Below are 87,037 nucleotides of genomic sequence, written 5' to 3'. Positions count from 1 at the left end.
TACTTTCGCAAGAGATCTAATTAAAAAATAATGAGAAAACCACTCAAAACTACAATTCTTTTAATATTACTCCATATATTAATTACAACATAATAATTTCATTATAAATACTACTGTTAGTAGAAATATAAGTAATTCTAATCTTAGAAACAATACAGATTTTCAAAGAGCAAACTAATTTTATTTTATGCCTTGAACATGAGTCTTAGTCCGAAACAACTGGAACAATATGCTCCTCTTGATCCACCAGCCCAGAAAATGATTGAACTGGCGCAGCAGAAACTGAATTTATCAGCACGAGGCTATCATCGGATTTTGCGTGTTGCCCGAACCATTGCCGATCTTAACCAAAGTCCAGATATTCAGACTGGGCATTTATCAGAAGCCTTGTCTTATCGCGGGCAGCACATTTAAACGATAAAAAAGCAACCTAAAGTCGCCTTTTTATTTAGAGAAAATTAGAAGCTATAACCCAGTCCGAATACTACTTTGTTCTTTTATTTCACATCCATACGATCATAACCACCGATGATGTAATTGATGCTTGCAGTAACACCAGTATCTGCAAGAGGTTTAATAATTTTAAAAATATAAAGTCAAGGTAAATTGGCAACTGAAAAGGCCTTATTTGTGATTCTATGTAATATATTCTGCTATTTAAAAATGGTTTTTTTGTTTTTATATTTAATGATCTAATTTTTAGAAAATTAGGTTAAACATGTATAAGAAATTATAATTTTAAATAATTAATAAAATTCAATATCTTATAAATATAATCATATTTTATATAAGTAGCAAAATGTATTTCTAAATTTTATTTTAAATTTAAGTTTATATACAATTTTTTGATTAAGTTATGACTTTAATTGAAAAATAAAATTTATAAAAGATAGAAAGCTTTCAATATGTGTTCATTCTATTATTAAAAGTAATTTATGTTTCTTATAAATCCAGACTTCAATTACTTAACTTACCTTTTTTTACATTGAATTAATATGTAACAGGTAATAACTTGGCGAATTTTTAAAAATAGGTAGAGTAAATATTAAGTCGAAACCTAATCATCGGCGATTTAAAGCAAATAGTAAGGAGTTACACCATGGCTAATAATCAACAGCAAAATCAGCAAGACCAACAGAACCAACAACAACAGCAACAGCAAGACCAACAACGTCAGCAAAACCAGAATCAAAATCAGCAACAGCCGAACCAGCAGCAACAACAACCGCAGGGACAGCAAAACCAACAGCGTCAGCAGGGCCAACAGGACCAGCAACGCAATCAGCAACAACAGCAACAGCCACAACAAGATAACCAGCAGCAAAATTTGCGTAATCAATAAGATTAGTTAAAGCTGCAGCGTTTATATCTAAGTTGTGTAATCTCTACAAAAAAACCGCCTTCTTTAAGGCGGTTTTTTCTTGTTCAGAATAAATCAGCATTGAATATTGGCTTTTACTTTATAAAAGTCGAGCGCATTTTTCAGATCTTTCAGTAGTTCCTGCTCATCATATTCTTGTGGCATCAGTTTTATTAGGGTCGGCATATAATGAATTTTATATTCTTTAGGATAATCCTCACATAAAATATGTGTTCTTTCCTCAAGACTAATAGTAGAAGAATCTAATTTATCTAAATAAGCACTCAATCGGGCATCTGATTGTTCAAACTGAGCTTTCACAGCTGGGTCAGGTTCAGCTGATACATCTGCCTGTTGTTTTTGGCAGCCTGTGATGGCCAATGCCAATAGGGCAATTATGAATAGTGATATTTTCATGGCAACAAAATATTGTTATCAGTCGTTGGAAAAATTATAAAGAGAAATGAGTGAAAGAGCACCTGCCTTTAAACTCATTGACAGCTGAGAAAATAAAAAATGAAAAGGACTTTGATAAAATAAGTAAAATATCTGCCAATATGTATAAGTTGCATATCTGCTTTTATGACTCACTTGATTGAATGAAAATCGCATGAACCAAAGTTTTTTGTATTTAATTGCATCTAAGTTAATGAAAAATAGCCAATAAAATATAAAACATAACCTATATTCAACATTTGGTAAAAAAGCATCTATATTTCATATATATATTAGATGCATGACAAGTGGTACTTTATCACCACTACAAAAAATCAGATAAAATAATTTAAAATCAGCAAGTTAAAAAGCCCTGTTTAATCCAAACAGTTAAGCAGGGCCTATTTTTTAGATCATAAATACGTCAAAAACAGCTGATTCTCCGATATTTATCCTTCACATAAGTTTTCATATACAACATAAAACCTGAAAATACATTCAAGTGTGAAACATGAATAGATGTTATTTATATATCTCTTTTCATGAAAAGACAGGGTAGAGCTATGATGAGATGTATCTGTGCATTTGGTATAGGTGTCATGGTGGGATGTTGCTTTAAATCTTGCAAAGAAAAAATGTGCCGGATGATGAGCAAGGATCACGGTACCAAAGACCAAGCGCCAAAACATGAAGAGAGTGTACAAATTTAGAGGCTATAGCTTGCCTGTATGATCGCAGTACAGGTGAGTAATTCAATAGTTTCAAGGTAAATAAATCGTGGAGCTGTAAGCCATTATCTTTAAAGCAACAAAGCTCGATCCATGATCGAGCTGTTCACAGTCAGGAGAAACACATGTTCCAATTTATATGTTGTTTATTTGGTCTTCATGGTGCGACTGAAATTGATTACACAGTCGATGATTTCGAAGTCAAAAAGTGTCGTGATTGCTTGAAAGATTTAAATTAACTCTCTAGACCTTCGCGGTATAGATGGATGTTGAACCCCCGTTCGATTTTAGATTGACGGGGTTTTCATTTTTTTTATCATTGCTATTTGAAAATAGAACTAACATATCCACGCTAATTCATAAATATTGATAATTAATAAAATTACTAAAAATAAGGGTTTATTTAATTTTAACTTGTGATTTGACCATAACAATACTCATCTCAACTAAATTCATCCTTTAAGCGTTATTGCAATATGCGATATTTAGGTTATACTTTGAATATAGCAAAATGCGATAAATAATTATGCATGTGATCACTCACGCTTGGATTCTGGAAGCAATGCGAAAGTGGCCACACGCTGAAACCGCATTGGATGGTTGGTATCGAATTATCAAGGCCAATGATCCTAAGGATTTTGCCGACATGAAGCGATTATTTCCCGCAGTCGATAAAGTCGGGAAATTTCATGTCTTTGATATTGGTGGCAACAAGATCAGGTTGATCGCAGCTGTAATGTACCAGGCAAAACGTGTCTATATTCGCCATGTCTTATCCCATCAGGAATATGACAAAGGTCATTGGAAGGAGGCTTAATATGAATGCAATGATTAAACAGGCCGTTGATCACTGGCGTTATGTTGCACCTTTGCTCAGCAAGCCAGAAACTGAAGAAGACTTTAATACGCTCACTGAAGCTTTAGATGAACTTCTGGATATTGTAGGTGATGATGAGTCGCATCCCTTAATGGGGCTGATTCTTCAACTGGGTGATTTAGTCTCAGCTTATGAACATGAGCATTTGCCGATGCCAGAAGGCGATGGTCGTACTGCACTGGCTTTCTTGATGGAACAGCATGGCCTAAGCCAATCAGACCTATCTGATATAGCTACCCAGTCGGTCATTTCTGAAATCCTGAATGGTAAACGTCAGCTCAATATCCGCCATATTAAAGCTTTGTCTGAACGTTTTAATGTTTCTGCAGATACTTTCTTTTAAGTAATAAGAAATTAAATTATAAATTGATCTATGAGCTGTGTTTTCTGGAAGCAGGTTGCACAGCCAGGCAGATTTAGATTAAACAAGAAGTCTATATAAGCTCTGATTAGAAGAATATATGTTTATTAAAATGTATGGAAAACATAAATATTATTGATGTTTAACCTTATATGTCCTAATAATTTTCTAAGCATCTAGAGGAAAGGGAATATATATGACAACTCATGCAGACCACCAAACAGAGCAAGAAGATAATCCGCAAAAAGAATCTAATGATGATAAAGGCAATCAAGCAACCTATAAGGGTGTAAAGCCTGAGAAAAAGCCTAATGCAGAGCCTGAGCATCCGCTGAGGGAGCAAAAGTAAGATATTGATATCAGAAAGCTCTAATTAAATTTAGGGCTTTTTTGATTTGAGTCTCGGAAAATTTCTGCTTCACTTTACTCGGAAGATGAAATTAATGATCAATCTTCAATAATCCATCCCAACTAAAATAATTCTGACTTAGGTGCTGTTGAGACATAGTCCAAGTCCGGTCAGGCATTTTAGCTGCTCCAATCGCCAGCTTTTGATCGCCAAATCTTTCCTTTACTTTTTCTAGCGTTTTCTGAAGTTTCTCATTTTTCTCGATCTGAGCATGATCAGAGAGCAAGTCATAGACATGGGCCGATTTAGGTTCAAGCGCCGTCAAAATAACTCCGCATTTTTTAAACTCGACACCTTCTGAAAACAATTCATGCATCTGTTGCATCAATACCCGGTTCATTACAACAGCAGAATCAGTAGGTTCAGGAAGAGCGATATTGATAGATTTATGATAAAAGGATCTGTTCTTGTCAAAAGGATTGGATTGAGCGAAAGCAATGATGCAACCACATAAGGATTGATCTTCTCTCAAGCGTTTGACGGCATTTTGCAGGTAATCACTCATAGCCTCCGTTAAAGCTTCAAGATCTGTTACTCGGCAACCAAATGAGCGTGAAGAAATAATCTGCTTCTTGGGCTGGCACGCCTGTTCCAGTTCAATACAGGAAATTCCCTGTAATTCCATCACAGTTCTTTGCATAACAACTGAAAATAATTTTCCGATTCGATGACAATCGGCCTGAGCTAAATCAAGAACGGTATGTATACCTAAGTTCTTCAACTTTTTACTCTGCTGGCGCCCAACCCCCCAGACTTCAGCAACATCAATCAAGCTCCAGAAGTAATCTCTATGTTGTGGATGCATAGAAGAAAGATTGCAAACCCCATTAAAGCGTTTGGCTTTCTTGGCCATATAATTGGCTAATTTAGCTTCGGTTTTGGAACGGCCAATGCCTACACAAACGGGTAGGCCAATCCATTGCAAAATACGCCGTCGCATATCCTGACCATATTCTGTTAAATCATGATTTTTTGCATAAGCTGTAATTTTCAGAAAGCATTCATCTATGGAATAAACTTCCTGTTCATCAGGTGCTACATATTCAGACAGAATGGAATGAAAGCGTTTGGACATTTCTGCATATAGGGCATAGTTGCTGGATAGCACTTGAACTTGATGCTGCTCGACAATATCGCGAATCTGGAAGAATGGAACAGCCATTTTAATGCCGAGATCTTTTGCTTCCTGCGAACGTGAAACTACACAGCCGTCGTTATTTGACAACACGATCACAGGTACATGATTTAGTTTCGGATTGAATATGCGCTCACAACTGACATAGCAATTATTGACATCAATCAGCGCATAGATTTCCTGCTGATATTTCATCTGAATTTTTTAATGACGTTGGTGACCACACCCCAGATTTCAAATTGCTGACCTTCTACAGGATGAATATCGGGATAGTCGTCATTCTCAGCTTTTAGCCAGCAACCCTTTACATCGATAATCAGCCGTTTGACAGTAAATTCGTTATCTACACAGGCAATCACAATATCTCGGTGTTGCGCTTCAATGCTACGATCCACAATCAGGGCGTCATTGATATCAATACCTGCATTCAACATTGACAGCGAATTGGCTCGAACAATAAAAGTAGCATTAGCGTTATTAATCAGGAATTCATTCAGGTCGAGTTTTTTATCAATATAATCTTGTGCAGGTGAGGGAAAACCAGCCTGAACGCGTTCAGTAACTAAAGGAATTTCCATTTGGGTAACAGGATCAAACTGGCGAATATCACTGATTTCATTTTCTTTTTTAAGTGATTTTAAGTATGCTTTGATATCCAGGACTTTGGATTCAGGTACACGAATTACTTTGGTTTCTTCGGCCTTTTTTCTGCCTGCACCAATTCTAAAGCCCCCATGCGAATTTGTCATAAACCTGCTACTTCTTGATTGTTGTTACATTAATCAAGATTGTAATGATTGCTTTATTTTTATACAAATAAATTAAATGCTTTAAAATCAGATACTAATAATTAAATTGCTTTTATATTTCAGTTTTCCGACAAACGGGAATCTCGTAGCTTTGCAATAAATTCATCCCGCATTTCGAAGAAAAACTCACTTGCTTCCTCATGATTGCAGTGCAGCCAATCCTGTCTTGACTCTTTCGGTATCACAATAATCGAGCGTTTTTCATCATTCGGATTATGAAACTGTTTCATAAAGGGATGCTGATTTGCATTAATCGTGAGCATTGAAAAAGATCGAACTTTTTCACCCTCAATGATTGCATCATCATAAATGGCTGCAACAGTAAAAGGATCGCCGTCTTCACGAGAAATAGCATACCAATGAGATTTGCCATTAATGTATATGGGTTCATAGAACGTATCTACAGGTACCAAAGCAAACTGATTGTTTTTCCAGGCATGCCGAAAACTTGCTTTTGAGGCAACCGTTTCAGTCCGGGCATTATAAGTATGCCGACCAAATTTTAATTCTTTGGCCAAAGAAGGAATAAGCCCAAACCGTGCGATATCCAGTTCAAACTCGTCAGCACCGCGCATAATGATGGGAGCGGGAGCCAAGGGATATACATGCGTTTTCATATCCAGTTCAAGTTGCTCTTCATGAATATCTAATAAAGAGAGACGGCTTTTTGAGGGGAATTCATAGTTTGAACACATGGGCGAACGCTCTCATGATGATCTATCATGAGAATTAAAATATAAGAGAGATAAGTGCAAAACAATTTGAATATCGTAAGTTGGATTTTGACCAGCAAGCAGGATTTTTATTTTATAAGTATATATTTAGAGCCTAAAAATATTTAACTCAATAATATTTTAAGTAAATTTAATATTATGAAAAGATTAAACTTTTATTTAATCTATACAGATATACATAATTTAACTTTTTATTTAAAAAAACACTCCAAATGGCTTTGGAAAGCTACAAATATAGATGTTAGTTATATAGGCTTGCATTTATGAGCATGAGGTGAAAGATGAAGTTATTAACGTTAATTGGTGCAGGTGTACTTGCGAGTTATTGTTATAAGAAAATGAAATACAAAAAGGACGGTTCAAACAATCCTACTCCTCAGAATGAACAGGTAGACAGTCAAGCAGCAAACCCTGTTGAATAATGCCTTTAAAGGGCCTCACAACTAGCAAGAAAAGGTTGTGAGGTCTCCCATTCTTTCAGTAGAGTCATCTCTGACAAGTCTTATATAATATTCAGAACTTTGATATTTTCAGAGAAACAGCAAGCTCTTTTTAGCTATTATACCTTTTCATCTGTTCTAAATTTTCCTGATTAAATTTATTGATAAAGTTGAATGGTTTACAAAACTATTCATTTTAATAATAGCCATACTTTAAAAATAATGTGATCCTCTTTCTCAGGAGGACAGCTTATGAAAAAACTAATTATCTTGCCTCTTGTAGCTTTAATACTTCTGGGGTGTAGTCAACCAAATACACAGCAAGAAGCTGACTCTAAGATCCTACAGGATGAGGATTTAAAAAAATTTAGGGAGATGGTAAGGAATGCTTTACCGAATTCAGACCTGGTTCAATTTCATCTACAAGAGGGAGAATGTGGTGAGGTTAGTTTCAGAGATAAATCTACGAATGAAATGAAGCATCGGAGGTTTATTGTAGTGAATAAAAATATTGTGCTGATTGAAAGACGGCAGGTAGATCAGGAATATTTTGACCTTTCATGGAGGAATGCATGTCGAGATTATTTTGGGTAAAGAAAGAATATTTATTAAAATTCTTATTTGAAAATAGTGACCGCTATAATTGAATATCAATAAAAACATTTGATCATTGAGCCACTCTTTAGAGTGGCTTTTTAATGTCTCGATTTCTGAATTTTGTTCGAAATATGATTACTGAGTAGATCGGTATTTCATATACTAGCTTCGTACTAATAGATAGAATGTTGATCAATTTATGATGATAGTCATCAATATTATGCACCGAGATGGAATCAACAATTTAGAAAAATAATTGTGTTGAAAAGTCTTTGGATTAATCAGTGTAATAAGGAAGACTTATACGGGCAACCAGTCATGTGGATTAGATTGATAAGATGATCTGATAATACACTCATTGTTGGGTGCTATTTTGCAGAAGTTCATCGAAAGATGGGCTTTTTTGTTACCTAAAATAAAGCTTTATCAAGTTCATACTAGAAATTATTGACTCCAAAGATCACAATTTAGACTTTTTATATATGGATAGATATTTAATTTCTATATATATTTATATTTGTCATGAATTGGCTATTGTTTGACCGTTGTACATTTCGTCAACAATCCTGAATCAGCGCAAAATGATAAAGGGGAAGAGCCCACAGCAATGTGGGCTTTTTTATTGCCTAAAGAAAAGTTTGGCTTAATTTCTTACTAGGTATCTGGCTTGAATATCTTAGCTAAGTAATAGATCTGGTCAAAGAGACTGAGATTAACTAGAAATTTGAATAAGTGACTTATTTCTATTTTATCGGTCAATATGATTGTTAATCATCGACTTAATATCAAAGTGTGATTGACTGCATACAATATTTTCATTATATTTTACCATATGTTCAAAAATCTCCACGTTTTGAATTTAGAGTTCTGCCCACATCGTCCCCAATGATGTGGGTTTTTTTTTGACTAGAATAGCTAAGTGATATTTTCATTAACCTATAATTAAAGAAGAGGGTAGTACCTAGTTCTGTGAAGAGGCTATTTTTACATCAATAGGTATGATAGATTAGGGTTCTGGCGGTAACTGCCTATACGGATCAGTCCAGCAAGTTCATCTTGTGACACTCCCGTCGTTTGAAGTGTTACTATGAAGAAGCTCATCGAAAGATGGGCTTTTTTGTTGGTTTATTAAACAAAAGGGTTCATACTAAGGCTCATGCTTAAATTAAGTTGAATCTTTTGAAAAACAAAAGAGTTGTAATTTTAGGCGGAGTATTTTTGGCATTTATATTCTTTCTGTGTTTCCATTTATAGAATCTTTCTAGCGAACAAGAAAGAGCAAAGAGTTTAGAAAAATTGTCTGATGAGCTTAAAGCTTCTGAATAGATAAGTTTAAAAGATAAAACGAAAGCCCATCATAAGTGGTTTTTTTTTTACAGGTATATACATTTTTATTTCTTAAAAATAATATTTATTCAATTAAATGAAATGTTATAAAGAATCTTCACAGTCTTTTAAATAGATTGATGCACCTTATGAATAAATATAAAGCGATAGATCTAAGTCTTCTTAATTGGGTATATGATGAAATTTTAGCGACTTTCGAGCCCACAAAATCTAGAACAATAAATAAATCACGATTTCTATCAGAAAATCTAAAGTTAATTGCTGAACATCTCGGTGAAGATGCGTCAGTGACAACTAAGGTATCAGCAGTAAGATTTAAATATAGATCACAAACTAAAACTTTATGGGTATTTGACGTACCCGATATTAATGACAGGTTCACATTCATTAAATATTTATTCGATTTCTTTCCGAGTTTTTAAAGTCCATAGAAATAAGAGCTTTTTTGTTGCCTGATAAACTTTATACGGCGACCAGAACACAAAAATAATTAAATAGTGTAATTCCTGTCTAACAAATAACCAAATTTAACCCAAAGCCAACCAGCACCCACCATTCAGTAATGCTTCTTATACTATTGCTGCACTATATAAGTGCTACTTTAAAGGTGCTCCATGAATAATGATGAACTAGCTAAAAACTATAACGACGTGTTAAAGAAGCCTACCCGCTTAACTTCCCCAGGTTAAGCGGGTTATTTTTTGTCTGGAAAAAAGTATGCTCCGATTACTATTCTGCTTATTCTGCCTACATGGTGCGACTGAGATTAGCGACGGCAAGAAAGAATGCCGGGATTGTTTGAAAAAAGTTTAATTTAGAATGATAAATTTTTTTATTATCAATGAGTTAAGTATTCTGTACTATTTGATTTTTCAATAATAATAGGCTAATAATTGGTTTGAATTTTGACTTAACGGGCTGGTTATGAGCACACATACAATGTATTCACACAACTGATTACTTAATATCAGTTATCAATTCTAATGTTATTAATTTTAATAACCCATATTTTGAATTCAAAGAGGCACGAAAGGAGATGAGCGCTAAAACTCTTGTTGAGGTGGAGCGCTACTATCAATACTCAGCTATCGACCTAACTATCACCCAAGTCAATGGATGGGTTGAGTTTAAAGCAAAGTTAAAATCATAGCCGAACGTATTACGGCAAACTAAACCTCTTACATTCTAAATGTTGAGGGGTTTTTCTTTTCTTATTGGTGAGCCCATGATAGACAAAGTACAAGCTAAATAAGGCTCAGATTTTGTAACGTTAAGCTGTCTAAATGTCAGAACCTCAGTCATTTTAATTCTTAGAACCATCAAATGATTACGATTGATAAGCTCATGATTGAACTAAAAGAATAAATTAAGAATTTAGCTAATGTATTAAGTTAAAATCTAACTTTTCTCAAATTAGTTAAAGAGCTTTGAAGAATCTATAGATGATTATCTTATAGATTATCGAGATCTAACCGAGACCCAATCAATGCAACTAAGCGCAACTTATATTTATTTTAAGTTATCAGAAATAAAAGAGTATCTAGTCTGATGCAATCTCTAGCTATTCATTACAGACTAAGTTTTTTCTATTTTTTTTATTATGCGATTGTGGGCGCATTCATGCCTTTCTGGAGTTTGTATCTGGAAGATCAAGGCTTTAATTATCAGGAAATTGGGATTTTATCTTCGATTGCGATTGTCACCCGATTTTTTGCGCCATTTATTTGGGGGTGGATTGCAGACAAATCCGGGAAACGCATGTTGCTGGTGCGTATAGCTACCTGGATGGAAGCCTGTATCTGGTTCATGATTTTTATCATTCCAAATAACTTCCAGTCAGTCGCTTTGCTTATGCTGATTTTTAGTTTCTTTCAGAATGCAATTTTGGCTCAGTTTGAAGGCGTGACTTTATTCTGGTTAGGTGAGAAAAGGGCAGAGCTCTATGGCAAAGTGCGTAAGTGGGGATCTATTGGATTTATTATTGGCGTATTTGGTTTAGGGGCAATTTTTGAAATTATCAGCATCAGTATGCTACCAATCTTATTGCTCTGTATTTCATTTCTGGCTTTTCTCTGGTCATTTACCATCAAAGAACCTACAGCAGCACCGACAGCTCAGAAAAAACTTGAAGCCTTATGGCCGATCTTCAAGCGTCCAGTGGTATACAGTTTTTTCCTGATTGAATTGATCATGCTGTTTTCGCATGCACCGTTTTATAGTTTTTATAGTAACTATCTCAGCCAGAATCGATTCAGTACCAGTCAGATCGGATTGCTTTGGTCGGTTGAGGTTATTGCTGAAATCATTATGTTTGCCTACGCTACATTTTTTCTAACACGCTGGTCATGGCGTCATCTGGTGATGCTATGCCTGTTAATGACCGGTTTAAGATGGCTGACTGTAGGCCTATTTCCATCGTTATTTCTGGCACAGTTTTTTGCCCAGACCATTCATGCCCTAAGTTTTGGCTTATTTCATATGATTGCCATGCGGGTTATTTTCCAGAATTTCTCGGCCGGACAACAAGGCCGCGGACAGGCACTGTATAGCACCATGTGGGGCTTAGGCGTGGCGAGTGGCAGCATTCTAGCCGGTCGTTATTGGGATCAGGTCGGTGGAACATCAATCTTTATTGCTGCTGCGCTGTCGACCTTGCTGGGCCTGTTGCTAGTATTTGGCTTACCCAGCAAAGTCGAATTGCAAAAGCAGGTTTAAGATACGATTGAATGATTAAATGCGGATTTTGGAATATTGATTAAACCAGGGCTGAGCCTGTTCTAATTGAGCGGCCAGTTGTAACAGCAAATCTTCACGGGCAAATGGTGCAATAAACTGTGAGCCCAAAGGCAGGTTATCTTCATTCCAGTATAGCGGTACAGACATTGCAGGAAGGCCGGTAATATTGGCTAACTGGGTGAATGGCACCCATTTTAGGTTTTCTTTCACAATCTGGTCGACCAGCTTCCCTTGTGCCAATAAATGTGCCTTATTCATTTTTAATAAAGCTTTAAGAATCGGCTTCTGCCAGTTTGGTGTCTTGACTTCGCCATTTTTGGGTGCAACAGTGGCCGTGGCTGGTGTCAGGTAGAGATCATAATCATCAAAGAAATGATTCATCTGGGTCACATATTGTCCCCAGTTGGTCAGATTTTGGATATATTCAATTGCCGTCGTTTTGGCACCAAAAGCAGCTAGCGCCAGAGAATCCAGTTCAAAATCGCCTGATCTGGATGGATAGCCTTTCTGGATTTCGTCCAGCATATAAGAAAACTGGCTAAACCACGTCGTAATAAAATCTTTAGCCAGTTGCATGCCATCAATCTGCGGTTGATCCTCAACGACTTCATGACCTAAAGATTCCAGTAAACGGGCAGTTTGTTCTACCGCTTTAATAGCATCTTGAGAAACAGGCGTATCAATGCTGGAACGCGTATTAAATGCGATTTTTAATTTTTTTGGTGGTTGCTGAATCACTTCCAGATAATGTGTATGCGGACGTTGAATCGTAAACAGTGAACTGCGATCTTCACCATGGGTGGCATCCAGCATTGCCGCACTATCCCGAACAGTTTTGGTGAGTACATGTTGAATGGCAGCACCGTGCATTGCCTCACTCATTTGCGGTCCCCACGGCGTACGTCCACGGCTTGGTTTTAAACCAAACAGACCACAGTAGGAAGCCGGAATACGAATTGAGCCACCACCATCGCCTGCACCGGCAATTGGCACAATGCCGGCTGCCACAGCAGAAGCAGAACCGCCTGACGAGCCACCGCTGTTATGTCTTAAATTCCACGGGTTTTTACAGCTTCCCCAAGCATCTGGCTCTGTAATGCCTTTAATTCCGAATTCAGGGGTGTTGGTACGGCCAAAGGTCACAATACCTGCCTGTTCCCAACGATTAACAATCTCGGCATTGGTTTCAGCGATATACCCGATACGCTTTAAACCCTGACATCCATAAGACGTCGGATAACCTGCATATTCCTGAAACAGGTCTTTGACCAGAAATGGAACTCCAGCAAAGGGGCCAGACAGTTTTTGCTGGGTACGCTGCAAGGCATGCTCATGCATGGGAATAATAATGGCATTGATTTCAGGATTAATATTTGCACTGCGTTCTAAAGCAACTGATAAAAGTTCACTTGAATTTACCTGTCTATTTTTAACCAGTTCAGCCAGTCCTAATCCATCGTATTGTAAGTATTCTTCAAATTTCATCTGCATTCCCTAGCGTTGATATTGTTATAAGGTTGTAGAGGGTTTCAGTTCAGGATGCAAGCACCACCTGATTACGTCCCAAGTGTTTGGCCTGATATAAGGCCTGATCTGCGGTATTGATCAGTTGCTGTAAATCCTGAGAAAGCGGGGCATGTTGATGCGTAATCCCGAGACTCACAGTAATCGATAAAGGTGATCCATCAGGTTGATACATCGGCGTTTTAGCTACCAGTTCACGAATACGTTCGGCAATAAACTGAGCTTTAGAAGGTTTAGTATCCCAAAGTAAAATCACAAATTCCTCACCACCAATACGCGCAAACAGATCTTGGGCACGTAAATTGGAACGGATGATTTCAGCAAAATGTTGCAGTACTTTATCGCCCACATGATGACCAAAATGATCATTTAAACGTTTGAAATGGTCGATATCCAGAATAATCAGGGAAAACTGCACACTCTTGGAATGTTGCAGTAAATATTCACCTTTCTGGAAGAAAAAATGCCGGTTCATGGTCCGCGTCAGACTGTCGTGATTGGCCAAATACAATACCCGTTTAAACAGGTCATTGCGGTTCTGGCTGATGATACACAGGATCAGCGGCGATAATGCCAGCATAAACAGTCCGATCCTTAATGAGATATAAATAGTCGAGTCTGCCAGCGTATCATGTGTGGTGGCGTAGAACTGGGTCAGGCTGTAATACATCAGAATGATTACAAAGGCATTAATAATTGCAATCGTAAAGATGCGATAGGTCAGAGCTGCCCAGATTAAAGCTGCTAAAGGATAAAGCAGGGCACCTGGACCGACAAAAATATTACTCAGGATAATACACAGGATTACCGTACCTGCTGGCAGCAGATAACTAAAAGAATTCTGCTTCTTTCTGCGGTTTTTAAATAAATACTTGAGATCTTTGGTTCTAGGAAAGGCCAGAAAAAGCGGCAGGACAATAATGTAATTTACCATTTCGCCTGTCCACCACAGCCCAAAATCAATCCATAAATTTTCCTTGGTCATAAAGGAATGAGGAAGATTGGGTAAGGTAGCCACGGCAAAAGCTGCACTGGCCAGGCATCCTGCGAATGCGCAGATGCCAAACATATGCACGAAAGTGAAACCAGTATTGTAGTACTTATAATTGATCTGGAAATATCGGATAAAAAATAGCGATACAATCGTACTAATCAGGTTAGCAAGTGTTAGAAACAGGCTTTGTAATAGATTATTACCTGTCGCCAGATCAGCAAACATAAATGCACAGAAAGCACCTAGCCACCCGCCCATATTGTTTAAATGCGGGAAGCGTAAGAACATGGCCAGCAAGGCAGCGTTAGCAGGCCAGAGTATGGCTAAGTAATCCTGTGTTCTGGTCATAATACCAATCAAACAAGTCACTAAAATAATGAAAAGAATGACCAAGTAGGCATATGTTTCAGGATTCAAGTTCTGGTCTGTGATTCGAGGTATTCGCAAATCTAAGTCCTGTATCTAATTTTTATTTGTGAAATATCACTTTGTTTGGGAAATGCTTTTTACCCAAAAGTACAACTTTAGTCTTGGAATAATCTGTTTTTTACTTACGTTATCAATATACGTTTGTATACGAAATATATACAAAAAAATTAAAAAAGGAAATCCATGTTTTTAAACTATAATGATAAAAATTTGTTTTATTTCGGTATTTAAACTGATGCAGAGCAGAATATGATCCCGAAAAATATGATAAGTTAAAATTAATTATTAGGATTGAAACGAAGCCTGTGAATATGAAAAAAACCTGTCTTAGCCTTGTCTTGCTCATGAGCTCATCTTGGCTAATGGCAACAGAAAATAATAATCAAGCTGCAAATAGTATTGCGAAACCTATCGAAGTTCCGAATACCTTTACCATTAATACCCGTCCTGAAATTGTCGGGCTATGGGGAATGGAAATTCCAGATAATAAGAAATGTGTTGAATACTATAATTTTAAAGGTAATAACAACGTAGTGATTAAAAGCGGTTCAGAATGGACCACAGGACTGTATGACTATCAGCCTTCACAAGATCCGGCTGCACAGATTCCAGCGCTGATTATGCAGGTTAAATACGACAATAATGAAAAAGACTGTTCTGGCAATCAGGTAGATCAGTCAGGCGAGATTTCGCAGTATTTTGTGAAGTGGCAGAATTCCAATACCATTAATTTCTGTGCCAATGAAAAAGCAGAACAATGTTTTGCTGTGCTTCGACGCATTTTGCCTTGATTGAAGACTTGATATAAAAAAACCGCTGACTTCAGCGGTTTTTTATTAGATCAATTACTGGATTAAGCTTTTTCTTTGTCTTCAGCACCTTCAAGCTGCTTTAACAAATGTTTTTCCAGATAGTGAATATCCATTGCCTGTTCACAGAAATTTTCATCCTGAAGAATCAGATCTTTGTGTAATGGAATATTGGTTTTCACACCTGTCAGAATCATTTCATCCAAGGCCTGCTTCATGCGTGCTATTGCAGTTTTACGGTCTTTACCATGGGCAATTAGCTTGGCAATCATAGAATCATAATATGGCGGGATGCTGTAACCTGGATAGATATGAGAGTCTAAACGGATACCTGCACCGCCTGGCGCATAGAAGGTCTCGATTTTGCCAGGAGATGGCATAAAGTTCGATGGATCTTCTGCGTTGATACGGCATTCGATCGCATGACCTTGAACACGTACATCTTCTTGCTGGATATCCAGACCTAAGCCAGCCGCAATACGTAACTGCTGTTCAATAATGTCGATACCTGTCACCATTTCAGTCACAGGGTGTTCTACCTGAACACGGGTGTTCATTTCAATAAAGAAGAATTCACCTTCTTCAAACAGGAACTCGAATGTACCGGCGCCACGATATTGCATCAATTTACAAGCATTGACACAGGCTTCAAGAATGTCAGCACGAGCCTGTTCTGGCAGGTTAGGCGCTGGCGCTTCTTCAAGTACTTTCTGGTGACGACGCTGTAAAGAACAGTCACGGTCATACAGGTGGATCGCATGACCATTACCATCACCTAGAACCTGAACTTCCACGTGACGCGGTTTTTGCAGGAAACGTTCCATATAAACCGTATCATCACCAAACCACATTTCTGCATCACGCTGCGCGGCTTGTACTGATTCAAGCAGGGTATCTACACGTTCTACGATACGCATACCACGACCACCACCACCGGAAGCCGCTTTCACGATGAGCGGGAAACCAATTTCTTTGGCTTCAGCAAGCGCATTGTGAATCGTCACGGCATGATCGCAGCCCGGTACGGTTGGTACACCCGCTTTTTTCATGGCAATAATCGCAGAAACCTTGTTCCCCATCAGGCGAATATGTTCTGGACGTGGACCAATAAAGATAAAACCAGAACTTTCTACAATTTCGGCAAATTCAGCATTTTCAGATAAAAAACCATAACCAGGGTGGATGGCATCTGCGCTGGTGATTTCAGCGGCTGTAATTAAGGCTGGAATATTCAGGTAACTGTCGCTACTCGCGCCAGGACCAATACACACGGCTTCATCACAGAAGCGTAAGTGCATCAGGTCTTTGTCAGCATCTGAATAGACACCGACGGTTTTAATTCCTAAAGTTTTGCAAGCTCGGGCGATGCGCAGGGCAATCTCACCTCGGTTTGCAATTAAAACTTTTTGCAACATTATGAATCCCCGAAGTGATTAGGCGCGGTAACGGAAAAGTGGCTGACCAAACTGAATCACTTCACCATTTTTCACCAGAATTTCTTCAATCACGCCGCTTTGAGTTGCTTCAATCGGGTTCATGATTTTCATTGCTTCAATGATACCCAGTGTTTCGCCAGCAGAAACAGTTTGGCCAATTTTTACAAAAGGTGCTTCGCCTGGGCTTGGAGCCGCATAGAACACGCCAACCATTGGAGATTTTTCAACTGCACCACGAGGAGATTTAGCTGCAGGGACGTCAGCTGCAGGTGCAGGCATTGCAGGAACAGCTGCTGCAACTACTGGATTACGACGAGTCAGAGCGATCGACTGATCACCTTCCTTAACTTCAATCGCCTGTAAGTCAGATTCAATCATCAAATCGATGAGCTTCTTGATTTTACGGATATCCATGAGACAGTATTCCTAATTAAGATTGTTTAGAAGATTGTATTTTTTCAATGACATAGTCGAGTGCGGCAGCATAGCCTTTTGCACCTAGACCACAGATCACGCCAATAGCTTTATCGGATAGATATGAATGATGTCGGAATGCCTCACGTGCATGGACGTTAGACAGGTGGACTTCAATAAACGGGATTGCCACGCCAAGAAGTGCATCACGAACTGCAACTGAGGTATGTGTCAGGGCAGCAGGATTAATAATGATATATTGCACGCCGTCTTGTTGGGCTTGATGAATTCGGTCAACAATTGCGCCTTCCCAGTTGCTCTGGAAAGTGTCAAGTTGTAAAGTAGCTTTTTCAGCCTGAGCAGTGAGCTGCTGATTAATATCTTCTAGAGTTAAATAACCATAAACTTCGGGTTCGCGCTTTCCTAGCAAATTTAAATTCGGTCCATGAATAACCAAAATGGTCGAAGTCATCTATGGTGCTCCAGTTAAAAAGTTTCAGGATAGGTTTGCAAGATGTCTACAAACTTCGCCTATTATGGCATGAATTCCTACATTATTTTTATAATTTCTTTGAATTGACATAGAAAAGCATGTACCACGCAGTGGCCATATAATGAAAACTTTGCAAGCATTTAGCAATGTTCAAAACTACCAAATCTTCGTCTTTTACATCATTTTTATATTTTAGATGAATTGGCTGAATTGTTACATTTATGCTGTGTAAGTTAGACCTCAATGTTTATTCATAATTCTTTTAAATTGAGTGTTTATTCGGCAATGGCTTGTCAAAAATAAAAATTATTACTCGAAGTCTCTGCTCATATCAAAAATTGTGGTGATCGGTAAAAGACCGGATTTTCATTAGATTTTTGAATGAATCAGAATTTTATTCTATTCATTATTCTGTAAACTAAAATATCAAACTTAGAATAAAAATCAAAAAGTTATTTGATAAATGGTATGAAGTGAAGTTTAGTATTAAATGGGTTTTATGTCGCTAGTAAAGCAAGTCACACATTATTTTTCTGCAAAAAGAGATAGGCTCATTGCTACTGAACATTGGCTAAATGATACTGGCCGTAAAAGTAAAATTAAAAACTTATGATTCTTCATTAATCTTTTACTGGCCTCATCTAATATTGACGAATGTGCTCAATTTTCTAAAGCTTACCTTTATTTGTAATTCTTTATGTTCGCTCAATAACATTGGCAAAATGGCACTTCATGTATAGGCGTTGTTATTCATCTGAATGTTGCCTATGTTTTTAAATGATGAATTTTTAAGCTTAAGAACAAGATGGTATGCGGAATTACAATGATAAATGGGATAGTTAAGTTCAGTTAAAGTGCAATATGAATAGATATTCTGGATTAAAAGCTAATGGTATCTGATTGTATTTTGAACACATATTGATTATATAAGCTATTCAGAATCACAGAATAAAACCCAAGCAGACTTGATAAGCTATAATGAAGATCCCGTCAAAATACTATCGAAGCTGTTATGACACCTGCATGCAAATTATTAAAATCTCAAAAAATTGAATATAGCATTCACGAATATGAACATGATGCCAATGCCAAAAGCTTTGGTTTGGAAGCAGCAGAAAAGTTAGGGTTGGCAGTAGAAGAAGTATTTAAAACCTTATTGGTCACAGATGAGAAGCAATATTTTGTGGCAGTATTACCTGTTCATCATCAGCTTAATCTTAAAAAAGTAGCTGCTGCATTCGGTTGTAAAAAATTGCAGATGGCAGATCCTAAACAGGCAGAACGATTAACCGGATATCTGGTGGGTGGAATCAGCCCAGTGGGACAAAAGAAACGTTTAAAAACAGTAATTTGTAGTAGTGCGACCCAGCTGAAAAAGATGTATGTAAGCGGTGGTAAAAGGGGGCTGGATATCGGGTTAAATCCGCAAGATTTAGCACTGATTTTGGGTGCAAAATTTGCCGATATTGTAGATGAATAATTAGATTTTAAAACTTGAAATTTGGCGCTTGTTTTTAAGTGTTACTCACAATGATACTCACAAAATGAAACGCCTGAAAAAGATAAAGCCGCTCTAGGCGACTTTATCTTTTAACTCTATATCAAGAATGACAGATTGAACATAGGAACTTAGCCAAAAACTCTTTCTTCCATCCTTATGTGGTTTCATGTAGCGACCGTCTCGAATTCTGGAATCCAGTGTCTCAGGTTCGATATTGAGCAATTTAGCAAACTCGATCCGGCCGATGCGACGCTCACTGCTTGCCTTAAGTGCTTTTCTAAGCTCCTGCATCTCGCTATGTATTGCCTGGAGCAACTCATACTCAGTATTAGCTTTCATAACACCTCACTTGAATCCACAAATTGAACAAAACACGTCACAATGAACCGTGAACTTTTTACAGATGAAACAGTATTCAGTCACTGTTGTCCTCCTTGAGTCTTTAGATATTCCGCTTTAGCAGCTGCCCAATGATCCGCATCATATGGATTTAAACCTTTTTTCTCACACCAGGTGGTACACCACAGAAATTGGGCATCATCGTATGGTGTAGGTTGAACAATTTGAATGCTCACTCAGTCACCTCAATACTTTTAAATAACGACTTCATCAGATCGTAAGTTTTAGGGGCAAAACGCTGTTTAACTTCTTCATTCAATAGAGTCTCAATTTCATCCCAGTGATCAACCAGAACAGCCCAATGTTTAGAGACTGTTTTCATTTGGCCAAGACGTTCACGAAATTCCGGTACTGCATTAAGTAATCCTACGCAGCGCTCAAAGTCGGCCGGATCATGTGGGTGGAAATTGGTTTCCCATGCTTTACCAGCTACTGGACCACCATTAAGCAGTGTTGCCATCAGACACTTACTCGACATGCCGGTATTTGCATTAAGTAGCCAGTGCATAGATTTTTGAACTTCAGTCATTATTTAATTCCTTGTACTGAGTAATGATGTCCACACCGCAAAAAGGGCAGTAATTTAAAGCAACACGATTCTTTTTGAATCGACCCGCCACTATTTCAAGTCGAGATGAATTAACTTTCCGCATACTCATGATCTGACCCTGAATATCACCATATTGATTGCGAGTTACTTCACTGAGAAATTCGCACATTTCAATCCAGTTGCCAGTATTTACACACTGTTCTTTTTTAGCTTCAGTCATTGGCTGGCTCCTGTGCTTCGATCATTACAATCTGAGTTTCAAACTCATTGCGCTCATCATTAAGATCACGAAAATAATCACCTAATGCTGTCACGCCAAACATACCGCGATAATCCCCAGTGGCCGTATAACGTGCATCCTTACTGTCAAGAAAACCAACACACTCATCCTTGTTTTCATTCCAGACAAGATGTAATTTCACTGTCTTTTCCGGCACCGCTTTGGCTGCTTGTAACTCCTTCCATAACTCATGTGTTTCTTCGGGGTAAACATCACGACGGCCAGACGCAGACATTGGACTAACAATAAACTCATCCTGCATACGATCTATAGCTGATGCAGCACGTCCATAACCCCAATAAAGTTTTCGCTGAAGGTTTGAAACACTACCGCTTAAGCACTTTCTAACCACCGCAACCGCTTTTTGGTAATCTTCTTCTGAAATATCCATCACGCCACCTGTTTTAATTTTTGATACCGAGCACGGGAATAAGCACGGCATGCTGATATACATTGAGGGCAACGGCAGCCAGTGTTATACATGCTCATCGTGCCGTGTTTACGTTGTCTTTTTTCTACCAGTCCGCATACATACAACTTTTTCCAGTTGGTGTTCGCTGCGCGACATTCATCGCAGCGACACGCATGGTTTGTATATGCAGAGATTGTCCCGTGCTTCAACGAACCACCTCCATTTTGAGTTCAACCACATATGGATCTGGCAGTGGAGTGAGGAAGGTGACATTGTCCATTTTGAAGACATGCTTCAATACTTCTTCCAGCTGGCTTTCGGTAAGCTTTACAGTTTTGGTTTCAACAACACGATGCTCGATCCAGTTGTCGAATGGAGAAACAGCGGTCTTTGCTGGATCAGAAGTCTTTTCCATTCGTGGTTCTGCACGATTACGCTGAATATCCTGGATATAAAAATAATGCTTATTATCTGCTTTGCCTTTTGACTTTAAGCAGCCTTGATTCTCAAGGGCATAACAAGCGTTATCAGCTTGGCGTTTAGTGATTGCAAGCGAGTCAGCAACCTTAAAAGTAGTCACACCATCGGATGAAAAAAAGCATTGGTTTTTAATAAACTCAAGAATTCGAACCTTTATGGGTTTACTTGTGTCATCTTTAGCTTTAGCTGGCTGTTGTTCTATCTTGAACGGTGTTCCTGGAATGATGTCGAGTAGATTGGTGGGTGTGATTTTGGCATCAAAGCCTTCTACGCCAACGACCTGAGGTGCCGGACGAGTAGGGACATCATTCTTAACCGGGTTTTTAGCTACTTCTACGACCTTACCTGTATTTGCACTCACCACCAACGGAGTTTCTTTTTCAACTACTGGCTCAGCATGTGATTGATCGGCTTTCAGAGTGGTGTGATAGACACCTAACTCATCCAGGTGAATTTTTTCGTCTTGCAACAACACAGCAAGGCAGTTCTTGACCGTTTTCAGCGACATCTTAGAATTGTTCGCAATTTGCGCAGCTGATAAACCAAACGGATCATTGGTCAGTGTGTCGAGCACTTTGCCAAGGTTTTTATCCATTTTTAAGCTGTTAAGATCTTTAATATTTGTCATGAGCAAAGTCCCGAATAGTCAAATTAGTGCATCATGCCGTGATGTTTTAATTTTTTACGCAGTGTTCCCCGGTTCAAACCCAGAGTTTCCGCTGTAAGCGTTTGATTCCCCCGGCACTGAACAAGAGCCAATGACAGTAAATGAGCTTCAACCTGCTCAACCACAGCTCGAAATGCATCCCCCTTGCTAATTTCAACGATGTGCTCAAGTTCTTCCTTGCTGATCGTCAATAAATTTTTCTCAACCATGCTGTATTTCCCCTTAAGACGTTTGAATGACGCGAATCTGTGAATTCAATTTTTTGATAAAGGCCGAGCCTTGTTTGAAATAAACTTTAAAAAATACCTGGTAACGCTTTTTCCCTTCCGCATTGAGGTGCTCTGAAGAAGTGATCGTGACTTGGCCACGAGTAGGGTGTACCAGAGTCACCATATTTTTCTTTTTACAGACGTTTAAAATGCGGTACTGATCATTGAGTAAGAATGCAAAGAATGCCTTTCTCATGGTCAGGTCAATCGACCCCACCGGCTTGGTGGGATCTGGTAAATGGTTCAGGTAGGTCATACCTTTTTGTTCAATTTTTGCGTCTTGCATTGTTTAATCTCGGCCTGTGAATTCGTAACCCAGCTGATCCGCACGTGCTTGACACGTTTTCAGGATCGTTGGATAAAACTCAGAATTTCGGAAGATCTCCAGAGCGCTACTTAAAACACTCATATCTTCAACCTGAGGTATGGTTTTAAGAGCCTGGTTGAAACGAGTTTTCAAATCGTCTTTTTGCGTGTTCTGGGTGCTTTGCTGTTGTGCAGCGGCTTGACTAGACTTCTGGGCAATGATTCCCCGGATACCTTCACAGGTTTCTTCAAATTTTTGTTGCTGAACGTCATGCAGACTGTTCAATCCACGTTTGGCGCAGTACTTCTCAATATCAATGCCTGCCTGTTGCATGAGATATTGAAGTTCTAAAAATTGATTACCGTCGATACATGCATCAGCAGAACCAGAATTCAACCACCGTTTGAGTGCGATACCATCAGCCTCAGTCAGGGGTCTTGGTTCAATGAATAAACGTGTCCGGTCTTTAGTGGCAATTGCCAGGTTTTCATGAGTAAGATCCAGAACTGTGGTGAACTCGTATTCGATACCTTCACGCTGTTCGGCCTTCATGCCCACTTTTTCAACTTTCTTTTTGCCGCCATTGTTGGTTTGCACGGTTTCCATTTTTGAGCGCAAGGTCACAATGATATTGATGCTGGACTGCAACATCGCATCGATAAATTTACGATGACGTGGAGTTACTTCGCTCCAGGCACCCCAGCTGTTACCGCGGAATGTTGTGCTACCCAGCTTATCTACAATTTCCAAACAGCCACCGACACCAGACCATTCATGGGTAATGCTGTCTAGGATTAAAGTATCAAAGCCTGCTGCTTCAGCTGCCTTAATTGCATCAATGAACTTTTCAGGAGTGTAGGGTGGCTGTAGGTTCGCATGCTCAAATGGAACAAGGTCTTCATACAACTCAGCACTGCTATTTTCAGTATCTGCAACAGCAATACGACCACCAATACCTTTGGCCAACATCAAGGCACCATAAGTTTTTCCTGCACCAGTAGGACCAGAAACAGCTAAACGTAGCTTTGCATTTTTACGTTGGGCAGGTTTAAAAAATACGCTTGTCATGATTTTTCCCTCAAAAAATCAAAATACTTAGTGGGTACGATTGCGACGTGACCATGCACGATGCGCATCAGAACCATAAAAACCGGAGTCAATCAGAATCTGATTGGCTTTTACTCGGGCTGCACGTTTATTGCGTTGTTGAGCGTTCACAATGGGCTGGCGTGCTTGATTCAAAGCTTTTACAAGCCAGTCCTTTTGATTTACCAGTTCAACTAGATCTAGGCTGCCGTCGGCTTTTTGTTTATGCACTTCAAAACCGGCAATGTTGCCTTCCTTGTGTGCCTGAACACTGCTTTTACGCTTAAGGACATAAGTCACTGGGCGATCTGTACCTACACGGTAGCGTTCACAGTGGTAGGTCAAGAAATTCGGATCTTCCTGCTGGAAGCTGTCGATGTGTTCTGCAAATTTCATTTCGCTTCTCCAACAGCTCTAGCGATTGCTTCTGCCTGATAAGCAGCTTCTTTGTCTGCTTGATGCACAAACATCAATGCAAGGCCGCCAAATAAAACAATAAGAAGCAAAAGAGCAGAAAGATTGCTAAACCAATGTGGTTTAACGGTTGGTACAGGGTGCTGGTACAAACACTCAGAAGTCATGCTGCTTTGACCAAACTCTGGCAAGTTGCTTTGGATTGGGTTTTGTTTCATACTTATCTCGCTCTTAGAGTAAGCCTGCTAGTTGTCGAGACCGTTGCAGGCTTTTTAATGTCTATAGAAACAATATTAGCATACTAATATTAGCAGTCAATAAGTTTACTAATATTTTCTTATTTTATTTTTTATTCACATTTATTAGACAAAAGAAAACCCACCGCTAGGGTGGGTTGATATGACTAAAAAAGACTGGTTTTAGTTTTACTTTATTTACTTGACCATTTTTCCCAAGCCGTATTGGAAATAAGCCCGTGATTAAGTATTTTTGTGGAAGGACTTTGCTTCATATACTCTAAATTTTTTCGATAATCGCTTGGGGATACGAAGTACTCTACAATTTGCTGATCATCCAAAATATATTCTAAGTAGTAATCTCCATGTCCCTTAATTATTAAATGGGGATGAGTAATTTGCTGAAGTCGATTTCTGACTCGATGAAAATCGCTAGGTTTGTTTCTACGGTCAAACCAGAAAACAAGATAAAAAAACGTAACCGTTAAGCTTATAAGGCCTAAGTTATATAAAAGCTCCTGCATCCCACTCATTATAGACCTCTACTTTAAATTACCACTTTTCAATTCTTGTTATTTGCCAGATCCAACCAATCACTTGGAACTCTTGAGATATTTTTTCTTCTGCATTCAAAACGATTTCAGGGAATTCCGCTGAGTTATCAGATACGATGCGAATACCCCCAAAAGGTAGGTTATACAAGCGTTTAGCAAAATGTAGGCCACCAATACAAATCACAAACATCCGGCCGTCTTTAATTTCTTTTCGACCGATATCTATATGAATGGTATCTCCATCTTGAATCGTTGGTGACATTGAATCACCCATTGCAGTAGCGGCTACCGCATTATCTTTGCTGATCGATAGGCTTCTTAGAGTTGCTTTAGAGATACGAAGTTTGCGTTTTTCATTGGCAATGAAGTTATTTATTGAACCAGAACCACAGGCAAAACTAAAGTCCTCAAAAAATGGAATTTCAACTTCATCATCATCAAGAGGTGTTCTTTCATCCCAAGCTGATACTTGATGAAATTCTTGATCTTTTATAGATGCGGGATATTCACCTGTTTGTAACCAGTATGCATCTACACCCAAGAAGTTAGCTATTGCTGGTAAATGTGAAGAGGAATCTACTCTTCCGGTTTCAAGCTGGCTTAAGGCAGATTGAGTAATACCAATCGCATCAACAACATCCTTTTGAGATTTATTAGCCTTCTTACGAGCCTCTTTTAATCTGTCTTTAAGCATTACGCAACACCTTGCTAACTAGTCAATCTAGCTTATTAGTGCACTAATATTAAATCAAATTAGAATACTTATTGATTCTATATTAGAAAACTAATATATTAATAAAGATACTTATATTTTGATGAGAGAATGCTGATGCAAGCCCAATATCAAGCTTTGGTTGAGCATTTTGGCAGCCAAAAAGCTGCTGCAGATGCTTTACAGGTAAAACAATGCACGATCAGCGGTTATGTAAACGGCAAATGGCAAATGTCTGAGAAAGTTGCCGCCCGCGCTCAAAAAGTAACAGACGGAAAATTCAAAGCTTCTGATTTGTGTTCTTCATTTGAAGAAATCGAAAAGCTATATACCTGAGGAAACCCCTATGAACCAATTATCAGGTGAAATTACACCAAGTGCACGCAATAACGTTTCCCGTGTATTGCAAGCCCTTGCAAGTCACAACAATCAAGCATTGGCCAAGAATCTGGATATTGATCCTAGCACCTTATCTCGTATGAAAAATGATAAGAAAAACAATGGATTGACAGAGATTGAGCAATTCTGCGTTCTGTTGAATGCTATTGGATTAAAAATTGTGCCGATGTCGTACGAAAGTATTGATAAGGATACAGCTGCTTCAATGCTGCACTTATCGAAATGCTATATCAACCGCTTTGAAACAGTAGATGACTTGTTCCATGAGGAAGTGTCTATGAACAAGTCAAATCTTGGATATTAAAAAGCCTGATTTACGAGATCAGGCTTTTTAAGTGTTTCAATCTCTGGAGATTAAAACGATGAATTCAATCACACAAATTCAGCCTAATAATATCACACAGCAAGTCACCATGTCATCACCGGAACTTGTTGAATTTATTAACAATCACCGTAAAGAAGTTGCAACTGTAGAAAAGCCCTATATTGAACTTCGTCATGACCACTTTATGGCAAAAGTACCTAAAGTTTTAGGTGAAAAAGTAGCTCCCAATTTTTTGGGAGATTATCAGGACGGGCGTGGTCGCACATATCCTTGTTATCACTTTCCAAAGCGCGAATCCTGCCTTTTGGCCATGTCATACAGCTATGAATTACAGGCTCGAGTCTTTGACCGCATGACAGCTATGGAAGAAGAGCTGAAAAAACCTAATACATTACTTCCAGACTTCACTGATCCCGCTGCTGCAGCACGTGCCTGGGCCGAACAGTTTGAAGCCAAGCAATTGGCACAACAGCAAATTGCTGAGTTAGCACCTAAGGCTGAAGCACTCGACACCATTGCCGACACCACCAATACCTACTGTCTGCGGGACTGTGCGAAAACCATTGGCATCCGTGAATCCGATCTAATCAAACTTCTGATAGACAAAAAATGGATCTACCGAGATGCGGATCGCAAGCTGCAACCGCATGCTCAATACGTTTTGAACAAGGTATTCACCAATCGTACGTCACCAGTGATCGTGAATCGCATTGATGGGAAAGAACGCGTTTTCTTACATATGCGCGTTACGGCATTCGGCCTGACCCGCATTACTGGGTTGGTCAACAAAAATAGAAAGGTAGCTGCATGAGTCTAGACGCAACCACCTGGGCATGGAAAGTGCGCCAGAAACAAAAGCCTGGCGGAAGTACTAAGCCTCTTAAGCGGTTAGTCCTTCTGTCACTGGCTGACCGAGCAGGTGAAGATCACTGTGCTTATCCGAGTATTGCACGTTTGGTGGAAGACACGGAGATGGATCGTAAGACTGTGCTTAAGATTATTGATGAGCTGATTCAGGATGGATTGATCGAAGATACTGGTGAAAGAAAGGGCAGAACCAAGCAAGTCAAAGTCTATCGTTTGGTCGGTGTAAATGGTCGTGAAACAGTCCCAACAATGGAATCCTTTGACGCTGAAAACGAGGATTTAAAGGGTCCCAATAATGGAACAGTCCCAACAACGGAACAGTTCCAACGTTCCGCGGAAAGAGTCCCAACGTTCCGTGGAAAGAGTCCCAACGTTGGGACACGGAATCTTTCAAAGAATCTATCAATAGAATCTAAAAATAAAAAATCATGGTTTTGTTTTAACAAACTTCGTGAAGAAATATTTTTGACCGATGACAGTATCGATTTTGAACTTATCGTGGATTCAAAATGGATTGAACGTGAAAAACGTGCCTTTGAAAGTTACAACGCTGAAAAACCAATGAGCGATGAGCTGATGATTTATCACTTCGCTGACTGGGTGATCAACGCATTCAAAACCAAATATTCGAGTAAACCGAATTCTGAAAAACCTGCAGGTACGAAATACCAAAGCCAGCACCTTTCTGAAAAACAGATTTTTACATTCGCTGAAAAACTTTCACACCACCCAGAGTTCACAAGCAAGTTCAGTGAACCAGGTGAGACTTACGAAAAACTTGCTGCCCGTATCGCCGTGAAACTCAAAGATCAGGCCCAGGCCAAGAAGTGGGAAGGTTATTTAAAACAGGTTGGATTTAATGGGGATTTGCCTGATATCGCTGCATAACACAGACAGGTTCAGGATCTCTATCAAAAATTAATTAAGCATCTTCGAGGGGAATTGAGATGACTTTACAGCACATAGAAGCACAAAAAGCGGCACGTTATGTAGGGAATTATTCAGAGAAGCAGGCGCAACGTCGTGCACTGGATGAAATGCTAAAGGGGTACAAGGGGAAGATCACTGAATTACCAGGACCAAACTTTAAACCACGTCCTGTTCACCATCACTGTGAAGATCCAAATGAGTTTTGCGGTCTGATCAAACTAAGCCGAATCAAGAACTGGTTCAATGCCGGCACTAAAAACCTGTCACGTCGCAAGATGATTTTAAAGTTTGTGGATATGACTGAAGACCAGGTGCTGTATATCACCCTGCCAGCCAATGAGCAGAGCCTGAGTAACCGTGAGTACCGCAATATTATGAATGCCATGCCACTGGTTGAAGCAGAAGAGCAGCGTTTGTTAGCTGATATGACCAGACCTTTGCTGGATCGTCAGCCTGCTGTTCACCAGTCAGCTTTTGATTTTGGGGATGTGTGGTGAAAGACCTAAACAAGACACTGCTGTTTATTTTTATGTTGATCGGTGCTGCTTTGGTGAGATTAGGGGGTGGGGTGTGAGTTTCCAAGTACCAGAAAAATACAGGATTTTAAAAGGCCCAATGGGTAGTGACGCAAGCTTTGGTAACAATGGCGCATTTTGGATAAAGACCAAGAAGTATGTTTTTACTGCCATAGCTAGTGATCAGATGGGTTGGGAGCACGTAAGCGTTTCACTTCCAGCACGTTGCCCAACATGGGAGGAGATGTGCTTTATCAAGTCGCTATTTTGGGGCGAGGATGATTGTGTAATCCAGTACCATCCACCTAAAAGCGACTATGTGAATAACCATCCGTATTGCTTACACCTGTGGCGACCAACCGAACAGTCATTACCAGTGCCACCAAGTTTTATGGTTGGTAAGGCGGGTGCTGCATGAACCATCGTGAATTGTGCGAAGTGGGAGCTCGATTTTTAAAGCGTCCTGAATCTGCAAATGGTCATGGCTGTCACTTCACTATCGTTGAGGCAGCATGTTATGGGGAAAACCCGGATGTGTTTGGTGTGCGTCATGGTTTAAATCGAAATGGTATGGGGACATTTTTACTTGAAGCGAAGACAAGTCGCTCTGACTTTCTGGTAGATAAAAATAAACCTCATCGCCTTAATCCAGCACAGGGTATGGGTAAATATCGCTATTACATCTGCCCAACCGGATTAATTAAACCTGAAGAACTCCCGGAAAAATGGGGCCTGATCTATGTCAGTCCTAAGGGGATTTGTAAGGTAGTTGCTGGTGTCCTGGCTGTGCCAAGAATTAAGAGACTCAACCCATATAGCAAAAAAAATGAGAGCTGGCCGGACCATCGAAAAATTGAAGAGAATCTTGAATTACTGGCCTTTGAAGAAAGAAATATTCAAAACGAAATGAATCTTCTGACTATGGCATTGGCCAGATTGAAGGATCCAGAGCAGGTTCTTTATATGCAAAGAAATTATTCAAAACTTGAGATGCATAACCAAACCTTAGAACGAAAAGTACGAAGCCTGGAAAGAGAGATCAGCCTTTCAAACGCTTCAAATGTTTTATCAAAATTTCAATCAAGTATTACAGGGTGATTACCGCATGAGTTTAGGCCAAGACACATTTATGCCACGCGTTGAGCTAGTCGTTCACAAATTTACGAATCCTGAGTTGAAGCAGACACAGCGCGAGTACTGGGAAAAGGAAGTCGCAAAGTTTAAGAAACAGGGCAATGAGATTACCCAGATCCCAAGAGGGCAAAGCGGTTATAAACCAGCGGAAATGGAATATGCAAGCAAAGGCAGACAAAGCAAAGGTGGAGCACGGCAGTCTACTACGGTTTATAGAACACATGAGGCAGATACCTATGAAGGTAAGCCATGTAAAAAATGTGGTTTAAAACTGCGTTACGTTTCAAATAGTGCTTGTGTGGATTGTGCGAAATCGAGAAAGAAGAATGTCCAAGCTAAAAGTTCGTAAGAAGAAATTCAATCCAAACCGGATATCACCGGCAGCGACCAGACAGTACCAGCACGACGCATCATTGCGTCGTGACATGGCCCAAAAGTTCCCAATGGAAATGGAATATGTTGGCCATCATGTGCATGAGTACATTGAACGCAAGAAACTAGATGAAAAAGAATTATTTGATCTTTTTTCAGACAGCAAGACGTTACCGTTCCATATAGCGTTAGGGGCATACGATTGGCAGAACATGGGTATCGTTCTGGTACTCGATCATATCAAGCCATGTGAGTGGTTCATTCATACCAATATTCACCTGATGAATATTCATGAGGAAGAAACCAACATGGTCACCGTACCTTATGAGCAACGAGTTCCAGAGATGCATCACTGTGAACTTTGGCAGGGTAAAGCGGATGCCCGGGTGGATCTGGGTATGGGTCTAAAGAAAGTGGGTTGGAAGGGCTTAAAGCAAGAACTGTCTGATGCGATTGATGCCCGAAAGGATATACCTGATGGTCATGCCATCGAATGTATGCAGATTTATATCAGTGCTGATGTCGAGTTTAAGAGTCTTGCGGCCTACAAGGAATATCTGGCTGTAACTTCATGGCTAAAACAGGGTACGGCAGTAGCAGAAAGAAATCTGCGATCTTTATGGGTACAAGAGCAGTACTCACAGAGATTCCAAGGGAAAAGTTACGGAGTTGAACATGCAGTTTAAATGTAACGATGAATTGCATATCGCCTTTCAGGAATGGATCAAAGTACAGGACTTTTATCCAACCTTGCTGGCCAATCGTGGTACTGCATTATTTTTACGTGATGGTGATGAATACCGCTATATGCCGATTCGAGTTGGCTTTAAGGCTTATCAAATGATTCAGGATAATCGGGGAACAATATGATGTTAAAACCAAATATTTTACATCTGGCATTGGCCAGTGCGGGGATGTATTTCAACTTTGAACGTCGTGTTATGACGACCTTCAAGCCAAATACGAAAAAAGCAGTTACTGGCTTACCAGAGGTTAAAACTTTGGATGAGCTTATGGCTGAAAATACCGGGCTGGTTTGTGCCTGGGATCTGGCTGCTGAATAAATAGCCTATGCCAGCGGTATTGACTGATCGGGAACTTCGGAAAGCAGGCTTGGGGCACTTATGCGCTAAGCCTGTACCTGATCCAAAAAAGAAAACCCCAAAATACAACAACATTAAGACCGAAAAGGACGGGCTTAAGTTTGATTCAAAAAAAGAGCAGCGTCGGTATGAGCAGCTGAAGACCATGCAGCGTATGGGATTGATTGCTGATTTACAGCATCACGTACGCTTTGAAATTATTGATTCGGTGCAGTATCCATCAAAAAAGAGCCGAACTGCAGCACGATATTATGAAGCAGACTTTGTATATACCGATCTCAAGACTGGTCAGACCATTGTTGAAGATGTGAAGTGTAAATCAACTGCGACAAATCCGGTGTATACGCTGAAAAAGCAACTCATGATGTTGAAACATGGCATAGAAATTCAAGAGGTCTAAATGGCACTATTCAAAAAATTGGAAAAGCAGATTGAAGGAAAGCTCTATGCCGTTGGTGATCTACACGGCTGTTATAACCTTTTGATGCAGAAACTACATGATATTGGCTTTGATTTTGAGAAAGATCATCTGGTTTCTGTAGGGGATCTGGTCGATCGTGGACCACAAAACCTGCAGTGCATCGAATTACTTTCTCAGTCATGGTTTAGTGCTGTACGTGGTAACCATGAAGACCTGTGTGTTGGTGGTCTACATAACGAATCATACAAACGTTGCCATATATCGAACGGAGGTGAATGGTTCTACATGCTGGATGGCCAGGCGATGTACAACATTGCCAAAGTCTTTGCGGAATTACCTGTTGCCCTTGAGGTGGAATACCAGGGTAAAACTTTTGGTTTTGTACATGGCCATATTGAGCATAACAACTGGGACGACTTTAAAAACGACTTGAATTCAATGAATGAAGGCCGCCACGTAGCAGATCACGTAATGTGGGGCCGTGATCGCTTCGGAGACTGGGAAGGAACTCAGTATTCAGCGGTTGAAAATGTTCATGCAGTAATACTGGGGCATAGCGTTTCACCGCAACTGGTTAAACGCCATAACTGTTATTTCATTGATACAGGCGCAGTGCACTACGGCACGCTCACTGTGCTTGATCTTGATCTGATTTAAGGGGAATACCATGGGTGAGCGTAAGAGACATACAGACGCAGAGCAGAATGATGAAAAGAAGTCATCAACGATCATGATCTATGAAGCATGTGTGGATCTGCATAACCAGGGGCAGATCATTACACGTGAAACTCTGCAGATTGCATTGCCACATCTTACCCGGGGACAGATCGACGATCGCTTAAGTTATCTGGTGGATACAAATCAGGTAAATCGCGTTGAACGCGGCGTTTATATGCCGGTGCAACAGCATCGTCCTGCACGCATGATTAGTAAAACAGTGTTGAATGACGGTACGGTAAAGATTGAAATCGGTGATGATATTGTGCTGACCTTAACACCTAAAGAAGCACGGGATTTTGGCTGTTTAATGATGAGCGATGCCATGCAACACAGCAATATTGAGATGGGGCGGAGCATGAATTACCTCACAAATAACATTGCTACCCAAGTCAGTAAGCTTACACGTAGTATTGAGCGTATCCATGAGGAGAAAATCCAAGGAGGCTTGTTTGATGAAAGTGGTGCATAACGGAATGCCACATCCAGTGTTGGATAATGGTCAGTCTATGAGATTAATATTTTATAAGATCAAATAATAAAAATGAGTCATCTCAAAATTGACTGACATGACTCATTAAAGAAAAATTATTCAGCAGACAGTAAATATATGTCACTGGCAGATAGGCCATCTTTTACGTACAGCATAGGTGTTTCTGCCTCATCAATTCCTTCAAGCATTAAGGCTGCTTTAGCTTGATCAAATGACTTTTGAACTGAGTGGCCAAAACTAATAGATGAATAAAACTGAGCAGAAAAATATTGTGCAGCTTCGTCAGTAATGCTTTGGGTCATCCCGATTGCGCACTCAATATGTTGGGTGACTAATGATGCTTGATTAAACGAAGAGCAGGTATTAAAGAAAACCAATCGTAAATTATCATTTGCTACGCTCATAGCTTGAACGATAGCTTCAAGTGATACCAACTTTGTTTCATCATTATTGTTCATTAAAACCAACTCATCGTCATCACTGCCATGACCGCTGAAATGGACAATAGTTGGCTCACAAGTATTTAGATGATGCAAAATGTCACCAGGCCTAACTGCCCATCTAGATTCAAGTTTCACAGAATCTCTATGACGCGCTTTACTAATTTGTTCATCTATAGATCGCACTTCAATATCTAACCCTAATTGCCCTTGATCACGTGGATTAGACGCTAGAAATAAAACAGTAATTTTTTTCGGTAATTCTTTTAGTTTTTTGATTTCCTGTGAATGATCTTTCACAGTAGAAGATAAGTTGGCCATTAACTTTGCCTGTTCCTTGTTAGCACGATCGACTTTAACTTGATTTTGTTTAGCTAATTTTGTTTCTTCAGCGAAGACCTTTTTTTCATATTCACCTTTACGTTTCTCTAAACTTGCAATTTCTTTCTCATGTTTAGCTATATTGTCATAATGTTTTATTTTTGCCGCCTCACATCTTTCAATCTCTTTACTCTTACTTTTAATTGTAGTTAGTGAACTAGTACTATTAATTTGTCTTTTTAAGTTTGCAATTTTTGTATTTTCTTTTGAAATGCTTTCAGTTTCTTTCCCTTTTTTTGCTAGAGCCTGGGAAATCTTTTTAGCTGTATCTTGAACAGTTCTTCTGTATGAGTCTAATAAAGACATTTTGGTATCCTGTAATCGAAATGTGATAAGTGTATTTATAGTTAGAGTCACTATAAATTAGAAAAAAGAATAAATCATCCTTCCGTGGAACATCTATGCACTGTACGCACTGCGTAAAACTGTAGGGTTCGACAGTACGCACCGCGCACTCCCATCATCACCTTGTAAGCAAAGGTGGTGTGATGTCAGAGAAGAAAACAGCTCCTGATTGGGAACGTATTGAAATCGAATATCGTGCAGGCGTGCAGTCTATAAGACAGATAGCACAAGCCTTTGGCGTATCTGATGGTGCTATTCGCAAGCGTGCAAAAACCCAAGAATGGACCCGCGATTTAAACGGCAAGATCAAAGCAAAAGCCGAAGCAATAGTACGCACTGAAGTGGTACGCACAGAAGTACGCAACTCACCAGAATATAAGGCCACAGAAAAAGAAACCATTGATGCCAATGCCAATTTGATCGCCAGCATCCAGATCAATCAGCGTAAAGATATCCAGCGTGCCCGAAACTTATGTATGGGCCTGTTTGATGAACTTGAGCACTTAATCGGACTGGACAACATCGCATTGCTGCAAGATTTTGGCGATGTCATGCGCAAGGAGGATGATAAAGGTCAGGATAGATTGAATGACCTGTACATGAAGATCATCCAGCTGCCGAACCGGGTGAAGTCGATGAAGGATCTGGGCGACACGCTCAAGACTTTGGTTGGTCTGGAAGTACAAGTCTATGGCTTGGATAAAAAGCAGGAAGAAAAGGCAGATGATCTGACTGCATTGATCAATCGAATCGCTCAAAGTAACTCATCCACATTCCAGCCTGTAGCACATGACCCTGAGTTCGATAATGAAAATGGGGACGCTACGTGAATAGAACGACCAATGACCCACATCAAAATCATTTCATGCGCGTACGTGCAACAAAAGCGCACCATGATTGTGCAAAAGTGGTGATTATATGATGTATAACACCAGCTTAGCGGAACTACCCACAAATAAGGAAGAACTGGAAAGATGTCTGGCTGACCCGCAATGGCGTATTTTTTCCGGCTGTCTATATAAGATCAAAATTAAGGGTGATGACTTTAAGGATGACTTGGGAAATGTCATTGAAGCCGATACTTTTGAACTGCCATTTAAACCGAACGCTGCACAGATCAAATTTTTAAACCGGTTGTGGCACCGCAACATCATCCTAAAAGCACGTCAGCTCGGTTTTACCACTTTGATCTGTATCTTGTGGCTGGATCATGCATTGTTCAATGCTAACCAGAACTGCGCCATCATTGCCCAGGACTTGCCCACGGTTTTCAGTATCTTTAAGGACAAGATCAAGTTTGCTTACGACAACCTCCCGGATGAAATCAGAGCACGGTTCCCTTTAAAAGCCTATAACAAGTCGGAAATTGAGTTTGGCCACAATGGATCGAGCATCCGTGTAGCGACATCATTTCGTTCCGGTACCATCCACCGCATGCTGATTTCAGAGTTTGGTAAGATCTGTGCGAGTGATCCGGCCAAAGATGATGAGGTTATTACCGGTTCGATCCCAACTGTACCGACCAATGGTGTGCTGGTGATTGAATCCACGGCGGAAGGTCGTAACGGTTCATTCTATGCAATGGTTCAGGCAGCACAGACCAACTACTTGCTGCGCAAAGTTCTCACATCTAAAGACTATCGATTCCATTTCTATGCCTGGTGGCAAGAGCCGAAGTACCGGATTGATTCTACTCAAGTCACTATTTCAGCCAGAGATCATGAAGAACTGGATGAGGTTGAGCTGATCGTACGCCAGAAAATGGGGATAAAGATGCGTCTCGATCCTGATCAGCGTGCCTGGTATGTGCTGACACGGGACAATGACCTTCGCGGTGATAGTGCCAAGATGTGGCAGGAATACCCATCATTCCCTGATGAAGCATTCCAGGTGGCCAAAGATGGTAACTACTATGCCAAGGATATGCTGGCACTGCGTAAGCGTGGTGGTATTGGTCAGATCGAAGTGTTGGATGTGCCGACTTATACCTATTGGGATATCGGGAATCATGACGGCTGTGCAATCTGGTACCAGCAGATCATGAATGGCCAAGACCGTTTTATTCGCTACTACGAGAAACATGGCCAAGATCTAAGACACTATGTAGCAGAGATCAAATCACACGATTACATCTATCACACCCACTTCCTGCCACATGATGCAGCGCACCAGCGTTTAGGGGACTTTAATAAGTCTGTATTAGAGCAGCTGGAAGAATTATTACCTGGTCATAACTTTGTCATTGTGCCGCGTATCACTCAGCTGATCCACGGTATTCAGTCCACACGTAAGCATCTAAAGAATGCCTGGTTCGATAAAGACGGCTGCAAATTAGGTATTGAGCGTATCGAAGGCTATCAGAAGAAATTCTCCAAAGCAGATAAATGCTTTATTGATCAGCCTAACAAGGCCAATGGCTGCTCTGAAGGTGCCGATGCTTTACGTCAATGGGCACAGGCCAAGGATGCAGGTCTGATTGAAGATGTGGCAGATATGACGAGCCGTGTAGGGTTCGCAGAAGATGAGCCAAAACGCCAAGATAACTATAACGATGAGCCAGTCGACTGGCGACTAATGTAGAACAGGTAGCAGCATGCAGAATGATGAAAACTCAGTGACTGATACGCCAGAAGCTAAAGATGAAATGGCATTGAGTCTTGAAGAGCTCAATGAGATCCATGATGAGATAGAGCAGCAACCACACTGGCGTACGACTGCAGATAAAGAAATGGACTATGCCGATGGCAACCAGCTGGACAGTGAATTACTGACCCGGATGAAGCTGATCGGTATTCCTCCTGCCATTGAGAATATGATTGGTCCTGCATTGCGTGCCATTGAAGGTCATGAGCTGGAAACACGGACAGACTGGCGTGTGACACCCAACGGCGAGCCTGGTGGTCAGGATGTTGCAGATGCACTGAACTATAAATTGAATCAGGCTGAGCGACTATCCAAAGCAGATAAGGCATGTAGTGATGCATTCCGGCCGATGATTGGTTGTGGTATCGGTTGGGTTGAGGTCAAACGTGAAGCAGATCCGCTGAAGTATCCATATCGCTGTGTTGCGGTGAACCGTAATGAAATCCATTGGGATATGAAAGCCCAGGAAGATGACCTGAGTGATGCACGATGGTTGCGCCGTAATCGATGGGTACATCCGCAGCGCCTTAAGATTGCATTCCCTCAGCATAAAGAACTGATAGAGACAATTGGCCGACATGGTGCTTTGTGGTGGCAGCATGACAGTATGATTGATGGTGGTAACTCTACCGGTCTGCGTAATGCCTGGGGTGATGCTCAAGCCTGGTCTAAGACCGAACGTTTCTGGTTCGATCAGACATCTAAAGAGATTAATGTCTCAGAAGTATGGTATCGCCGGTGGGTAGAACTGACTATGTTGCGCTTTGATGATGGCCGGATCGTCGAGTTTGATGAAAATAATCCAGCACATATTTATGCTGCAGCAAATGGTTATGCGATTCCTGAACGTGCACCGGTGGCTAAAATGCGTCGTAGCTATTGGATGGGACCACATTGCCTATACGATGGGCCTACACCATATCCGCATGAAAGCTTCCCTTATGTGCCGTTCATAGGATTCCGTGAGGACAATACCGGCATTCCATATGGCTTTGTACGAGATATGAAGTACAGCCAAGATCTGATCAATTCAACACAGGCTAAGCTGCGTTGGGGCTTAAGTTCGGTACGTGTAACCACAACACGTGGTGCATCTCAGATGACACGTGGCCAGATCATGCAGCAGATTGCACGACCAGATGCCTACATTGAACTGAATCAGCAGCATATGGCCAAGACTGGAGCAAAGTTTGAAGTTGAACGTGACTTTGAGTTGAATCAGCACCAATTTAAGTTGCTAGAAGATAGCCGGATCTCGATTGAGCGTACCAGTAGTATTACCTCAGGCTTCCAAGGTCGGCAGGGTACAGCAACCAGTGGACGACAAGAGCAGCTGCAGATTGACCAGTCTAACCAGGCATTGCGTAAAATCATGGATCACTTTAAGGAATCTCGAACCCTGGTCGGTGAGTTATTACTTTCTATGATTGTAGAAGACTTGGGCAGCAAGGAAGAAGTCGTGGTGATTGAAGGTGATGCGATTACTGCAGAGCGTCGTGTGCATATCAATAAGCCTGAGACAGATCCAATGGGTTATACCTATCTGTCTAATGATGTACAGCGTACGCGCATCAAAGTCATTCTTGAGGATGTGCCAAGTACCAGTGGATTCCGTGCACAGCAGCTTGCAGCTTTGTCCGAAGTTACCAAGTCATTGCCACCAAATATTCAGCAGACGATTCTGCCGTACCTTATTGCGCTTACGGATACGCCGTTCAAGCGTGACATCATTCAAAGCATTCGTGATGCGGTGGATGCACCGACACCTGAGGAAGTGGAACAACGTATTAAGGATGCAGTGGCTCAGGCTCTGAAAGAATCTGGCAATGAGATCAAGCTACAAGAATTGCGCTTAAAAGAGCGTAAGGTTGAAAGTGATATTAAATTGCTTGATGCCAAGGCTGTACAGACAGGCGTTCAGTCGCAGTACAGTGCAGTACAAGGAGCAGTACAAGTGGCTCAGGTGCCACAAGCAGCACCGATTGCCGATATCATTATGCAGGGTGCCGGGTATCAGCGCCCTAATCCAATGGGTGATGATCCGAACTTGCCTATACCTGGTGAAGTAGCGGCACGTGATATCCGCTCTCCATACTTGGAAGGGGAAGGTGCTCAGATCGGCAGTGAAGGTATTGCCGAGATGCAAGTACAGCAGAATACATCACCAATGAACCCACCGGTACCACAACAGCCTTCTACTGGACTGCAAGGAATTGAGACGGCTAGGACCAGTGATAATCTGAGTTAATATTCCAACTTGGTCACATTTTAAATGTGACCAACTTTAATGAAATATAGTAGCTATTGTTACTGGTTTTTAATGTTCAAAAATATTATTGCTTGAATATATCAACATGAATGATTGAGTCGCTCTCAAGATCAGCAGTAATAACATGCAACCCAGAGAGAGGTAATTTTGTTTCAATAATATTAGAAATTTGATTATTTTGATTCTTTATATATTTTCTCATTTCTCTGTTATAAATTATTACAGCTTTATTAAACTGAGACATATCCCAATCAGCTTTAAATATGAATTTTAAATTTAAACGATCATTTAGTGCATAAACTATTGAGTGATGTAAAGAGTAGCCATTTGTCGTACCCTTTATTATACCACCAGTCGTTATAATATATGGTTCTTGTTGGTTCTCTTTTATGGTTCCCATCAAGTCACTAAAAGCTTTTTCTGCAATCATCTCTCCTATTTTAGTAAAGAAGCCCTCACATATTTTTACTGCGATAATGCTAATACCAAGTAGCAGTACAGATGCTTGAGGGCCAGTAGGTGGACTAGAAACTATCAAAGTATCTGGTACTAATTCTACTGATTTATCAATATTTCTGATTATTTGCTCATCAACTTGTTCATTTACACAAATTATCAAATTGTAGTTTTCTGGGTTAATCATTACACACACTAATTTATTAATTTTAAAAATTTATTTAATCACAGAGTAAATAGAAATACTCCATGTACCAGCGATAATATTGGTTAAATATTAAGCTGTAAGACGTAGCCCAGTACTAAACAATAGCCTCATTACCAGATGAGGCTATTTTTATGGACATTGAACAGGCTCGAACGTTCCTAAATAAAACCGGTCATGCAGGTGTGATCCGTATTTTGAATGCTGCACCTAAGGATCCTCAGTGTTTGTATTACGTGGATGAGTATTCAGAGCATACGAATACACAGGGATTCTATGCAGACAAGTTTGTTGTTGGTGTGCATAACAAGCATACGCATTACAAGTTGAGTGACTTGAAAAAATTGGTTCTATGGGAAAAGTAATATTCAACTATTCGCCTGATTTTTATACAGCATGACGTAAACCATAACAGCATCATCATCTGCATAGTCTTTGAGATGATGATGCATATGAAAAAAATAATTCTTCTGATCCTTCTCAGCTTGCTGATCTTTTCATTAATTCTCTATCACACGGAACGCCTTGGTCTTGCTGCGGTCGTCATTTCCTTGATGATCTGTGCCTTGATCATCATGGCTGCGTCGTACTTGATGGAGCATGCATATATCAAAGACATCAACTCTAAAGATCACCACGAATAATCCACCAGGAGACATTCATGTCACATACAGATGAACAGATGGAACAAGAGATTCAAGACAAAGGTTTGGAAGCTCCACGCGTCACACTTGATCAGATCAAAGAAATGATGAAGCGTGTGCAATACGTCTTTGAGCAACCTGAAGGTACGACCTCCACATTCGCTCATGCATTTTTAAATGGTGATTTCTATTTAGCAACTGGCCATACCGCTTGTGTGTCAAAAGAAAACTTTGATGTGTCGCTTGGTATCAAGTATGCACAAGAAGCGGCAGCTCAGAAGGCCCAAGATAAATTATGGGAACTGGAAGGTTATAACCTGTATCGCAATCCGATGATGGAATGTAGAAAAGCGTGTGGCGAATCGCCAATTCGTTTGGTAGAACTACAAGAACCATTCGACCATTTAAAGTACGAACAAGACCTGATCGATGCGCATAACAAGTTGCAGCCGTGGGAAAAGATTCCGACGCTAAAGATATTGCCATTGATCGGTCCAGTAACGTTTGACTTCAAAGAAGCAGTGACTAGTGATCAGTTGGATTATTGGCAATGTGTGATTACGGTGAATATTTTGGGAGAAGGTGATACACCGAGTCCACAAATCATAATGAATGGCATCACCGAAGTTGTGGCATTTGATAGTGCGATCAACATGCTTAAAGAAATGGCTTATAAAAATGAATGGGTGCTGGGTTGAATAAGTATTCAGAACTTAAAACGCTGATCGATGGGGCATTGTCCATCGGTCAGCAGGCCGCAGATAAGACTGATGATGGTGGCACTGCGAACTTAGACAAAGTGGTTATCTGTGGGCTGAAAGGCGTAAGAGAATCAACTTTGAAAAATGCTGGAATCAATTGTTATAAGCACTGGTCGTATGCTGGTGCTTTTGTGATAAGCCGCTCATATGGCCAAGGCAATAAAAACACAGCTGGCATTGAAGCAGCTAAAGACTATCTAAAGTCCAAGGGTGTGGATTGCTATGTCCACTCTCAAATGGATTGAGGAGATTTATATGAAATTCTTACAAGCAACTTTGATTCTATTGTTTGCAGCTGCATTCACGGCTTGTTCATCACCGAATGATACAAACAAGGCTTTGAAGGCCCAAGGTTTTACGGATATTGAAACTCATGGTCGTGCATTCTTTTCATGCTCTGAGGATGACACATTTGCTACTAAGTTTACTGCGACGAATCCAAAGGGTGAGCGTGTGGCTGGTACTGTGTGCAGTGGCTGGTTGAAAGGAGCAACGATCCGTTATGACTAAGACGATTTCTATAATTGCTCCACCATTCAAACTTTCTACATTGACCATGGCGATAGCTGTGGCCATTGCGACCCAGCCAAAGCAGGAAGATGAGTCGCACTGGTTAGATGCAGAGGAAGGGCCACTATGCGAACGCTTCGATAACTTCCTGAATAGCTGGACTGATGATACTGAGTTCACGATTGAGCATGAGTCATCTGATGCACTGGATCTGTACGGTATGACCGCAGATGGTATTCCGTTCTCGTTCCGTCGTATCGATGACCGTTATAGTCTCTTATTCGACAATGAATCAGAGACGATCCAGCAGGAAACCTTCGAGTTTTTTGTCGAGCAATTAAAATATTTACCACTTTGAACTGTTTGTATTTTTTTTATACACGCCGTCGTAAACCGGCGATTTACTATAAATATATCGGGTGGTGCTGAGCATCATTCGGTGAACAAGCCAAGGTTTGTTTAATCTCCATTGACGGTTCGGAAAGACGAGCATATTGATTGAATCCACAGCTGATGTGGTGGAGTGATGCAAGTAGCAACTGGGGTTAGCCGCAGGGAAAGCAGAACCACAAGAAATCGTTTGTACCGTGCGCTTGTCAATCAATAAGAGCGTTGCTATCTCTTAAAACTACTGCCGGTTCCCCTCGATGTTATTCGTAGCATCTTGTGGGAACGAATCCTTGGCTGCAGGCGGTGCACGTACCAATCCCTCAGGTACGGTAGGTTCGACTCCTACGCTCAGGGCCAGATAACGCTGTGGGTTCTTACCCTTTTTTGCCCACCTTTCCCCAAGGGTGGGCTTTTTTTGGAGAATAAGAATGGATTGGCATCAGATTAAAAAATTAACTAAGGATGAGATTCGGGTAATTCTCTCCAGCATGCTCCGTGGCCAAGGTTACTTTGATTTTATAAAAGTTGAGGTCTGCTTTAATCGTGATGGTGAATTTCGAATTTATCACAATGGTAAATTGAATAAGTATTCAACATCACTCAAACAAACAGTTGAAGATATTTATTGGTGGCTGAATGTATGAAAGCAAATGAGATGGATTTGATAGAGAAATTAGGCGGGTATGAGAAGGCTAAAGCTATTGTTACTCAGAATATAAAAGACTTTGAGGAAGCGGTTGATGAAGTTGGTATATATCACCCTTCTTCTGGGTGGATTGTTCACGAAGATTTAGTTAAAGAACTTCTCGAATACCGCCGGGAACATAATATTTATGAGGAAGGTGACAAGGTTGTCATGATCAGCAAAAGATGTGCACCAAAGTTATGGACTTGGATACATACAACCAATTGGCGTCCTAATCACTCTTTATTGGATTGTGGAGAAAATTTGTTATACCCATTTAGTAATGATGAGTTTCGCCATGCTACTGATGCAGAAATTGAAGCAAATAGACGATTAGATCTATAACTACATTCAATCTATTTAAGCCACTTAATTAGTGGCTTTTTTATTGCCTACCTATTGCCCCCGTGTAGGGTTCGACCATCTATTGCCATATCCCAAATACTCAAGCCTACGTTGAGCAATCGACAGCAAGCGACTCTTAAAAGTCAGCACTTCACCTATATGCGGCTACAGCGATAAGTGGCAGGAAAGGCATGAGTAATACAGAGCATTTAACGACAGACATTAACGCGGATGCTGATCAACAGAATCTGGGCGCAAGCTTATTAGAAGCTGCGCTATTTGGCGAGACTGCAGAACCAGCTGCAGAAACAGGTAGTGTGCCAGCCACTACACCAGAAGACGTAAAAGCAGATGCAGGGACAGCTTCACCTGAGCCGGCTCCGTCAGAACCAGTGGAACCACCACCGGCACCTGAACCAACGCCACCAGTTGAAGAAAATGCGGAAAATTCTGTGGTCTTAGCGAAGGATGGAAAACACACCATTCCTTATGAACGACTGCAAGAAACCCGTGAACAAGTACAGCAGTATAAGCAGCAAGTGGAACAACTCACTGCGCAGTTAGCAGCACAGCAGACACCTGGTAACACTCAGGTCGCACAGCAGAATGCAGCTGTAGCAGAGGCAGTCATTGAGGCAAGTGGAAATAATGCTGATGTGATGGCCATGTTTGGTGATTTCTCAGAAGAAGCGATTGCCAAGGGAGTCGAAGCACTGGTGAGCCAGCGTGTATCTGCACAAGTGCAGAGCATGATGGATGCAGCCCTTGCACCGTTTAAGCAGCAGCAACAGCTGAGTGCGGAACAACAACACTTTGCTTATATCGGATCTGCACATCCTGACTATGAATCGATTCCAGAATCGCAAGAGTTTCAGGCATGGAAAGATGCGCAACCAAGCTTTATACGCAGTGCCTATGACGATGTATTGAACAAGGGCAATGCAGAGCAGGTGGTTGAACTCTTAAGTTTGTACAAGTCCCAAAACAATGTCAGTCCAAAGGTTGATACACCAGCGCCAACACAGGCCATGGTGGAAAAAGCCAAGCAAGCTGTACAGAACGCTCCATCCAAAGTACCGCACAGCGTGACGGATCTACCTGCAGGTTCACCTGCAGCATTATCCCCTGATGAACGTTTGTCGGCTCTTAGTGGTCCTGAACTTCTCGCAGAAATGGAGAACTGGTCCCCTGATCAAGTCGAAGCGTACATGAGCCGTCGTGCATAAATTTGTTAGTGGAGAATACCATGACTGATAAAACCCATGCCGCATACGGCGATAAAACCAATATGATGCAACAGTCCGTTGGACTCTTTGCAAAAAGCTTACGCCGTAAAAGCACACTGAATAACCTGGTTGGCCCAATGCCAAAAGGTGAAGGCAGTGCAGAAGCGACCATTAAAAAACAAACCTCTAAACACATGCCGATTGTACGTGTTCAAGATTTGGGTAAAGGCTTGGGTGATGAAGTTACCTATAACCTAATCCAGCCAGTAAACGCTTATCCGATCATGGGTAGTGAATATGCTGAAGGTCGCGGTGTCGGTATGTCGATCGTTGAAGATCGTCTGCGTGTAGACCAGGCACGTTTCCCTGTAGATCTGGGCAACGTCATGACTCAGATCCGTTCACCAGTAGATTTCCGTCGTATGGGTCGTCCAATTGCACAGGACTTGATGGATCGCTATAGCGATATGTCTCTTTTAGTTCATCTGTGTGGTGCACGTGGTTTCGTTAAAAACGTGGAATGGCCAATCCCAACTGAGGAAGATCCGAAGTTTGCCAAAATTATGGTGAACAAGGTTCTGGCACCAACCAAAAACCGTCATTTTATGGTCGATGGCCAAGGCGTTAAATCATTTACCACCAATGCTGGTGAAGCATCTCTGGCAACTACAGACCTTTTCACACTGGACACTGTGGATTCAATGAAGCAGGTGCTGGATGACATGATCCTACCGCCACCGTGTATTAAGGTTGAAGGCGATGATGGATCGGAAGATTCGCCATTACGTGTATGGCTGGTATCTCCAGCGCAGTATAACTGGTTCGCAAAACAGCCAAACTTCCGTCAGTTCGTAGCTGATGCGGTAGCGCGTGCATCGAATGCCAAGTTGCATCCGTTGTTCCGTGGTGATGTGGGTATCTGGAACGGCTTCCTGATCCGCAAAATGTCACATGCCATCCGCTTCTTTGCAGGTAATGCAATCAAGTATGCAACAAGCTATACCTCTGAAGCAGAAGCGTCAGCGCTTGTACCTGCAAGCTTTGGTAAAACGCATGCGGTGGATCGTTCAATCATCTTGGGTGGCCAAGCGTTGGCAGAAGCATTTGCTGCACATAAAACCTCGGGTGTGCCTTACTTCTGGTCTGAAAAGGGTGATCTGGATCATGGCGATAAGGCTGAGCTTTTGATCGGAACAATTCGTGGCGTGAAGAAAATCCGCTTTGATGTCGATGTGGATGGTGATGGTAGCAACATGCAGTACACCGATCATGGTGTGATTGCAGTCGATACCGTAGTGAAAATCCAGGGCTAAGGCTGAAACAGGGCTGAGTGATCAGCCCTACGTCAAAATTTAGGAGTATTTAACTCATGGCTACAATTAAACGTAATAGCGGATTTGTGAATCGCTTCGGTGGTGCAGTGCCATACGGCAACGTGACAGCCTTTGTTTTCTCATTGGCTACGAATGCGGCAGGCGCAGTATTGGATTCCAATTCCGATGTGGCAGTGGCTTCAGGTGATGTAATCGAGTTGGGTTTATTGCCAGTAGGCTTCCGACTGGATGATGCACAGGTGCTTATCAATACGGCGATGACCGAAGCTGTGACTGGTTCACTGGGCTTTAAATATGCTGATGGTGTGGACTCAAGCGAAGTACCGCAGGATGCAGCGTACTTTATTAACGGTGGTGCACTGGCGACCGCAGCACGTTTACGTGCAACCGGTACCAAGTTGGTGACTTTGCCAAAGCCTGCGATTTTAACGCTCACCACGGGTGGTGCGGCCAATGCCAAAGCATCGGACATCAAGATTGTGGTGTCTGGTGAATTGACTGGCCCGCGTTAAGTAAAAGTATAAAAACATGAAGTTTATGGGATGGATGATTTTCAGCGAGTCACCATCCCTTTTTTATATTTCACATGAGGAATCATTATGAAAATCGCTTTATTGGCAGCAATTGCACATGGAATGAATCTGGCATATTCCGCATCACTGGGTGATCAGTCTCATTTACCCTGGGAAGAAACCTCTGAGGAACTCAAAAAAAGTATTGAGTACGGCGTAAAGCTGCATTTAGAAAACCCGGATACCACACCTGAGCAGTCACATGAATCTTGGTTAGCCCAAAAAGAACAAGATGGCTGGACCTATGGTGAAGTAAAAGATCTGGAAAAGAAAACCCATCCTTGCATCCTGCCTTATGACCAGTTACCTGCAGAGCAGAAAACCAAAGACTATCTGTTTAAAGCAGTGGTGACTTTACTGAAAGATATGCCTGATCCTGATGATGTGTCTGCATTGAATGGCGAACTTGTCAAACTACAGCTGCAGGTGGCAGCTCAAAAGACTCAGCCAATTGGTGCAGCGGCAGCAGCGCAAGTTAAAACAGCAGGCGTGACCATTGTCTATGACGGCCCGAAAGACCAGTTCACAGATAACTTGTACGGCACCAAACTGGTATTTAACTGTGGCCAGCCACGTATGGTACCAAGCAACTTTGCGAAGCAGTTCCTGAGTCATCCTGAATTCAAAGAAGTAGAAGCAGGTGATGCACCTGTAGCACAAGATCTGGATGATACCGATGCAATTCTGGCACAGCAAAAGGCTGAACAGGACAAGCTGAAGCAGGAACAGGATCGAATTTTCAATGAGGTTGAATCGATCAAGCAGTTCGGTACCAAAAAGGCTGTGACGGATTACATCAAGGCGCACTATGGCGAGGAAGTAAATCCGAACTCATTCAAGCTGGATGAGCTGAAAGATAAAGCGATTGAAAAAGTACGTCAGTTTGGAGCGATCTAAATATGGACTTAAAAGAACTGCGTCGTCGATTTCGTGTTGAAGCCGGTGATTCGGTACAGCCATACTTCACCAGTGATGAAGATGTGGATGCATGGCTAAATGACGCAGTTCATGAGGCCTGTATCCGCGGCCGTCTTTTGCATGAAGCAGAAGATGCCACAATCTGCCGTATTCAAATTACAGCAGGGCAGGCACAGTACCCGCTTGATCCGCGTATCTATGAATTGACACATTTACGCTTTGATCTTGGTCATGGCCAGTGTGAAAATGAAGTAAAGCTGGCTTCTGAAGAAGTTCTCAGTCATCGCTATCACAGCAACTGGCGTACGAGAATCGGTGATCCAGAACATGCAATTCAATCTGATATAGGTTTACGTCTGGTACCACGACCTGAGCAGAACGGTACCCTGATCATTGAAGGCTATCGCTTACCGCTTGTGGATATGGTAGAGGATACAGATCAGCCGGAAATCAATCAGGCACATCATGCACACCTGGTGCAATGGGCATTGCATAAAGCATTCAGCATTCCTGATACTGAGTTTATGGATCCAAACCGTGCCCAGATCGCAGAGTATAAATTTATTGACTACTTTGGTGATCGGCCTGATAGCAACTTACGTCGTGAGGTTCGTGAAGATTTTGAACACCATGTCACACCATTCTGGCCATAAGCTCTTAAGGCCCGTGTAGGGTTGGTCGAATCTGACCCTACTTTCACATCATAAAGCCATGTTTTTATTATTTGGATAATTATCATGGCGAATACGCTCTACGACTCAGCACGGAAAGGCTACCTTGAAGGTCAGTTCAACTGGTTGTCAGATACCGTTAAGGTTTTACTGGTCAGCACCAGTGCTTATACCGTCAATGCTGGTACGCATAAATTCCTGTCTGACATTTCCGGTTCTGCGCGTATTGCCGGTCCAGTCACTTTAACCGGTAAGTCCACTGATGGCGGTGCAGCCGATGCCAACGATGCAACATTCACAGCGGTTTCTGGTGGTGCAATTGGTGCCATCGTGATCTATGTCGATACAGGTAGTGAGGCGACCAGTCCATTGTTAGCATATCTGGATACTGCAACTGGCTTACCAATCACACCGAACGGCGGGGATATTATTATCACCTGGGACAACGGTGCAAATAAAATCTATAAAGTTTAATAGCTTATGATTATTTTTTGATAGAAGATTTTAACCCATGACACACCTCTGTCATGGGTGGAGAAGCCTATGTCCGAACTTGAGAACACCCCAGATGCAATCGTTGTCCAGGTAGATAGCTCTGTTAAGCCACCACCAATTATTGTGCAGATGGAATCGATTGCACCCGAACCCATCACCATGGGAGGCGATATCGTGTTTAAGCATGACTGGTATCGCCTAATCAATAGCGCACCGTTTCAAATGTACTGTAATGAATTTTACGGTGATGAAAATCGTGGTAGCCATAACATTGAGGAATGGATACGTGACGCGATTGAATCGCACGTACTTGCTGATGAGGATGGTTTTTTCAAAAAATATTCCGAATGGCATTTTGCAAAAGGTTACTGGAAAAATGAAACGGTTTATGGGGAGCTAATCGATGAAGCAGACACAAACTAAACTCTTTGATTTTTCTGATGAGGGCTTGGACTTTCACGTAAGTTCAAAAGCACTTTTTCCTGACCGTTTCAAAAAAATGTTAAGTAATGGATATAACGTCAAAACAGTTATATCTGTTTCTGTGCTTGTTGACCGGGTGACGCTGACTTACGCCAGTGTGCATGGTTACAGTGCTAATCGTGTGTTAAAAATTGATTCAGGTTTATTGGCTGACATAAATAACGGTGAGTTTTGGATTGATTTAGTTACCCCAACCACTCTCACTTTTACACTTGAAGATGCGCCTACAGTAATTCCTGGCGGTTTTGACACATATATTGCATCGTTAGGTTGGACACTGGAATACGAATCAGGTCTGGTACAGCTTTATAAGATGAGATATCTTGACGAGCGTGAGTGTTATGTACGTTTTGTATTCTCAACGCCGGGTGTGAATGGGAAAAGTCTTGTGAACGTTTGCATTGGAAAAACGGCTAACCTGAGTGCAGGCGAGATCACCGATTCATATTCTCTTGATACGTGTCGCAACAACACAAGTATTGTAACTGGATTCGTTCTGGGCTTTACCAGTAACAATCACCAACCTTCCACCGATTCTTACACGTATTCTCAAGGTTTATCTGCTTATGGTAAAGCTTGTGTAGTTGGCAGTATGTACCATTTGGCATTTTTAACTGGTGCTGGAATGACAGATAATGGTGGGCGTATATTAGGGATATTCCCTGCTCATACATTTGACTTTGAAGCAATAGACTATCCGTTGGTACTTGGCTGCACAATTGCTTCAATCACTTCAACTACAGCCTTGGAGTTGGCTCAGGGTGAAGCCGGTGATTTAGGTAGAATTGGCAACATTCGCGTAGCGTTCACTGGCGGCACATCCACATCAACAGCAATAAGTAGTGGTAACTCAATATCATCTTTCTTGCCAAACGATATTCAAGGTGAGCAGACTACCACGGCATTTCACCTACAAATATACGAACATACGACTCGGCAGTTTATTGGCTATGGTTTAGGGTTGTATTGCATCAACTATAACAGTGGGGCAAGCAATCGTCCTTTACCCTCACCAGCCAACAGTCCTTCAGAAACCTATGATATAGACCTTGAATCTTTGATCAAGATACACACCTTATCGACAGCCAGATCAAGTACGTCTATTCAATATTTTGCTGTCCCTGTAGAGGAGATAAAAATTGGGTCTTAAATTATGTCGTGTTTTTTTTGGCGGATATGAACCAAATTATGACAAGCTAATTCTCATGGGTTATAAGGTTTTATCAAAACCAATACCATTCATCACAGTGCTGAATGAAGATCAAGGTTTTGGCCGTATTAAAGGTACGGTGCGCTTATCTGGTGAGCCTCTGTCGGGTATTAAAGTGCAAGTATTTAAGCGTAGTACCAAAACATTGTTGTGGGAGATAAAAACTGATCCTTCCGGTCAATTTAAGTTCGGTAACATTGCGAAAGACCTGGAATGTTATGTGACGGTTTTCGATGAATCACGCCAACGAAACGCTAAAATCAAAGATATGATTGTGGCAGTATAATATGAGCTATGAACCTGACCATCCCTTAAATCTGATTTTCGACATCGAAGCTGAGGAAAGTTATACACCACTTCATGCGTTGAATGTGATCATCGATTTGGATGAAGAAGATCAGTCTGGTCAGGTCAGTTATTTAACGCCAGATGCTATATTTTCTGAATCCTTCGGTACAGCGCATATTTATACTGGTGCCGAAACACTACGCCCTAACGCTTTAAACAGTATGGTGCTAGGTGTTCCAGTCATATACAACTACTGGACCTTCACACGCACTGCAGGTTGGGTGAGCAGCCTATTCGGTCAGCTGCAAGTACGAAACTCGGATTCTGTTATTCGCCCAACCGGTAGGGTGATGACGCTATTTGGTACCACCAAAGCACAAAACGGCAAGCGATACCTCGATGTTTCAGGAGCGATTTACACCCGATTCGGTACTACGAAAATAGAGAGCAGCACACGTTATGTGAATACGTCAGGTGCTTATTTCTTTTTAATCAGCAAACCGCGTATAAGTTATAAAGAGCAGTACGTCACCACCAGGCAACAAAACCCTTCTACACTGTACGGTAATACACGTATTGCATACGCTGTTCGCTATGTTGAGCAAAATAGTAATCAGCCGTTAACACGTTTCGGTAAATCCTGGGCTTCACATTCACCACGATATATTGAGCCACGTGGAATCTGGCAGTATTTCCCGACCAATCACCGTGTCGGTGTGTCACGCATTGTGCAAATGGAAGGTTTTGACTTCCTGCGATTCGGTACCCGTATCGTTCCTGAAAGCCAGACAGTATATCCGCAAGGCTTCGGCACGATTTTTGGTCAGACTGAGATCTACAACTCTACTCAGCATATCAAGCCTAAAGGTTTCCTGACTGTAGGTGAAAAGCTCGATTTTCGCTTTGGTCACATCGATATTTTTAATTCAGACCAGTACATCAAGCCCTACCATGATGATACCAGTCGTGCTGCAGGTCCACTGTTCCCTGAAATAAAGCAGCACGAAGTATTCAATCGAAACCGCAAAGTACAGACACACGGCACCATATTCCAGGTGTTCGGTTATCAAAACCTGACTTTAGGTGCGCGTGTTATCTATCCGCAAGGGATCAGTTCACCGATAGAACAGCCCTCAAAATCGATGGTCGCTCACGGTATCAGATATGTTAAAGCGATAGCTTTAGAGCCACCTCATATTTCAACCTGGAATACAGTATGGTTATCCGGTAAAGCGGTTACTACTAAAGGTTTTGCACACAGTCTTTACGGTGTGGCCAAAGTTGAAAACACGCGACGCATTTATCGTTTCATTAGTTTAGGTGAACAAACGCTGTTCGGAAACTCCATGATTTCACATGCGATACGTAACGTGAGAATACAGGAAGGTTATTCGATTGCACCACCAGTGGTCCCGATGCCGGAAGTAAAACTTGGTGTGCGTTATGTTGAACCAAGATCGATTGATAGCGTGCGTTATGGTTGGTTTTATGCCGCAGAGCGATTCACCAAAATTACTCCGCATTGGGAGCATAAAGATTTGTTAGGTGAGCCATCAATCAAGAATGTCACACCTCAAGTTCGTCCGTGGCAATTTGATTCTTGTGAATTTGGTCAGCATTACATCGGCTTATATACACGTTATCTTAAACCTGATGCCTTAAATGCCCAGATATTTAGTCGTCATAAAATCGGGGATAGAACGCAGAAGATTAACCTGACAACGTATGGGATTCTACCGCCACAGATATCCAGAACGCATAAGGTTGAATCCATTGGTGGTGAAGTATTACCGTTCCTGATCGAACCGAAGGGGATGAGCACTGTCAACTTTGAAACGGATTTTCGGAAATACCATGTGGTCACACAAAACGTATTGCGCCCGGACAGCACCGATCTCACTACGCTTTTTGGGAAACCCACCGTCACGGCCAACACGGTCCGTGTAGAGCCGGGTTATTGGGAGATTTTGATCGGTACAGCAAAAGTTGAGCATAAAAACAGACGTGTTTACGTGAATAGTGGAAAAGATAATTTTCTTGAGATCGGCTCACCTCGAATGTCACCGCACACTATATGGGCTGTGAAGGATGCACCACAGCAGGCGATTGATAATCATACTAGACCCCGCTTGCCGTTGCATTATGTTGATGGCCTGGATACCAGAGTAACGCCTGCTCGTACGAAAGAGCCCGGCATAGAAATCGGGATACCTAAAGTATCGCACAAGCAACGCTTTTTTGCGGTCACAGGTCGTACCTTCTCCCTGTTTGGTGAAAACACAGCCTTGAAAAATGCACAGAAGTTTATTGAACCGAAAGGTCAGAGTTTTTTGCGCATTGGCGTTTTAGGTCCGATTGGTGATCAGCAAATATCATTCCGTACCAATCAGATATACACGCTGTATGGCCGACCTGCTGTAAGTAGTATTGTTAAATTCGACCCGATTGTTAAGCCGTCTGGCCTAGCAAGTTTTGTAATGGGGAATAATTCAATTGAGCTTTTCCATCGGCAAGTAAAACCAGTCGGCATTGCTTCTTTGAGTATGGGTGCTCGCCTGGCGAACGATAAACCCTATATGTGGCAAGGTCTGCGTATAGGTGAACACGTTCCAACACGTGTCGGTGGTGAAGTTCACTCAATGTACGGAACTACGTGGATTAGTTACCGGGTGCGTGAAGCTGTTGTACATGGCAATGATTTCGCAGTGGTAGGTGAATATGAGCCAGGGAAATTTAATTTAAAAATGACAGTGTATAACCGGGATCAACCAGATCCACCTGGTATGCAGATTATCGCGGCTAAAGGTATTCCACCTCAACCACTGCTAGGCGTTCCAGATCTCAAACACGCTGTACACTATATTCGTCCATATGGTAATACTGACAACTATCGTAAAGGTGGCCAAAATGCACAGTCCTAAACCTTATAGTTTGCATGTTTATCATGGGGAAATCACTTCTCGGGATTCGTCTTTTATTGATAAATGGTCAAAACAGGTCAGCAACTATCGCGCCGTATCACAACTCGATACGGTTAAATATACGCGAGAACTCCCTGATGGTGGTTTTGTTATTATCTACCAAACCGGCGATCTGTTTCGTGCTATTGCCTTCAAAAGCAAATCTGAAAAAGAGGTCCGCACAGAAACCAATATCGCAACAAGCAGCATACCGATGTTGTTTTCTGGCTGCATTGATAAAAGTGTTGTTTATAAAGGCTCAGGTGTAGAAATGAAACCGAGCAAGATGACACTCAAAAGGCTTGCCAATTATGATGGTGAGTTAAGTTTTGGAGAGCTGCAAAAGTTTCGATGCCCTTATACCAACCTCTATAAACAGTATTTTGTCCCTGGTGAGATTCAGGCGATGGGTGAAGAAAACGTCATGTTTACCCAATATCAAGGACTAAAAGCAACCTGGTATTCCGGTGCTATGGCAGAAGTGGTGCAGATTGTCAGTGGGTTTGGTCGTCAGGATATCGATAATCTGCCGGATGATGATGTTGAACAGGCCAGCATGAAATTGCCTTTATCCGTTGAAAAGAAAGTCATGGCTGAGATGGGTGAAAATGTCCGACTGCCCGGATACTCAGGTGTACCCAATGAAAAAGGCACCATTGATTACAGCTTTCTATTCAACAATACCAATCTCGTGACTTTCGATAATAAAAATGAGCCCTGGTTAATCCGGGTCGATTCATCTGGTGTTTGGGCAATGCCGTTACCTATTATCCCTGCAACCAAAACGCAAGCATTCAGAGAGTATATTGAATTAGTTGGTGATACCGAGATAGAGAAAATACTGGATCGTTTTGGTGCCATACCGAGCGGAGAACCATTCCCGATCAATGCGGATTTTCAGCGTTGGGTACGCGCAGGTGTTATTGTTAAAGTATGTGATTCATCTGACTTCTTTAACCATTCTGCATATTCAAGTGTATGTGGGTGGAGCTGTAATAAGGATGGTACCAACCTGATCAATACCTGCTACGACTATATAAGCGATTACTGTTATGGATATACCTATCAAATATCATTGCAACTAGGATCTGCTGATAATAGGGGGTGGATGGCACAGCAGAACACAGCAGATTTAAGCCCTCAAGAATCTATTCGATTATCACGCTATTTATCACAGCTTTTTTCTGCTTTACCGGAAGAATCTGAATCACTTACCCAATCAATTCGCTACAAGATCAGACGTGTTCCTTTTAATGAACTCCTGCAAAGAGCCGGAAACGATGGGGCCAAGGATGTTGAATATTGGGACAATTACACCTGCAAACCAATTGCTACTCATGAAGGTCGTTGCTCTACAACAAACCAGGGCTATTTATATGGTGGCACTACCTTAAAACTGCCTGAGCCGTTAATGGGTGGCTGTATTAGCATGTCTTTCGCACCTCAAGGACCTATAACCTCTTATCCCAAAATAGATACCATTGTTTTTGCTTATTATATTAACAACGACCTCAAAGTAATTAAAAACTTCCATGACGAAAGAAAGTTTTACAAAACCATTGAGGGTAACTTTGATGACGTGATGATTGTCGGTAATTGGGAGCAGGTCGAGTATTCAGGCTTAACCGGTTTGAAAGGCACTTTCTATTCGACTGATTTTGACCGCAGACAGGAAATTGCGCCACTGGAAATCAAGACCAAAATCTACGGTGAAGACAAGGGCTATGGACAGCCTTTAGCCGTGTATCACTTCTATTTCTGGACTGATGGAAGGCTAAGAAGAAGTCGATACTACACCCATAAAACCCAGGAATGGGAGTCATCGAATAAGCAAATTGTGGAAGCCTTTGTAGTGCCGTTTTATATGCGCTCAGCAGCCATATTTGCTTTTAAGGAAGTCACCAGCTCAAGCGAATATAATGAATCATTAAGTATGATGTGGGTAGAAGATCCACATAGCTATGAGTTCTGGACTTATGAACCCACTTTCCATTCGTTTGATGGGGGCTGCAAAAAGACCGGTAAACCGAAACCTACGGATGGAAAATTGGTTTGGGCAGAAGAACATTATTACAGCAATACTGGCCCTTATAGTGATTTTGCTGATAGTGGGGACTGGATAGGTCCTTTACCTCAAGACGTTAGCCACTTGGTTAATCCACCGACAGGTGGGGTAACACTGGACCGTTATGGTGGCGAACCACCAACGGTTGAAACCTATAGTTTTAGGGAAAGAATCAGTACGCCTGCCACCAAATATGAGTTGCATGTTTCGATCAATGAAATGGCAAATAAGTTGCACACACGTGAACATGCAAGTGAGTTTTATGCAAGGTCACCTGATCAGTTTGGCAACGTGTTTTTTCAGGATGGCTGTAAGGTTATTTTTGGATCGGTCAACTATGCGAACATATCTGTCAAAGATGAGCATGGTCGAAGATACAAATTTGGATACTCCCGACTTGCCAGTAATGAACAATCTCACACTTTCATTGGTGTGATTAACGAATAGGTACACAATGAAATTATTACCAATCGTAGGTATAGATAATACCTCTCATGATGACGCACTTACCGTTGGCGGCCAGAGTCCGGCATATTTTATGCGCGATATTATCAACTTTGATATTTCAGATCGCGGCAGTGCCGAGCTTCGCAAGTCCGGGCGTAAGGTATCCGATCGGGTCTATACAAAACTATGGCAATCACCGCTACACAAAGACGTATTCGGTATGGACCACGTGGGGATGCTGTATAAAGTCGATCCGATCAGCTTTAGCGGCACAGAACTCGGTCAAGTCGGCCATGATGCCAATTTTGAAGTGGTCAATAACTTGGTCTACATTGCCGGTAGCCTTGGGATTTTTACCTTCAATGGTGCGGTCTTAAATAAAATCACTCTCGATGCACCTGGTTATCCGTTCTTGATGAAGGATGCAGGCAGTTTATCGGCAGGTCAATATGGTGTAGCCATCTCGTACTTAAGTGGCGATATAGAATCGGAGTTATCACGTACTGAGTTCATCAGTGTCGAAGGTGATGCCGGTATTCGTGTCACTGTGCCATTGATTAAAGGCGAAGGAATCACCGGGGTGAATGTCTATATCACTTCAAGCAATGGCACTGAACTGTATTTATATGGCAGATATGCAGCCGATGCTGTTGAAGTCAATATCACCGCTGAATCAAGTGGGCGACCTGCTAATTTTCAGCATTTATCCAAGATGCCAAGCGGTCAGTTTTTAACGCAATGGCAAGGGCGATTGGTCACAGCCGATAAAAATATGCTGCACTTTTCCCAAAGCATGACCTACCACTTAACCGATGCACGATATGACTATGTGCGACTACCGCAGCGCATCAGCTTTGTAGTGGGTGTTGAAGGTGGTCTATGGGTTGGTCAGGTTGACAAGGTGGTGTTTTTACGTGGCACAAGTCCTGATAATTTCACCTTTGAAGTGAAAACTGCACAAGCACCAATCAAGGGAACAGCCATCACTTTAGATAATCAAGATGCCGGTGAAGTCGGACAAGGCGGTGGTCGTACTGCGCTATGGTTGGCAAGCAACGGCTTATGTATGGGATCAAATCAAGGCCAATTAATTGAAATGCAGAGCAAGCATATACAAGGAGTAAGTGGTCAAAGTGGTCGGTGTGTAGGGTTTGACGGTAGAATCACCACGATCATAAAGTAACCTTATTGTTTTTAAACAAGGTTATTGCAATGACACAACTTAAAAAAGAACTAGCACAAGCGGTTCACAATGAAAATTTCGACCTAACGGATGAGGGGATTTACTTCCCCAAGCAAGGTATTTTGGCGCGTGGTGAATACTTCGACCGGATCAATGGCGGTGAATGGATGCGTACACCGAACCTTGTAGTCAATGAAGGGATTGCCCATATCTTGAACGTGGCGTTAGGCGCAAAAGCCAAAGCAAGCGGCTACTACTTAGCCCTGTTTAGCGGCTCAACCGCACCGGCAGCCAATTGGACCGCAGCGAACTTTGCAAGCGTGGCCGGTGAAATTGTCAGCCTTTCCGAAGGCTATACAAACGCCACACGTCCACAATGGAATCCAACCGACACCAACGGCAATTCGATTGAAAACCTGGCCGCAGTTGCATCCGTGACTATTGCCACCACCTCACAATTAAACGTGACTGGTGCAGCACTCTTAACCAACGCTACACGTGGCGGTAACACCGGCACATTAATCTCTGCGACCAAGTATGCAGCAGCACGTACTTTCCAGAATAACGATGTGTACGAACTTAGCTATCGTTTAAGTCTATCTGTATAAGCATGGGTGTGGTTCGCCACGCCTACAGGAGCAGTCTATGAGCCTTTACCGTGATGATGTGCAAGAAACTGTGTACGGCAGTGACAGTTTTTGGTCAACGCTGAAAAGTGTAGTTGAAGAAAGTGCGCGTATTGCGGTGGTCATTGGGTACTTGATTGCACCACCGGCCATAGCAGATAGTGTCACGATTCAAGATAGCGTGGTTGATAGGACCTTACAGCCGGTGGACGAATCGGTTCGGGTTCAAGATCATGTAGAGGATCGCTTAAATGCTCGGCAAAATATTGTTGAACTAGCCAAAGCCATTGACCGGCTGCAAGACAGCCGGCAAACGCTTGAGCGTATTGATGATGCACTACTTATCAATGTGCAATACTGCGAAAAGATGCGGCTATTAACACATGAACAACTCAAGGTTGTTGAAGGTTTTGAGGGTACACAAACCTTTAAGAATCACATTCAAGATCAACTTAAAACCAGAGATAGCGTATATCATCGCGCCATTGGCCGGACATTGATTGAAGATCATGTTACAGCCGGGGATGATGTACGCGATTTAACTCAACAGCGCATTATTGATCAACTGCATATTGCTGACCAAGCAAGCGGTGTGCAATTGGCCAAAGGCCATAATCAAGATCAACTTAAACTACAAGATAGCGTGAATGACGCTGTAAAGCGTTACAGCAGCATCGAAGATCACGTACAAGTCGTTGATCAACTACAACATCGTACACGTGTAAGTACGCTTGATGTACTAAAAAGCATTGATGAAATCACCGGGATTAAATACAGTCAACAGCACGTCGATGATCGCGTACAGATTCACGATACAGTACAACGCAAGGCGACTGAATTACTGCATGATGCCTTACAGGTCCTTGATGAATCCAAGGACAAGGCACGTTTAAAACAGTATATCGATGACGAAGTACGCATTGCTGAATCCATTGTGGTGCTTGGCACCTATCGCCATGTCATTGACGATATTTTACAAGTGAAAGACCAGTGGCAAGACCAATTGCTTGCCAAGCAAGACTTTACTGATTGGATGTTCCTTGAAGATACTATCAATGATGGTCAACATGGCGGCCATGCTTGGACCGCGAATGTAGATAATTGGGCCATGAGTCGCTACCAAGATTTTTATTTTGATGATTTGGCCGTGGTGAATGGTCAATTGATTGGGCTTAATGATCAAGGTGTGTTTGTCATTGATGCTGAAGATACAGTTCAAGGTGAAATTCAATCCGGCAAGATTGATCTAGGGCGTGGTGCATTGGTGCATCCATTGGGTGCCTATCTTGAATATGAGCTGCGCGGTGAGGATAAGTCGCTTGATGTAGTGGTGGGTACCACACAAAGCGGAGCATTACAGAAATATCGTTATCGATTAAACCAAGAACGTGCCGACGATTTAACCAATGGCCGAGTCATATTCGGGCGTGGTTTGAGAGGGCGACACTTCTCGTTTGCGGTCAAGGTGACTGGTTCGCACTGTTACCTAAACGATCTTAGTATTGATCTGACACAGACCAAAAGGAGAGTGTAATGGTTTCTTGGAGAGCCGATCCATCTTATGTAGTTGAGCCGGTTGTTAATCAAGTCAACGATAAAATGAAATTCCTTGAAGATAAGTCAAAAGAATTTCTAAGCGGCACACGTAAAGCATTGGATGAGATGGCTAATGCGGTGAATTTTGACATGCCGACTGATAATTTAGACGGCATTAATATTGAAAGTGGTGGTATTGGCGATAACCTGACCATGCCACAATTGCCGGACAGCATACCGCAACTTGGTACAGATAATAATCTTGATGCGCCCAACATTACCTATGTTTCAGTTCCGAATCCGGCACAGTTACCGCAATTTGATTTTAGACTTGAGCCGCCATTGGTGCCAAACCTAAGCGGCCTGGCACCGCCACCATTAGTGTCACCGCAACCCATTAACCTAGATCATTTGCCGATTCCGGCCGCACCGGACACAATTGACCTGCCGGTTTTAGATGATGTGGGCCTGGATTTGGTAAAGGCCCCAATGCCGGCCAATGTGCCACAATTTAGTGGCACGATTGACGCACCGAACTTTACGCCTGATCTTCAATCGGTTGAACCACAGTTAGCACCGATACCGGATTTACCGCAGTTCACGCTGCCACAAGCACCACAAGCACCGCAGCCGCAAGGATTAGATTTTAGACAAGAGAATTTTACACTTAGTGAGCCAGTACAACTTGACACCAACGGCTTTAATGAAAATGAGCCGACGATGGAACAGTTCGTTGTGCCAACAGCACCTCAATTAAGTAATGACTACCATCTACCAACAAAACCCGAAATCGATTTTAAAATTGATGATGTTCAAGCACCTGATCTTGACTTTGGTGAGTTTCCTCAAGTTCTACAACTAGAGCTCAAAGAGTATGAATATAAAGAGCTTAAAACGTTCGATGAAGAACCTCCCGAACTGGATAAAGTACAAGAAGCGATAGCAGCTTATGAAAGTGGTATAACCAAAGACTTAGATCAACTGCTTCAAACTCAGGAGGGCGGCTATCAGGAGCAGTTCAAAGAAGAAGCCAAGGTATTTCAAAATCAATATGATCGAATTGCAAAATGGACTAACGGTGAAGGTACACCCTGGTCTGAGATTTATCAAAATATTGAAAAATTGCTATATAACGCTGCCGAAGATCGGGAAAACAGAGCAACGACACGAGCCGTACAACAAGTTCGAGATGATTGGTCATCACGCGGATTTACTGCACCGCAAGGTGCACTTGATAAACGCATGGACGCAATTCGGGAAGAAGGCCGGATGCGTGTGGCCGAAGCCAACCGCACGATTAGTGTGGATTCATTTAACAAGCAAGTGGATGAAGTCCGTTTCTTAATTGAAAAAGGATTACAACTCGAAGAAATCTTGTATAAACGCTATCTCGATCAGCGTGATTATGAGTTTGCAGTATTTAAGTATCGGATGGAAGCGTTTTGGAATATCTATAATGCTGTTGTGCAAATGTATAGCGCTGAGAACGAAGCATTCAAGCTGTATTTTGAAGTGTATAAACTTCAGGTAGAACACCAATTCAAAGAGCTTGATCATTACAAGGTTTATCTCGAATCTAAGAAAATGGAGCAAGAGGTAAGTAGGCAAGAGCTCGAAGTATATCAGACCAAATTGCAGACGATTAACACGCAAGTTGACGTGTATAACTCACAACTTAAAGCCGTAGCGCAACGTAACGATACCCTGAGATCTAAGATTGAATTATATCGTGCAGAGGTGGATGCAGTTTCAACCGAGATTGACTTTGATAAATTACGCCTGGGTATGTATCAAACCGAAGTTGATGCGAATAAAACTATACTTTCAGTCAATGATCAATTGATTCAAAACTATACCAATCGCATTTCAGCATACGCACAAAAAAATGAAATCTTGATTAGAAACCAAGCGGCAAATATTGATCATGAAAAATTAAGGCTTGATAAATACCATGCCGATCTTGCGCAAGAGAAACATCGGATTGATTACCAATTGGCCGAAGCGCAAAACACGACCACACACTTTATGCAGTCCGTCGAGATGTATAAGTTAGGTGTTCAAAACCGTCTAGCCGAAGTGGACTATTCAAGCAAGATGGCCGATCTTGTATCGCGTACCAATATTGCCAACATTGAATTATCCGGCAAGTATGCTGATATTAATTCACGGATTGCATTGGCTAACGTCGATGCACAATCGAAAGTGATGGATACGCAGTCGAAGATTAATCTTGCCAATCTTGATGCACAAATGCGCCATAGCGAACTGGCAACACGTGTGGCACTTGGTAATGTTGAAGCAGATACCAAAGTGAAAGAAGCCAACTCCCGGATTCAAGGCGCGAATGCTGACTTGATTGGGAAGAATGCAGATATTAAAGCGCGAATTGCACTATCGAATGCAGAGATGCAGTCGAAGCATAACGATTTGGTGGCGCGGTCGGCCATGGCTAACCTTGACCTGCAAAGCAAAATCGCTTTGTCAGAAGCAGATATGGCCGGGCGTTATGCTGAAATTAATTCACGTATGCAGATTAATGCAGCTGAAACACAATTGAAATGGAGTGATTTAATTACACGTCATGCCATTTCGGATATGGAAACACAATTTAAGAAAACTGAACTCTCGACACGTGTAGCACTTGCCAATCAAGACATGCTAGTTAAAAACACCGAAGGCAATATTCGTATCATGACAAGCCAGGCAGACTTAAAAGCTCGGTTTGCTGAGATGCAGTCACGGACGCAAATTTCTAATTTGCAAATGCAAGGCCAATACATTGATATGGTGGCGCGTACCAATATTTCGACATTGGATTCTCAAACACGTATTGCAGAAACTAATGCGCGTATGGCTATTGCACGTGCTGATCTGATGATGAAGAAATACGATTTCAATATGAACAAAGGCTTAGAGAAATCTAAACTTGCGCTCGAAGCGGCTAAGGCCGTTGGAACAGTCAATGCACAACTTGCAGCAGGTGCCATGTCTGCACTTCATGTATCTGCAAGCATGAGTGCATCGGGTAGTGTTGGCTTAAGTTCATCGACCAGCGAAAGCGAAAGCAAAAGCGAAACCCATAGCTACAACTATTATTAATTTTTAGTAAGCCCTCTAGGGTTCGCCTTAAGTCTTATCTGGTGGGTAATCTTTTACCAATCAAATAAGATTTAGGGCTTTTTTATGAGCTTCGGAATTAAAAAGCAGCAGCCAAAACAGGGCGGAAAAATCAAAGGTCCGGGTACAGGTACGTCTGATGATGTACAAAAGACTGTGCCAGATGGAACTTATATCATGCCGGCAGACTCAACCGCTCAGATTGGTGAGAAAAATTTAGAACAGCTTGGTCAAGGCCGGCCAGTCGATGTAAATGTCAGTAATGGCGAATTCCAGATGACACCAGAACAGGTGCATGCGGTCGGTGCACAAGCCTTGGATCAAATGAAAGATCAGACCCATACCCCGAGCGGCTTACCACAAACCATCATGGATCAACCAGGTGAAAAGCCAGAGTTGTTCTTTCGGGATGGTGGATTGGTTGAGGATGAATGGAAACGGAATTTAAAAACACAGAGCCAGCCACAAGGGAGTCTGGGGGCAGGACAGCCGCGCAGTGGGTTTAACCAACCATCGACTGCAATTGCACTGACTGATAACAAGAATATTCAATTTCCAGCAGCACAACCTAAAGTGAATGCACCTGCGGTAGCTCCAACTCAAGCAAGTACACAACAAGTGCAGCCAAAAGAACAGCCACAATCAAGTGGTTGGGGGATTGGTAAAACTGCAAAAACATTCCTCGCGCCAGAACATGATAATGGCGCATGGAATCCTGTGGGTGGACTGGTAAACACAGCAACAGGTCTAGGTAAAGGTTTAATTGGTGGTGCAGGGGCGTTAGCAGCTGGTGCAGGTGAAGGTGCTCGCAGTACTGCAGCTTGGATTGGTGGTGCAAATAATCCAAACCGTGGCAATATGGTTGCACCTAGTGCTGAATTTTCAGGGCAAGGTTTCGATCAGGCGCGACTAGGTATGCGGCAAATGTTTGGCCTGTCTGGAGCGAAATCAGGCACAGAAAATCAAACACAACCACAACCAGCTGCTAAGGTGGCATCAATTGTAAGTGGTACACCTAAAAATAATGCTGCCCAGCAAAAAACAAATACAGCGCCATCGTTTAACGATCAGTTAAATGATGCTATGTACGGCTCATCGGTTGGAGGGCAGACAGCACAACCCGCATCAACTAATACTAATCCTTATGCAATTCAGCAAAAAGGTAATAGCTTTAGCTATGCAAATCCAAGTGCGGCAGCTCAAGCCCGTGCCACAGGTATTCCAGAGTTGCAAAGTAGTGGTTTTGCGGGTGGGATCACCCCTAGCAGAGACCCGCAGGGTGTAAAAAATCTTATGGCCAATACCCGGGAGATGGGGCCAAGTGAACAGCAGATTCAGGCCGCTATTGCACAGCGGATGAATCCGCAAGGGCAAGGCTTTGGAGCCATGAGACAGCCTCAAGCACCACAGCGAAGTGAATTTGATGAGGCAGAGCGTAAGGCTTTGTTTAGAGATGCAAGCACAGTGATTAAGGGAGCAAGAGGATTAACAGGTGGGCAACTTCGACTCAGACAGCAATTAATTGATGGTGATGCTAATTTAGCAAACCAAAGATATATTACCGATGCGAATAATGCGACCAGCATACAAAACAACACTGAAGATAACTCGGCCAATATTCTACAGACTGGAATGCGAGAGTCTGGTCAAAATATGCGGCATGCTGCCAGTCTGGGTCAGGACAACTACCAGTTCAATACTGATTTCGGCCTGAAACAACGTCAGCAAAACTTGACTGAGAAAAAAGAAGGTTTTGGTATTCGACAGACTGAACGGGCTGAAAAACTGCATGAAATGTATGATAAGGCCGAAACAGATGAGCAGCGTCAATCTATTCAGGCACGGATCGACCGCTTAACTGGCGCGAAAGAGCAAAATGGTCGTGATCGTTACATGACGGTTGGTGGTGGCCAAGAATGGGATCAGAATGCCAATGTTATGGTTAATCGTCCGCAACAGATTTTTGATACCCAGACGCAACAGTATTTAAATACTTCACCTTCATCGAATAGCATTCCCAAACCGGGAGAAATTAGAGAAGGGTATAGATATAAGGGTGGTGATCCATCTCAACAATCTTCATGGGAATCAATTTAACCCAATTAAGTCAGTAAAAAGCCACCATAAAGGTGGCCTTTTATTAGTGGATAATATTTGCTTTATAATCATTCATCATTTGAATAACCTGATCTGCAGTACCGGAATTGGCTACATCATCATAATATTTTCGCCATTCTGGTGAATGTGAGTTTATCCAGTTTTCAAATTCTTTTTGCTTGGCTATTTCCAGTGCATCTGGATGTGCAGCTAATATAGAATCATAATGAAGTTGCTCAGCACTTTGTGTTTTATCGCTTATGTTCAGGTCTTTCCCATAGTTTGGGTCAGAAAATGGATTACTTGAATTTGATTCCTGGACATATTTTTCAGAATGATTTTCTGCATTTGTATTTTGTTCAGTTTGCACTTGACTGTTAGTCTGATCCCAATCCATTTCCCACGGTTTCTTTTGATTATTTAATGCAGAGCTTTTGTATTTAGCATCTATAATTGTTGAGCTTGTGGCCATCAATAGACTTCCTTCATAAATCATTTTTCAATCAATTTAATTGTTTATCTTTCACCCAATCTAAATTGTATATGCCAGCAAGTAAATTAAACCGCAGGTTTAATCTTTTACGACGATTTCTATATACACAAGATAAAATCTTAAAACATTTCATCCTTCCAAATACATGCTCTACTTGAATTCGTCTACGACCAATCTCTTTATTTAACTTTTTTAATTCAGAATCTAGTTTTTCAGTTTTCTTTGCTTTAGATGGCATGAGGCATCCAAAACCCAATTTCTTTATCCCTAAATAACCCTTATCAACGATAAAAAAGGGCTTAAATTTTAATTTCCTCATGCTTTTTTTAAATATTTTAAAATCATGCATGCTTCCATGACTTCCACATACACTCAGTATTTCACCTGTTATATAGTGCATAGATAGCTGAAATTTAAAGGTATGTCGCTTTTTTTTACCGCTATACCATTTCTTCTGTTTTTTTTGGACGTTGAACTAATATTTCAGTGGCATCAATCACAACAACTTCCCAATCCACTTCATCTCGATTAGGAAGTTGTTTTGGCAAGTTGAATTTTCCAGAACGGATTAAGGTATCTTCAATAACACGTGTGATACGAATTGCACTCGTTTCAGATACACCGTAACTCATACCAAGATGGAAAAATGTTCGATATTCTCTCCAATATTCTATACATAAGAGCAAACGATCTTCCAACGGTAATTTATGCGGTCGTCCTTTACCAATATGACGAGGTAAATGCTTATTTAGCTCGGCCAACATGAGGTTAAATGTAGCCCAACTAACACCGGTAAGCCTACGAAACTTAACGTTTGATAATTTTTGAATATCTTTGAATTTCATCCAAGGATTATCTCTTGAATTAAATAATTTTGCTGATTAATTTAAGATCAAATAAATTGTACGTTTTTTGATTTATGACGGAAGTCTAATATAGTGAAAGAAGAAATTAAAATAATACTCGCAATAATAAGTGGAATACCCCATGATTTTTTTTGATAATTACTATGCAGATGTTTTTTGACAAAATCAGATTGAGATTTAGCAAAAGCAAAATACCATACAATAATATATAAAATGCCTAAACTTTTTGGATAGGTTTGTAATTGGTAAGGGTCATCCCAGATAAAGGGTGTGCCTAGATTTAAAAATAATATAAATATTATGGTGCCAATCAACCAGTATTTTGCATTATTTGCCTCAGTGGTGCTGCCTATTTCCTGCCAGTTTTTCATTTGTAAGTATGAGCCAAATACCGGAGTAAGTAACAAACTCCAATTTATTGCGGCATTGGGGTTCCAAAGTCTAGGCTGCTTTTTTTTATGTCCTGTTAACAGCTCATTATCGTTTTTAGTTGGTTGTTGGAAAGCTGCTTGGCTTTCATCAAAATTTTCTAATTTACTCCCACAACTGCTACAAAATTTTGCATTTTCTATATTACTTTGACCACACTGACTGCAAAACATAACCCCAAACCTAAAATCATAATTATTTGAATTTACGATAGTTAAACTTTAATCATTTAGCAACACCTGTATAGGGTTCGACTGACAGAAATGTAAAGCAGCATCATTCATCACATACCGTAGGAGTATGTCATGTCTGAACAAAAGAAACCGTGGGAACAGAGCTGGAATCAGCCTGCCGAAACCTCTGTTAGCACCCAGAATAAAAAGCCTTGGGAGCATAAGTGGAATGGGAATCCAGAACCAGAAGTTGAAAAATCAAAGGGTTTCAGTGGCCATGTACGAGATATTGGTGCTTCTCTTGCAGCAGGCGCAGCATCACTCCCGGACGTTGCGATCGGTATAGGGGACATACTCACTGGCAGTGCGGTCGGAAAGACTGTGGAAGATTCAGGTTTGTATACACCTGGTTCCGGTCGTGAATACTGGGCAGATAAGAAAACGGATCAAGCTAAAGCACAGTCACAAAAATTTAGCGATGCTGAAGGAATCATTGATAAAACCAAAGTCGCTTTAACAAATCCAACATTAATCACCAATACCGTGGCTGAATCTTTACCAACTATGGTCGCAGGTGGTTTAGTCGGCCGTGGCCTGAGTACCGCAACCAAAGGGGCAATTAGCCCAATGGTGGGTGGTGCAATTGGTGAAGGTACAATGATGGCCGGATCTCAAGCAGAGAATATCCGTCAGCAAACTGATGATGGTCTACTCACTGGCAATCAGGTAGCAGCATCAGTGGCAACAGGTGCACTCGGCACACTATTTGGTTTAGCTGGTGGTGCGGTAGCGAAGAAGTTTGGCTTCGGTGATATTGATAGTATGCTTGCCGGTGCCAATGCACAGCAAGTGGCTGGTGAAATTGCCAAGGTGCCACTCAAACAGGTGCCAAAACATGTTGTACTTGGTGCACTGAGTGAAGGCTTGCTTGAGGAATTACCACAGTCAGCACAAGAGCAGGTATTACAGAACTATGCCTTAAACAAAGACCTGATGGATGGTGTGGACGATGCGATCGTCATGGGAGCATTGGCAGGCATGACCATGGGTGGTGCTGCTTCAGGCTTAAATGTACAAGGTCATAACCAGCGTTATAACGCTCAAGAACAGCTTAAAGTAGCGCAACAAGCTGCACAGCAAGCCCAAGAAACCCAAGCGATGCGTGATGCGCAATCACAATTATTTGGTGGAGATGTGCCAGATCCTGTGCTTGACCCAAGCAAATTAAATCCATTTTCCGATAATGCACCAATAGCTAGCCCGATCATTGACATGAACCGTTTAGAGGCGGCCGATGGGAATCCGCGTTATGAGAATGGCGTGAACTATGCACCCCCAGAAATAGCTACACAGTTAAGTCTTGTTGATGAACAGCCACAGCAAGCAGACAATGGCATTGACTTTGAGCGACCCGAGCAAGGTCAAACTGATTTAGAACGTCAGATTCAATTTAATAATACGTTTGGTTTAGAAACACCAGATCCTGTGGTGGACTATAACGGTATCAGTCCTTTTGATAATAATCCTCAAAAACCTATTATTGACTCCAAGAAAGTCGATTTAACACCATCCGAGCAGATGGGGCTTGATCCAAATCTAGGTCCACTTTCTGCAGCAGCTGCAACAGCTGTAGACAGTGGTGTATCTCAGCAGATGCAAATTGAAATGCAGGCACAAGCGGCAGCTGAAACAACTTCTAACGCTGCCGAGAAGACTGAAGACAGTAATGTACCATTGCAACAGGCAGCAGATGCAGCACGTGAACTTACACCTGAACAGATCCATGGCAAGCAGAATACTTATGGCGCAGACGTTACTACGGCGATTGAACAACTGAAACAGCGTCAGCAAGGAGAACAAAATGCACCAATCACGTTTGATGAAGGTATTCAGAATGGAACAATACAGCAAGGAAATGCACCGATTAACAATGGAAGCCAATCAGTTTCTGAACAGTATGACACCACTACAGCGTCTGCAATGGGAGCAACAACAGGAACAGCGCAGAAGGGATTACAACCTGCGAAATCTGATGCAGGTCAGATCGTCCCACCTAACCAAAGTCTAAATGAAATCCAAACTAGCGAAGCAAAATCCAAACTACTTGATGCTCAATCCAAAGTAACCGAACTGGAAGCACAGCTTGTCATTGAAAAATCAGTACCTAAAAAGGCACAGATCCGTAAGCAGATTACTGAACTACAGAATGAACTTTCTATTCAGACGCAAAGCGATGTGAATATCGACAGCCCGCAAAAGTCTACTGTTGAAAATCATCGTGAAAACTTTGCCAAGATGGATCGCTCTATTGCAAAAGTAAATGCTGTACGTCAACGAATGCGTGAAGCAAACCCTGAAATCTTCACTGAAGCAAATGATCGTGTACGTGAAACCCATGGTCTAACAAATGCACGTGTCACTGCGATTGCTGACGAAATTGAAAGTTCAGGCAGTTATGAGTTATCTGACCGTGAATATGACAAGGTTAAGAACAACCCAAATTATAAGATCGACTACAACCCGAAAACCTTTATCGGTAAAGTCACGGCTGTTAAGGATCAACATAGCGGTGAATGGCTAGGTAATAACGAAGATTCTGATTTAGACAATGCAGCCCATGCAGCCGCGACCAGCATTCAGAATGATTTGCCAGAACCGACCCAGGCACAAATTGAAGCCGGAAATTACAAGAAGGGACATATCAAAGTTCATGGTTTAGATATTGCTGTAGAAAATCCGCGTGGTTCTGAACGTCGTGGTACCGATCCTGATGGAAAAGAATGGGCACATACCATGAGTGACCATTATGGTTATATCAAAAAAACAACTGGCGCAGACAATGAACACATTGATACCTATGTAGGCCGTAATCCTGAGTCTGAACAGATCTTTGTCGTTGATCAGATAGACCAGAAAACTGGTGGCTTTGATGAACATAAAGTAATGATGGGCTTTAATTCACAGGAAGATGCAGTTCAGGCCTATTCATCCAATTTTGATAAGGGCTGGAAGGTTGGGCCGGTTCGCGCCATGAATAAGGATGAGTTTAAGACTTGGTTAAAAGATGGGGATACCAAGAAACCTGCAGGTGAGACTGTAGTACCTCAGTCTGAAACCACTCTTGATCCACAGAATGTTCAGCGTGACTATGGTGATAGTCTTGAAAGCGTAATGGCTGATGTGGAAACACTGGCTGATGAATTCACCATTGACCTACACAGCGTCCCTAAAAAGAGAAATGCACTTAAGAATCCAAACTATCATGCGGTACAGCATGAAAATGGCCGTGTTGAAATTCTGGGAATGAAGCATCCTGCTACGGGCAAATGGGTGGGGAAAGCACCGAAACAAGAAAAAGCTCTGGTGCAAGACAGTCCAGCTCCGGCGCAAAAGAAAAATGCAAATGGTACCCTTATGAATGAGGGTACCAAAACAAACTCGGAAAAACCGGATGGTTCAAAGGCTGTTTCCTTAGAAAAGCCTGCAGTCAAAAAACCAAAAGAAGTCATTCAGGACTTTGGTGAAAAAATTGGTGGTGCACGTAAAGACACTGCAGTAAAAACTGGTAAAAAACCTGTAGCAGAAAAACCTAAAGATGACCGTCCGACTTGGGCAAAGCGTTTTGAGATTTCGGAAATTGCAGCATCATCCAATCCAGCTGAAGTCGGCAAGTGGACGATTTCAGATACCAAAAATAAGGACTGGATGGGCAATAACCGTCGCCTGACCAATCAAATGTTTAATAGCCAGGAAGAAGCTGAGAAGTTTTTACCTGTGGCAGCGGTTGCCATGAAGCATCGTGTCACCACTGACACAAAAGATGGAAAAAAAGGCTACATCATTGTCCGAACCGTATCAGACCGCAAGCATGTGCAGGTTGTGCAGCAGTTGTTTGATACCCGTGATGCAGCAAATGAATATCTGGTACGTCATGCGCAGGAAATTTTAGAGACCAATACCACATTTGGTGAACTGGATTTGCCACGTCCTGAGAATACTCAGCGTACCGGTGTTGCTCGCCGTGAAGGAGATGCCAAAGATTCTGACTTTAGCCGTGTATTCGGATTCCGTGGAGTCGAGTTCGGCAACTGGAATAACCAGGCAGAGCGTCAGGAATTATTGAATGATGCATTTGATGGCCTGATGGATCTGGCTGAAGTCTTGAATATCCCACCAGAAGCTTTAAGCCTGAATGGAGAACTTGCACTGGCATTTGGTGCACGTGGTCAAGGACTGAGTAGTGCCAAAGCACATTATGAATCTAATCGTGTCGTGATCAATCTCACCAAAATGAACGGTGCCGGATCTCTGGCGCATGAATGGTGGCACGCATTCGATCATTACCTGTCACGCCAGGATGGTTCAGCCAGTTCTGCATGGATCCAGCATGAAGATGGCTCACGTAGCCTGAACGTAAAATCGAACCCGGCAGATCGCTTTGCAAGTCATGGTTTCAAGGTGGTGAAGTCGGGTGTGCGTGAAGATGTGCGCAATGCCTTTGAAAAGCTCATGGTGACCATGTTTAAAAAGTCACAGGCTTATATTGAAGATACCCAGGCAGCAGACGAGTTTGTAGCACGTTCACGTGACGAAGTTCAGGATAAGCTAAATTCTATCCGTGAGAACCTGACCAAGCAGCTCGATCCGCAGTACTACAAACGGTTTAATAAACCTGCTTCTGCAGACCAGCTGGCAGAGTTCGACACTGCAGCAGAGCTTATTATCACAGGCCAGTTGCTTGAGACTGAGGCGCGTAAGAACCCCAAAAGCCGTAGTACTTTTGGTGGGTACCGCCATACCAATGATGCGCTGGATAAGATCAATGAGATTTTTAAAGCTGTCCGTGGCCGATCAGGATTTAATGCAGACTTTAAGGGAGTGCTGGACTATCTTCGTGGCAGCATGAGCCGCTATATGAGCCGTCTTAAAATGCTGGCTGATGCACAGCAAAGCACCACCAAGTACAAGTCTGTGCCGACTGAATTCGCCATGAATGCCAAAGAACTGGATCAAGGGCGTGGTAGTGACTATTGGACGACTCCACACGAAATGTCGGCACGTGCATTCCAGGGTTATGTAGAAGATAAGATCGCTGCCAAGAATGCCCGTAGTCCTTTCCTGAATTATGGTCCTGAAAATGTGGGCATCCTCACGCCGTATGGGGTAAAACGTCCTTTCCCATCTGGTGAGGAACGTGTTGCAATCAATCAGGCTTTTGATGATCTGATCGGCGGGTTGCAGACTGAGAAGACTGATACCGGTTCACGTCTCTATAGTCGTGCTCAAGATAATGTGCAGTCTGGCCAGACACCAGAACAAGTCCGTGAAGCTCTAGTTGAGCGCTTCGGTGAAAAGACCATTTCTAGCCTAGAGCGTCGTGGCTTGCTGGATATTGTCAGCACTGTAGATGAACCAGGTGTGGAAGGTTTTTATCAGAATGGCCGTGTGACCTTGGTTGCAAGCAACCTGAATGAAACCAGCATAATTCCAACCTTCCTGCATGAGCTGGGTGGGCATGGCGGCTTCCAGAATGTCATGAGTGAAGAAAAATATGCCGACCTTATGGGTATATTCAACGATATGGTACAGCGTAAACATCCGCTTGCACTAGAAGCCAAACGTCTTGCCGAACGGGAAACTGATGCCAAAACACAGCAGCTGGAATACCTACCTTATCTTTTAACCCTGGCTTCGACTCAGCAGGAAATGAATGCCCTGCAAAAAAGTGCAATCAAGCGTTTTATTGATAAGGTCGTGAGTGCTGTGAAGGCATGGGCCTTTGATCGCTTGGGTATCAATTTAAACCTGAATGAAAACGATATGGTGGCTTTGGCCAACCGCATGATCCAGCAGCAGATTGCCGAACCGACTTCTGTAGAAAATGTGCGTGCTCAACTTCAGGGTACAGATCAGTGGATGAAAGCACCGAATGGCCAGCCAACTAATCTGACTGAACAACAGTGGTTGCAGGTACGGACACCAGAATTTAAACAATGGTTTGGTGACTGGGAAAATAGCCCTGAGACTGCCTCTAAAGTGGTCGACGAGAATGGCGAACCTCAAGTGGTTTACCACGGTACATCTTCCCAATTTACCCGCTTTAAACTCGGAGGTGGTTTACTGGGTCGTGGCGTGTATCTAACCGATCGTTATGAAGAAGCGCAAAATTATGCTGGCAGTCGTTCTCAAAACAGTGAAGGGACAGTGATGCCACTGTTTGCCAATATCCCAGAGATGTTTGATAGCAATTCCAAGACCACACGTGAGCAGATTGTTGGCGCTATGCAGGACGGTTTTAACGGGATTCGGCACCAGTTCAACGATATGGACTATCTAGTCGCATTTAACCCCGAACAGGTCAAATCAGCCGTTGGAAATACTGGACTATTTAGCAGTCAAGATACCGACATTCGATTTAGCCGGCAGGCCAATGCACAGCAGATTATTCAGAATCTAGTCGGCAATATGAATAAGCAGGGCCGTAATAAACTTAAAACCGAAGCAGGGTATAAAGCCACACATGCATTGCAGTATGTATTAGGTGCACTGGGCCGTCGTCAGCTGACAGAGTTGTATCAAAAGCTATTACCACAATTAAAACCATATAACGATATGGTGGCGATGATGGATGCTGATCAGAATGAAGTGGCTGCAATGTCAGATGAACTGGCACGTCGTTGGGCTGACTTAAAAGATGAAAAAGAGTTGGCCAATGTAATGCATGATGCAACCTTGGCCAAGATCGATCCGGCCAAGCCATATCAGCCAGGTGACAATGTTGCAGAATATGCCAAGCTAAAAAAACAGTTTGATGCATTATCTGATGATGCGAAAAAGGTTTATCGAGAAGCACGTGATGCCTATAAAAAGCATCACCGTGATGTGCGCCAGGCAATTCAGGATCGTATTCTGCGCTCAAGTATGAGTAATCAGAAGAAGACTGAATTACTGCAGCAGATGGATGCCAATTTCTTTGGTTATACGCAAGGCGTGTACTTCCCATTACAGCGTTTCGGTAAATATGTAGTACTGGTTCGTGATGCAAAAGATCAGGTGATTAGTGTCAGTCGTGCTGAAACCTTATCTGAAGCACATAAACTGCGTGAGATCCTGCACGGTGATTACCCGAATGCCAAAGTGCATAAGCCAATGCTGGATAAGGAATATGATGCTGCGCGTGATGGAGTAGGCCGTGGCTTTATGACCAACCTGTTCAATGAGTTGGGCAGTTTTGGTTTGAATGCACAGCGTCAGGCAGAGTTAGAAGATATTTTAGGGCAGTTGTATTTAAAATCATTGCCAGACCTCAGCTATGCCAAACACAGCGTACACCGTAAAGGTACTGCAGGTTTTAGCCAGGATGCTCGTCGTGCCTTTGCCCAGAATATGTTCCATGGTGGTAGTTATCTGGCCAAGCTGCGTTATAAAGATCAACTTGAAGAAATGCTGGATGGGATGCAAAAGCATGCTTCAGAGCAGGCCAAAATTGATGAGGATTATGAGCAGCCGGTAGCACAGCAAGTCATCGATGAGATGAATAAGCGTCACAAGAATATGATGGAAGCAAATTCACACCCATTATCTACAGCTTTAACCAGTTTAGGTTTCTTATATTACCTAGGTCTATCACCGGCATCGGCAGCAGTAAACACCTTGCAAACAGTCTTGGTAGCCTATCCTCAGATGGGTGCGAAGTGGGGCTATGATAAAGCAGGGGCAGCGCTGGCCCAGGCATCAAATGATTTCCGTAAAGGTGTATCGATCAAAGGGATCAATCCAAAGAACTGGGAAAATGATATTGCCAAGATTCTTAAAGGCGATGAGCTCAAGGCTTATGAAGAAGCTGTGCGTCGTGGTGTGATCGATGTGACCATGGCACATGACTTGGCTGGTATTGCCCAAGGCGAAGACAGCGGGGTGATGTGGAAACTGCGTCCGGTTATGCGGGTAGCAAGTACTTTATTCCATAATGCTGAACGTTTTAACCGCGAAGTGACATTTATTGCAGCGTACCGGTTAGCACGTGATAGTGGCTCAATGCACGACCAGGCTTTTGAGCAGGCAATGGACTCTACCTATAAGGGCCACTTCGACTATTCATCAGGGAACCGTCCACGAATCATGCAGGGCAATATTGCCAAGGTCATTTTACTGTTCAAACAGTTTGGCCAGAACATGATTTACACCTTGGCCCGTACCGCTCACCAGTCGCTTAAAGGCGAAACTCCTGAAGCACGTCGTGAGGCACAGCGGGCATTGGCCGGAATTATTGGAATGCATACTGTATTTGCCGGAGTAATGGGCTTGCCGTTGGTTGGGCCGATTCTGGCCATGGCTTCAATGCTCGGAAGTGATGACGATGAACCATGGGATGCAGAAGCTGCTTTGCGTAATGCTCTTGCCGATGCACTGGGTACCAAGACCTCAGAAGTTCTTATGAAAGGTGCTTCACGATTTGGCCCAGCTGACTTATCTGGCCGTGTTGGTATTAATAATTTGTTATTGCCAGATGTGCAGGACGGGTTAGAAGGTAAAGACTTTAGTGATGCTATGGTGATGAGTGGATTAGGCCCAGTGGTAGGGATTTTAACCAATACCTTTAAAGGTCTGGCTGAAATTGGGCAAGGGCACGGCATGCGAGGGGTGGAAACCATGTCACCGGTATTCTTGCGCTCTCCATTGCGATCTATTCGTTATGCGACCGAAGGTGCACAGGATAAAACCGGAGTCATGATTAAGGATGATGTGGGTGTGTTCAGCCTTGCAGCACAGGCAGTTGGTTTTAGCCCAAGTGAAGTGCGTTTGGCCACCGAAGGACGTAGTGCAATTTATTCGCATACCAAGCGCCTGGATAAGCGTCGTACAGAATTAATGAATGATTATGTTCGAGCAGTTCAGCGTGATGATATGGATGGCCAAAAAGAAATCTGGGCAGAGATTCAGGCCTTCAACCAGAAGAATCCATCACGCCGGATCAGTAGAGTCCAAGCGATGCAAAGTTTACGTCAGCGTGAAAAACGTGTGAAGCAAGCAGAGCATGGTATTTATCTGCCGAACAAGAAACGTGAGGATGCAGATATAGGACGTTTTGCGTTTGATGAGTAATAAAAAAAGCCCTCTAAGGGGCTTTTCTTTTTAACTTTGATAAAGTCTAAATTCTATAAAGTCCAACTACCACCTTGTCCTATCTCATAAACGATGAGAATTAAGGCTACTATCATTAGAACGACAACAAAGATTTCTGTTTTTGTTAGCATGTTGAACCCTCCGATCCTTACCACTTATATAGTGAAAGCTTGAGGATATCAATAACATAAAGTTACATAAAAATTAATAAAAAATACAAAAATAAATGCAGGTAAAAATAAACCTCCTGAGGGAGGTTTAGGCTTGGTTTTATCTAACCCATTTCGGCAACTGTCTATATTTTTTTAAATACATCTCATCATGGCGTCCTGAAACATCAAAGTAAGAAAATAGAACAAGAACTACTGGAACAACAAATTGCCCCAAGAACAACCAACTTATATTTTCAGAAATAAAACCTTGAAGCGGATAACTACCGAAATAATTAAAGCTATGTGCCAATTTTAAAATAGGTATATAAAAAATCGCTGAAAAAATTATCAGTGCGGCATAAAGCAAAGATAAATATTTTAGTTTTGGAAACTCTCTAAAAGCATAATCTATTTTAGTTAATCTAAAATCTAACCACTCAGGCATGACAACCTCATAACTTATTTTTATATTCAACTTATACTATAACTTTCTGCTTTTTCAAGCATTAAAAACCATCTTGAGGGTAGCTTTACTGAACTGATTAGCTCACTCGAAAAGATCGTCGATAATTTGTAAATCTGAAATAGTTTTTATTCCTATTCTTAACTTTAGATGATCTACATAACTCTTAAAGTCGTTATCTCTGGTTAAAATGAAATTTGATTTATTAGCTATTGCAATGCCAAGAATCTGAAGATCTACTTTGACCTTTTGCTTAGGTATTTCTAATTTATCTTTATAATAATCTTCAGCCATGTTAGCAGTGATATAAGCTGCTTTTTCATCGAAACTAACAACTGACGCAATTCTTTTTTTATTTTGAATAAATTGGAATCTTTCAGCGCTATCTCTAGACAAGAATTCAGACATTGCAGGAGCTGGAATTATTACTTGTTGCACATTATTTGCTTTGCAAAACTGGATAAAACCTTTATCGAAAGCATTATCATCAAAAAAAGCTACTAATATATTGGCATCAATAGTAATTATCATGGCAAGCGTTCATCTTCTAGTGTCTTGTACGGATCATCCAAATCTTGCCAGCCACTCCTGCCAAACCCAACAAAGTCAGAAATCCATTTTTCAATCGAATCTTCTTCTAGGGCCTCATAGCTGTTTAACTTGAAATCCTCTAGATAAAGCTCATAAGCTTCACCGTAGCTGTATGTAGCAACACCAGAGAAGTCAATTAGCGTATTTGTTCCTAAATATGTTTTAAGTATGTTTACATCATCTAATGCAATTTTAGCGCTTATTTTAAATCCGTTTATAAAAGTAATACCAACAGAGTGGCTTTCTGAACTGGTATTAATTCGGTTTACTCTGCCTCTAAGGGTATCATTTTGTTTAAACTTTTTAGGTTTAATCACATTTCCTATAGATCGTAACACTTTCATCTGCTTTGGGCTTTCGCCTTCGCGATGTACGCCGATTTGTGCATTACCCCAATCTAGATGCTTACTTAAGTATTGATCCAGATCCCCACCGTCTGAGTGTAGAACTTGATCTATAGCGACTTTATATTCTTCAGAATCTAATGGTGGACTGCCAACATAAATAGACCCTTCCTGTAGATAACCGAAATTATCCTTAGATCCTTTAAGTAAATTGGCAAACTGCTTAAATAGTTCAGCCATTTCGCCAAACTTAAGATCAGAAGGTTTTTTATCCGGCAAACGGAGTGCAATGACATGTTTATCTGACATAATTACCTCCTTTTAAGTTGCCTATAAAAATTATCACTGATGCTATATTAGCATTCGCTGTAATTTAACATCTTTACATTTTTGTTCAATAGATTAGAAAAAATATATGACATAGAATGTCGTTAAAAAAGAAACCAACTCACGCTGATTTCTTACTCATCTTATGTAATCTTCATTTCGCCATTAACCCAGACTTCTTGATATTCATCTGAATCAATTTTTTTCTTCAATGTGATGGCCTTATCTTTCACATCAGACCAGTTCATGTTGTTGCGTGCCCAGTCCTTAATTTCATAATCATTATCTAAAAATAACGGGATGGTATCTTCACGCAGGCTTTCACCCAGATCGTCATTGAATTCATTTTTGTAATGTTCAGCACGATCACGTGCAATGATTTCCACCGGTATGGCGTAGGTCAGACCATCTGGCATATCCAGAAAGATTTTTTTATCAAAAAGTGGTGTTTCGATGATTTCAACCACATCATCTAGACCATTTTGATATTCATTGTGCTCATTTTCTTTTTCCCACTGGTCGCAGGCAGCATCTTCATTTTCAGCTTCGATAATTTGGCTTTTTTCTTCGTGGTGCAGAGTATCGCCTTCGTGATCCACAACACGTTCCATCCAGGTCATTTTAAATTTCTTCATTTAATCCGCTCTATAAGTTCTGTACTTACAGGCTAATCACTGCTTTTACGTCTTGCTGTGTGTTTTTTAGACTAAATGCTCCTGTGTAGGGTTCGCGTAACTATCTGTAAAAAGTCAATGATGCATCAATAGATCAGAATTTGTATTGAGAGCGTTATGCAAGAGAACACCATCCCCTGGATCATTAAGATCGTACCTGCAGTTGTTGGTGCAATCTTGGCGCTGGTCCTAAGTGGTGACATTGATAAAGATGGAAAAATTGAAGTCTCACTGAATGTCATCGTCAAATTCATGGCCAGCGTAACTGTCAGTTTATATGGCGGTTCGGCTTTCATTGAATACTTCAACTTACTTCACGTATCTACGATGTACCAAGGTGCAATCATGCTGTTCTTTGCAGTGTTTGGCTTATTGGGGATCGGCATTGTTTACCAGTCCTTTGCGTTACTGCAGGGGAAACCCATGTCCGAAGTGCTGCATGAAATTAAATCAGCCTTTTTGGCGATTTGGGGGAATGGAAAGAAATGACAAAGCAATCACCTGAATTGGCCTGGATGGTAGAAGCCTATAAGCACAATGGCCTAAAAGAAGACACAAGCAAAACCCGTCATAACCCGACCATCCTTAACTGGCTAAAAGAGCTTAAAGCCTGGTGGTCAGAAGATGAAACACCGTGGTGTGGTGTATTTACTGCGATTTGTTTAAAGCGTGCCGGTGTGCCTTATCCATCAGCATGGTATCGAGCTTTAGCCTATCGTGATGAAAAACGAAAACTAGCTAAACCAGCCTATGGCTGTATCGCTACAAAAACACGCTCAGGCGGTGGTCATGTGTTCTTTGTTGTAGGTATTACACCTGCAGGCAAAATCGTCGGATACGGTGGTAATCAGAACAATATGGTCTGTTATGCAACTTTTGATCCAAAGGATCTTGAGTATTACTGGTATGGCAAAACCAATCGTCCAGCTGCTATTCGCTATCAATTACCAGTTATCAAAAACATATCTGCAACGAAAGTGACGGAGGCCTAAATGATGTTGGATGCATTTTTAGCCCAATTCTACAAGGCTGTGATTGTGGTGCTACTTGTCTTGCTTGCACTAGCAGTTGCCTTTGGTGCATGGAAGCACTTTGCACTTGAGCATAGTGAGTCACAGCGTGAAGCCGATATTGCGAAAGCAATTAAACCTTATGTAGATGCGGAACGTGAACAACGTAGCCGCGCTGATAAAGTGAGTGGTCAATATGAAGAACTTAAAGGTCAAGATCGAATACACACGGAAGTCATTAACAACAAAGTTGAGAAAATCACGGAACGCCCTGTTTATCGTAACGTGTGTCTTGATGCTGATGGCGTGTCAATCCTCAACGAAGCCGGTCGCATGGAACCTACCGGCGAATCTGACTCAGGACTGTCCCGACCTCCCTGAGATTGAATTGGGTGATGGTGGGTATGTACTTAAAGCCTGGGTAAAGGAACGGCGAATGTATGTCGAATGCGCTCAAGGCAAACGTGCTCTGAATCAAGCTGTTAAAAGGCCCTCAAGTTGAGGGTTTTTTTGTGGGGTGACTATGCAAAAAGATCAGGTAATTCGAGTAAATGTTAAGCCTTCTTTAAGCGTGAGAATTTTACGCTGGTTGATTTGGTGGGGGGAAGACAACTCCTAAATTAAGGCTGTTGTTTTCTTTGTAATTATTGAAATTGGTTTAGTCATATTAAATGGTTTAAAAGAGGTTTTATATTCATCAAGATTTTGCTGAAGTTTAGCATCGTCAATATTTTTGTTTTCATACAATTTAATAATGTTTGGTAGATTAATAAGGGAAATCATGCACTTCTCATGGACTTGCTGAAATGTTAAAAAAGCCTCCTTAATTTCACGATCTTTGATAACCTCAGATAAAGCTTTAATTTCCCAGAAACACAACGCAAATTTACTTCGATTTAATTCATAAGACTGCCGAAGCATTTCAATATCTGACCGTTTGTGTCGCATGTTGTGGATGTTTTCGGATAGGATATAATAGTTCTTATATGCATCAAACAGTCTTAAATTTATTTCCTTTTCTTTAATTTCTAGTTTGTTTCTCTCGTCTTTATACATAGTAAATATTATGAATAGTACAGAAAATAACGTACTTATCCCTGCAAAAAAAGAAACGGACAATGTATAAGCTTCTTTTAAAGATTCTTGAGTGTTGTTATAACTAAACACTATGATTGTTATAAGAAAAAATGAAATAGAGAGGCAGAATACCCATGACACCACAATCATTATTGATTTAACAATCTCTTTTTGATATTCACTCAAATTAACTCTCATTTAAGTAAAAAGTAAAAAACCATTCTTCCACTTGAACTGAATGGAAACCAAGGTAAAAAATTTAATCAGGTCTTCCCCATATCAACACAGTATTAAAGCCCTTATCAGTTGGGCTTAATTCTTTGGCTGCCTTATCAATTGCTTCCACTTTATTATTAGCTTTGAATATCCCTTCACATTCTAAATCTAGTTTTTCATTATCTATATAAAATGAAACTTTATAATCTTCCATTTCTTTACTCCTTGTAATTAACCAACAGTACCTAATACCGGCACCATTCTAGGTCCAGACTTTCGTGCTTTACTTACAATTTCAACCAACTCATCATAAGTGAGGTTAAATGAATCAGAACTGTCAAAAACATAAACTACATTTTTATCTTTAAGTTCTTCGGGTTTCTCTGGAATAAAGCGGGTAGGGATCAACTTCTGAGTTAATTGCTCATCTGTTAAAGCTTTTGGTAAATTATTTGGATCGAATTTTTTAGTCTGCATTTTATTGCCCCCATTTATCAACTATGTCAGCCCAGTCTTGTAGCATTTTCCGGCGCTGACTAATGTATTTAGCGTGATTGTAAGATGCCCTTACTTTGTTTTGTTCAGCATGAGCAAGTTGCTTTTCAATCCAATCATCGTCAAAATCGAGCTCATTTAAGATAGTACTCGCGGTTGCCCGAAAGTCGTGTGATGTCGAGTTTTTAAGCCCTATTTTTTTTAGAGCACTATTCAATGTAGCACTTCCGATTGTGGTAGCGCTACTGTATGCACTTGAGAATACATACTCTTTGTTGCCTGTTTCAGTATATTGAGACTTGAGTACATTGAATAGTTGATCAGACATAGGAACCAGATGGATCCTATTCTTTTTCATGGTTCTTTCCTGAGAGTTACTTCGTGTTGAAATCGGGAAAGTAATAATTCTTTCTTCAAAATCGACATACTCCCATTTCATACGTCTGATCTCGATTGAGCGTAGCATTGTATAAGCTAAAGTGAGTAAGGCATTTTTAACTGTTGCTGTACCATGGTAATTATCAACCCCCTTTCTAAATTGCACCTGCTGCTCTTTTGATAGTGGCTGAGCGTGCTCTACATCTGGACGATTGATGGAACCACGTACTGCATAAGTTGGATCATTCTCAGCTCTTAGAGTGGCGATTGCATATCGCATAACAGCACCAATAATTTTAATATTATTTGCTGCGGTAACTTCACCAGTCCCTCTAGCGCCTGTTGTCCGAACACGAGTGATCGTTGATCTTGCAATATACAGGACTTCTGCAGCAGTCACGTCAGCAACACTCTTGGCTCCAATTACTGGGTAGATATCCGTATCAAGAGACCATCTTACTTTTCCAACGTATTTTTCTGATCTGTTTTTTAAGATCTCGGCAATATATTCCTCAGCAACGGCTTTAAATGTATTTGCATTTTTTACACTTTGTATGACTTTTTCTTCTCTGCGGGCTAAAGCAGGGTTTTTACCTTCACTGAGTAGGGCCTTCGCCTCATCACGATTCTTTCTTGCTTCTGCTAGACTTACCCTTGGATATTCCCCTAAACTTAACATTGAAGCCTTGTTTTCAAATCGGTATCGATAGCGCCAAAGTTTTGTACCTGTGGGTCTAATCTCAATACAAAGCCCATTATGATCAGCAATACGATATGCTTTATCTCTTGGTTTAAGGCTCTTAATTTTGGTGTCGGTGAGCATGTGAGTAACCTAAATAAAATATGAGTAACTTGAAAAATTACTCACAATACTACTCACAAAATAAGATTTTGCATATAGTGTTTAGATTTGTTTTGGTTTTATAAGTGCTTAATTTATAATAAATACAATAATTTAAAGTTTGTTTAGATTTGCCTAGCTTTATATAATATTGTTTTCGGATGAGAAGCAGTATTTTGTAGCAGTTCTTCCAGTCAACCATCAGTTAAACCTGAAAAAAGTAGCATCAGCCTTTGGTTGTAAAAAGCTACAAATGGCTGATCCCAAACAGGCAGAACGTCTAACCGGTTATCTTGTCGGTGGGATTAGTCCGGTTGGGCAGAAAAAACGCCTGAAAACTGTCATTGATGCATCTGCAGAACAGCTGAATAAAATCTATGTCAGTGGGGGTAAACGCGGTCTGGATATTGGTTTAAAACCTGCGGACCTAGCTAAGGTTCTAGATGCTCAATTCGTTGATGTATTGGATGTCTAAAGTTCAAAGCATTTTTCAATAAAACTATCTTACTGAGAAGCGTTCATATCAATGGACGCTTCAACTTTTCTGGATTCTTACCTTTCTATTCTGTCGGAAAATTCAGCATGGTTTTTTCTTCATTGTATAGTGGATGATTGAGATCCACGGCCTGACTGTGGATTGAACAAAGATAAAAACAATAAAATAGAAAATATGGAGAATACCGCATGGAAATCCAGAAAAAACGATTATCACGGTTCTGTATGAGCTTGTCCGCGATGGCCATGCTCTCAGTCTTTTCAACTGCACAGGCAGATTCGTCTACCTTGCCTCAACCGCCCAATTCCCAGCAAGTTTTCTTTGTGGGTAATAACTGGGATGGAACAGTTACAGTGATTCGATCTTCAGGTGACTTTGGCAAGGTTGGTGTGATCAACATGATTCCTGATCGTAAGGAGCGTCTGAAAGAGATTCACCTCAATCCCATTAAACTGATTGCCTATACCTATATTCAAGCTACTGCGGGTGAAGGTAATGATCAGCTGGTCGACGATATGTATTCCACGCCAGATGGACAGTCAGTGGTCGCATCCCGTCCAAGTTTTGCCGATGTGGTCTCTATCAACATCAAGACAGGCAAGATTAACTGGCGTACTCCGGTTGAAGGCTTTCGTGCTGATCACATGGCAGTTTCACCAGATGGCCAGCGTGTCGCGGTTTCTGCATCTTCCGGAAATGTGGTGCATGTACTGGATATTCATACTGGTAAGGAGCTTGGACGATTTGCGACAGGCGATAAACCGCATGAAAATATCTACTTTGATAATGGCAAAAAAAATTCTGAACTCAGCCATTGGTAATGTAGAAACCTTTCTTGATGCGCAGTGGCAAGATTTTACCAAAGGTAAACGCTATATCACTATTGCAGATGCCAATACCCATCAGGTACTTAAAAAAATTGACTTTAGACCGGCATTGGATGCTTTTGGTCGAAAAGATTTATCTAATTCAGTGCGGCCGATGGTTTTTAGCAAGGATGAAAGCAAACTCTATGCTCAGGTATCATTTTTTAATGGTTTGATTGAGTATGACTTAAACTAGAATAAAGTGGCCCGTATTGGTCAGTTGCCAGGTAGCGATAGCATTCCCAAAGATCGTACTAAATGGGTGAATGATTCTCGGCATCATGGCCTGTCGATCAGTGCAGACGGTGAAAAACTCTGTGTTGCGGGCACGATGTATAATTACGCCACCATTGTTGATCGTAAGAGTCTGACTGCCGGAAAATTGATTCCTGCAGGTAAACCATACTGGGCTACTCGAAGTCCGGATGGCCGTCATATTTTAGATTAGAACTTATAAGCAGTTCGCGGGTTTCGGGATACCAGCCAGTCGGCTCAAATGACGTGCCACCAGACCCGTATTAAACTTTTCCTGTAATAAGGCATTGTTAATTTCTGGGCTGACTGTCTTCATCAAAAACTTAATTAGCGGGCGGGTTGCAGGAGAATGCCCAAACTGCTGGTAAAACTGACGAACAGCCTGTAGCACTTCAAAATGCCAAGGAGTAAGTTGAAGTTCCAATGTATCTGCCAGTACTTGGGCAACGTATTCATTCCAGATGGTGTAATCGACTAAATGACCATCTTGGTCTAGTTCTAGATTCATATGTGACTCATGGATTATTTCATTGAGATGCAGCGACTAAATTTTAAACATAGATCTGCAAATTCGGAGTAGTCGAGTAAAGCAACATTTTCAGATAAAGGTGAGGTCAGAATTTCTGCATCATTTTTTAGGATATAAACTTGCGGCAGTTGCTGTACGAAAGCATGGTCCAGATACAGCACAGATTCTCCCATCAGGACCACCTGATCATCTGAAGCATGGAGCTGTGCTAACTGATCAAGGACTGACACCGTCGCTGCATAATCTGACTGGATCAGGTAAACGGTTTGATCTGACATTTATTTATCCTTCGTCCTTACCAATACAATACGTGATCAAATTTTTGAACGAATTCTGAATTGAGTTCAATTAATTCAATTTCCTGTTCGCTTTGCTTTACAAAAGGAGAGTCCTGATTTTTCTGTTCAACCAGAATTGGGGTCAGGTCATAAAATTCGAAACTATCCACCAGATTTGAAGCCAGTTTAAAGGCATGTTTAAGTTGGTCAAACTGGAGTTCAGAACGTAAAAGACTCAAAGCAGCACCTTGTAATAGCACTTTAACTTCAGCGCCGAAGGTCGCCAGTACCATTGTAGCAGACAGGCTTTCATGCACCTGCAAGCTGTTTAGGTTGGCTTGGGTTAATATAACAAGTACAGATTTCACACAAGATTCCTTTTAAAAGCAACACATCCTGAAAAATGAAGCATCTAAAATTGAATTAGACGTTGTGAGGACTGAACAGCATCAGCAAGCTCGCCTAGACCGACCAATTCAAAACCATCAGCAAGATTATGTTGCTGAATATTGTGACGTTGAGCATTTTCCTGATCTGTAATACCACGCGCTAAGGCTGCACTGACACAAACAGGTAAGCGGATATTCAGATCCTGCCAGGAACGTGTGAGATGACGCTGGTCGTCGGGCACCCATTGCAATGCATTTGCGACCGACACGCCATCTTGATAGAAAAATACACGGAAAGCTTCCTGTTTATGTTGTAAAGCTTGGGCGAGTCCAAGCGCATGCCAGGCATAAATAGAAGTCGGTGCGGAGGTAACAAGAATTAAGGTGCTCATCGAAATTCACTACAGGCTTGATCAACGCGGGATGATGATCTTGGCTACAAAGAAAGTAGGTAGTATACAATGATTTTAGATGATCTTTTCTGATAAAAAGACAAAAAATAAAATATAAAAAGATTTAATTTTAATAAAAACAACAACTTAAAACAGTATATTAATCCTATTCCGTCACTAAACCATACCCAAAACTGCACAAAATCCCTTCTATATCCTTTCATTTTTTTACTTTACCGATAAAATGCAAAGTAATCTGCACCAAATCTGCACCAATAAAATGAAAATACCCAAACCCATCCAGCGAGGGTCCAGCTGGCGCATCATTGTCACTTTCGACAAGCAAAGATATTCAGCCACCCGAGACACAGCGAAGGAATGTGAACAGTGGGCCTATAATAAATTGCTTGAACTTCGATCTGGTAAAAAGGCAATAGAACAAGGCGAAAAGCCGAATTATCCATTTAGGGAACTTTGTGCTAGATACTATCAAGAGCATGGTCGTCACATGCGATCTGCACGGACTATCAATTTTAAAATTAAAAACCTTGACCGGATTGCACCAAATTTAGCTGACAAGTCTATTTATGATTTCAAGCCTGCTGACATTGCAGAATGGCGAAATAACCGTAAAAAAGAAGTGAAGATAGCAACACTCAGGAATGAACACGCCATTTATTCAGCCGTGTTTACCTATGCCATGAAAGAACTGTTTTTGATTGATTCTAACGTCTGGCATGCGGTCACTATGCCGAGCAAGGAAAAATCCAGAAGTCAGCGTATTACAGAAGAAGATCAAGAATTGTTGCTAAAGGCGTTAAGCTGGGATGGATCTACAACACCAGAAACGTCACGCCACTATGTAGCATGGGCATTTCGATTTGCTCTGGAAACTGCTATGCGTCAGGGTGAAATACTGGCAATGCGTAGGAAGGATATTAAAGAAGGCTTTGTGCATTTACCGATGACAAAAAATGGCGAGTCCAGAAACGTGCCTTTATCTGGTGAAGCCAAAAGACTGCTTTCTTTATTACCTAAAGGAACAGATAAACTTCTGCCCATTGATAAACAGATATGTTGTGCTACATGGATGAGAGCAAAGAAAAGAGCAGGGCTTACACATATCAACTTCCATGATTCACGACATGAAGCCATCACTAGAATGGTGAAGGTGAGAAAATTACCGGTTGAAGTGCTAGCCAAAATTACAGGCCACAAAACTATCTCAATGCTGGTGAATACTTATTACAATCCAGATGCTCAGGATCTGGTAGAAATGTTTAACGACAGTGAGAGCTAATTAGCTCTCGGTCTGCCTACTTTAACTTTGGTTGTCAGCAGGTCATGGGCCAACTTTGGATTGTATAGCGCCTTGCCTTGTGTGCCTTGATTGATCGAAACTAATTTTTCTCGAATCGTGGTCACTGACAGATTGTATTTTTGAGCCAGATAAGAAGCTGAAACCAGTTCGACTTCAACCTCTTTAAGCTCCTTCACCGTTGCACCACCGATAGTCTGACCCAGCATAATTTGAGGCGGTCTTTCGGCTTCAACGGTGATGGTGTATCGAGCCATTAAGTTACCTCTTTTAAACTTTGTTGTACTGATTCCGGTAAACCAAACACATCCTTAAATGCCTGATCAAATGTAAGCGTCCGCTGAATC

General features: G+C 41.6%; 93 protein-coding genes and 6 pseudogenes. 58 read left to right on the top strand and 41 right to left on the bottom strand.

Going from position 1 to position 87,037, the window contains the following annotated elements; translation table 11 throughout:
• Positions 1 to 165 precede the first annotated feature (165 nt).
• Positions 166 to 414 (top strand): annotated as a pseudogene (locus tag B3Q46_RS02195) (hypothetical protein); the annotation flags it as partial.
• 685 nt (positions 415 to 1,099) lie between these two features.
• Positions 1,100 to 1,342 carry a hypothetical protein gene (locus B3Q46_RS02190; protein ID WP_034705379.1) on the top strand — a complete coding sequence of 81 codons (243 nt, stop codon included), beginning with the start codon at positions 1,100 to 1,102 and terminating at the stop codon, positions 1,340 to 1,342.
• Positions 1,343 to 1,435: 93 nt separating this feature from the next.
• Here B3Q46_RS02190 and B3Q46_RS02185 read toward each other — a convergent pair whose 3' ends face one another.
• Positions 1,436 to 1,777 carry a hypothetical protein gene (locus B3Q46_RS02185; RefSeq protein WP_286713148.1) on the bottom strand — a complete coding sequence of 114 codons (342 nt, stop codon included), beginning with the start codon at positions 1,775 to 1,777 and terminating at the stop codon, positions 1,436 to 1,438.
• Positions 1,778 to 3,049: 1,272 nt separating this feature from the next.
• Between B3Q46_RS02185 and B3Q46_RS02180 the strand changes: the two genes are divergently transcribed.
• The 3 genes from B3Q46_RS02180 (at position 3,050) to B3Q46_RS02170 (ending at position 4,110) form a co-directional block, all read left to right on the top strand.
• A complete protein-coding gene (locus B3Q46_RS02180) occupies positions 3,050 to 3,340 on the top strand; it encodes a type II toxin-antitoxin system HigB family toxin (RefSeq protein WP_286713146.1) in 291 nt (96 codons plus the stop codon).
• Between the two features lies 1 nt (position 3,341).
• Entirely contained in the window at positions 3,342 to 3,743 is a 402-nt protein-coding gene (locus tag B3Q46_RS02175; protein ID WP_004785978.1) for a helix-turn-helix domain-containing protein, read from the top strand.
• 214 nt (positions 3,744 to 3,957) lie between these two features.
• The gene (locus B3Q46_RS02170; RefSeq protein WP_004785976.1) at positions 3,958 to 4,110 is read left to right on the top strand and encodes a hypothetical protein; all 153 of its coding nucleotides are present in this window, start codon (positions 3,958 to 3,960) and stop codon (positions 4,108 to 4,110) included.
• Between the two features lie 91 nt (positions 4,111 to 4,201).
• Here B3Q46_RS02170 and B3Q46_RS02165 read toward each other — a convergent pair whose 3' ends face one another.
• The 3 genes from B3Q46_RS02165 to B3Q46_RS02155 form a co-directional block, all read right to left on the bottom strand.
• Positions 4,202 to 5,500, bottom strand: a complete 1,299-nt coding sequence (locus tag B3Q46_RS02165) for a Y-family DNA polymerase (protein WP_286713143.1) — start codon at positions 5,498 to 5,500, stop codon at positions 4,202 to 4,204.
• Positions 5,497 to 6,054 carry a LexA family protein gene (locus tag B3Q46_RS02160; protein ID WP_034170368.1) on the bottom strand — a complete coding sequence of 186 codons (558 nt, stop codon included), beginning with the start codon at positions 6,052 to 6,054 and terminating at the stop codon, positions 5,497 to 5,499. The genes B3Q46_RS02165 and B3Q46_RS02160 overlap by 4 nt, the downstream gene beginning before the upstream one ends.
• Before the next feature lie 119 nt (positions 6,055 to 6,173).
• Complete coding sequence (locus B3Q46_RS02155; protein WP_286713140.1) at positions 6,174 to 6,809, bottom strand: SOS response-associated peptidase; 636 nt, start codon at positions 6,807 to 6,809, stop codon at positions 6,174 to 6,176.
• A 320-nt stretch (positions 6,810 to 7,129) separates the two neighbouring features.
• On the opposite strand from B3Q46_RS02155, the gene B3Q46_RS02150 reads away from it, so the two are divergent.
• From B3Q46_RS02150 to B3Q46_RS02140, 3 genes are all read left to right on the top strand, one after another.
• Positions 7,130 to 7,270, top strand: a complete 141-nt coding sequence (locus tag B3Q46_RS02150; RefSeq protein ID WP_162835331.1) for a hypothetical protein — start codon at positions 7,130 to 7,132, stop codon at positions 7,268 to 7,270.
• A 270-nt stretch (positions 7,271 to 7,540) separates the two neighbouring features.
• Positions 7,541 to 7,882, top strand: a complete 342-nt coding sequence (locus B3Q46_RS02145; RefSeq protein ID WP_214001273.1) for a hypothetical protein — start codon at positions 7,541 to 7,543, stop codon at positions 7,880 to 7,882.
• Between the two features lie 2,898 nt (positions 7,883 to 10,780).
• Positions 10,781 to 11,947 carry an MFS transporter gene (locus B3Q46_RS02140; RefSeq protein ID WP_286713137.1) on the top strand — a complete coding sequence of 389 codons (1,167 nt, stop codon included), beginning with the start codon at positions 10,781 to 10,783 and terminating at the stop codon, positions 11,945 to 11,947.
• A 15-nt stretch (positions 11,948 to 11,962) separates the two neighbouring features.
• Here B3Q46_RS02140 and B3Q46_RS02135 read toward each other — a convergent pair whose 3' ends face one another.
• Positions 11,963 to 13,453, bottom strand: a complete 1,491-nt coding sequence (locus tag B3Q46_RS02135) for an amidase (protein WP_286713135.1) — start codon at positions 13,451 to 13,453, stop codon at positions 11,963 to 11,965.
• 49 nt (positions 13,454 to 13,502) lie between these two features.
• Complete coding sequence (locus B3Q46_RS02130; protein ID WP_286713133.1) at positions 13,503 to 14,933, bottom strand: sensor domain-containing diguanylate cyclase; 1,431 nt, start codon at positions 14,931 to 14,933, stop codon at positions 13,503 to 13,505.
• Positions 14,934 to 15,259: 326 nt separating this feature from the next.
• On the opposite strand from B3Q46_RS02130, the gene B3Q46_RS02125 reads away from it, so the two are divergent.
• Positions 15,260 to 15,706, top strand: a complete 447-nt coding sequence (locus B3Q46_RS02125) for a hypothetical protein (RefSeq protein WP_171065466.1) — start codon at positions 15,260 to 15,262, stop codon at positions 15,704 to 15,706.
• Between the two features lie 62 nt (positions 15,707 to 15,768).
• Here the strand turns inward: B3Q46_RS02125 and accC are convergent, their stop codons facing one another.
• Genes accC through aroQ form a run of 3 tightly spaced genes read right to left on the bottom strand, consistent with a single transcriptional unit; the run spans position 15,769 to position 18,046 of the window.
• Positions 15,769 to 17,139 (bottom strand): acetyl-CoA carboxylase biotin carboxylase subunit, encoded by a 1,371-nt coding sequence (gene accC / locus B3Q46_RS02120; RefSeq protein ID WP_175967543.1) that lies wholly within the window; start codon positions 17,137 to 17,139, stop codon positions 15,769 to 15,771.
• 18 nt (positions 17,140 to 17,157) lie between these two features.
• Entirely contained in the window at positions 17,158 to 17,574 is a 417-nt protein-coding gene (gene accB, locus B3Q46_RS02115) for an acetyl-CoA carboxylase biotin carboxyl carrier protein (RefSeq protein WP_004785952.1), read from the bottom strand.
• A gap of 16 nt (positions 17,575 to 17,590) precedes the next feature.
• Complete coding sequence (gene aroQ / locus B3Q46_RS02110) at positions 17,591 to 18,046, bottom strand: type II 3-dehydroquinate dehydratase (protein ID WP_004785950.1); 456 nt, start codon at positions 18,044 to 18,046, stop codon at positions 17,591 to 17,593.
• A gap of 1,033 nt (positions 18,047 to 19,079) precedes the next feature.
• Between aroQ and ybaK the strand changes: the two genes are divergently transcribed.
• The gene (gene ybaK / locus B3Q46_RS02105) at positions 19,080 to 19,547 is read left to right on the top strand and encodes a Cys-tRNA(Pro) deacylase (RefSeq protein ID WP_286713128.1); all 468 of its coding nucleotides are present in this window, start codon (positions 19,080 to 19,082) and stop codon (positions 19,545 to 19,547) included.
• Positions 19,548 to 19,640: 93 nt separating this feature from the next.
• Here the strand turns inward: ybaK and B3Q46_RS02100 are convergent, their stop codons facing one another.
• The 13 genes from B3Q46_RS02100 to B3Q46_RS02040 form a co-directional block, all read right to left on the bottom strand.
• Complete coding sequence (locus B3Q46_RS02100; RefSeq protein WP_227499332.1) at positions 19,641 to 19,859, bottom strand: hypothetical protein; 219 nt, start codon at positions 19,857 to 19,859, stop codon at positions 19,641 to 19,643.
• Between the two features lie 128 nt (positions 19,860 to 19,987).
• Complete coding sequence (locus tag B3Q46_RS02095) at positions 19,988 to 20,143, bottom strand: hypothetical protein (RefSeq protein WP_004646812.1); 156 nt, start codon at positions 20,141 to 20,143, stop codon at positions 19,988 to 19,990.
• A complete protein-coding gene (locus tag B3Q46_RS02090) occupies positions 20,140 to 20,496 on the bottom strand; it encodes a hypothetical protein (protein WP_286713126.1) in 357 nt (118 codons plus the stop codon). Before B3Q46_RS02090 ends, B3Q46_RS02095 begins: the two co-directional genes overlap by 4 nt.
• Positions 20,489 to 20,737, bottom strand: coding sequence for a hypothetical protein (locus B3Q46_RS02085; RefSeq protein WP_286713124.1), 249 nt, complete (start codon positions 20,735 to 20,737; stop codon positions 20,489 to 20,491). Before B3Q46_RS02085 ends, B3Q46_RS02090 begins: the two co-directional genes overlap by 8 nt.
• Positions 20,730 to 21,239, bottom strand: a complete 510-nt coding sequence (locus B3Q46_RS02080) for a DNA translocase FtsK (RefSeq protein ID WP_286713122.1) — start codon at positions 21,237 to 21,239, stop codon at positions 20,730 to 20,732. Before B3Q46_RS02080 ends, B3Q46_RS02085 begins: the two co-directional genes overlap by 8 nt.
• Before the next feature lie 175 nt (positions 21,240 to 21,414).
• Positions 21,415 to 22,317 carry a hypothetical protein gene (locus tag B3Q46_RS02075; RefSeq protein WP_286713120.1) on the bottom strand — a complete coding sequence of 301 codons (903 nt, stop codon included), beginning with the start codon at positions 22,315 to 22,317 and terminating at the stop codon, positions 21,415 to 21,417.
• A 23-nt stretch (positions 22,318 to 22,340) separates the two neighbouring features.
• Positions 22,341 to 22,565, bottom strand: a complete 225-nt coding sequence (locus B3Q46_RS02070; RefSeq protein WP_286713119.1) for a helix-turn-helix domain-containing protein — start codon at positions 22,563 to 22,565, stop codon at positions 22,341 to 22,343.
• Between the two features lie 13 nt (positions 22,566 to 22,578).
• On the bottom strand, positions 22,579 to 22,911 hold the full coding sequence (locus B3Q46_RS02065) for a hypothetical protein (RefSeq protein WP_286713117.1): 333 nt from the start codon (positions 22,909 to 22,911) through the stop codon (positions 22,579 to 22,581).
• Between the two features lie 3 nt (positions 22,912 to 22,914).
• On the bottom strand, positions 22,915 to 24,000 hold the full coding sequence (locus B3Q46_RS02060; protein ID WP_286713115.1) for an ATP-binding protein: 1,086 nt from the start codon (positions 23,998 to 24,000) through the stop codon (positions 22,915 to 22,917).
• A gap of 27 nt (positions 24,001 to 24,027) precedes the next feature.
• Positions 24,028 to 24,414, bottom strand: a complete 387-nt coding sequence (locus B3Q46_RS02055) for a hypothetical protein (protein WP_286713113.1) — start codon at positions 24,412 to 24,414, stop codon at positions 24,028 to 24,030.
• A complete protein-coding gene (locus tag B3Q46_RS02050) occupies positions 24,411 to 24,650 on the bottom strand; it encodes a hypothetical protein (RefSeq protein ID WP_286713111.1) in 240 nt (79 codons plus the stop codon). Before B3Q46_RS02050 ends, B3Q46_RS02055 begins: the two co-directional genes overlap by 4 nt.
• A gap of 212 nt (positions 24,651 to 24,862) precedes the next feature.
• Complete coding sequence (locus B3Q46_RS02045) at positions 24,863 to 25,201, bottom strand: hypothetical protein (RefSeq protein WP_286713109.1); 339 nt, start codon at positions 25,199 to 25,201, stop codon at positions 24,863 to 24,865.
• Positions 25,202 to 25,220: 19 nt separating this feature from the next.
• A complete protein-coding gene (locus B3Q46_RS02040) occupies positions 25,221 to 25,916 on the bottom strand; it encodes an XRE family transcriptional regulator (RefSeq protein WP_286713107.1) in 696 nt (231 codons plus the stop codon).
• A 135-nt stretch (positions 25,917 to 26,051) separates the two neighbouring features.
• On the opposite strand from B3Q46_RS02040, the gene B3Q46_RS02035 reads away from it, so the two are divergent.
• From B3Q46_RS02035 to B3Q46_RS01970, 14 genes are read left to right on the top strand one after another with little or no spacing between them, the layout of a single operon-like run.
• Entirely contained in the window at positions 26,052 to 26,270 is a 219-nt protein-coding gene (locus B3Q46_RS02035; RefSeq protein WP_286713105.1) for a hypothetical protein, read from the top strand.
• Between the two features lie 10 nt (positions 26,271 to 26,280).
• Positions 26,281 to 26,637 carry a transcriptional regulator gene (locus B3Q46_RS02030; protein ID WP_286713103.1) on the top strand — a complete coding sequence of 119 codons (357 nt, stop codon included), beginning with the start codon at positions 26,281 to 26,283 and terminating at the stop codon, positions 26,635 to 26,637.
• Between the two features lie 58 nt (positions 26,638 to 26,695).
• A complete protein-coding gene (locus B3Q46_RS02025; RefSeq protein ID WP_286713101.1) occupies positions 26,696 to 27,469 on the top strand; it encodes a phage antirepressor KilAC domain-containing protein in 774 nt (257 codons plus the stop codon).
• Entirely contained in the window at positions 27,466 to 28,413 is a 948-nt protein-coding gene (locus B3Q46_RS02020; RefSeq protein ID WP_286713099.1) for a helix-turn-helix domain-containing protein, read from the top strand. The genes B3Q46_RS02025 and B3Q46_RS02020 overlap by 4 nt, the downstream gene beginning before the upstream one ends.
• 59 nt (positions 28,414 to 28,472) lie before the next feature.
• The gene (locus B3Q46_RS02015; RefSeq protein ID WP_286713097.1) at positions 28,473 to 28,952 is read left to right on the top strand and encodes a hypothetical protein; all 480 of its coding nucleotides are present in this window, start codon (positions 28,473 to 28,475) and stop codon (positions 28,950 to 28,952) included.
• Positions 28,942 to 29,388 (top strand): DUF7694 domain-containing protein, encoded by a 447-nt coding sequence (locus B3Q46_RS16465; protein ID WP_422652815.1) that lies wholly within the window; start codon positions 28,942 to 28,944, stop codon positions 29,386 to 29,388. The genes B3Q46_RS02015 and B3Q46_RS16465 overlap by 11 nt, the downstream gene beginning before the upstream one ends.
• A complete protein-coding gene (locus tag B3Q46_RS02005) occupies positions 29,385 to 30,068 on the top strand; it encodes a hypothetical protein (protein ID WP_004646834.1) in 684 nt (227 codons plus the stop codon). The genes B3Q46_RS16465 and B3Q46_RS02005 overlap by 4 nt, the downstream gene beginning before the upstream one ends.
• A gap of 7 nt (positions 30,069 to 30,075) precedes the next feature.
• Positions 30,076 to 30,453: a hypothetical protein gene (locus tag B3Q46_RS02000; protein ID WP_286713092.1), complete on the top strand. Its 378-nt coding sequence runs from the start codon at positions 30,076 to 30,078 to the stop codon at positions 30,451 to 30,453.
• The gene (locus B3Q46_RS01995; RefSeq protein ID WP_286713090.1) at positions 30,431 to 31,162 is read left to right on the top strand and encodes a hypothetical protein; all 732 of its coding nucleotides are present in this window, start codon (positions 30,431 to 30,433) and stop codon (positions 31,160 to 31,162) included. Before B3Q46_RS02000 ends, B3Q46_RS01995 begins: the two co-directional genes overlap by 23 nt.
• Positions 31,152 to 31,346: a hypothetical protein gene (locus B3Q46_RS01990; protein WP_286713088.1), complete on the top strand. Its 195-nt coding sequence runs from the start codon at positions 31,152 to 31,154 to the stop codon at positions 31,344 to 31,346. The genes B3Q46_RS01995 and B3Q46_RS01990 overlap by 11 nt, the downstream gene beginning before the upstream one ends.
• A complete protein-coding gene (locus tag B3Q46_RS01985; RefSeq protein WP_286713086.1) occupies positions 31,346 to 31,540 on the top strand; it encodes a hypothetical protein in 195 nt (64 codons plus the stop codon). The genes B3Q46_RS01990 and B3Q46_RS01985 overlap by 1 nt, the downstream gene beginning before the upstream one ends.
• Before the next feature lie 7 nt (positions 31,541 to 31,547).
• A complete protein-coding gene (locus tag B3Q46_RS01980) occupies positions 31,548 to 31,979 on the top strand; it encodes a DUF1064 domain-containing protein (protein WP_004646840.1) in 432 nt (143 codons plus the stop codon).
• Positions 31,980 to 32,657, top strand: a complete 678-nt coding sequence (locus tag B3Q46_RS01975) for a metallophosphoesterase (protein ID WP_286713083.1) — start codon at positions 31,980 to 31,982, stop codon at positions 32,655 to 32,657.
• Positions 32,658 to 32,667: 10 nt separating this feature from the next.
• A complete protein-coding gene (locus tag B3Q46_RS01970) occupies positions 32,668 to 33,189 on the top strand; it encodes a hypothetical protein (RefSeq protein WP_286713082.1) in 522 nt (173 codons plus the stop codon).
• 116 nt (positions 33,190 to 33,305) lie between these two features.
• Here B3Q46_RS01970 and B3Q46_RS01965 read toward each other — a convergent pair whose 3' ends face one another.
• A complete protein-coding gene (locus B3Q46_RS01965) occupies positions 33,306 to 34,337 on the bottom strand; it encodes a CHAT domain-containing protein (protein WP_286713080.1) in 1,032 nt (343 codons plus the stop codon).
• Between the two features lie 182 nt (positions 34,338 to 34,519).
• Here B3Q46_RS01965 and B3Q46_RS01960 point away from each other — a divergent pair, with 182 nt between their 5' ends.
• The 3 genes from B3Q46_RS01960 (at position 34,520) to B3Q46_RS01950 (ending at position 39,267) form a co-directional block, all read left to right on the top strand.
• Positions 34,520 to 35,206 (top strand): hypothetical protein, encoded by a 687-nt coding sequence (locus tag B3Q46_RS01960; RefSeq protein ID WP_286713078.1) that lies wholly within the window; start codon positions 34,520 to 34,522, stop codon positions 35,204 to 35,206.
• 88 nt (positions 35,207 to 35,294) lie between these two features.
• The gene (locus B3Q46_RS01955; protein WP_286713076.1) at positions 35,295 to 36,956 is read left to right on the top strand and encodes a terminase; all 1,662 of its coding nucleotides are present in this window, start codon (positions 35,295 to 35,297) and stop codon (positions 36,954 to 36,956) included.
• 13 nt (positions 36,957 to 36,969) lie between these two features.
• A complete protein-coding gene (locus B3Q46_RS01950; protein WP_286713074.1) occupies positions 36,970 to 39,267 on the top strand; it encodes a hypothetical protein in 2,298 nt (765 codons plus the stop codon).
• An 85-nt stretch (positions 39,268 to 39,352) separates the two neighbouring features.
• Here the strand turns inward: B3Q46_RS01950 and B3Q46_RS01945 are convergent, their stop codons facing one another.
• Positions 39,353 to 39,931, bottom strand: coding sequence for a hypothetical protein (locus tag B3Q46_RS01945; RefSeq protein ID WP_286713073.1), 579 nt, complete (start codon positions 39,929 to 39,931; stop codon positions 39,353 to 39,355).
• Between the two features lie 152 nt (positions 39,932 to 40,083).
• On the opposite strand from B3Q46_RS01945, the gene B3Q46_RS01940 reads away from it, so the two are divergent.
• The 24 genes and pseudogenes from B3Q46_RS01940 (at position 40,084) to B3Q46_RS01825 (ending at position 64,512) form a co-directional block, all read left to right on the top strand.
• Positions 40,084 to 40,314, top strand: coding sequence for a hypothetical protein (locus tag B3Q46_RS01940; RefSeq protein WP_286713071.1), 231 nt, complete (start codon positions 40,084 to 40,086; stop codon positions 40,312 to 40,314).
• Between the two features lie 87 nt (positions 40,315 to 40,401).
• Positions 40,402 to 40,593 carry a hypothetical protein gene (locus tag B3Q46_RS01935; protein ID WP_286713069.1) on the top strand — a complete coding sequence of 64 codons (192 nt, stop codon included), beginning with the start codon at positions 40,402 to 40,404 and terminating at the stop codon, positions 40,591 to 40,593.
• 17 nt (positions 40,594 to 40,610) lie between these two features.
• Positions 40,611 to 40,916: pseudogene (locus B3Q46_RS01930) on the top strand (Gp49 family protein); the annotation flags it as partial.
• Between the two features lie 371 nt (positions 40,917 to 41,287).
• Entirely contained in the window at positions 41,288 to 41,599 is a 312-nt protein-coding gene (locus B3Q46_RS01925; RefSeq protein WP_286713067.1) for a hypothetical protein, read from the top strand.
• Between the two features lie 10 nt (positions 41,600 to 41,609).
• The gene (locus B3Q46_RS01920; RefSeq protein WP_286713065.1) at positions 41,610 to 41,864 is read left to right on the top strand and encodes a hypothetical protein; all 255 of its coding nucleotides are present in this window, start codon (positions 41,610 to 41,612) and stop codon (positions 41,862 to 41,864) included.
• Positions 41,857 to 42,222 carry a hypothetical protein gene (locus B3Q46_RS01915; protein ID WP_286713063.1) on the top strand — a complete coding sequence of 122 codons (366 nt, stop codon included), beginning with the start codon at positions 41,857 to 41,859 and terminating at the stop codon, positions 42,220 to 42,222. Before B3Q46_RS01920 ends, B3Q46_RS01915 begins: the two co-directional genes overlap by 8 nt.
• Before the next feature lie 460 nt (positions 42,223 to 42,682).
• Complete coding sequence (locus B3Q46_RS01910; protein ID WP_005107069.1) at positions 42,683 to 42,898, top strand: hypothetical protein; 216 nt, start codon at positions 42,683 to 42,685, stop codon at positions 42,896 to 42,898.
• Entirely contained in the window at positions 42,895 to 43,284 is a 390-nt protein-coding gene (locus B3Q46_RS01905) for a hypothetical protein (RefSeq protein WP_286713060.1), read from the top strand. Before B3Q46_RS01910 ends, B3Q46_RS01905 begins: the two co-directional genes overlap by 4 nt.
• Positions 43,285 to 43,475: 191 nt before the next feature.
• Positions 43,476 to 44,510 carry a hypothetical protein gene (locus tag B3Q46_RS01900; RefSeq protein ID WP_286713058.1) on the top strand — a complete coding sequence of 345 codons (1,035 nt, stop codon included), beginning with the start codon at positions 43,476 to 43,478 and terminating at the stop codon, positions 44,508 to 44,510.
• A 20-nt stretch (positions 44,511 to 44,530) separates the two neighbouring features.
• Positions 44,531 to 45,823 (top strand): DUF4043 family protein, encoded by a 1,293-nt coding sequence (locus tag B3Q46_RS01895; RefSeq protein WP_004646854.1) that lies wholly within the window; start codon positions 44,531 to 44,533, stop codon positions 45,821 to 45,823.
• 56 nt (positions 45,824 to 45,879) lie between these two features.
• Positions 45,880 to 46,356 (top strand): hypothetical protein, encoded by a 477-nt coding sequence (locus tag B3Q46_RS01890; RefSeq protein ID WP_286713053.1) that lies wholly within the window; start codon positions 45,880 to 45,882, stop codon positions 46,354 to 46,356.
• 87 nt (positions 46,357 to 46,443) lie between these two features.
• Positions 46,444 to 47,313, top strand: a complete 870-nt coding sequence (locus B3Q46_RS01885; protein ID WP_286713051.1) for a RyR domain-containing protein — start codon at positions 46,444 to 46,446, stop codon at positions 47,311 to 47,313.
• Positions 47,314 to 47,315: 2 nt separating this feature from the next.
• Positions 47,316 to 47,987 (top strand): hypothetical protein, encoded by a 672-nt coding sequence (locus tag B3Q46_RS01880; RefSeq protein WP_286713049.1) that lies wholly within the window; start codon positions 47,316 to 47,318, stop codon positions 47,985 to 47,987.
• An 84-nt stretch (positions 47,988 to 48,071) separates the two neighbouring features.
• Entirely contained in the window at positions 48,072 to 48,479 is a 408-nt protein-coding gene (locus B3Q46_RS01875) for a hypothetical protein (RefSeq protein ID WP_286713047.1), read from the top strand.
• A 69-nt stretch (positions 48,480 to 48,548) separates the two neighbouring features.
• Positions 48,549 to 48,923, top strand: coding sequence for a hypothetical protein (locus B3Q46_RS01870; RefSeq protein ID WP_286713045.1), 375 nt, complete (start codon positions 48,549 to 48,551; stop codon positions 48,921 to 48,923).
• Positions 48,904 to 50,133: a hypothetical protein gene (locus B3Q46_RS01865; protein ID WP_286713043.1), complete on the top strand. Its 1,230-nt coding sequence runs from the start codon at positions 48,904 to 48,906 to the stop codon at positions 50,131 to 50,133. Before B3Q46_RS01870 ends, B3Q46_RS01865 begins: the two co-directional genes overlap by 20 nt.
• Entirely contained in the window at positions 50,123 to 50,479 is a 357-nt protein-coding gene (locus B3Q46_RS01860; RefSeq protein WP_286713042.1) for a carboxypeptidase regulatory-like domain-containing protein, read from the top strand. The genes B3Q46_RS01865 and B3Q46_RS01860 overlap by 11 nt, the downstream gene beginning before the upstream one ends.
• A gap of 1 nt (position 50,480) precedes the next feature.
• Complete coding sequence (locus B3Q46_RS01855) at positions 50,481 to 53,402, top strand: hypothetical protein (protein ID WP_286713041.1); 2,922 nt, start codon at positions 50,481 to 50,483, stop codon at positions 53,400 to 53,402.
• Complete coding sequence (locus B3Q46_RS01850) at positions 53,389 to 55,953, top strand: hypothetical protein (protein ID WP_286713039.1); 2,565 nt, start codon at positions 53,389 to 53,391, stop codon at positions 55,951 to 55,953. The genes B3Q46_RS01855 and B3Q46_RS01850 overlap by 14 nt, the downstream gene beginning before the upstream one ends.
• Before the next feature lie 7 nt (positions 55,954 to 55,960).
• Complete coding sequence (locus tag B3Q46_RS01845) at positions 55,961 to 57,136, top strand: hypothetical protein (RefSeq protein WP_286713037.1); 1,176 nt, start codon at positions 55,961 to 55,963, stop codon at positions 57,134 to 57,136.
• A gap of 29 nt (positions 57,137 to 57,165) precedes the next feature.
• Positions 57,166 to 57,744 (top strand): hypothetical protein, encoded by a 579-nt coding sequence (locus B3Q46_RS01840; RefSeq protein WP_286713036.1) that lies wholly within the window; start codon positions 57,166 to 57,168, stop codon positions 57,742 to 57,744.
• Between the two features lie 37 nt (positions 57,745 to 57,781).
• Positions 57,782 to 59,296 (top strand): hypothetical protein, encoded by a 1,515-nt coding sequence (locus B3Q46_RS01835; RefSeq protein WP_286713034.1) that lies wholly within the window; start codon positions 57,782 to 57,784, stop codon positions 59,294 to 59,296.
• On the top strand, positions 59,296 to 62,397 hold the full coding sequence (locus B3Q46_RS01830; protein WP_286713032.1) for a coiled-coil domain-containing protein: 3,102 nt from the start codon (positions 59,296 to 59,298) through the stop codon (positions 62,395 to 62,397). Before B3Q46_RS01835 ends, B3Q46_RS01830 begins: the two co-directional genes overlap by 1 nt.
• Positions 62,398 to 62,481: 84 nt before the next feature.
• Positions 62,482 to 64,512: a hypothetical protein gene (locus B3Q46_RS01825; protein WP_286713030.1), complete on the top strand. Its 2,031-nt coding sequence runs from the start codon at positions 62,482 to 62,484 to the stop codon at positions 64,510 to 64,512.
• A 43-nt stretch (positions 64,513 to 64,555) separates the two neighbouring features.
• On the opposite strand, the gene B3Q46_RS01820 is transcribed toward B3Q46_RS01825, so the two are convergent.
• The 4 genes and pseudogenes from B3Q46_RS01820 to B3Q46_RS01805 all read right to left on the bottom strand — a co-directional run bounded on the left by B3Q46_RS01820 (position 64,556) and on the right by B3Q46_RS01805 (position 66,473).
• Positions 64,556 to 64,984, bottom strand: coding sequence for a hypothetical protein (locus B3Q46_RS01820; RefSeq protein WP_286713028.1), 429 nt, complete (start codon positions 64,982 to 64,984; stop codon positions 64,556 to 64,558).
• A gap of 31 nt (positions 64,985 to 65,015) precedes the next feature.
• A pseudogene (locus B3Q46_RS01815) lies at positions 65,016 to 65,408 on the bottom strand (transposase family protein); the annotation flags it as partial.
• 37 nt (positions 65,409 to 65,445) lie between these two features.
• Entirely contained in the window at positions 65,446 to 65,850 is a 405-nt protein-coding gene (locus B3Q46_RS01810; RefSeq protein WP_000669095.1) for a transposase family protein, read from the bottom strand.
• 47 nt (positions 65,851 to 65,897) lie between these two features.
• A complete protein-coding gene (locus B3Q46_RS01805) occupies positions 65,898 to 66,473 on the bottom strand; it encodes a zinc ribbon domain-containing protein (protein ID WP_286713013.1) in 576 nt (191 codons plus the stop codon).
• 132 nt (positions 66,474 to 66,605) lie between these two features.
• Between B3Q46_RS01805 and B3Q46_RS01800 the strand changes: the two genes are divergently transcribed.
• On the top strand, positions 66,606 to 75,578 hold the full coding sequence (locus B3Q46_RS01800) for a PLxRFG domain-containing protein (RefSeq protein ID WP_286713011.1): 8,973 nt from the start codon (positions 66,606 to 66,608) through the stop codon (positions 75,576 to 75,578).
• A gap of 291 nt (positions 75,579 to 75,869) precedes the next feature.
• Here the strand turns inward: B3Q46_RS01800 and B3Q46_RS01795 are convergent, their stop codons facing one another.
• The 4 genes from B3Q46_RS01795 to B3Q46_RS01780 all read right to left on the bottom strand — a co-directional run bounded on the left by B3Q46_RS01795 (position 75,870) and on the right by B3Q46_RS01780 (position 78,111).
• Positions 75,870 to 76,196: a hypothetical protein gene (locus B3Q46_RS01795; protein WP_286713009.1), complete on the bottom strand. Its 327-nt coding sequence runs from the start codon at positions 76,194 to 76,196 to the stop codon at positions 75,870 to 75,872.
• Between the two features lie 102 nt (positions 76,197 to 76,298).
• Entirely contained in the window at positions 76,299 to 76,745 is a 447-nt protein-coding gene (locus tag B3Q46_RS01790) for a PIN domain-containing protein (protein ID WP_286713007.1), read from the bottom strand.
• A complete protein-coding gene (locus B3Q46_RS01785) occupies positions 76,742 to 77,458 on the bottom strand; it encodes a hypothetical protein (RefSeq protein WP_286713005.1) in 717 nt (238 codons plus the stop codon). The genes B3Q46_RS01790 and B3Q46_RS01785 overlap by 4 nt, the downstream gene beginning before the upstream one ends.
• A 161-nt stretch (positions 77,459 to 77,619) precedes the next feature.
• Entirely contained in the window at positions 77,620 to 78,111 is a 492-nt protein-coding gene (locus B3Q46_RS01780; protein ID WP_286713003.1) for a hypothetical protein, read from the bottom strand.
• Between the two features lie 156 nt (positions 78,112 to 78,267).
• On the opposite strand from B3Q46_RS01780, the gene B3Q46_RS01775 reads away from it, so the two are divergent.
• The 3 genes and pseudogenes from B3Q46_RS01775 to B3Q46_RS01765 all read left to right on the top strand — a co-directional run bounded on the left by B3Q46_RS01775 (position 78,268) and on the right by B3Q46_RS01765 (position 79,541).
• Positions 78,268 to 78,639 carry a hypothetical protein gene (locus B3Q46_RS01775; protein WP_184103936.1) on the top strand — a complete coding sequence of 124 codons (372 nt, stop codon included), beginning with the start codon at positions 78,268 to 78,270 and terminating at the stop codon, positions 78,637 to 78,639.
• Positions 78,640 to 78,653: 14 nt separating this feature from the next.
• Positions 78,654 to 79,142 (top strand): annotated as a pseudogene (locus B3Q46_RS01770) (TIGR02594 family protein); the annotation flags it as partial.
• Positions 79,143 to 79,541 (top strand): hypothetical protein, encoded by a 399-nt coding sequence (locus B3Q46_RS01765; protein WP_286713001.1) that lies wholly within the window; start codon positions 79,143 to 79,145, stop codon positions 79,539 to 79,541.
• A gap of 234 nt (positions 79,542 to 79,775) precedes the next feature.
• Here B3Q46_RS01765 and B3Q46_RS01760 read toward each other — a convergent pair whose 3' ends face one another.
• From B3Q46_RS01760 to B3Q46_RS01745, 4 genes are all read right to left on the bottom strand, one after another.
• Positions 79,776 to 80,423 carry a hypothetical protein gene (locus B3Q46_RS01760; protein WP_286712999.1) on the bottom strand — a complete coding sequence of 216 codons (648 nt, stop codon included), beginning with the start codon at positions 80,421 to 80,423 and terminating at the stop codon, positions 79,776 to 79,778.
• A 73-nt stretch (positions 80,424 to 80,496) separates the two neighbouring features.
• Positions 80,497 to 80,667: a hypothetical protein gene (locus B3Q46_RS01755; protein WP_286712997.1), complete on the bottom strand. Its 171-nt coding sequence runs from the start codon at positions 80,665 to 80,667 to the stop codon at positions 80,497 to 80,499.
• 17 nt (positions 80,668 to 80,684) lie between these two features.
• Positions 80,685 to 80,930 carry a hypothetical protein gene (locus tag B3Q46_RS01750; protein ID WP_286712995.1) on the bottom strand — a complete coding sequence of 82 codons (246 nt, stop codon included), beginning with the start codon at positions 80,928 to 80,930 and terminating at the stop codon, positions 80,685 to 80,687.
• A gap of 1 nt (position 80,931) precedes the next feature.
• The gene (locus tag B3Q46_RS01745; RefSeq protein WP_174894421.1) at positions 80,932 to 82,149 is read right to left on the bottom strand and encodes a tyrosine-type recombinase/integrase; all 1,218 of its coding nucleotides are present in this window, start codon (positions 82,147 to 82,149) and stop codon (positions 80,932 to 80,934) included.
• A 166-nt stretch (positions 82,150 to 82,315) separates the two neighbouring features.
• Between B3Q46_RS01745 and B3Q46_RS01740 the strand changes: the two are divergent.
• Together B3Q46_RS01740 and B3Q46_RS01735 are read left to right on the top strand one after the other, a co-directional pair.
• Positions 82,316 to 82,642 (top strand): annotated as a pseudogene (locus B3Q46_RS01740) (aminoacyl-tRNA deacylase); the annotation flags it as partial.
• Between the two features lie 209 nt (positions 82,643 to 82,851).
• Positions 82,852 to 83,962: pseudogene (locus tag B3Q46_RS01735) on the top strand (YncE family protein); the annotation flags it as partial.
• Between the two features lie 18 nt (positions 83,963 to 83,980).
• Here B3Q46_RS01735 and B3Q46_RS01730 read toward each other — a convergent pair.
• From B3Q46_RS01730 to tusD, 4 genes are read right to left on the bottom strand one after another with little or no spacing between them, the layout of a single operon-like run.
• A complete protein-coding gene (locus B3Q46_RS01730; protein ID WP_214001266.1) occupies positions 83,981 to 84,292 on the bottom strand; it encodes a TusE/DsrC/DsvC family sulfur relay protein in 312 nt (103 codons plus the stop codon).
• Between the two features lie 14 nt (positions 84,293 to 84,306).
• A complete protein-coding gene (locus B3Q46_RS01725) occupies positions 84,307 to 84,591 on the bottom strand; it encodes a DsrH/TusB family sulfur metabolism protein (protein WP_286712990.1) in 285 nt (94 codons plus the stop codon).
• A 17-nt stretch (positions 84,592 to 84,608) separates the two neighbouring features.
• Positions 84,609 to 84,959 (bottom strand): hypothetical protein, encoded by a 351-nt coding sequence (locus B3Q46_RS01720; protein WP_005235449.1) that lies wholly within the window; start codon positions 84,957 to 84,959, stop codon positions 84,609 to 84,611.
• A 44-nt stretch (positions 84,960 to 85,003) separates the two neighbouring features.
• Entirely contained in the window at positions 85,004 to 85,372 is a 369-nt protein-coding gene (tusD, locus tag B3Q46_RS01715; protein WP_004785936.1) for a sulfurtransferase complex subunit TusD, read from the bottom strand.
• A gap of 280 nt (positions 85,373 to 85,652) precedes the next feature.
• On the opposite strand from tusD, the gene B3Q46_RS01710 reads away from it, so the two are divergent.
• A complete protein-coding gene (locus tag B3Q46_RS01710) occupies positions 85,653 to 86,672 on the top strand; it encodes a tyrosine-type recombinase/integrase (protein ID WP_034171182.1) in 1,020 nt (339 codons plus the stop codon).
• Here the strand turns inward: B3Q46_RS01710 and B3Q46_RS01705 are convergent.
• Positions 86,669 to 86,947 carry a hypothetical protein gene (locus B3Q46_RS01705; RefSeq protein WP_034171181.1) on the bottom strand — a complete coding sequence of 93 codons (279 nt, stop codon included), beginning with the start codon at positions 86,945 to 86,947 and terminating at the stop codon, positions 86,669 to 86,671. The two genes, B3Q46_RS01710 and B3Q46_RS01705, sit on opposite strands and share 4 nt — an antisense overlap.
• Between the last annotated feature and the right edge of the window lie 90 nt (positions 86,948 to 87,037).

The organism is Acinetobacter sp. UBA2581, from assembly GCF_002339435.1.
GTDB lineage: Bacteria > Pseudomonadota > Gammaproteobacteria > Pseudomonadales > Moraxellaceae > Acinetobacter > Acinetobacter variabilis.
Note: the sequence above shows the minus strand (reverse complement) of the source record. Positions and strands in the feature narration are given on the sequence as shown.

Coding starts and splice junctions, on each gene's coding strand:
- B3Q46_RS02190 (WP_034705379.1), top strand. CDS start 1,100: ATGGCTAATAATCAACAGCAAAATCAGCAAGACCAACAGAACCAACAA.
- B3Q46_RS02185 (WP_286713148.1), bottom strand. CDS start 1,777: ATGAAAATATCACTATTCATAATTGCCCTATTGGCATTGGCCATCACA.
- B3Q46_RS02180 (WP_286713146.1), top strand. CDS start 3,050: ATGCATGTGATCACTCACGCTTGGATTCTGGAAGCAATGCGAAAGTGG.
- B3Q46_RS02175 (WP_004785978.1), top strand. CDS start 3,342: ATGAATGCAATGATTAAACAGGCCGTTGATCACTGGCGTTATGTTGCA.
- B3Q46_RS02170 (WP_004785976.1), top strand. CDS start 3,958: ATGACAACTCATGCAGACCACCAAACAGAGCAAGAAGATAATCCGCAA.
- B3Q46_RS02165 (WP_286713143.1), bottom strand. CDS start 5,500: ATGAAATATCAGCAGGAAATCTATGCGCTGATTGATGTCAATAATTGC.
- B3Q46_RS02160 (WP_034170368.1), bottom strand. CDS start 6,054: ATGACAAATTCGCATGGGGGCTTTAGAATTGGTGCAGGCAGAAAAAAG.
- B3Q46_RS02155 (WP_286713140.1), bottom strand. CDS start 6,809: ATGTGTTCAAACTATGAATTCCCCTCAAAAAGCCGTCTCTCTTTATTA.
- B3Q46_RS02150 (WP_162835331.1), top strand. CDS start 7,130: ATGAAGTTATTAACGTTAATTGGTGCAGGTGTACTTGCGAGTTATTGT.
- B3Q46_RS02145 (WP_214001273.1), top strand. CDS start 7,541: ATGAAAAAACTAATTATCTTGCCTCTTGTAGCTTTAATACTTCTGGGG.
- B3Q46_RS02140 (WP_286713137.1), top strand. CDS start 10,781: ATGCAATCTCTAGCTATTCATTACAGACTAAGTTTTTTCTATTTTTTT.
- B3Q46_RS02135 (WP_286713135.1), bottom strand. CDS start 13,453: ATGAAATTTGAAGAATACTTACAATACGATGGATTAGGACTGGCTGAA.
- B3Q46_RS02125 (WP_171065466.1), top strand. CDS start 15,260: ATGAGCTCATCTTGGCTAATGGCAACAGAAAATAATAATCAAGCTGCA.
- accC (WP_175967543.1), bottom strand. CDS start 17,139: ATGTTGCAAAAAGTTTTAATTGCAAACCGAGGTGAGATTGCCCTGCGC.
- accB (WP_004785952.1), bottom strand. CDS start 17,574: ATGGATATCCGTAAAATCAAGAAGCTCATCGATTTGATGATTGAATCT.
- aroQ (WP_004785950.1), bottom strand. CDS start 18,046: ATGACTTCGACCATTTTGGTTATTCATGGACCGAATTTAAATTTGCTA.
- ybaK (WP_286713128.1), top strand. CDS start 19,080: ATGACACCTGCATGCAAATTATTAAAATCTCAAAAAATTGAATATAGC.
- B3Q46_RS02100 (WP_227499332.1), bottom strand. CDS start 19,859: ATGCAGGAGCTTAGAAAAGCACTTAAGGCAAGCAGTGAGCGTCGCATC.
- B3Q46_RS02090 (WP_286713126.1), bottom strand. CDS start 20,496: ATGACTGAAGTTCAAAAATCTATGCACTGGCTACTTAATGCAAATACC.
- B3Q46_RS02085 (WP_286713124.1), bottom strand. CDS start 20,737: ATGACTGAAGCTAAAAAAGAACAGTGTGTAAATACTGGCAACTGGATT.
- B3Q46_RS02080 (WP_286713122.1), bottom strand. CDS start 21,239: ATGCCGTGCTTATTCCCGTGCTCGGTATCAAAAATTAAAACAGGTGGC.
- B3Q46_RS02075 (WP_286713120.1), bottom strand. CDS start 22,317: ATGACAAATATTAAAGATCTTAACAGCTTAAAAATGGATAAAAACCTT.
- B3Q46_RS02070 (WP_286713119.1), bottom strand. CDS start 22,565: ATGGTTGAGAAAAATTTATTGACGATCAGCAAGGAAGAACTTGAGCAC.
- B3Q46_RS02065 (WP_286713117.1), bottom strand. CDS start 22,911: ATGCAAGACGCAAAAATTGAACAAAAAGGTATGACCTACCTGAACCAT.
- B3Q46_RS02060 (WP_286713115.1), bottom strand. CDS start 24,000: ATGACAAGCGTATTTTTTAAACCTGCCCAACGTAAAAATGCAAAGCTA.
- B3Q46_RS02055 (WP_286713113.1), bottom strand. CDS start 24,414: ATGAAATTTGCAGAACACATCGACAGCTTCCAGCAGGAAGATCCGAAT.
- B3Q46_RS02050 (WP_286713111.1), bottom strand. CDS start 24,650: ATGAAACAAAACCCAATCCAAAGCAACTTGCCAGAGTTTGGTCAAAGC.
- B3Q46_RS02045 (WP_286713109.1), bottom strand. CDS start 25,201: ATGAGTGGGATGCAGGAGCTTTTATATAACTTAGGCCTTATAAGCTTA.
- B3Q46_RS02040 (WP_286713107.1), bottom strand. CDS start 25,916: ATGCTTAAAGACAGATTAAAAGAGGCTCGTAAGAAGGCTAATAAATCT.
- B3Q46_RS02035 (WP_286713105.1), top strand. CDS start 26,052: ATGCAAGCCCAATATCAAGCTTTGGTTGAGCATTTTGGCAGCCAAAAA.
- B3Q46_RS02030 (WP_286713103.1), top strand. CDS start 26,281: ATGAACCAATTATCAGGTGAAATTACACCAAGTGCACGCAATAACGTT.
- B3Q46_RS02025 (WP_286713101.1), top strand. CDS start 26,696: ATGAATTCAATCACACAAATTCAGCCTAATAATATCACACAGCAAGTC.
- B3Q46_RS02020 (WP_286713099.1), top strand. CDS start 27,466: ATGAGTCTAGACGCAACCACCTGGGCATGGAAAGTGCGCCAGAAACAA.
- B3Q46_RS02015 (WP_286713097.1), top strand. CDS start 28,473: ATGACTTTACAGCACATAGAAGCACAAAAAGCGGCACGTTATGTAGGG.
- B3Q46_RS16465 (WP_422652815.1), top strand. CDS start 28,942: ATGTGTGGTGAAAGACCTAAACAAGACACTGCTGTTTATTTTTATGTT.
- B3Q46_RS02005 (WP_004646834.1), top strand. CDS start 29,385: ATGAACCATCGTGAATTGTGCGAAGTGGGAGCTCGATTTTTAAAGCGT.
- B3Q46_RS02000 (WP_286713092.1), top strand. CDS start 30,076: ATGAGTTTAGGCCAAGACACATTTATGCCACGCGTTGAGCTAGTCGTT.
- B3Q46_RS01995 (WP_286713090.1), top strand. CDS start 30,431: ATGTCCAAGCTAAAAGTTCGTAAGAAGAAATTCAATCCAAACCGGATA.
- B3Q46_RS01990 (WP_286713088.1), top strand. CDS start 31,152: ATGCAGTTTAAATGTAACGATGAATTGCATATCGCCTTTCAGGAATGG.
- B3Q46_RS01985 (WP_286713086.1), top strand. CDS start 31,346: ATGTTAAAACCAAATATTTTACATCTGGCATTGGCCAGTGCGGGGATG.
- B3Q46_RS01980 (WP_004646840.1), top strand. CDS start 31,548: ATGCCAGCGGTATTGACTGATCGGGAACTTCGGAAAGCAGGCTTGGGG.
- B3Q46_RS01975 (WP_286713083.1), top strand. CDS start 31,980: ATGGCACTATTCAAAAAATTGGAAAAGCAGATTGAAGGAAAGCTCTAT.
- B3Q46_RS01970 (WP_286713082.1), top strand. CDS start 32,668: ATGGGTGAGCGTAAGAGACATACAGACGCAGAGCAGAATGATGAAAAG.
- B3Q46_RS01965 (WP_286713080.1), bottom strand. CDS start 34,337: ATGTCTTTATTAGACTCATACAGAAGAACTGTTCAAGATACAGCTAAA.
- B3Q46_RS01960 (WP_286713078.1), top strand. CDS start 34,520: ATGTCAGAGAAGAAAACAGCTCCTGATTGGGAACGTATTGAAATCGAA.
- B3Q46_RS01955 (WP_286713076.1), top strand. CDS start 35,295: ATGATGTATAACACCAGCTTAGCGGAACTACCCACAAATAAGGAAGAA.
- B3Q46_RS01950 (WP_286713074.1), top strand. CDS start 36,970: ATGCAGAATGATGAAAACTCAGTGACTGATACGCCAGAAGCTAAAGAT.
- B3Q46_RS01945 (WP_286713073.1), bottom strand. CDS start 39,931: ATGATTAACCCAGAAAACTACAATTTGATAATTTGTGTAAATGAACAA.
- B3Q46_RS01940 (WP_286713071.1), top strand. CDS start 40,084: ATGGACATTGAACAGGCTCGAACGTTCCTAAATAAAACCGGTCATGCA.
- B3Q46_RS01935 (WP_286713069.1), top strand. CDS start 40,402: ATGAAAAAAATAATTCTTCTGATCCTTCTCAGCTTGCTGATCTTTTCA.
- B3Q46_RS01920 (WP_286713065.1), top strand. CDS start 41,610: ATGAAATTCTTACAAGCAACTTTGATTCTATTGTTTGCAGCTGCATTC.
- B3Q46_RS01915 (WP_286713063.1), top strand. CDS start 41,857: ATGACTAAGACGATTTCTATAATTGCTCCACCATTCAAACTTTCTACA.
- B3Q46_RS01910 (WP_005107069.1), top strand. CDS start 42,683: ATGGATTGGCATCAGATTAAAAAATTAACTAAGGATGAGATTCGGGTA.
- B3Q46_RS01905 (WP_286713060.1), top strand. CDS start 42,895: ATGAAAGCAAATGAGATGGATTTGATAGAGAAATTAGGCGGGTATGAG.
- B3Q46_RS01900 (WP_286713058.1), top strand. CDS start 43,476: ATGAGTAATACAGAGCATTTAACGACAGACATTAACGCGGATGCTGAT.
- B3Q46_RS01895 (WP_004646854.1), top strand. CDS start 44,531: ATGACTGATAAAACCCATGCCGCATACGGCGATAAAACCAATATGATG.
- B3Q46_RS01890 (WP_286713053.1), top strand. CDS start 45,880: ATGGCTACAATTAAACGTAATAGCGGATTTGTGAATCGCTTCGGTGGT.
- B3Q46_RS01885 (WP_286713051.1), top strand. CDS start 46,444: ATGAAAATCGCTTTATTGGCAGCAATTGCACATGGAATGAATCTGGCA.
- B3Q46_RS01880 (WP_286713049.1), top strand. CDS start 47,316: ATGGACTTAAAAGAACTGCGTCGTCGATTTCGTGTTGAAGCCGGTGAT.
- B3Q46_RS01875 (WP_286713047.1), top strand. CDS start 48,072: ATGGCGAATACGCTCTACGACTCAGCACGGAAAGGCTACCTTGAAGGT.
- B3Q46_RS01870 (WP_286713045.1), top strand. CDS start 48,549: ATGTCCGAACTTGAGAACACCCCAGATGCAATCGTTGTCCAGGTAGAT.
- B3Q46_RS01865 (WP_286713043.1), top strand. CDS start 48,904: ATGAAGCAGACACAAACTAAACTCTTTGATTTTTCTGATGAGGGCTTG.
- B3Q46_RS01855 (WP_286713041.1), top strand. CDS start 50,481: ATGAGCTATGAACCTGACCATCCCTTAAATCTGATTTTCGACATCGAA.
- B3Q46_RS01850 (WP_286713039.1), top strand. CDS start 53,389: ATGCACAGTCCTAAACCTTATAGTTTGCATGTTTATCATGGGGAAATC.
- B3Q46_RS01845 (WP_286713037.1), top strand. CDS start 55,961: ATGAAATTATTACCAATCGTAGGTATAGATAATACCTCTCATGATGAC.
- B3Q46_RS01840 (WP_286713036.1), top strand. CDS start 57,166: ATGACACAACTTAAAAAAGAACTAGCACAAGCGGTTCACAATGAAAAT.
- B3Q46_RS01835 (WP_286713034.1), top strand. CDS start 57,782: ATGAGCCTTTACCGTGATGATGTGCAAGAAACTGTGTACGGCAGTGAC.
- B3Q46_RS01830 (WP_286713032.1), top strand. CDS start 59,296: ATGGTTTCTTGGAGAGCCGATCCATCTTATGTAGTTGAGCCGGTTGTT.
- B3Q46_RS01825 (WP_286713030.1), top strand. CDS start 62,482: ATGAGCTTCGGAATTAAAAAGCAGCAGCCAAAACAGGGCGGAAAAATC.
- B3Q46_RS01820 (WP_286713028.1), bottom strand. CDS start 64,984: ATGGCCACAAGCTCAACAATTATAGATGCTAAATACAAAAGCTCTGCA.
- B3Q46_RS01810 (WP_000669095.1), bottom strand. CDS start 65,850: ATGAAATTCAAAGATATTCAAAAATTATCAAACGTTAAGTTTCGTAGG.
- B3Q46_RS01805 (WP_286713013.1), bottom strand. CDS start 66,473: ATGTTTTGCAGTCAGTGTGGTCAAAGTAATATAGAAAATGCAAAATTT.
- B3Q46_RS01800 (WP_286713011.1), top strand. CDS start 66,606: ATGTCTGAACAAAAGAAACCGTGGGAACAGAGCTGGAATCAGCCTGCC.
- B3Q46_RS01795 (WP_286713009.1), bottom strand. CDS start 76,196: ATGCCTGAGTGGTTAGATTTTAGATTAACTAAAATAGATTATGCTTTT.
- B3Q46_RS01790 (WP_286713007.1), bottom strand. CDS start 76,745: ATGATAATTACTATTGATGCCAATATATTAGTAGCTTTTTTTGATGAT.
- B3Q46_RS01785 (WP_286713005.1), bottom strand. CDS start 77,458: ATGTCAGATAAACATGTCATTGCACTCCGTTTGCCGGATAAAAAACCT.
- B3Q46_RS01780 (WP_286713003.1), bottom strand. CDS start 78,111: ATGAAGAAATTTAAAATGACCTGGATGGAACGTGTTGTGGATCACGAA.
- B3Q46_RS01775 (WP_184103936.1), top strand. CDS start 78,268: ATGCAAGAGAACACCATCCCCTGGATCATTAAGATCGTACCTGCAGTT.
- B3Q46_RS01765 (WP_286713001.1), top strand. CDS start 79,143: ATGATGTTGGATGCATTTTTAGCCCAATTCTACAAGGCTGTGATTGTG.
- B3Q46_RS01755 (WP_286712997.1), bottom strand. CDS start 80,667: ATGGAAGATTATAAAGTTTCATTTTATATAGATAATGAAAAACTAGAT.
- B3Q46_RS01750 (WP_286712995.1), bottom strand. CDS start 80,930: ATGCAGACTAAAAAATTCGATCCAAATAATTTACCAAAAGCTTTAACA.
- B3Q46_RS01745 (WP_174894421.1), bottom strand. CDS start 82,149: ATGCTCACCGACACCAAAATTAAGAGCCTTAAACCAAGAGATAAAGCA.
- B3Q46_RS01730 (WP_214001266.1), bottom strand. CDS start 84,292: ATGAATCTAGAACTAGACCAAGATGGTCATTTAGTCGATTACACCATC.
- B3Q46_RS01725 (WP_286712990.1), bottom strand. CDS start 84,591: ATGTCAGATCAAACCGTTTACCTGATCCAGTCAGATTATGCAGCGACG.
- tusD (WP_004785936.1), bottom strand. CDS start 85,372: ATGAGCACCTTAATTCTTGTTACCTCCGCACCGACTTCTATTTATGCC.
- B3Q46_RS01710 (WP_034171182.1), top strand. CDS start 85,653: ATGAAAATACCCAAACCCATCCAGCGAGGGTCCAGCTGGCGCATCATT.
- B3Q46_RS01705 (WP_034171181.1), bottom strand. CDS start 86,947: ATGGCTCGATACACCATCACCGTTGAAGCCGAAAGACCGCCTCAAATT.